This is a genomic window from Lyngbya confervoides BDU141951 (assembly GCF_000817775.3).
Lineage (GTDB): Bacteria > Cyanobacteriota > Cyanobacteriia > Thermosynechococcales > Thermosynechococcaceae > Lyngbya > Lyngbya confervoides.
The window spans coordinates 57672-158467 of the sequence record NZ_JTHE03000091.1; the positions used below are offsets into that span (position 1 = coordinate 57672).

Below are 100796 nucleotides of genomic sequence, written 5' to 3' on the forward strand. Positions count from 1 at the left end.
TCACCGCCCAGCTTCTTTAATATTGATCGCCCAACGCGCCTCTTCCCAGGTTCGCCCGGACCACCCACAAACTGTCTCTGGGGTCTAATCAACTCGGGACCATTGCTTTCGATTGGCCCAATCTTCGCAAGCAGGGGATCAAGCCGGGATCCGGCCAGGGATCAAAGGCTAGATCCAGCAGCGCCCATTCCAAACTCCCTTGCTTTTCGTTAAATTGGATACAAAATATCGTCAGAATTTGTTGATAGGGTCTTGCTATTAGGGTAGGGTTAGTAAAATCCGGCTTGGATACACTCAGTTCTGCCCTTGGGGTAATGTGATTTGAATTCAATGCTTGGGGCCAATTTATGCTGGAGATGAAGCCAAGTTTAGTACAACCGTCTATGGCAGTGTCTACCCGGTACCCCGTTATGGTCATTGGTGGTGCAGAGGACAAGGTAAATAAGCGTGATATCCTCTCCACGTTCTTTGCCGGTTCCCTGGCACAGAAAGCCGTAATTGGCGTCATTCCTTGCGCTTCTCGTGAGCCGCTCATTGTCGGCGATCGCTACTTCCAAATCTTTCAGGAGATGGGCGCAAGCCATGTGCAGATCTTAGATATTCGCCATCCCCAGGAGAGCAACGACGCTCGCTGGCTAGAGGTGTTAGATCACTGTACCGGGGTTTTTGTAACCGGCGGTGATCAGTTGCGCCTGTGCGACTTAATTGGCGGCAGCCTCCTGATTCAGCGACTGAAAGACCGGGTCAATCGAGGAGAGATGGTCCTGGCGGGAACCAGTGCCGGGGCCGCAATGATGGGAGAGAAGATGATTGCGGGCGGCAGCAGTGGTGAGCCCCCCAATCGCGCCTTGGTGGACTTGACCGATGGTCTCGGAATTCTCCCAGAGCTGCTTGTAGATCAGCATTTTCATAATCGAAACCGCATGGCCCGTCTCATGAGCGCGATCGCCGCTCATCCCGATAAGTTGGGGATTGGCATTGATGAAGACACCTGCGTGGCGACGCTGGGGGATGGAACCTTTCAGGTGCTGGGACAGGGCACTGTGACTGTGATTGATCCTGGTGAGCTAACCCATTCTAACCATGCTCAGATTAGCGACACGGCTCCCCTCTCGCTCCATAACTTAAGAGTGCACGTCCTGAGTCGGGGCGATCGCTACGACTATCAAGACCGTCAAATTCGCTCGACTTCTACGATTTCCGACTCCTAACCTATCCTGACTCGCATTCTTGACCGTCTGGATTCCTTTCCGGACATCAAGGTGCTCTTTGCTTATGAAAATCCTCAAAACTCAAACGCTCCGTGGTCCCAACTACTGGAGCATTCGCCGATCCAAGCTCATTGTGCTTCGCCTCGACCTAGAGGATCTAGCAGAGCGTCCCTCTGACACGATTCCTGGCTTTTATGAAGGACTGGTGCAGGCCCTGCCCAGTTTAGAGGAGCATTACTGTTCCCCAGGCTGTCGGGGAGGATTTCTGCAGCGGGTGCGAGAAGGCACCATGATGGGGCATATCCTGGAGCATGTTGCCCTGGAACTTCAAAGTTTAGCGGGAATGTCGACTGGGTTTGGGCGCACCCGCGAAACCGCCTCCGCAGGCATCTACCAGGTCATCTTTGAATATATCCATGAAGAAGCAGGCCGCTATGCTGCCCGAGCCGCACTGCGACTGTGCAACAGCATTGTAGAAACTGGCACCTACCCAGCGGATGAGCTGCAAAAGGATTTGGAGGATCTGCAAGAAATTGCGGCCGGAGCTTCCCAGGGGCCTAGCACCGAAGCCCTCATTCGAGAAGCAGAGGCCCGCGATATTCCCTGGGTGGTGCTAGAAACCCGCGACCTGCTGCAATTTGGCTATGGAAAATATCAGCAGCGCGCCCAAGCGGCCCTGACCTCCCACAGCAATGTCTTGGGGGTCGAACTGGCCTGCGATAAGGAAAGCACCAAGCAAATTTTAGAAAATGCGGGCGTGCCTGTTCCCCACGGAACGGTTATCTACTATCTCAATCAGCTGGAAGATGCCATCGACCGGCTGGGGGGCTACCCCATTGTGATCAAGCCCCTCAACGGCAATCACGGTCGCGGCATTACCCTGGATATTCAGTCTTGGTCCGAGGCCGAGACTGCCTACGATCGCGCCCGTGAGATTTCTAGTGGCGTGATTGTTGAACATTATTATCAGGGCAAGGACTATCGCATTCTGGTGGTCAACCACAAGGTGGTTGCCGTGGCTGAACGCATCCCGGCCCATGTGGTGGGTGATGGTAAGCATACGATTCGAGAACTGGTGGAGCAGGAAAACTGCGACGTGCGGCGGGGGGAGGGCCACGATAATTTGCTCACCCAAATTCAGATCGATGAGACCAGCGAGGCGATGCTGCGTCGGCAGTGCCGCAATCTAGACTCAATCTTGGATCCCAATGATGTTTGCTATTTGCGGGCTACGGCGAATTTAAGCACGGGAGGCATTGCCATCGACCGGACCGAAGAGATTCATCCCGAAACGGTCTGGATGGCCGAGCGCGTGGCCCGAATTATTGGGCTGGATATTGCCGGGATTGATGTGATTGCGACCGATATTTCCAAACCGTTGCCAGAGGTGGATGGCGCCATCGTAGAGGTGAATGCAGCACCAGGGCTGCGGATGCACCTAGCCCCCAGCGAGGGGGTCCCGCGCAATGTTGCCGCGCCAATTTTGAGCATGCTGTTTCCGCCCGGCACCCCAGTTCGTGTCCCGATTGTGGCGGTCACAGGCACCAATGGCAAAACCACGACCACCCGCCTGACGGCCCACATTCTGCGACAGGTTTACGAGTCGGTGGGCTACACCACCACCGACGGCATCTACATTGGCGATCACCTGGTGGAAAAAGGGGATACTACAGGCCCCCAGAGTGCCCAGATGATTCTGCAAGATCCCACGGTGGACATTGCGGTGCTAGAAACAGCCCGTGGCGGCATTCTCCGCTCTGGCCTAGCCTTCCAGCATTGTGACGTGGGGGTTGTCCTTAACGTGGCGGCAGACCACTTGGGCCTGGGCGATATTGACACCATTGATCAGATGGCCAAGCTTAAGGCCGTGGTGGCCGAGGCGGTACAGCCCAATGGCTATGCCATTCTCAATGCCGATGATCCACGAGTGGCGGCGATGGCAGACCATGTGTCTAGCAAGGTGGCCTATTTTTCTATGAATCCGGACAATCCCCTGGTGCGATCCCATTTGCAGCAAGGGGGAATTGCCGCTGTCTATGCCGAGGGATATCTATCCATCTTGCAGCAGGACTGGATTCACCGCATTGAGCAGGCCAAGCAAATCCCCTTAACGATGGGGGGGAAAGCTCCCTTCATGATTGCCAATGCCCTGGCGGCCAGCCTGGCGGCCTATGTTCAAGGCGTGTCCCTGGAGCAAATTCGCACGGCGCTGCAGAGTTTTCGAGCCTCAGCACAGCAGACGCCGGGGCGGATGAATTTATTTAATATGGGGCGTTACCACGCCCTCGTGGACTACGCCCACAATCCGGCGGGCTATGCGGCCGTTGGCGGGTTCGTGAAGAACTGGGCAGGACCAACCCTTGGGGTGGTGGGCGGACCCGGCGATCGCCGCGATCAAGACCTCCTTGAGCTGGGGAGCCTTGCCGCTTCGTTTTTTAATGAAATTATTGTCAAGGAAGACGACGATAAGCGGGGGCGTCCCTCCGGGGAGGCTGCTGATCGGGTGGTGGAGGGCATTCGTCAATGGGAAGCTAAACACCAAAGCCAGTGCTCCTATTCGGTTTGCCTGGATGAAACCCAGGCCATTGAATCCGCTTTGGATAATGCCCCGGAAAACGGCTTAATTGTGATTTTCCCCGAGAGCGTCAGTCGCGCCATTGCCCTGATTAGCGATCGCGGTCCTTTGCCCGATGCCTTTGACCCGCCCGTAGAAGCCACGGCGAAAGCCGCCGACCTCAGTACCCCAAGTTTGGCCGCTGAGATGGCCGCTAACGGGAAGCCCCTGAACCCCACCACCGTGGTAGAAACCTCTGGGCAACAGTCATAGGGGGATCAATCCTCCCCTTCCCCTCTCCCTTTCGCCAGCAACTGCGCCGGTGTGCTCATCCCATCTGGCAGTGGGTGGGGCCTCCATGCTCAATCCAGCCGTGGATTAATCCTGAGGTGGATTGAGCTGCACCGCACCGCCCGGCGCGATCAATAACAATGACCCCACCGTCCCCCTGCACCTTAGCCACTAGATAGTCAATACCGGCCTGGGCAGCCCTCGCCGCATCTAGCTGCTGAAATTGGACCAAATCCGAGACCGTTTTAGCAAACACCGTCCGTAGAAATTGCTCCCCGTAGCCGGTTGCCGAGACCGCACAGGTTTGGTTATCAGCAAACACCCCTGCGCCTACGATGGGCGTATCGCCCACCCGCCCCCAGCGCTTATTCACCAGACCCCCGGTGGAGGTCGCTGCGGCCAAATTGCCGGATAAGTCCTGAGCGACAGCCCCCACGGTTCCCAGCTTTTGGGAGGGTTTAATTCGCTCGTGGTCCAGGGTGACCCGTCCAGCCGCCTGGGCTTCCTGAAGCTGCTGGACCCGCAGAGCGGTCAGGAAATAGTCCTGGGGGTATTGCTCCATGCCGCAAAACTTGGCAAAGTCTAGGGCACCGTCTCCGACGAGCAGCACGTGATCCCCATGATCTAACACTCGCCGGGCTAGGGCAATGGGGTTTTTAATCTGGGAGATGCAGGCAACCCCCCCAGCGCGTAAATCATCGCCGCTCATCAGGGCGGCATCCATTTCCACCTGTCCCTGGGCATTGAGAACCGATCCCCGTCCCGCGTTATAGAGCGGGTCGTCTTCCAGGCACATGACGCAAAATTCCACCACATCCAGGGCCGCCTCTCCTTGATCTAGGCGCTGCCGTCCCTGCTCTAAAATTGCGGTGATGCTGGCCTCAAAATCCGAGAGACTGGCCTCCTTTTGCATATCTTCCAGGGCACCGGCCCCACCGTGGATCATCAAGGAGTAAGACTGAGACATCGCAGAATCAATGCAGCGTAAACAGCAACCTTAAGGAGACAGCCCCTCCAGACTTCAAAAATTGGATTCTGGGGCCAACTCTTCCAGAATTCTAAACCGAATGTGGTTAAGGGCTAAGTTTCCCAGCGAAAAATCCTCCGGCAAATTCTTAGCTGTGAGTTTTTCAAACTTGATCCCTTTTCCCAGCTCGGTGTGAAACCAAGCCAGCCCCATAAAAAAGCGGGTGGGGTAAGGTCCCCGCTCCGTTTCACCATCTACATTAGATTCCATGGGCAACCAACCGACCCCAGGCAGATAAAATTCTAGCCAGACGTGATTAAAATCGGGTTCAAGCGGGATAAACCGGCGATCCGGATGGGCCGGGCATTTGTAACGCCCAATGGTTCGACAAGCGATGCCGTTTAACCGGGCCAGGGCCAGCAGCACACCCACGTATTCACCGCATGACCCACTCCCGCGATCGAGAACAATATCGGGTGTATCAATGCGGGGCCGGATACTGTAGGTGAGGCGATCATAGACATAATTGCGAATTCTCAGCATTTTTCGCAACACGTGGGTTTCCGTACCCACGGCTTCCTTGGCTGCCTTTTGCACAATGGTTTTGTCCATGGCCAGGTCGTCGTCGTCCACCAGATATCGCTGTGCGAGTTCTGGCGGCAACGCCTCGGGATGAACATCCTCGGAGGTGAGGGTATATTTCAGACCATACATGTCCAGGACCACCTGCCAGCCCAATAGCCCACCTTGGCCGGGGTGCAGCTGATCAAACTTAAACACTGCCACCTGCTGCCCGGCTTCGGATTCCAGGGTGAAGGGATGACCCACGGGGCGAATGCTCCTAACTTGCTGCCGCACTGTTTCGGAGGGCAGAGCAATGCGCCATTCCACGGACTCCAGCAGCAGCGGATCTAGGGCCTGAATTTCTTCCACGTAGGTCAACTCAACCCGATAGCCATTGGAGAGGGTGTAGTGCTGTTCTGCGTTCAACTGCACATGGAGTGGATGGATAAAGGTGCGATCGCGATAGGTCAGTTGATGGGAGGGGTCGGAATTGGGATCGTCGCGAATGTAGGGCTCCTCCTGGGCATAGGCAATGTAGCAGGTGGCCGTTGCCTGGGGATCGGTCCGATAAAAGGCGATCGCTGTGGGGGAATGAAATGGCGTTAGAGCTGCCAGCTGAATCTCGCCCGTGTGGGGATCGAGCTGGTACACGCTCTGCTCGGTGCGATCGCAAACCCACAGAGATCCGTTGTCCACGGTCAAATTCTCAGATCCCACCCCTGGCTGGGGAAAGCGGTCTATTAGCTGGCCTGTCTCTTGGGAAAACCGATGAATGTAGCCTGATTTCCGACAGGTCACATACACTCCCAGGGCGCAGACCGCAATGCCCTGAACCTCGTAGGGCAGCCGGGTAAAGACCGTTAAGGGAGTAGGATCATCGGTCCCAAGGTTAGCGCGATCGCCCCACAGCACGCGATCGCCTAGGGCCAGCCAGAATTGATTCTCCCATAGGGCCAAACCCTGGGCCTCCGCCCAGTCTCGGGCATCGAAGGGATTCAGAATCTCAGTATTTTGCGTTTGGGGATCGATCCGCAGCAGGTATCCGCGGACCTGGTCAAAGGCAAAGAGTTCCTGACCGGCAACTGCCAGTCCAGATAGGGAATAAACACCCAGGGGATGAAGGGTGGCGGGCGCACCCAGGGGTGAACCCTTAAGGCGCTGCGAGGGGGGCTGCCAAGATTGATTATCCATATGCGGCCACTATAGCCACTCCTGCCGATCGATTACGGTGCATCATCTTACAGTTTTGCGAAATTTCCCACCCACGTAACAACACGAATTCAGCCCATCACGCGTTGGAAACCATAGACAAGGATGGCTTTGCGATAAGCTATGCATACATTGCCTAGTCAGAGATTGAATCGATGAAAGTACTCTACGATCCCGACCGCGATATTCTGCAAATTTCCTTTCGCAGTGCCTCCATTGAAGAAACCGCGCAGATTACCCCCGGCTTTATCTTGGACTATGACGAAGACGGTCGGATAATTGGACTAGAAATCACGAATGCGTCTCAAAAAGTGGATGCGCCCCACTCGATCCTGTATCAGTTGAATCGCGCCAATGATAATAAACCACTTCCCCACACTCGCAAGTGAGGGATAAACCTCAAGGATAATCTAGTCGTTGAGCCAAACTTCATGCCCCACTAAATCAATCACTGCATCTCTTAACAGGTAATCATGGTCGGCAAGTAGCCGCTCAACCTTCGGCCAGTCGCGAATGCTGAAATGTCGACTGAGCTCATAAATGCGCTGTTGACGTCCTACCCGTCCTCGCATAACCAGGGCCCGGACCTCATCCTGAATTTCATCGATTGTTCGTTGACGAACCTTTGGCATTGCAATGCCCCCCAAGCAAAATTTTGGAACTTAGTGAAACAAAGATAAGAATGCTAACGAAACCGACCCGGCACGGATTTAGACGCGCTTTTCCTCAGGCTTTGGAATCCAATATTTTTCAACCTCGAAAATACTCACTCAAGCCTGAATTGTTAGAGTTCCCTCGCAAAGCAAAAAAGACGTCTAATTCCTTTAACTTCCTAACCCACCCTACAAACGGTATTCTACAACACAAATTTAGTTCCCAACCGCCTAGGTCAGCTATCTCTGACATTATTTCGAGACGGGTAAAACCTTAACGCAATCTGTAGGGATGTATCAGGCTTGTAATGCTTCCCGGACGCCGAAGATCCAGGGTTGAGATGCTCTGTATCCGGCCCAAGCTAGCGGTCAGGGTCAAGGAGTCGACTGATTCCGATTTCCTGGGGAGATCTGGACCTTTCTGCGCCTGACGGATAAAAAACAGCTGCAAAAATTCTTACCCCAAAATCTAGATCCTGTTGAAAAAAGAGCATGGGAATAGGGTATATGTAGCCAATGAAATCCCATTTAAGGCTGGGGGCTATGGCGGATTCCGTGCGTATTTTAATGTGTCCACCGCATCACTATGATGTAGATTACGTCATCAATCCATGGATGGAAGGAAACATCCATCGATCCTCTCGAGACAAGGCGGAAGCGCAGTGGGATCGTCTCTATCAAACCCTGAAAACCCTGGCGGTGGTTGATCTGGTTCAGCCTCAACCGGGTTGGCCCGACATGGTCTTTACGGCCAATGCGGGGCTGGTGCTGAGTGATGCGGTGGTGCTCAGTCGCTTTTTTCACCCCGAGCGTCAAGGCGAAGAACCCTATTTTCAACAGTGGTTTGCCGATCAAGGATTTACGGTCCACACTCTCCCCAAGAGTTTGCCCTTTGAGGGGGCAGGCGATGCGCTGTTAGATCGAGGGGGCCAGTGGCTTTGGGCAGGGTATGGATTTCGCTCTGAGCTCGATTCCCACCCCTATCTGGCGCAATGGCTCGATGTGGAGGTGCTATCGCTGCGCCTGGTAGACCAGCGCTTCTACCACCTAGATACCTGCTTTTGTCCGCTGACGGATGGCTATCTGCTCTACTATCCTCCCGCCTTTGATACCTACTCCAATCGACTGATTGAGCTACGGGTTCCAGCGGAAAAGCGGATTCCCCTCAGTGAAGTGGATGCCATTAACTTTGCCTGCAATGCGGTCAATGTTGATCAGACGGTGGTCATGAACTGCGCCAGCGATGACCTCAAGCAAACTCTGGGCGATCGCGGCTTTACGGTAATTGAAACCCCGCTGACGGAATTTCTCAAGGCTGGGGGAGCCGCCAAATGTCTGACCCTCAAGGTTACAGAACCCCGAAGGGCAACGCCCCAGGCCTCCTCGATCCAGAGCCGAGTCATTCATCTCCAGGGCCACCTGCTAGATTCTGGGCTGGTGAATCAGGTCTTGGACACCATTGTGTCGGGGGGCGGAAGTTTTCAGGTGCTGAACTTCAACCTGGGATCTCAGCGCCAGGATATCTCCGCTGCCGATGTCAGGGTGTCTGCGCCCGACCCTAGCGTTATGGCCGATATCATGGGCCAGCTGGTTGACCTTGGCGCCATGAGCGTTCCAGAAGAGGCACGGGCTGCCACGCTGGAGACCGTTCAGCAGCCGGGGGTGGCACCGGAGGATTTTTACGTTACCACCATCTATCCCACAGAAGTTTTGGTCCAGGACCAGTGGGTGCGCGTTCAGGCCCAGCGCATGGATGGGGCCATTGCCCTGACCTATGGCGCCGATGGCCCGACGGCCCGCTGCAAGCTGCTGCGAGATCTGCAAGTGGGGGAAGATGTGGTGGTGGGCAGTGAGGGAATTCGCACCCTGCGCAGCCGCACGAACCTCAAGAAAAGTAGTCCTGAGGAGTTTAGCTTCATGGGAGCCGGGGTTTCGAGCGAACGGCGAGTGGAGCTGGTGGTGGACCAAATTGCCTGGGATCTACGCCGCATCCGCGATCGCGGCGGCAAAGTTGTGGTCACCGCAGGGCCTGTGGTTATTCACACCGGGGGCGGTGAGCATTTGGGCCGATTAATCCGGGAGGGCTATGTGCATGCGCTGTTAGGGGGGAATGCGATTGCTGTCCACGACATCGAGCAGTCCATGATGGGCACCTCCCTGGGGATGGATATGCAGCGCGGCGTCTCGGTGAATGGTGGGCATCGTCACCATCTCAAGGCCATCAATGCAATTCGGCGCTGCGGCAGTATTGCCCGAGCGGTTGAGCAGGGCGTCCTCACCAGCGGCGTGATGTATGAATGCGTCAAGCAGCAGGTGCCCTTTTCCTTGGCGGGGTCCATCCGCGACGATGGCCCCCTGCCGGATACCAAGATGGACCTCATTGCCGCTCAGCAGCACTACGCCAAGCTGATTGCAGGAGCGGATTTAATTTTGATGCTCTCCAGTATGCTGCACTCGATCGGGGTGGGCAATATGACTCCGGCGGGCGTGAAGATGGTCTGCGTGGATATTAATCCTGCTGTCGTCACCAAGCTCAGCGATCGCGGGTCCATCGAATCCATGGGTGTGGTGACGGATGTGGGCCTGTTCCTGAGTCTGCTGGTGCAGCAGCTTGCCAAACTAACGGGGCAGTACGCCCACCCCTAGCCTTGCCGGGGGACCGTTCACCCAGGGCCACGCTCACCGCAGTTCGTGCCTGATTTCTGGGTGAACGGCTCCCGCGCATCCTCAAATCCTTGGGTAGAGCCCACATCCCCAGCGATCGCGTCGGCCAACAGGGGCATCCCAAGCTCACGATGGAGCGGCAACGATGCCGTCAACAGCTGGCTTGGGCAACCCAACTGCCGCCATCTCTAGCAAGGCCCAAGGCGCTAACAAGAGGTGAGTTCGGCCGGGGCAAAAAGTTTTATGACAAAAAATTGACCCCTATTCGTAAAACTATGCGTCGTGTTTTAGACTGTTAGATGGCTTTTAAATGGCTTTAACGTTGCACTGCAAAGCCTTGGTTGGCAGCCACACCCCCCCCCGAAGATGACGGAGTTGGATTTGCACCTATAGCTTTATTAACGCAGCTTCTATGCAATCGACGTCAATTTTGTCTGGCACTTGCCATGGCGCGCTAGAGGCTGCGTTCCTGCTAGATGGGCAAGCCTGCATTCTTGGCCTGAGTTCAGCCATGGTGAGCCGGTGTGAAGAGGCAGCCCAGGAACGAATGGGTGCGCCGGTAGAGCAGATCCTTCCAGACGTCTCAAATTTCAGACAGCCCAGTGCTAAAGGGGCGAGCAGTCTTGCCTTGGGCACGATGATTCCTCTCCAGGTGGCAGGGGGAACCACCCTCCACACATTGCAAGGGACCGCTAGCTGGCCCCCTCAGGGGCGATATGGCGTTTTTGTGCTCTATTCCTATGATCGCTGCCCATCGGAGAAGTCAATGCTTGGGATCGATGCGGCGATCCGGTGCCAGAGGCAACAACCCGATCAATTTGCGGAATTTTCCTCTAAAATTCGTCAATCCCTTCAATCTAAGGGGATTTTCTTCACCAATGCCCGGATGCAGCCCTCCGTGGAACGGGCCTTAGATGTAGAACTAGTCACCGATGCCGGCGAAATTGACATTGGAGAGGTCCAAAAGCGCTTGGTGAGCATTTCTCATGTCAAGGCCCTCTCGCCGGCCTGTTGATGCTGCTGTCCGTCTTCCATTTTGATTGCCGTCAAGCCTAGAGCCTCATGATGACTGACACCGCCTCCAAAACTGTGCTGATTATTGATGACGAAACAACAATCCAAATGGTGGTTCAGTACGGCCTGCAGCTGGCGGTGGACTGGACGGTGTGGACCGCCAGTTCTGGGTTAGAGGGGGTACAGGTGGCTCAGGCCCAGCAGCCGGACGTTATTTTGCTAGACGTGATGATGCCCGAGATGGATGGAATTGCGACCTTCCAGGCGCTGCAGGCTAACCCTCGCACCTGCAGTATTCCCGTCATTTTTCTCACGGCGAATGCGCACACAGCCGATCACTGGCGATCTCAATCGGTCGGCGTTACCGGCGTGATTACTAAGCCTTTTAATTCCCTACACCTCGCGGATCGAATTTCGAGCATTCTCAAGTGGTAAGCAATGCGAATTTTATTGGTTGAAGACGATGCAATCCTGGTGGACTTTCTGCGCAAAAGCTTGACGGCCCAGCGCTACATTGTGGATACCGTCGCCGATGGCGAACGCGCCTGGGACTACCTGACTCAGATTGACTACGATCTGATTTTGCTCGATGTGCTGCTGCCAAAGCTGGATGGGGTGAGCCTCTGTCGACGGCTGCGAGCGCAGCAAAACGACACGCCCATTTTAATGCTGACCGCCCAGAACCACAGTCATGCCAAGGTTCGAGGCCTGGATGCTGGGGCTGATGATTACCTGGTTAAACCCTTTGAGATTGAGGAGTTAATGGCCAGGATTCGCGCTCTGCTGCGGCGTCAGGGAAGCGATGCATCCCCCATTTTGAGGTGTGGATCCTTGGTGATTGACCCCGCCGATTGTAGTGCCAGCTACGGGGGCTTACCGCTGGCCCTATCCTCGAAGGAATATGGACTGCTTCAGCTGTTTCTCCACCATCCCCAGCATGTCTTTAGTATTGAGGAAATCCTGGAGAGTCTATGGTCGGCAGAGGACTATCCGGCGGAGGCGACTGTGCGATCGCATATTCGGCGCTTGCGCCAGAAGCTGTGTGATGCCGGAGCGCCCTCGGATTTTGTGGCGAATCTCCACGGTCGCGGCTATTTTCTCAAGGCCGATCTCCCAACTCAGCAGGCCCTATCCCAGGGTTGTATGATTGACGAGCAGCAGCTCGGTCCTGGGAATGACGCCCAATCTCTCCAAAAGCAGTATCAGATCTTCCTGGAAGAAACCTGGCAGCAATTTCAGCCCCAGGCCCTAGACTATTGGAAAGCTCTAGACCAGGAGACCCAAGCCCTGCTTCATCCCACTGGCTCATCCCCAGACAGGGAATCCAAAGAGGGAGCCTCCATCAACCTGGAAACGGCCCAGCTGTTGGCGCATCGGCTAGCTGGCACCCTGGGGCTATTTCATCAAACAGCGGCCATGGAAGCTGCCCAATTCCTAGAATCTTGCTTTGGTCAATGGGACGCCCCGCAGGGCCAGGCCAGACCGTCGCCGCTCCAGCTTCAGCAGGCCCTAGGAACAATCCGCCAGGCCTTAGATTGTCTAGATCTCTCCTTGTCCTCCCATCCTGATTCCCAGCCGCTATTTTGGATTGTGGATCAATCCCCCCAGTTGACCCAGGCCCTGCAATCGGCAGCCCAAACCTTGCCGGTGCAACTGGCGATCGCCCCGCCCACCCTGGACCTTGGCCTTCCCCATCCCGTGGCGATTCTGCTGCCCCTGTCTTCCCCAATTGCCGCAGAAAGGACAATCGCCACTCTGCAGCAGCGATTTGATCAAGCCCTTGCTCCCCCCCTGCTCATTGGTCTAAGTGAATGCCTAACCTTTGAAGATCGTCTGCGCAGCGTGCGGTTAGGACTTCAATATGTCCTCGATCAACGACTGCCCCCTACAACCCTCTTGGACACCAGTCTTAAGCTCCTCCAGCCCCAAGCTCAGAAAATTCGAGCCCTCCTGGTGGATGATGATCCGCTCTGGTTACAGGCGATCACACGGCAGCTAGAAGCATTCAACTTTCAAGTGACTGCGCTGGATAATCCCCATCGACTCTGGCTGACTCTGGAGCAACATCAGCCCGACATCTTAATTCTGGATATTAAGATGCCGCAGGTGAATGGATTAGAGCTCTGTCAGACCCTGCGCAGTGACCCTCGCTGGCAGTCGTTGCCCATTATGTTTCTCTCAATTGTGGGCGACGAGAAAGTTCATCAGGATGCCTTTGCCGCTGGAGCTGATGATGTCCTATGTAAACCAATGCCGGGCAAAATGCTTGCCCAGCGCATCTTGCAGCGGCTCTCTCGCCATCAGTCCTATCTTCGTCAGTCGGCTTAGGATCGACTTAACGTTGCCCAGGAGCGCATCGCTCGTATCCTGTAACAGCAGCTTGCACAAGTTTTGCACAGATCCTCCGGCACAATAGCGATTAAACACCTTAGCGATCTAACACCTTCAAAACAGCCCCGATCCCTGCGGTTTGGGCCGGGGAGTACACCTTATAAACCATGGCTACCTCTTTCCAACCCTCCATTCAGAGTCGTCAACATCCCCTCATTCAACGGCTCGCAAGTTTAATTCAGGCGACCTGGAGCGAGATGCTGCAATTGAGCCCCTATCCAGCCCCTAGCGACTTGGGTTACATCGAAGGGCGGCTAGAGGATGAAGCCTTGTTTATTGAAAACTTTTGTTACCAGACCCCACAGTTTCGGAAGCTGCATCTGGAGCTGGCCAAAGTGGGCAATCACCTGGATATTCTTCACTGCGTTATGTTTCCCTATCCGCAATATGCGTTGCCGATGTTTGGCACAGACATTGTTTGCGGGCGCGGCACCATTAGCGCTGCGATTGTTGACCTTTCCCCAATGGACCCCGACCGCCGATTGCCGGTAGGCTATCGCCACCAACTGTCAACCTTGGCCAAACTCACATTTCAAGATGTGCGAGCCCTACCGAACTGGGGTGATATTTTTTCTGACTATTGCCTTTTTGTTAAGCCCGCCCATCCCGATGAGGAGACGGCTTTCCTGCAGCGGGTTGGGGACTATCTCCATATTCACTGCCAGCAGGCGACGGCGAGCTTGCCCGAAACCTCCGCTGCCGCTATTCAAGAGATTGAGGCGCAGCAGCGATATTACTGCGCGCAGCAGCAGAAAAACGATAAGACGCGTCGAGTGCTGGAGAAGGCCTTTGGTCCAGAATGGACGGAACGATATATGTCCACCATGCTCTTTGACTGCGTGGGGGGGATCGCCTAAAATCTCTGTCCGGCATCGGTCCCCGCATGGGTCACCCGTTAAAGTCCTGTTTGATGCACGGGATTGACCAGGTGGACTCATTCTGGGTTCATTCAGTCTGAATACCGGTTCTTAGATCTTGGACTCTGTGTCGCCTGCGGAAAGCCAGGTCGGGCTGTTTTGGGTGTGTCTCATGCAGCCAGAGGCCTTGCTCGGTCAGCCATGCCCTGGCATGGTCGCCCTAGGGCGTGGCTGGGGCTGAAAACATCACGTGACCGAGCTTGGAAGCATGCCCCTAAGCCAGGGCTGCTTTGCATTTATTTACAAAAGTAGGCAAAAGTAAGATTTCTCTTGCACAAGAATTGCACATTTTCCTTGCTTAAATGAAGTTGGTTCAAAAACCTGCTGAGCCCTGAGCTCAAAGAAGACAGGGTGCAGTCTTACTGCTCTGACAGACTGGGTTCAAGAATTTTACCATTCTTCCGGCGAGATTGGCGGTTTTAGCCTGCTCGTCTCCCTCGGAGGTAGGGGTCGACCGGTGCTGAACTGCATTTTATGTAGTTCAGCTCTCCTGAATAGCGGCTTATGGCATCGGTCGAGTCCAGAGCAGCATGAAAGTGGCACATGCTTCAGCAGGGGATTGAACAGCTCTTATTTAGCCTAGGAGAATTTCTGAATGCTAGACGCTTTTGCTAAGGTTGTTGCCCAGGCCGATGCCCGGGGTGAATATGTCAGCGGGTCACAAATTGACGCCCTCAGCGCCATGGTTGCCGATGGGAACAAGCGCTTGGATACCGTTAACCGCATCACTAGCAACTCTTCTACGATTGTTGCTGATGCAGCGCGTGCGCTGTTTGCCGAGCAGCCCCAGTTGATTGCCCCCGGTGGAAATGCCTACACAAACCGCCGCATGGCCGCCTGTCTGCGGGATATGGAAATTATCCTGCGCTATGTAACCTACGCAATTTTCACCGGAGATGCGAGCGTGTTGGACGACCGCTGCCTGAACGGTCTACGCGAGACTTACCTGGCTCTCGGGACGCCCGGTAGCTCTGTGGCAAACGGGGTGCAAAAGATGAAGGATGCTGCGATCGCGATCGCCAATGATCCTAACGGTGTGACCCGAGGAGACTGCAGCTCACTAATGGCTGAGGTTGCAGGCTACTTTGATCGCGCCGCTCAGGCGGTTGCCTAGATCCTAAACTCAGCAATCTTGCTGATCCTGCTGCCCCTTTGGCAGCATCAATCCTTTGAATGATTTTCACGAGAGTACATCTATGAAAACCCCTTTAACTGAAGCCGTAGCTGCGGCAGATTCCCAAGGCCGTTTCTTGAGCACCACTGAACAGCAGGTTGCCTTTGGTCGTTTTCGTCAGGCTGCTTCGGGTCTGGAAGCGGCAAAGGCCCTCTCTAGCAAGGCCAATTCCTTGGCAGAGGGTGCAGCCAACGCAGTTTACCAGAAGTTCCCCTTTACCACACAGATGTCCGGGTCAAACTATGCCTCTACCCCGGAAGGCAAAGCTAAGTGTGTGCGGGACATTGGTTACTACCTGCGGATGGTGACCTACTGTCTGATTGTGGGTGGCACTGGTCCCATGGACGACTATCTCATCTCAGGTCTAGCCGAGATCAATAGCACCTTTGAGCTCTCTCCTAGCTGGTACGTGGAAGCCCTGAAGCATATCAAGGCAAACCATGGCCTCTCCGGTGATGCAGCGGTGGAAGCCAATGCCTACATTGACTATGCCATTAATGCGCTGAGCTAACTGCTTCCTTGAGCCAGATATGTTTCTCGCTGCGACCAAAGCGTTGCGGAGGTGGGAAATATGTCTGGCTTTTTAGTTAGATCGATGTTTAGGAGAATCCTATGACCAGTCTTGCCTCAGCTATGCAGCTTGGTTTTGAAGCTGTTAATAATTGCGATCCCGTTGAGCTGCGATCCCACGGTAGTGAGGAGGATGTTCGGCGGGTGATTTGGGCCGCCTATCGTCAGGTGTTTGGAAATGACCACATTTTAGAAGCGGAGCGGCTTTCGAGTGCGGAGTCTCTTCTGAAGCAGGGCGTGATCAACGTCCGGGAGTTTGTCCGGGCCCTCGGTCAGTCCGAGCTGTATCGCCAGAAGTTTTTTTATCCCAATCCCCAGGTGCGATTTATTGAGTTAAATTTCAAGCACTTTTTAGGGCGGGCTCCCTACGATGAGGCTGAAATCACGGAGCATGTGAATCTCTACACCCAGCAGGGACTTGAAGCGGAAATCAATTCGTATTTGGACTCCTCAGAGTATCTGAGTCAGTTCGGCGATGCTATTGTGCCCTACTGCCGCGGATTTAGCACCCAGCGGTCCCAGAAAACCGTCGGGTTTAATCGGATGTTTCAGCTGTATCGGGGTGCTGCCAGCAGCGATCGCGCCCGTGGTGGCGCCCAGGGGGCTACCTTAACCCGTGAGCTCGCGCTGAACCTTGCTAATCCTATTCAAACGCCGGGATTTGGTCGGAAATTAGCTGGTACAGCCCAAGGCGATCGTAACCAGCGGTTTAAAATTCGCGTTATGCAAGCTGCCAGCAATCGCACTCCGCAAATTCGGCGCGGCATGAGCGAATATACCGTTGCCTACGAACAGCTTTCGGCAGCGCTTCAGCGCTTTAACCAGCAGGGTAAAAAAGTCATTGACATCGCCCCTGCATAACCCAATTCCCGACTGATATCGTTACTTTAAATCAGGAGATTCACTCAGTGGCAATTACTACAGCAGCAACTCGACTGGGGACTGAACCCTACAGCGAGAGCTCCCCGATAGAGCTTCGCTCGAACTGGAGTTCTGAGGACGCGCAACAGGTCATTCGGGCGGTTTATCGCCAGGTTCTGGGGAATGATTATCTCATGGCCTCAGAGCGTCTGGTGAGCCTGGAATCTCTGCTATGCCAAGGAAGCCTTTCGGTGCGCGAGTTCGTCCGGGCTGTTGCGAAATCTGATTTATACAAGAATAAATTTCTGTTTCCCCATTTTCAAACTCGTGTTATTGAACTCAACTTTAAGCATCTCCTCGGTCGTGCCCCCTACGATGAGGCAGAGGTGATTGAGCATCTAGATCGCTATCAAAATGAGGGCTATGAAGCCGACATTGATTCCTACATCGACTCAGAGGAATATAATCTAAACTTTGGGGATAATATTGTTCCCTATTATCGGGGGTTTAGTACGCAAACCAGTCAAAAAATCGCTGGTTTCCCCAATATGTTCCAGCTATATCGTGGATATGCCACGAGCGATCGCGCTCAGATTGGTCAGAAAAGCTCCCGCCTGGCGCGAGACTTGGCGGGCAATCGCGTTTCTGCAGTAATCGGCATGGCTGGGAATAATGACGGCTGGGCCTATCAAGAATCCCTGAAGGGGACCACGCCAGGGAAGGCCTTTGCTCGGTCCACCTCAGATGATCCAGGTCGCCTGTATCGCATTGAGGTGGCCTGTATGAATCTCCCGCGCTATCCCAAGGTGCGTCGGATTAATCGGGCCTTTATTGTTCCCTATTCTGAGTTAAGCAGCACCCTACAGCGGGTTCAGAAGATGGGGGGAAAAGTCGCTAGCATTACTCAGGCCTAGGTTTCTATTGTTCTGGTTCTAAACGTAAATCTCTAAGGAGGTGCCATGCTGTCTCCAGCAGCTTTTTATCGAGGATCGAGTACAACCGTCGGCAATCGCATGTACGTCTATGAAGTCAGTGGCTTAGGGAATTACGATCCTTCCCAGGTTCAGGGCTACTCCATTCGCGAGAGTGGGACGTGCTATGTTCAGGTTCCCTATTCTCAGATGAATCAGACCATGCGACGGCTACAGAAACTCGGGGGCAAAATTGTTTCTATTCAGCCCCTTGAGTCGTTTCAGCCCTCTCAGGCAGGTTCGGGCAAGACAGAGGAAGTCCAAGCCTAGAATCCCTGAGATAATGCGGCTCAAGGGTAAAATCCCCGTGGTTCTGCCGTGACCTAAATGGGTGTGGCAGCCCTCGACCTGTCCGAGGGTCGAACAGGAAAGTTTCAAGAGGCTGGATTGCCCTGGGTGGAATTCAGCCTCTTGTTTTTTTTTCTAACCCCTGGAGGCCGTGTTGTCTGTTTTTGATCAGCCCGACGTCATTATCCATAGCCAGCGCCTTCTGCGTAGCTTTGAGCATTGGACCGGGCAATCTCTCCTGGATGGCCCGGTCCTGAACCACGACCCCCGTGATCAGGCAGAGGCGCTGTTTAAGGCCCCCTTTGCAGTGGTCTCCCACGGTACTCAGGCCGACCCCGTTTTTAACTACGGCAATCAAATGGCTCTGGACCTATGGGAATTTGACTGGGAAACCTTTACCCAATTGCCCTCTCGACGATCGGCTGAGGCGGTGGCCCAAGCTGAGCGCGATCGCCTGCTGGCTGAGGCTAGGCAAAAGGGATATATCCGCAACTACCAGGGCGTGCGGATATCCAGAACTGGCCAGCGTTTCTGGATTGAGCAGGTCATTCTTTGGGAGATTCTCGACGAAGGGGGGCAATACCGGGGACAGGCCGCCACCTTCAAAACCTGGAGGCCCGTTTCTCCCTCCTCCCTCTGAGGGTTAACTGCCCCCCTGGCGGTTCCTGAGGCCTAGGGAAATCATGCCGCACAGGCACAGCAGCAGCACCAACAAGGTGGTGCCTGTGGCCGTGAGGGCGCGCTCCTGCCAGTAGGGTTGAGTGAGGCGCAGCAGTATAAGCCATAGCCCCATCATGCCACAGGGTAAGGAGATTATCTGTACCCATCGCCGCTGTCCCAGACGGCGAACCCAAGCAATCGCTGCCACAAGGGGCAACCGTGGCGTCAGGTCCTTGGCCTCAATGGAGCGGGTGGTCCTGGGCAGTGGAGAGGACCCAGATCCTGGAAAAGGTGCAGCCGCGGGCGGTGTTAGCCTGCCGGTCAGATCCTCCAGCCACTTCCTCAGCCCCCCAATGCCGGGAATAGCGCGGCTATGCATCTGCTGATGGATCTGCTGATGGATCTGCTGCTGAAGCCGATGTACTGGGGGTTCGGGTCCAGGAAAGATGTCTACACCCAGGGTCTGGGCGCGATCGCACCAGTGACAATGACCATGGTGACGGCTGTAGACATGGTGAGTGTTGCGGCGACAAGTTTTTAGATCGGCGATCGCCACCCGTAGGGCCTTCACCCACTCCTGTGGGGTGGGGCGAAGATCGGGCTGGGAATGACCTTCGGTAAAGCACCGGTGGAAGCAGTGCTGTAGCTGGGGATGGACTGAGTTGAGCGGTATGGTGAGAAGACTGGGGCGAATCAAGCCCTGCGGGGCATGGGGCCAAAAGCCTTGGCGCACCAGCTCATTAGGCGGCGGAGACTCCCCCGTTCCTGTCCATTGCCCTTTAAAGGGATGTTCTCCAAACAGCAACAGGTAGAGTAACACCCCCAAGCGAAAGCGATCGTGAACCGGGGTTTGGATCACCTGCGCGAGATCTTTCCCTAGTAACTCGGCCGGAGTAAAGCTTTCCGACCCGACCAGACATCGATACAGATCTCCCGTGTGAGGATCGCGCACCTGAAAGGAATCCGTATCGATAATGGAAGGCTGGGCCATCCGATTGACTAAAATGTTTTGGGGCTTCATATCCCCCAGCACGTAACCCGCTTCATGAATTGCCCAAACCAGGGAGGCCAGACTGCCAGCCGTCACATGAAGCTGCATCCAGGTCAATCTGGGTCCAATGCGCTGTCGTCTCAAGGGATGATAGAGCTCAATGAGATCCACGCTGTGGCTAATGCGCGGCATTAAAAATCCCCGAATCTGTCCCTGGGCATCCCGGAGCAACTCCGTGGGCCAAGCGTAGGAAATGTGGCCTATGGCTGCATTGGGATCCGGAGGGGGGTGGGCCACCATCACCGCTAGCTTGTGCGATCGCCTGGCATCGTAGGTGTGATAGACCTTGGCAACTCGATCTGGGCGATCGGTGTACCAAAGGGTCCCCTCACCACTGCGGGCCAGCTCTTGAGTGAATTGAATCGGCTGGTCCTTAACCGTATACCCTGGAAATTGCGTGAGCATGGAGGCGTCCTGTTTCGTAATTCATCCCTTGCCTTGCGGGGGCAGCGCAGCGTTGACCACGCCTGGGTCCCTACAGGACAACTTGGCCCCAACCGACCGGGGGCAGCGCCAAGGTTTCTCCCACTTGCCCACTGGAGACTCGCTTCATGGAATTACTGAGCCACACAAACAGCCCTTGAAAATCCAGTCCATTGAGCAAAATCGGCGGACGATTGGGAGGCGCAATTTGCTGAAGCTTCACAACATCGGCGCCCTGAACTGCCACGGCAAAAAAGCAATACTTGCCCTCGGCTTCTCCGGCATGGAGTCTTTCCGCCGCCCCATGCCAATCATCGGTGGGGGCACCATCGGTAATCATAAAAATCCAGGGCCGATAATATTGGATCCCGTAGGTTTTGTAGACTGCCTTGCGGTGATCTAAGAGATCCAAGGCATAGTCAATGGCCTCTCCCATGGGGGTCAATCCCTCGGCCCATAGGGGAGGCGGCGTAAACTGCTCAATGGTTACAAAGTCCTGGAGGAGTTCCACCGGACCAAAGGACACCACCGCAACCTCTACACTCAGCGCGGCTTTCGTATCTCGATGCACCTCTTCTTTAAAAATTCGCACGCCCTGCATAAGTTCCTGAACAGGGTCTCCCATCATTGAGGTGGAAGTATCGAGGAGGAGGATGACTGGACAGCGATTTTCTGGGTTCTCGACAAACTCGGGTAAACCAACAGGCATGGGTACCCCCTATGCAAAAACGACATAATTGTACAAGGATTTTTTGAAAGGGCAAGGGAAAATCGCCTAAAAGTTTTCAGGCCCCGATTCAGGAGGGCAAACAACCCCTGAAGGAAACGCTAAAGTAATCCCAGTGCCTTCCGACTGATGATTTGGTGAACCCGACTTCCCAGGATCTCCAGCTTTATTTTTTGGCCTTGCTTCCTCCCGGGGATTTGCAAGCGGAGATCACTGCCATTAAGCAGGAGTTTGCCCATTGCTACCACGCTCGCCATGCCCTGAAATCTCCGCCCCACCTGACGCTTTTTCCGCCGTTTCGATGGTCTTTGGCCCAGCAAACTCAGTTCAACTGCTTGGAACAATTTACACAGCAGCAGAGCTGTATTCCCATTGATCTGGACGGATTTGGAGCCTTTGCGCCTCGGGTCATCTATATCCGCCCCCAGCCAACGCCCGATCTTCTTGCCCTTCATGCTGCGCTCCAGCGCTTTCTTAAGGAACATCTCGGTTTAGTCGATTCCCTGAATCAGAAGCGTGGATTTCACCCCCACATTACCGTGGCCCATCGAGATTTATCCAGGCCGGCTTTCCACCAGGCTTGGCCGTCTTTTCAGGGGCGATCGCTGCATCGTCAATTTACGGCAACTGCCATCACGCTACTGCGACACCAGGGGCACCGTTGGGAAGAGGTGAACGAGTGGTCTTTTCAAAGCTCGTAAGGACACCAATCGAGTTCCGTTTGTCTGGGTGAGCGCTAGAATGCAGAAATATCACCTCTTGCCCTTGCCTGCCCATGAATCCCTCCGATCCCAATCGTGTTGTTCGCTTAATGCCGCTGGTTGTAGGAGGCTTGGGCGGGACCGTGTTGATGGTGAATCGTGTTTTGAGCGTTGAGGTAACCCCAACCCAGGCCCGCTCTGATGCGCTGGGAATCTTCATGGCCGCCATCTTAATTTTGGCTGGATTGCTCTGGCAGCAGATTCAGCCCCGTTCGCCAGAGGCCGTCGAGCTGGTGGGGAGTGTGGGCATGGAGATGGATCCCTCCCTCCCGAATCAGGCTCAACTGGAGTTGGCCTGGGCCTCCCACAGTGTGTTGACCAACAGTCCGGCGAAAACTTTGGTGGTCTACGATCAAGGCAAAACCCTGCTGCGCCGTGGGATTTTGGGCAAGGCCTCGACGGTCACGCCAGGGGCGATTGCAGAGCGAGTTCTGAAGCAGCATAGGCCAGTTTATCTTGTGGACCTGAAACTCTATCCCGGACGCGTGGAATTTGATTATCTACCCGAAAATACGCAAGGTGTTATTTGTCAGCCCCTGGGCACCACAGGCCTCTTAATCGTTGGCACCAATACGCCCCGCAGCTTTACGCAGCAAGATGAGGCCTGGATCGCTGCGATCGCCGATAAGTTAGACCAAACGCTGCATTCTGCTACCTCAAGCCCTGCTACGCCCTCAGGAGTTGCCTGAGCATGGCGATTTATTGGCTACTGGTTGCGGTGATGGGAATCGGCGTCGTCGGGGCCTTTGTCCCTGGACTCCCAGGAATGACGCTCATTTTAGCCTGTGTAATGATCTGGGGGCTGATCCATGGCTTTAGCACCATTGGCATCGCTCTGGCGGCCACCATTGGTCTATGGGTTCTGAGCTTTGGCGTGGATTTCCTGGCAACGCTTTGGGGAATGCAGAAGGCTGGGGCGAGTAAATGGGGACAGATTGGTGCAATTATCGGAATGGTTGCCGGATTTCTAGGCCTGCTGCCCACCCTACCCATTGGGGGTCCCCTCGGACCGCTCATCGGCATTTTTATTGGACCGCTTTTGGGCGCCTTAATTGGGGAGTATCTCTACTGCCGGAACCTCAAAACTGCATGCAAGGCGGCCCTGGGCGTACTGGTCAGTACCTTAGTGGGGAATATGATCCAAGGTTTTCTCGCGATCGCGGCGATGGCGGTATTTTTAGCAACCACCTTGCCCAGAATGACCGCACTCTAGACCTCCGGTCTCCTATCTTGTTCTTTGCTCCTGAATAATAGCCTGCATTCCTGAGGAAGGCCCATGAAACGCATTTGGATCTGGATTGGACTATTGGCCTACTGGGCCAGTGTCACCCTCTTGGGGGGAAACCCGGCAATGGCGGCCCCTGAGCCCACCCAACTCTTTGAAGTTCACTGTGCGGGGTGCCATCCCCATGGCGGCAACATTGTGCGTCGCGGAAAAACCTTGAAACTCAAAGCGCTGCAAAAAAATGGTGTGGATAGCCCGGATGCTGTGGCCGCCCTGATTGCCCAGGGGAAAAACAGCATGTCCGCCTTTGCGGACCGGTTGAGCGCGCCGGAAATAACCGCATTGGCAGATCATGTCTGGATTCAGGCCCAGCAAGGCTGGCGCTAGGCTGCTGTGGACTCTGTTCGGTGCTGCACCGGAAACGATTGCCAGTATTGGTAAGCACTGTAGGACATGGTCACTACCCCTGCGGTGATGGCCTGCTCATCAATATCAAAGTTGGGATGATGCAAGGGATAATTGGGGCGATCGTGAAACCCGACCCCAAGGCGGAACATGGCACCGGGAGCATGCTTTAGGAATAGGGCGAAGTCCTCGGCCCCCAGGGAGGGCTCCGGTAACAGCTGCACCTTCTCCTCTCCCAGCGCTGCCCTGGCTGAATGTTCCAGCAACTTGGAGAGGCGATCACAGTTTTGAACCGAGGGTACCCCGCGCTCATAGTTCACCTGGAAGGTGGCCCCGTAGGGCTGACACACTCCAGCCACAATGGCCTCAATCCAGTCAGGCAGTTGCGCATGGGTATCGGGATGGAGCGATCGCACAGTGCCCTTGAGGATGACATGGTCGGCAATGACGTTCGGGGCGCGGCCCCCGTTAACTTGTCCAATGGTGAGAACGACGGGACGGAGCGGATTGTGGGTGCGACTAATCGCCTGTTGGAGGGTGGTGATGACCTGAGCTGCGATCCAGATGGCGTCAACGGCCTCATGGGGACGCGCTCCGTGCCCCGATTCCCCGATAATCTTGATTTCTAAATTGTCAGCCGCCGCGGTCAAAGCCCCATAGCGAATGCCCACGCTCCCTCCGGGAATAGAGGGGAAGACGTGGCAGGACAAGATGGCCTCCACATTCTCCATGGCGCCACTTTGGATCATCCAGCTAGCTCCCTGGGCCGTCTCCTCCGCCGGTTGAAACAGCAGGCGCACGTTCCCGGAAATTTGTTCTCCTAGCTCTGACAAAATCATGGCCGTGCCTACCCCCACCGTGGTGTGCACATCATGGCCACAGGCATGCATAATCCCTGGCTTTCGGGAGGCAAACTCTAGCCGCGTTAACTCATTAATGGGCAAGGCGTCCATATCGGTCCGGATAGCCAAAAACTGACCTGATGAGGCCTGCCTCCCTAGCAACTCACCGACAATCCCCGTTTTGCCCACCCCCTCGTGCACCTTCAGGCCGTAGGACGAGAGGATTCCCGCCACGTAGGCTGCTGTCTCGTGCTCCTGACCACTGAGTTCAGGGAATGAATGCAGATGACGGCGGATTTCAATGAGCCTTGGCGTTAATTTTTGGGCAAGCTTTTGAATAGCCTCTAGCATGGAGTGCCAATTCCCAAATGAGGCTGACCGATGCCAACGGGCAAAATAAGTTTTGTATCTACCATGCACACAAGATTCGATTCAATGGGTAAGTTTTGGAGAGTTCACTTCCGTTCATTGTAGTGTTTGTGCTGATTTAGATCCGTGAGATGGGGGAATGGGAAGATAAAAAGCTTTGAAAATTACGGCCTTTTTCTAAATCACCCGTTATACTGAAATTTCTTTCTAGGACATTGGTTCCTCTGCCCCTCTCCTGTGTTGAGATTGACCTGGACACAACAGCGATCGCTCGGCATGACCAGAGGTGACATGACCAGAGGTGACATGACCAGAGGTGACATGACCAGATGTGACAATTTATCCCTGATTTTCTTTATTTCTTGTTTGTCCTGTTAGCTTAATTATATTGATATCTATGAGCCCTCAGTCCGCCACCGCCCCTAGCACAGAAACCTCGCTTCCTGTCTCCATGCCTTCTCCCGCAGTTGCCGCTACTGAACTTCGGCCTTGGGGATCTTTTACCGTCCTCGAGGAAGGCACCGGCTACAAAATTAAGCGCATCGAAGTGAAGTCGGGCCATCGTCTGAGCCTGCAAATGCATCATCATCGCAGTGAGCACTGGATTGTGATTTCTGGCATTGCAAAGGTTATTCGTGGCGAGGAAGAAATTATGCTCTGCGAAAACCAATCGACCTACGTTCCCCGTTTTACGAAGCATCGCCTGGAAAATCCAGGGAAAGTCCCCCTGGTCCTGATTGAAGTGCAGAATGGGGAATACCTGGGAGAAGATGACATCACTCGCTTTGATGACGATTACGCCCGGTAGGGTATTCACGGGGACAACCATCAGGCAGAGGCTGCAACATCCGCTACCTTGACCCAACGGATTCCCGATTTCTGCCAACGCTCAAGATTTTGCCCCATCCGCCGACCTCTGCCCCTAGGCAAGTCGGCGTTTTCGCAGAAAATTTTTTACCAGGAATCAGGGATAATGAAGGGCGACGTTCCCTAACCCAACTCACCTGAGAAAGCATCATGATTGAAATCAGCCATGCCGCTGCCAGTGAAGTGAAGCGTCTGCGGCTCAAGCAGGTTTCCTCTTCCAGGGGGCAACTGCGGCTCAGTGTGCAAGCGCGGGGGTGTGCGGGTCTTTCTTATCACATGGAGTTTGAGGTTGAACCTGAGGTGACGGATCGGGTCATTCACTGTGAGGACATCGACATTGTCGTTGATCCCCAGTCTTTGGACTATCTGAAGGGTTTGGTCATTGACTATACCGAAGACCTGATGGGTGGCGCCTTTCGATTTCATAATCCCAATGCCCTAGAGGTTTGTAACTGTGGTCATTCCTTTAAGGCTCACTGTGAGACAGCCCCCTCCGAGGCATAAACGACGTACCCTAGCCGATCACCTCAGGCACTGTCTAACAGGCATTGTCTAATCGGAAGTTTAAATCAAAAGTTTAATCGGAAAGAACCGGGGATGGGTCCTGACTCAAACAGGCGTTAACCCGCGACATAAAGGCAGGCAGAAAATCCCCAAAGCGATCGCTGCTGAGATACATTGCATCTACTGTGCAGGATCCACAGCCTGCCCCGCTGTTTGCGAGCATTCGCTCTAACTGTAAGGAGGACACCCCGAGCCAAGGGAGGTGTCCAAGGGGAGCTTCGGTGCTGTAGGTGAGATTAGAGTCAAATTTCCAAGGGGTGCGAAGGGGAGACAGGTCGGCGGCGGGGAGTTGTCGCCAGCCCACTTGGTTTCCAAAGCTCTCGACTTGACGCGGCGCGGGGACCGAATTCCAGATCTGTGATTGGACGGAGAACCCAAACTTGCCATCGCTGTGGCGCTGCCAGGCGGCATCTAGCTGCTGTACCTCTTGACAGGGTAAGGATTGGATGTCGGCGCCTTGGAGATGGGGATAAAAATAGCCCGATTCTGGCATCAGCTGCATCAAGATTGCCCGTGTCTCCAGGTTGGCCATCTGCCAGTTTCCGGTCTTTAAAGCGGCAATCAAGGGACGGTAGTTCACCGATCTGATGCGGCCCTCCGCTGTGATGTGGTCAAAGGTTAAGCTATCGAGAACCACCTGAAAAACGGATCGCAGGGGATCGGCGGCGTCGAGATAGCCCACCTGGAGCTTTACCACATCTCCGTTGGGATGGTTAAGGAGAACCACGTCATATTCGTAGAGGCCGGTGGCCCTGTAGGCGATCGCCGGTTGCCCCGCCACGATTTTGGGCATTGCGGGAGAGGTGGGTGACTCCATCCATTGCTGGAGGGGTTTGGCCTCAGGGTTCCTCAGGATTTCAAGGCTAATGTGCGGTGGGGGTTCGCTGCCGGCTGGTTCTGCTGGATAACGACCACCCCAGGGACGGTAGTCTGCCGCCTTCCAAATTTCCCAACTTTTCTGGAGGGCGGAGTTCGGGTCGGGGGAACGGTAGGCGGTGGCGCTATCCACGTAATAGCCCTCGGGATAAATAAACCGCAAACCCTCCGCATGGGTAAGGAAAATGTCGTAGCGATCCTGGGGCGGCTTGTCTGGGAGTCGAGGTTGCCTGGCTCTACCCAGGTCAGACAGGCTAGAGACCATTAATCCGGTCAATACGGCGGCCATGATCAACCGTTGCATGATGAGTTGCCTCCCGTTGCAGACTATCCAAGGGCCTCTTTATATAGAGCTTACAAAAAGAGATCCTGAAACCCAGGGTAAAGTTCCGTCTCCTCTGGAAAAAAAGGGATGAACTGCCCCAACGGGGGTGAGAGGGACAAACTGATACTAGGAAACTCAGAGGCCTGAGCAATCAAAAAATGAACTAAATATGAATTAAACAGAGTTTGGAGGGATAATGAATTAATTATGAGATAAAATTCTTGATTTTGCTTATTTTTGAGCCTGTGGTAGCCTATTTTAATCTCCAGCAGCAGTGCAGAGAACGATTGAGGATGTGGCAGCAGCCCGTAGGGGAATGATATGGAATCATTGGCAGGATTTACGGCGGGTCTATGCTTAATTACGCTGTCTGAATTAGGGGATAAGACGTTTTTTATGGGCGCGATTCTAGCCATGCGTCATCCTCGGCGCTGGGTTTTTGTGGGGGTCAGCGCGGCTCTCGCGGTCATGACGGTTTTATCCGTGGGGTTGGGGCAGTTTGCAGCGCTTCTGCCGCAGACTTGGGTCAAGAGTTTGGCGATCGCCCTTTTTTTGGGATTTGGGGCCAAGCTTCTCTATGATGCTGGGCGGATGTCTGATGCAAAGGGGCTGGCGGAGGAACAGGAAGAGGCCTTGGATGCGGTGAAGCAGCTAGATGCGCGGGTGGTGCATTGGTCAGTTCGGACCATTTTGCTGGAAGCCTTTGTCCTCACCTTTGTGGCAGAGTGGGGCGATCGCACGCAATTTGCGACGGTGACCTTAGCGGCTTCCCATTCTCCCTACGGCGTGGTGACGGGAGCAATTCTCGGCCACCTCCTCTGTGCGGCGATTGCGGTTCTCTGCGGGCGGATGATTGCCGGTCGGTTGTCGGAGCGCTGGCTCATGGTGATGGGTGGAGCTTTGTTCATTGTGTTTGGACTGGCGACGGCTGCGATGGGACCCTAGAGTAGTCTTTGTGTTCCCGCAGCGCAAAACTCCAGACATTGCGGCCCCCATCCAGAAGACTGTCGCACTCCGCCACCCCACCTACCAAGCTGATGCCTTCGGCAGGCTGACGCGGCTGAGATGAGAACATCGCCAACGATCTAGAACTTGGAAGAGCGCGATCGCCCCTGCTGTTCTGGATCCGGGCCTAGGACGCTTGCACGCTGGATATAGTTGGAGGCGGTATGGGGCTGGTCCAGGGTGGGGCAGCTTCCCGAAAGTGAGCCGTCAGCGATCTGTTGGCGAGGAGGGTCCCGTAGAAATCCTGGACGGTTTCATGGCCTCGCTATCCCTGGATTACCTCACGGTATGTGAGTGAGGACTTGACGGTTATCAGTGATGGACTATTTCCTCCGTCAATGGAGGGCCGGACGAATCTCCAATTGTCGCAAAAGGATGGCTTCTTGATCAATGAACTCCGCCAGGCGATCGCTCACCTGTTGGCGATCGTAATATTGGCAGGCAAAACGCACAAACATCAATGCATGGCGCGCCTCGGATTTATAAATTGCGCTGTAAAATCCCTTTAATGCCCCCTGGGGGAGAGCCTGGGCAATGGCCCTGAACCGCTCCTGCCCTCTGGCTTCAATCACCGCCGCGGTTAGCAGCCGATCTAGAAAATAATTTTCGCTTCCCTTGCGGATTAAATCGCGAATTTGATGGACATACACATCCTTTTGGTCTGGAATTGGGGCAATGTTCCGCTCTCGGATCAACTTGTAAACATCTCGATAGTGGCTGAGCTCCTCAATGGATAGATCAATCATGGCGGCCACTAAATCCGGTTTGTCGGGGTAGTGGGCCGCCAGGTTCAGTGCCACGCCCGCCGCCTTTTTCTCATTGGCTGCGTGATCGAGCAAAAACTGATCAAACTGCGTGAGAACGGCCTCAATCCAGGCGGGGGAACTGGCTTGCTTGAGCTGAATCTCCATGGTTCTCTCAGGATGCTGAGGGTATCAGACGCCAGCGATAAAGGCTGAGAGCCCCCAGCCCTGCCGCTGCGCCTAGGGCCGATCCGCCCAGCAGGGGCACCTCGCTATGGCGGACGGCGATGGCCATCAGTGCCCACAAAAACACCCCCGCAAAGGCCAGGTCTTGGTGCTGCCACACCACGCGCATCGCGATCATCATTGCCACCGCAATTAGGGCCACAGTCCAGGCCTGGGGTGAGATCCCCCCGCCTTGCCAATTCCAGGCAAAGAGCGTCAGGGCAACGTTGACCAGCGTGGCCACGCTAATCCAGCCCAGGTAGAGACTCCAGGGCACTTGAATACACCAGCGCTGCCCTCGGGTTACGGGCTGCGAAGTGCCATTGATTTGAAAATAGCCCCGCATCAGCGCCCCCCAAATCACCACCATGGCCACCAAAGACAGCCCGTAAAGATTAGACAAAAACACCACAATCCAGATCATCTGTGCTCCACAGGCCAGAATCATCATCGTGCGGAGGGGATTGAGATGGGGCGATCGCCGCTGCTGGGGAAGCAGTTGATAAATGGCAAACGCAAAGAGACTGACGTAAATAACGCCCCAAATGGCAAAGGCATAGCTAGCGGGCGTAATCAAAACCTCCTTAAAAACGGTGTTGGAGATTTGTCCAATGGTTTGACCATTGATGGGCATAAAATTTGAGCTGAGGTTGACTAAAAAAGCAGCCACAACAAAGCCAAGGGTCAACACAGCTTGTCTAGAAGGGGGCACCATAAATGCAAGGGAGGGCAACAAGACCAATCTCTTGCATTCTGGCACACAGCCTCCTGCCTTGATTGATTCCGGATTATTTTCTGCCACGGGCCGTCTAAGCGATACAAATCGACATGATGTATGGGAAATCCGCTGATACTATGGTGTCCAGTTCTGTAATTTTCCGGCTCTTTCTTACTTATGACCCTCGCCCTGTTTGGATGAGGCCTTCCATTGTGCAGCACCCATGATTCATTTTCCCTCCCCATCGCTGGACAGCCAATCCTCCAAATATGACGGTGCGCCTTGGAGTGTCAGCATCGTGCCTGTCCTGCCCAAATCCTATATTCCCCGGCTGGAGGATGAGCAGCAGCTGCGCAATTGCTTGCTGGATGACGATCATCCCGTCTGTTTGCTTAAATCCGCGGAAGGCGTTGGCGGTATCGGAAAGTCCTGGTTGACCCTGGCGGTGGCTCGCGACCCTGCGGTGCAGGCCCAGTTTCCGGATGGGATGCTTTGGATTTCCCTCGGTCCCGATCCGGACCTGTTGACCTTAATCGGTTCTGCGATCGCCCAGCTTGAAGCAGACTGCCCGCTGCCCACGACCCTTCCCCAAGCCTCGCGGCAGCTGCGATCGCTGCTGAAACATCGTCAGCTACTCATGGTGCTAGAAGATGTTTGGGTTGCGGAGGATGTCCAGCCTTTTTGGGTGGTTCAGGATAATCGCAGTCATTTGCTGGTGGTGAGTCGGGATATTCAGCTGCCGGAAGCCCAGGAATACATTTTGTCCGGCATGAGCGCTGACCAAGCGCTCCAGCTTGTGGAACAGCAGTTGGGCCAACCCCTCACCGGAGAGGCTCGCAAGGCTGCCAGCCGGTTTGCCAAGGCGGTGGGCTACCTCCCCCTCTCCCTGGTGCTGGCCGCCCAGCAGGTTTGGGACGGGACGGTCACCTGGCAAAGGCTGTTGACCGAGGGGACCGCCCCCGCAGCCCAAGACAGTGGGCAAGATGGTGAGCAAGCGGGGACGGATCCAGGTCGGGGGGCAGAGCAAAGGGGCTTGGGGTCTACCCTGATTCGCTGGGCTTTTGGTGGCGGCAAGGATCGGCAGCATCGCACGCGGCAGGTCTGCCTCAACCAAAGCATTCTCAGCCTTTCCCCCGAACTGAGGCTCCGGTTTGCCGCCCTGAGCATTTTTCCCCACGACATCACCCTCTCTCCCCCCATGGCGGCGACCCTCTGGAATGTGCCGGAAGCCGAAGCTCAGGATCTGCTGCAATCCCTGTGCGATCGCAATTTTCTAGTTCCCGGTTACCAGACACCGCGTTGGTCGACCTATCGGTTGCCCAGCGTTATGCAGGATATTGCCCAGTGGATTTTACAACTGCCTCGCACCCAGCCCTTTGCCGGGCTGGGGCTATCGATGTCCATGGCGCATCAAAACTTCTTAGAACGCTACCGGCCTATTTTGAACGATGGAAATTGGTGCCAGGTGCCGGACGACGGCTATATTCATCAATATCTAACCTGGCATCTCGAAAAGGCCGGGTGGATTGGCGAACTTCATCAGCTTCTCCAGGAAGAAACCCCCAGCGGTAAAAACGCCTGGTTTGCCGCCGTAGATCAGGTGGACTTCGCCAACTACAGCCTGGATGTTGGGCGCGCCTGGCGCTTGGCAGAGGATATGCAGACCAGTGATCCGTTGCGATCTATCGCCTTGCAACTGCGCTACGCCCTGATTTATAGCACCATTACAGCCCTGAAACGGGGGGGGGAGGGGGACCGAAATTTAGACCTGGATGGTCTGGAGAGTCCGCAGGTTTCCCCGCTGCCCGATCTGGATTTAGACGATCGCGTTTTACTGCAGCCGGAACAGATTCTCCTGGGAGAGGAGACGGTGGCCTTTTCAGCCGATGAGCTCAGGGCGCTGTCCGAGGCCCTCACTGCATTTCAAGCCGATTTGCCCGATCTGGGCGTTGCCCTGGTCACAACCCTGCAAGCGATTCCTGTGGAATCGGTGCAGACGCAAACGCTGCAGGCAGTCTTGCCCGCACTGGCCCAGAATGCTTTTGATACGGCCTTTAAAGCTATTCAAAAAATGCCCTCGGCCCAGGTTCGCATTGTTAGCCTGCTTTCCCTGCTGCCCCATGACCGCGAACTGGTGCGCAAGGTCTTCCTGCTGACTCAAGATGTGGCCGATGAGGCTTTTCAGCTCCAGATACTGGCCCAGATCATTCCCACCCTGCCGTCGGCGTTCTATGGGGAGGCCCACCACCTCGCCAGCGGGCTGCGTAACCCCCTTTACCGCCTGCAGGCCATGGGCTTACTCGCCACCTTGCCACCAGCCGAGGCCAATGATCCGGTCAGCGCCGCCCCCCTCGATGCTGGCAGTGCCCTACTGTCCCTCCCGACAGTGGATGCCCTGATTAAAGAAGCCCTGACCGCCCTGGCGGATCTGCCAACCTCAGCGGCCCAAAGCGAAGCCATTCAGAATATCGCCCCCTACGTGGGAGAGTCGTGGCTGCCGGAACTTTTGAAACGAACGGCGACCCTCCCCACAGAAGCAGATCGAACTGCGGCCTTGGCCGCAGTGGTGGCCCACGTACCCGCTCGACTTCTGCCGCAGGCTCTAGAAATTGCCCGCGACTTTGAAGATATTCGCAACTGCGTGCGGGTCCTGCTGCGACTGGTGACCCATATCCCGGATTTTACGCCCACCGTGCTAGAAGCCATCCGTAGCTTACAGGATGTCGCCTTTCGCGGGGAGGCGCTGACTGCGGTGATTCCCCAGGTTGAATCGGTATACCTCCCTGAAATTCAAGAAATATTGCGAGAAACCCGCACAGAAACGGTTCATATTCCTGCCCTCCAGGCCTTGCTTCAGCGACGCCCAACCTTTGGGAGAGATGCCCTTGCCATGATTCAGGAGATTCCGCCCGTGTTTGCGCGAGCGACGGCCCTGGGGGAACTGGTGGCCTACTTACCTGCGGCGGATCGACCGGTGGCCATCACCATTGCCCAGGATATTCAATTTCCCTATGCGCGGGCCAAGGCTCTGGCGGGATTACTGCCCTATTGTCCTGACCTAGCTCGGGAGGCGCTTGCGGCCGTTCACGCCTGTCATCAAGACTCTCCGAGCGATGTGCTGCTGGAGCTGATTCCCCATCTGCCCGCTGCGCAGGTGGCCGAAAGTCTGGCGTTAATTCGAGACATTGCCGATGGGGAGGCGCGGGTGGAGGGACTGGCCCTGTTCCTGCAGCGATCGCTCCCCGGCGATGAAGCCTACGCCGTGCTCTCAGACTTACTCCACGAACTTGCCCTATTGCCGCGCGTCCAGTTTTGGCGATCGCTGATCAAGCTTCGTCCCTTTTTATCCCGGGTCGGGGAAAGCTTGGGTCCGGTGGGAGACCGCTGCATTTTGTTAAGGCAGGTTCTGCAAGCCATACGGGATGTTTTAAGGCAGTGGCCCTGACCGTTCAGTGCAAAGAGAAGAAACCCATCATTTCCTGGATTGAGGAGTGGCCTTGGCAGCGCCCAAACCAAATGCAGCGTCTGGGCCGCCAGATCGTGCAGGCGAGCCGTCGCAATTCAGACTGGATGGTTGTGCAGCCCTTCCAGGACCTTGAAATTGGCGCCCTGGCGGCGGCCATTGCCCGTCAAGCGGCAATTCAAGATCAGTTTTCAGATGGGGTGCTTTGGATTCGGCTCGGTCCCCATCCGGATCTGCTGCGGATTCTCCACCAGCTGCTGTCCCAGGGGGGCGCGGAAATGACCTCAGCCATGACGATCCAGGGTGCCCGTCAGGCCCTGGGAACGATGCTGCGATCGCGGGCCATACTCTTAATTTTAGAAGCGGTGTGGAACGAGGCCCATCTTCAGGTTTTTCCCCTCACCTCGGGCTGTCGCAGTCGACTCCTGCTGGTGAACACTCCCCTGCAGCCCCGGTGTGGCCGAGTTTTAAAGCTGGATCTGCCCTCCCCGGATCAAGGCATCCAGCTTTGCCAAACCAGCGGCGCAGATCCGGTGGGGGTCGAGGAGAAAATCCTGGTTCAGCGGTTTGCATTCCTGGTAGATCACAGGCCGATCTTTTTGCGCATGGGCGCCACGCTGGTGGGCCAGACCCTACCCTGGTCCACCCTGGTGGCACGGGTTGAGACACCCAGGCTGCAGGTTTTGTCCCTCCCGGTGGACGTCTCCGGCAAGGATGGCACCTGTCTCAGCCCGATGGCAGCTTTGCAGGGACTTTCCCCGGCTCAGCTGGTCTGTTTGGAACTCGCTCTGGAGCATCTGACCTCGGAGCTGCGCCTGCGTTTTGCCAGCCTAGGCGTGTTTGCCCTGGACGCCACCCTGACGCCCTTTATGCTCTCTATTCTTTGGGAGGTGATTCCGGAGAAGGCCGCAGAAATCTTACAGGGACTCAGCGATCGCGGTTTGATCCAGGCGGTGCACCCAGGGACTGCCTACCGATTGGACGCAGCCATGGCGGCTCTGGCCATCTGGTTGATTCAGCGTTCCCCAGGTGCAGCACTGGGGGGATTGGGCCTCACCCTACTACAGATGCATCGGCAGCTGCTGGTGGCCTATCTGCGAGGCGCGCGTCAGCGTCAGTGGCACACCCTCCCCCAGGACGGCTACCTCCACGCCCATTTGTCCTGGCATCTACAGCAGGCAGGATGGCAACATTGGCTGCATCGCCTGTTGCAAGGCAGTGATGAATGGGGGCAATCCCCCTGGCACCAGGCCTGCCGCCAAGTGGGCACCCCCTACCACAGCGATATCGCAAGGGCCTGGCACCTAGCCCAGATGCAGTTTGCCAGCCAGCCAGCTCAATCCCTGGGGCATCAGGTGCGCTATGCCTTTCTCTGGTCCTGGCTGTACGGTGGCGATCGCCTTTGCCACCGGGAAAGGACTTCGGGGAGGTCTGGGGCGTCCCTAAGAGCCAAAATTCCCACTCTGGCCCAGGCCCTAACCCTCATCGCTGCAATTCCTGACCCGCGATCTGATTCGCCCTCAGGGACCGCAGGGGTGATTCCAAGCCCGCAGCCCCGCGAAACGTTCCCTGTCCACCGGGGCAATTCCCAGCATCTCGTGCTGGAGGAGGCCCTGGCCCTTATCTCCTTAGCCAGCCATGAGCAGCGCTGGGATGCCCTCATCCAGTTAGCCCCCTACCTCACCTCGGATCTTACGGATCCCCTGTGCCAGCTGCTCCAAAATATGCCTGTGTCTCCCCCGGAGATTTGCGAGTTGCTGGCGCGTTTGCCCCAGGTTAATTTAGCCATCGCCCGTCAAGCCCTAATCCTGGTGGCCCAAACCTTTCAGGAGGAAGATCGAGCCCTGGCCCTCATCGATTTATTGCCCTGCCTGCCTGCGGCCATTTATCCAGAGGTGCTTGCCCTGGGCCAGGCCATGGCGTCCCCCCTGGCTCGGTGCCAGGTCCGGGCAGCACTCCTGCCCACCTTTCCCCAGGGCTTGCCGGAGGTGCTGGATCTTGCCCAGCAGATTGGCGATCGATGGCAGCGCTTTCATATTCTGGCAAGGTTCCTGGGGCCGACCCCCCATTCGCCTCACCTGATAGCGCAGCTTCAGGCCGAACCCTTGAACTCCCCGAACGAGGCCTGGGCCACATGGTTGGCGGTGTTGCCCTATCTCCCAGAGGCGGCATCGCACTGTCGTGACTTGATGCACCATTCCTCCTTCTCTCCTTGGGATTGTCAGGGCCAGATTATTCAGGCGGCAAGGGTCTGTCTCCATGACCCGGTCTATGCCCATCGAGAGAGCTTCAACCTCATCCTGGTCCTGCTGGCAGAGACCTGCGCAGATCAAGACCTTGGGACAACACAGGGCGAGGTGACGCGATTAATCCCCGTCGCCCGCGCCTTGGTGCAGGCCATCGAGCAATTCCCCTGGTCATCGCGGCCCTTTCCTCCCTGTTCTGGCCGGGCCTATCTGCAGCTGCTCCGGCTATTTGATCTAGCCCATGATCACCCCCTGGATACGGTCAGGGGTGATCTGCTCCAGTCCATCTGGCAGCAAGCGCTCACGCCTTCCCAGGCACCCCTCGTCGATCTGCAGCACCTGCTTGACTATCTGGCCCAGGGGGCCCCAGAGGTGTTTTTAGACCGCCTGCCCATGGTGCTATCCCTGGTCCACCATCTGGGGGGCAGCTTGGCGCTGTGGGAGGCGATCGCGGCCCTGCGATCCGTGGCAGGCGCGCAGGCCCACGGAGAATCCTAGGGCCGTGGGCAACCCATGATCGTTGTCGTTCGGATGGCAGCCCCTCGCGGCAAGGGTATCCACCGATACGGTCTATGGACAGCGGCCGGTACGCCTGGATACAGACTCCCAGTGAATGTAACCAAAGTCTTGCGCAAATGTTACGGGGATCTCATCGAAGCAGGGGCTTCCTTGAATTTGCATTAAGACCTCACCGCCTCCGTAAAAAACTATTGCACAATCGAAATCTATCGTTATCAGCCGTCCCCGGAGGAGGGGCGATCGCCGCCTGTTTGTCCCCTAGATTAAGCCACCTAAGATATTGAGCCTATGAACCGTCACACCATGCCCCCCCAGCAAGGTCTATACGACTCTCAATTTGAGCATGATGCCTGTGGTGTCGGCTTTATCGTGCATCAAAAGGGGGACAAGTCCCACACCCTTATCCAAAATGCCCTGACGATCCTGTTGAATCTGGATCATCGGGGTGCCTGCGGCTGTGAGAAAAACACGGGGGATGGCGCGGGGATTTTGATCCAGGTGCCCCACAAGTTTCTGGCCAAGGTGACCCAGGCCGAGGGTATTGCCCTTCCCGATCCGGGGCACTATGCCGTGGGCATGGTCTACGGCAACCCCGATGCCGCCCAGCGCGCCCAGGGGCGCCGTGCCTTTGAACAGGTGGCGGCCCAGGCAGGACTGCCGGTGTTGGGATGGCGAGATATTCCCACCGATCACAGCAGTTTGGGGAAAACAGCCCTGGAGAGTGAGCCGTTTATGCAGCAGGTGTTTATTGCCCGCCGCCCTGATCTTCAGGATGACCTGGCCTTTGAGCGCAAGCTCTTTGTGCTCCGCAAACAGGCCCACAACGCCATTCAGGCTGGAGAGATTGATTCCCATTGGTATATTGCCAGCCTCTCGAGTCGGACCCTGGTCTACAAGGGGATGCTGATGCCGGTGCAGGTGGGTCAGTATTACCTAGACCTGCAAGATCCCGACATGGAGAGTGCCTTAGCCCTGGTGCACTCACGCTTTAGCACCAATACGTTTCCCAGCTGGGAGCGCGCCCACCCCTACCGCTACATTGCCCACAACGGTGAGATTAATACCCTGCGCGGCAACATTAACTGGATGCTGGCGCGGCAGTCCCTATTTGAGTCGGATCTGTTTGGGGAGGACATGGCCAAGGTCCAGCCCGTGATTAACGTCAACGGCAGCGACTCCACCATTTTTGATAATGCCCTAGAGATGCTCACCCTGGCTGGGCGATCGCTGCCCCACGCGGTCATGATGATGATTCCTGAACCCTGGCAGGGGCACGAATCCATGAGTCCTGACAAAAAAGCCTTTTACAAATACCATTCCTGCCTGATGGAGCCGTGGGATGGCCCTGCATCGGTGGCCTTCACCGACGGTACCGTGATGGGTGCAGTCCTCGATCGCAACGGCTTGCGTCCCTCTCGCTACTATGTCACCAAGGATGATCTGGTGATCATGGCCTCAGAAGCAGGAGTGCTTCCTATTGCGCCGGAGCGAGTGGCCTATAAAGGTCGCCTTCAGCCAGGGCGCATGTTTCTGGTGGATACCGCCGCTGGGCGCATTATTTCCGATGCAGAGATTAAGGCAGAGGTGGCCCAGGCTCAGCCCTACGGGGACTGGCTGGAGGAAAACCTGGTTTCCCTGGCCGATTTGCCCGCAGCCGATCCGGCGCGCGATCACGACCCTGAAACCCTGCTGAAGCTTCAACTGACCTTTGGCTATACCTTTGAGCAGCTGCGCCTGTTGATGGCTCCCATGGCCACCAATGGCGTAGAGGCGGTGGGAGCCATGGGAACCGATACTCCCCTGGCGGTGCTGTCGAATCAGTCCAAGCTTCTGTATGACTATTTTCAGCAGCTCTTTGCCCAGGTCACCAATCCGCCGATCGACTCGATTCGGGAGGAAATTATCACCTCGGCCATGACCACCTTGGGGGCAGAGCAAAATCTGCTCAATCCCACCCCGGAAAGCTGCCGGATGATTGAGCTGCCAACGCCCATTCTCTCCAATCGCGAATTAGCCCAGATTCAGCAGCTTCAGGGAGATCCATTCCAGGCCAGCACCCTGCCGATTTTGTTTGACCCCCAAGCCGGAGTTCAGGGCCTAGAGGCAGCGATGCAGTCCCTGTGCCAACAGGCGGATGCGGCCATTGCCCAGGGCAGCAGCATTTTAATTCTGAGCGATCGCGGGGTGGATGCTCACCACGCGCCCATTCCTGCCCTTTTAGCCGTGGCCGGTCTCCATCATCATCTGATTCGAGCCGGAACGCGCACGAAGGTGGGGCTGGTGCTGGAATCAGGGGAACCTCGGGAAGTGCATCATTTTGCCGTTCTGATTGGCTACGGCTGCTGCGCTATCAATCCCTACCTGGCCTTTGAGACCCTTGCGGACATGATTCGCCAAGGGCGCCTGGTGGATATCGATCTGCCCACCGCCTGCAAAAACTATATTAAGGCTGCTACCAAGGGCGTCATCAAAGTGGCGTCTAAAATTGGTATCTCCACCATTCAGAGCTATCGTGGGGCCCAAATTTTTGAAGCCATTGGCCTCAACAAAAGCGTGATTGATCGCTACTTCTGCTGGACTGCGTCGCGGATTGAGGGGGCCGATCTCAGCGTCATTGCCCAGGAATCGAGGCAGCGCCACGATCGGGCCTTCCCCGATCGCGTTAGCGATACGCCGACCCTTGATGCTGGCGGAGAATATCAGTGGCGCAAGGGCGGAGAAGCGCACTTGTTCAGCCCCCAGACCATTCATCTGCTGCAGCAGGCGGTGCGGGATAACGACTATGGGGCCTTCAAGCAATATTCCCAGTTAGTCAATGAACAAAATGAGCAGTTTTTTACCCTGCGTGGCCTGCTCCAGTTTAAGGCGCGATCGCCCATTCCTCTGGAGGAGGTTGAGCCGATAGAGGCCATTACGCGCCGATTTAAAACCGGGGCCATGAGCTACGGGTCAATCTCCAAGGAAGCCCATGAATCCCTAGCGATCGCCATGAACCGGATTGGCGGCAAATCCAATACCGGCGAAGGGGGCGAGGACCCGGAGCGCTTCACCTGGACCAATGAGCGAGGCGACTCTAAAAACAGCGCCATCAAGCAGGTGGCCTCAGGGCGCTTCGGGGTGACCAGTCTGTATCTGTCCCAGGCCAAGGAAATCCAGATCAAAATGGCCCAGGGGGCCAAGCCTGGGGAAGGGGGGCAACTCCCCGGTCGCAAGGTCTATCCCTGGATTGCCAAGGTGCGCCATTCTACCCCTGGCGTGGGTTTGATTTCACCGCCGCCCCATCACGACATCTATTCCATTGAGGACTTGGCAGAGCTGATCCACGATCTCAAAAACGCCAATCGGGATGCTCGCATTAATGTCAAGCTGGTGTCGGAGGTGGGCGTGGGCACCATTGCTGCCGGGGTGGCGAAGGCCCATGCCGATGTGGTGCTGATCTCCGGGTTTGATGGCGGTACCGGAGCCTCACCCCAAACCTCCATTAAACATGCCGGACTGCCTTGGGAACTGGGGGTTGCAGAAACCCATCAAACCCTGGTGCTGAACAATCTCCGCAGCCGCATTGTGGTGGAAACCGACGGTCAAATGAAAACTGGCCGGGACGTGGTCATTGCGGCTCTGCTGGGGGCAGAAGAATACGGCTTCTCCACCGCACCGCTGGTGTCCCTGGGCTGTATCATGATGCGCGTGTGCCACATGAACACTTGCCCGGTGGGGATTGCCACCCAGGACCCGGCCCTGCGGGATAAATTCACGGGCGATCCGGCCCATGTGGAAAACTTTATGCGGTTTATTGCCCAGGAGATTCGTGAACTCATGGCTCAGCTGGGCTTTCGCACCATAGATGAAATGATTGGCCGGGTTGACCTGCTCGATGCAAAACCTGCCATTACCCACTGGAAAGCTCAGGGCATTGACCTCTCTAAGATTCTGCACCAGCCCCAGGTGGACGAAAGCGTCGGTCGCTATTGTCAGATCCCCCAGGACCACGGCCTGGAAAAATCCCTGGATCTCACGGTGTTGCTCGATCTGTGTCAGCCAGCCCTGGATCACAAGCAGCCGGTTAAAGCCACACTGGCCATCCAAAATACCAATCGCACCGTCGGCACTATCCTGGGGAACGAAATCACCAAGCGCTATTGGGACGGTCTCCCGGAGGATACGATTCATCTGCATTTCCAGGGCAGCGCTGGCCAAAGCTTTGGCGCCTTTGTTCCCGCGGGCGTCACCCTGGAATTGGAGGGCGATGCCAATGACTACTTTGGCAAGGGGTTGAGCGGAGGGAAGGTGATTCTCTACGCCCCGCCTGAATCCACCTTTATTCCCGAGGAAAACATCATTGTTGGCAATGTGGCCTTCTACGGGGCCACCGGCGGCGAGGCCTATATTTCCGGCGTCGCCGGGGAGCGCTTCTGCGTGCGCAACTCTGGGGTGGAGGCCGTGGTGGAGGCCGTGGGCGATCACGCCTGTGAATATATGACCGGAGGCAAGGTGGTGATTCTAGGTCCTACGGGTCGCAACTTTGCAGCGGGCATGAGCGGGGGAGTGGCCTATGTCCTCGATGAGGCGGGTAACTTTGCTAGCCACTGCAATCAGCAAATGGTGGGGCTAGAGAAGGTGGAAGACCCCGACGATCTGCAGGATCTCCAGGCCCTGATTCAGCGTCATCACCACTACACCGGTAGCGCGAAGGCCGCGCGGATTCTGGACCAGTGGCCCGCGATCGCCACCCAGTTTATCAAGGTCATGCCCCGGGACTACAAACGGGTTCTTCAGGCTATTCAGCAGGCCATTGAAGACGGCCTCACGGGGGATGAGGCCCTCAGCGCCGCCTTTGAAGCTAACGCCAGGGATGTGGCCCGAATTAGCGGCAGCTAACCCGGTTTCCTCAGGGAGACACCCTCCGAGGTAATCTCCTCCCCGGACGGAGGAAAACAACCCCTTTAACTCTTAACATTCACAGCTATGGGTAAGCCAACAGGATTTATTGAATATAAGCGCGAGGTTCCCGCTGATCTCGCCCCCCTGGATCGGATTCGGCATTGGGATGAATTCCACACCCATTTGCCCGATCATCAGCTGCGGAACCAGGGCGCTCGCTGTATGGACTGCGGCACGCCGTTCTGCCATACGGGGATGGCCCTGAATGGGATGGCCAGCGGTTGTCCCATTAACAATCTGATTCCAGAGTGGAACGATTTAATCTATCGGGGACTCTGGCGCGAAGCCCTGGATCGGCTCCATAAAACCAATAATTTTCCAGAGTTTACCGGACGGGTTTGTCCGGCCCCCTGCGAAGGCGCCTGCGTCCTGGGTATTAATAATCCGCCGGTGACCATCAAGACCATTGAGCAGTCCATTGCCGATAAGGGCTGGGATGAGGGCTGGATTGTGGCCGAAACCCCCGCCCAGCGCACGGGCAAAAATGTTGCCGTGGTGGGATCAGGTCCAGCGGGTCTGTGTGCAGCGGCCCAGCTTAACAAGGCGGGGCATTGGGTCACCGTTTTCGAGCGTGAGGATCGCCCTGGAGGGCTGCTCATGTACGGCATTCCCAATATGAAGCTGGAGAAAAAGCGAGTGGTGGAGCGTCGGTTGCGGCTTCTGGAGGCTGAGGGCATCACCTTCACCTGCAACACCGAAATCGGCAAGGATATCTCTGCCCAGCAGCTCCTTCAAGATTTTGATGCGGTGGTTCTCTGTACCGGCGCCACTCGCCCCCGCGATCTTCCCATTGAAGGGCGGGAGGCTAGAGGGATTCACTTTGCCATGGAATTTCTAACCGCCAACACCAAGGCCATTTTAAACGGATCCCCTGATGAGAGCTTCATTTCCGCTGAGGGCAAGGATGTGGTGATTATTGGCGGGGGTGATACCGGTACCGATTGCGTGGGCACCTCCCTGCGTCACGGCTGCCGGAGTCTGTTGCAGCTTGAAATTATGCCCAAGCCTCCCCTGACCCGCGGACCAGATAACCCCTGGCCGGAATGGCCCAAAGTTTACCGACTGGACTATGGCCAGGAAGAGGCGGCGGCCCGATTTGGGGAGGACCCGCGGGGCTATTTAAAAACGGCCACGAAGTTTGATCTCGATGATCAGGGCTGGGTCCAGGCAGTTCATACCGTTGATGTTGGCTGGGAAATGGGCGAGAATGGACGAAGGGTGCCCACCCCCATACCGGGCTCAGAACAGGTGCATCCCACCCAGCTGGTGCTTCTGGCCATGGGCTTTCTGGGACCAGAGCAGCCCCTTTTGGATGCATTGGATCTAGAGCGAGATGCGCGCAGCAATGTTAAGGCCGACTATGGCAGCTACGAAACTTCTATTCCTGGGGTTTTTGCCGCTGGGGACTGCCGTCGCGGACAGAGCCTGGTTGTTTGGGCCTTTAATGAAGGACGCGGCGCGGCCCAAGCCTGCGATCGCTATTTAATGGGGCACACCCACCTCCCGGCCTGATTGCGGCCATCGCTGCGGCCCATCGTTCCAGAAATAACCATGACTCACCCAAAACCTGAAACCGTTTACGAAAAGCTGCAGTATTTAGACCACGGCGACATTGCCATTAGCGCCATGTATCGTCAGTGGGCGCAGGAGGTCCTGACCGATCCGGAGGTGGCGATGCCCTGGAAGGAGGCGATCGCCGAACGGCTGAACCATGCGAATCAACTGCTGGGCAGTCAAACCGCCGGAGAGAATGACAGCTACTAAGCAACGGTTCCTCAACCAGAGATCCTAGACAGCTGTTTCCAAGCGATCGCAACTCATCGCAGTCCCACGGCTGAAGCGCTACGCGTCGGGAGCCCCTGGCAGCGGAATCCAAACCTGGGTGGTGCTGTTTTTGACCCACTCGGTTGCGACGGCGGCCCCCACGGGTTTAGAAAGCAGAAAGCCCTGTCCCAGTTCACAGTCCATCTGCGACAGGGCCTGGAGCTGATCTGGCGTTTCAATCCCTTCAGCCACCGCGGTGACTCCCAAGCTCCGGGCTAAGGTCACAATGCTCTGCACCAGAGCCAGACCGTTGCCCTGGCGGTGGATCTGGCGTACAAAGGCGCGGTCGATTTTTAAGGTACTCACGGGCATTTCGTGGAGACGACTGAAGGAGGAATATCCCGTGCCAAAATCATCAATACACAGGTGTAGGCCCAAGGTTTTCAGCTGTTTAAGCAGGCTAATGTGGTCCACACCGGAGCGAATTAAGCAACTCTCCGTAATTTCAAGCTTGAGCTGATCCGGGGGAAGGCGGTGATGCGTCAGCAGATCTTGAATGCGCGACACCAGGTTGGGCTGCTGAAGTTGAATGGGCGAGACATTAATATTCAGGCTTAGGGATTGGGCCGCTGCATGGTCTTGCCTCCATTGCTGTAACTGCTGGCAAGCCACCTCAAACACCCACCAGCCCAGGACCGCAATCAGGCCCGTTTCCTCGGCCACCGGAATAAACTTTAAAGGAGAAATTTCTCCCCGTTGGGGATGATTCCAGCGCAGGAGAGCTTCAAAGCCCGTGAGCTGACCACCTTTGAGGGAAACAATGGGCTGATAGTGAAGCGTAAACTCACAGGACTCGGGCTGATGCATGGTTTCGAGCGCCCGTCGCAGGTCGTTGGCAAGCTGCAGGCGCACTGCCGTACTTGACTCCATGCCCACATCAAACAGGGCATAGGATCCACGGGCCTTGGCCTTGCAGCGATAGAGCGCAATATCGGCATCCCGGAGCACCGTGTTGGGATTAGTGTAGTCTGGGGTGCCTAGGGCAATCCCGATGCTGGTGCCGGTAAAAATTTCGTAGGGGTCTAGACAAAAGGGATGCTTGAACTGCTGTTGAATCTGCTCCGCTAGGGCTTCAACTTCCTCCAAGGACGTATAGTGTTCCACCAGAATCGCAAACTCGTCCCCCCCCAGTCTGGCTAAAAAGCTGTGTGGATTCAAGCAGTCTTGAATCCGCTGGGCCACGGCTTTGAGCAGCTGATCTCCAAGGAGGTGCCCCAGGCTGTCGTTGACCATCTTAAATAAATCGAGATCGAGGAAAAGAACGGCGTACCCTGGAGTTGAGGATGAATGCTCCCGCTGCATCACCTGGGAAAGCCGCTCTAGAAACCAGGCACGATTGTAGAGTCCGGTGAGGGAATCATGGTAGGCGTCATGGACGAGCCGTTCATGCGCTTCGAGCAGCTTTGCCTGGGAGGCTTCCAGCTCTTTCGTGTAGGACTGGCGCTCTTGGTAAAGGCGGGCATTTTCCAGGGAGATGGCCGCCTGCGAACAGATGATATCTAGAATCTCTAGGTGATTGGCCCGAAATGCCCTTGCAGACAGCGAGTTTTCCAAATAAAGCAGCCCGATGAGATGACCCTGCTGCTGAATTGGCAGGCAGAGAATCGACTTAGGACAGTGGGCTTGAATATAGGGATCTTCTCTAAATTTAAGATCAATGGCGGCATTCTCAAGAATCAGGGGCACTTGGCTCTGCTCAACCGCCTGGAGGACAGAGCGGGGACAGGCTTGCGCCACCTGATTGGGAGGGTCGGTGAGGCTCACCGCCTGCCCGTCGCGCGACACCGAAGCGGGATACCAATCTTCCTGTGCTTGCAGCAGGAGAACCCCGGTTTGGGCACCCGAATTTTGAATGACAATTTCCAGCAGCTGATGAACCAGTCGATCCAGGTTAATTTCCGTGGAGAGCACCTGGCAAGCTCGCACAATGGAGCTGTAGTCCAGGACATCGGAGAGGTTGGCGGGTAGATCAGGCCCCAGGGATGACCAGGAAGCACCCCCATTGCCCTCAGCGGCAGGTTGAATGAATTGAGGATAGGTTTGGACCAGGTGATTCACCTTGGCGGTGGCTCCCCAGCGCAGGTAGCCATAGTAAGCCTCCATCAGGTAGGGCCTGGCCAGCTTTGGCTTGTCCCAGTCCAGGAAAAAGCGTCCAGCCAATTCGTTAGCCATCGCCGCCAATTGCCCAAAGCCCTGGGCTAACGCCCCGGCGATGGCTTGATCGTAATGCTCAATGGCCTGGACAATATCCTTCCCATACCGGCAGCGCTCGGCCTCCACCAGATGCCACGCATGTCGATAGTTCATGGGGGCAGATTGGGCGATGGTGCTCAGCACCTGCTGGTTCCTTTCAACGCGCTCGAGTAGCGCCAGATCCACCTCCGGGGCACTGTTTAGTAGGGCCAAACACCCCAGGGAATCGTAGAAATGAAATAGGGGAAACTCCGCCATGCCCATGACGCTTTTGAGATGGGGAATGGCTTGGGTACCGGAGTGCAGCGCTTGGTCAAACTCTCCCATGAGATAGGCCAGGATCAGCTTTTTAAAGTGGAGGTAGAAGATGGCCATGGAATCTCGGGCAGCCTGATGCTCTGGCAACATCCGACCTTCGTCGTAGGCCTCCCCCACAAGCTGTGTCGCGCTATGAGAGCGTCCCAGCAAATTCAGCACAAATTGACGCAGTAAATTGTTGTAGTGCAGCACCGTCTTTTGCTGGAGATCGGCGATCGCTGCACTGTAGTCTCGCACGGACTGCTCTAGGGAGTCGAGAGGCTCTCCCGCCAGGAGGGATAATTCGCCAAAATGATGCCCCGCATAGGCTGCATATTCAAAATCTCCCTGGGCTAAGGCTAGCTGATAGGTTTCCTGCAATGGCAGCAGCGACTCGCGGAAATGAGCCTGGAAATGATGAATAAATAGATGAAAGACTAGATGAACTTTCCCCTGAATGGGGGCTGAATCCTTTCGGGCCAATAGCCTCAGGGCAATTTGACCAAAGGTGTAGCCCTGCTTAATGTTGCCCAGCATGCCGCACAACACCATGCCGTAGGCCACGTAGGCAAACGCAGCGAGGGAAGAGTTCCCTTGCTGAAGACAGCTTTCAGCCATTTTCATCGCCAAAATAGGGGTAATGGGGGAGGCCGAAATAAAGGCAATGGGAAAGATCCGAGCCATGATTTGCAGCTTGGCCAGATCCTGGGGATGGGTCATCTCAGGCAGCTGCTCCACCTGATCCTTTGTGTGCGCGGCTAGCTGATCTACGGATTGTAAACAATGCTGGAGGACCGCTGGATTGGGGGAAGAGTCAAGGGGCAGTCCCAGGCGGGCAAGCAGGGATACCCCACGCTCAATGGCGTTGCTCAGGTGATTTTGAGCAGAATAGCCTTGGATCTGGCAATCATACCCAGGAACACACTCCAGAATTCCCTGCGCATGGGTCAATATGGTTTGGACCCACTGCTCCATCTGTTCAAACTCTCGACTCAGATAGGCGATTTCGGCCGCGCTGTTGTAGAGATCCATCGTTTGTGAGCGGTGGGTCTCCCAGGCTTCGGAGGGCAGCAGGTCAATGGCTTTGAGAATGTAGTTGAGGGCAATGGAATAGGCCGTTGCTTTGCGCGCTTTTATGGCCGCCTGCATGTTGATCTGGATCGTTTGCTGGCGAAGATCGGGTGTCTTGATGCTGGCAGATCCTAAATTAAGCTGATTGGCAATGCTAAAGACATTCGATCCCGGCTGGTCCTGGGGGGGCTGGGCCAGGAGGATCTGGGCAATGTGAAGGTGGGTTTGGGGCTGCTCTGCCGTTGACAGGAGCCCATAGGCGGCTTGCTGGATGCGGTCATGCAAAAAGATGCCGGTGAGGGATTCAATGTGGTTTTCCAGGATGGTTTCCTGGAGGGGGGAAAGCGCAGAACTGTCTGGTGTCATAAACACCGTGGGCAGTGCCTGAGGATGCTCAAGGATTAACAATCCTTCCCGTAGCGCGGGGGTGAGACGTGCCAAGAGTTGCCGCAATGAGACCCCCGCCACCCGCGCCAAGAGCGTGAGCGAAAACGGTTGTTCCAGGCAGGCTGCCATTCCCAAAATCTGCCGCGTCTTCTGGGGAAGCTGCTGCAGCTGGTTGCTCACCAAGCAAGTGACGTCGGCTTGAGGGGGAAGGGCCAGATCCTGCCGTCGGTATCCCCATCGTCCGGCCTCTCGGTCTAGAAAAATGTGGCCACTCCGGTGGAGCGATCGCAGACGATGGAGGCAGTAAAACGGATTGCCCTGGGTGTTGCGATAGAGGCTCTGAGCCAGGGGCAGTGACTCCTGGACCGTGCAATGCAAGGTCTCCGAGACGAGTTGATTGAGATCGGCTGGAGAGAGGGGCTGCACGGTCAGTTGCGTCACTTGAATGCCCTGCTCCCGCAGCGTGGTCAACAGTGGTTGAACCTTTGGGACCTCTCCCGGCTGTTCAACGCTACGACTTGCCCCGATCAGCAGCAAGGACTGATGCGCTTGGGATGGCCCCATCAACATCTGAATCACATGGAGGGAAGACCTATCGGCCCACTGCAGATCGTCCAGGAAAAGCACCAAGGGACGGTGGGAATGGCTGAATACCTGAATAAACTGCCGGAAAAGCAGGTTAAAGCGATTTTGATTCTCCCGGCCCCTCAGGTCTGGCACCATGGGCTGGGGACCCAGGATTTTAGCCAGTTCAGGAAACACCTCCACCATCACCTGAGCTTGGCCCCCCAGGGCCTTTAAAATGCGTCGCCGCCATTTCTGCAGCTCCTCGACCCCTTCTTCCAGGATCTGTTCAATCAGTTCTTCTAAGGCGGTCTTAATGGCGGAAAACGGCGTATTTTGATGCAGCTGGTCAAATTTACCCTGACAAAACCACCCCTGCGCCTTGGCAATTGAGGGACGAATAGATTGCACAATGGCCGTTTTTCCAATCCCAGCCGATCCAGAGATCATCACCATCTCACAATTGCCCTGGCTGACGCGTTCAAAGGCCGCCAGCAGCATTGCCACCTCACTCTTGCGGCCGTAGAGTTTGCTGGGGAGAAGGAAGCGATCGCTGAGATCGTGCTGGCCTAGCGCAAAGATCGGAACTGACCCCTGGCGCTGCCAGCCCTGCTGGCACTGTTCGAGATCATGCCGCAAGCCCCAGGGACTCTGGTAGCGTTCCTCAGCATTTTTAGCCAACAGACGCAGCACAACCAGAGAAAGGGCTTCGGGTACCTCCGGATTAATCCGATGGGGAGCAAGGGGAAGGCGGGCCAGGTGGGCATGAATGAGTTCCAGCGGAGAGGTTCCCTGAAAGGGGATCACGCCGGTGATCAGTTCATAAAATATGACGCCCAAGGCGTAAAAATCCGCCCGATAGTCCACCCGGCAATTCATCCGCCCGGTTTGCTCTGGAGATAGATAGCGCAAATCGCTCCGAATGGGAATTGGCGTTGACGGTGCTCCATAGTGTTCCGTCACGGCGAGAGAGGCTTGACTAAAATCCGCCACCTTTAGCGTGAAAGTCTGGGGATGAATGAGCACATTGTGGGGATTGAGCTGATGGTGGATCACCTGGGCCTCGTAGAGTCCTTCCAAGGCCTGGACCAGCTGAAACGCCAGATCAAAGAATAGGGACAGGCGCGAGGTTCTCTGCAGGGCCGCGGAGCTTAAAAAGTCAGCCAGGGAAATCCCGCCAATATCCTCCAGGACAATTCCCAGCCGTTGGGACTGATGCAGAACATCATAGGCCCTGAGCAACTTTGGATGATTTAACTTCTGGGCAATCAGAAACTGCTGATGAAACTCAAATAGCGCCTGAGCGCTCGCCGCAGGATGATTGAGATACTTGACTACGATAGATTTCTTTGTTTTTAGGTTTATTGCTCTCCAAACCTGCGTTTTATGGCTTTGGTAGAGCTTTTCCCAAACCGGATATCCCGCCACCTTCAGGGGCGGCTCTTGTACTGAACTAAAAACTCTACTGGTCACAGCTGATATTTTTTACAACCAGAGTTAACTTTACAGAAATAGGATTCCCCAACTGGACTAGTTATTAATTAAACCCATAAAATATTTCCCTTATCTCTTGTCAGGCAAGAATCCTAAGATTTTGAAATTGTAATTTATATCCCGAGACTGATCTTTTTAATAGCAGTTGTGATACGGTCTTGTTCGAAATTCATTTCAGCCCCCGCATCCAAACTTTGGCTTGTTCAAGGCCACGGATTTCTGAGATCGCGCTGATATTTAAAGCTAGAAGATTCGCGCCTAACGCCTGGGGAAACCCTGTCCTTTTTTCTCCGGTGGCGTTACGGATCAGCCAACCTAGAAACCCAATGCATGCGCTGGTTTTGGATTTTTGGCTTGAAAAGCAATGTCATTCCCCATTCCATTGAGACCTTATTATTTCCCATGAATAAACTGTTCTGCCGCGATCTTCCTCTCATGTCCGGCTACTCAACTTCCACTGCGGATCACTGGCGTCACTACTTTTTGCTGGACGCTGAAGCTAAGGTGAAGGAACCTGCTTTGCTGGCTCAGGAGATTCGCCTCAACCGGTCTACCGACCCAGACCCAGGGCCATTGCCCGTTGCAGCACAATGGCCGCTGGTTCCTGACTCGGAATTAGAATCAATTATCCAGCATCAGCTGCAATTAGCTCAAGGCGCAACGCAATCTTTTCGGGCCGTCCCCTTGGCGGTGCGAGTGGAGCTGTTGCGCAGCTATGGCCGCCGCCTGCGGGAGAACCTGGAATATTGGCGACAGCTCACCATCCAGGAATCCTATGCTTACAATGCGTTTCTGGGGAGTCTAGAGGCTATTCTGGAAATTTTTCAGCCCAGCTATCTGGACATGATTCAAGAGTGGCTGAGTCCTACCCCGCGATTTGGCACGGCTGCACGCATTGAGCATGTGCCCCAGGGTGTTTTTGGGGTGATCAGTCCCCAAAACTCCTCCTTCCCGATGCTCACTCAAATTCTGCACGGGGCGGTGCTATCGGCCAATGCAGTGATTGTCAAACCCCCTCACCGGCTTGCCATTGTCGCCCTGGCATTGGTTCAGGATATGAATGAGTTTTTACAAGAGTGCGGCATGCCAGAGGGCCTTATTAGCAGCCTGGTCTATCCCAACGCCACCACCGTGATGGAGCACTGGTTAGGACTTCATGGGGGACCGGCCAAGATCGACAACCTGATTTTCATCGGCAACTCTGCCCGACGCGAGCAAATCCTTTCGCTGTGTCATCAGGGCGGCATTTTTAATCCCATTATTGAGCTTGAGGGGGTGGATGCGGCCTATGTCCACCATGATCTCAATGCGATGGATCTGCAGCGGGCTGCCCAATTGATTGCCCATGCTAAAAACCTGGCTGCCGGGCAAATGTGCATCAGCCTGAAGCGCCTGTATGTCCATGCCGATATCGTTGACCTCTTTCTCCATGAGTTGGCGCAGGCGTTTCAACGGTATCATCCGGGGTCATTGCTGGCAGACGACCCGTATATCCTAGGTCCCTCTGCCTGGGCTGCTAAACTGCCGCAGATCCTTGAGAACTTTGAATCTGAGGGGGCTCGCGTGCGGTGGGGCGGCCGTCGTCTCAACTACTGGGGGCAGCCCGATTCTCAGGGGGGATACATTGAACCCACCCTGATTGATCATGTTGCTCCGGATAGCCCCCTGCTCAAGCAGGAAATTTTTGCCAATATTTTGCCCATCGTTCGGGTAACGGGGAATATTGATCAAGTGGTGAACTACATCAATGACTGTCCCTTTGGCATCCGGACTTCTATCTTTGCGCAGGATCCTCAGGCCATTCAAACCCTGACCGATACCTTGCGGGTGGGCACCCTAGTGATTAACGGAAATCCCCTCGATTGCAGCATTCAAATTGCTGGAGGCCGGGGGCAAACCACGTTGGATCAAAATGCCAGAATTTGGCCGCTGGATATGTCGTTACGGCGAGTCGTTACTGGCGGACAGAATGTTCATACGCTCCAGGAGATTCTCCACAGGAGTCCGCCTCCTCGGGCTCTGATCTCTGATCCCGGCGGCCAGCCTGGGTCCAAGCCCCACGCTTCTCGACAAGAGCAGGTTGTTTAATGGGTGAACGGGACCCGTGAGTGTGCACCCACTTAGAGCGCTTAGAGATCGAGTGATCGTTGACAGGGAGAAAAGCTCAAGCGGTGTTGGGGGGTGAGGCCCAGGGACCTGAGGGCGTCTCGATGCTGAACGCTGCCATATCCCTTATTAGAGGCTAAGCAATAGCCGGGATAGCGGCGATCGAGACGCTCTAGCAGGCGATCGCGCCAAACCTTTGCCACAATGCTAGCAGCTGCGATCGCTATCTCGGTTTGATCGCCTTTTACCACCGTTTTCTGGGGAATCTGCAGGTTTGGAATTGGGCGATTTCCATCCACCAGGCACAACAGGGGCGGTGTCTGCAGGCGATCAAGGGCCCGTTTCATTGCCAGGAGACTGGCCTGGAGGATATTCAGTCGATCAATTTCACGCACGGAGCTGAGGCCGATGCGGGCCTCCGTCTGGGACACGATGTGCGCATACAGCCGCGATCGCTGCCCCGGGGTCAAGCGTTTACTGTCGGTGACGCCTATCTCGGCGAGCTGATTTTCTCCACCAGCAGGAATGATAACCGCTGCCGCCACCACCGGGCCAAATAGGCATCCGCGTCCCACTTCATCTACCCCCGCAATTCGATGGGAGGGAATGGACCTGACCACCCTTACCCCACCTATACCGGCATCTTCACCGCCGAGGCCTGACCCAGACCAAAGGTGGCGTGAATTGCCTTGAGGGCCGCAATGCCGTCCGATTCTGCGACCACGCAGCTCACCCGGATCTCTGAGGTGGCAATCATCTGAATATTGATCTGTTCATGGGCCAGGGATTGGAACAGTGTCGCCGCCACCCCAGGGCGGCCCAGCATGCCAATGCCCACGATACTAACCTTGGCAATATTGGGATCGGTGGAGACGGTCCCGCAGCCCAGCTCAGCGGCGACCTTTTTTACCACGTGCTGCGCCGTGGGCAGGTCCATCTGCGGAACGGTAAAGGCAATGTCTCGTGTGTTGTAGCCCTGAACCGGACACGATCGCTGGGACTGAATAATCATGTCTAGACAGATATTTAAATCTGCCAGGGATTGGACAATTTTAGACGCCATTCCAGGCTGATCCGGGACATGGTGAATTGCAATTCTGGCCTGTTTGAGATCCAGGGCGACCCCCCGCACAGGCGGGGTTTGCTCATCTAATCGTGGGGTTTCAGGCCGAGCGGAGGAGCAGGTGACCTCAAAGGTGCGGCATAAAATTTCAATGGCGCGATCGCAGTCGGCAGCATGAATGGTGCAGCTCACGTGGGCCTCCGAGGTGGAGATCATCTGGAGATTAATCCCGGCCTCCGCCAGAGCCGCGAACATCTTAGCCGGAATTCCTGGACGTCCAATCATGCCTGCGCCCACAATTCCCACCTTGGCCACATCGTGTTCCACAATGACCTCGGTCGGATTACCGGGAGCGCGGGTTCGCTGGACCATCTCACTAAAGGCTGAGGCTACCGCCTCAGCCGGGTTCGCCGAGGCGCGGGTGACGGTAAACGCAATGTCATTGGTATGGCCGTCGTGAATAGATTGGATAATCAGATCCACATCCACCCGCTGCTTGGCCAGCTCTCCAAAAAGATGGGCGGCAATTCCAGGTCGGTCCTCCACCCGCAGTAGCGCCACCTTCGCCTGGTCCAGATCAAAACGAACTCCATCTACCGGTCGCCCCAGCTCCAGGTTTTGGAGCGGTCGCGGCTGGCTGAGGGGTGAAATGACGCGAGTGCCCGGTTCATCGGTCCAACTGGAGCGCACGACCATCTCCACCCCATAGTTGCGAGCAATTTCTACGGCTCTGGGATGGAGCACTTTGGCTCCTAAACTGGCCAGCTCCAGCATTTCATCTGAAGTGATTTCAGTCATCAGGCGTGCATTCTCCACCAGTCTGGGATCGGTGGTGAGGACGCCAGGTACATCGGTATAAATTTCACAGCAGTCCGCCCGCAGGGCCGCCGCCAGGGCCACCGCAGAGGTGTCAGACCCCCCCCGTCCCAGGGTGGTAACCTCAAGTTCCGAGGTGTTAGAAATCCCTTGGAACCCTGCAACCACCACTACCTTGCCTTCGGCCAGATGACGCTCCAGGCGATCTGTGGAAATATTCAAAATGCGTGCGCGAGTGTGGGAAGCCTCCGTTACAATGCCCACCTGCGCCCCGGTGAGGGAGATGGCGGGCTGCCCGAGTTCTTGCAGCGCCATGCTCATCAGGGCAATGGTGACCTGCTCCCCGGTGGAGAGCAGCATGTCCATTTCGCGCTGACAGGGATTGGTGGAAATTTCCTGGGCTAGCTTCACCAATCCATCGGTGGTTTTTCCCATGGCAGACACCACCACCACCACCTGGTTTCCGCCTTGAACCGTTTTTTTGACGCGCTGGGCAACGGCCTGGATTCGCTCCGCCGATCCGACCGAGGTTCCCCCATACTTCTGAACAATAAGCCCCATGGTTGATTCCCTGACTGACCTCCCCCCCATTATCGGGCCAACTGGACCCAGCTTCAGACAATGTCAGGGGGAATTGTGTCATTAATGTAAAGTTTTGGTTACAATAGTTAATATTACTTTATCAACAGAGCAGCCATGTATTCTTCATCCACCTTCAATCTCTCCTTGGACTCCAGCGTTCAAACCCCGGTCGAGGCTGCCCTGAGTGCCTTTCAAGCCCTCTCAACCAACGGAAAGCTGGGACTGTTGTGGGATCTGTACTGCAATTTAGGGGGGGCCATCACCCCGGCGGCCACTGGAGCTGCGCGAGTACAGTTTATCCAGGGGCTGTTGGATCAAGTTAAGCGCTTGAGTTTTGAAGATCAGCTCCGGTTTATGCGAGATTTGGCAGATCGCGCCAATACGCCCCTCACCCGCGCCTATGGCGTTTTTACTAACAACAACAAGCTAGCGTTTTGGTATCAGCTAGCTGAGCTGATGGAGGCCGGGGAAGTCATTCCTGTTCCCGAGAGCTATCGTCTCAGTCGCGATGCCAGCATTGTATTTAGCCAAATTTCTGCCCTGGACTTTAATCAGCAAATTACCGTGCTGCGCCAGGCTGTGGTTCAGATGGGATATGACCCCTTTGCCTAGGGCCGCAGTTTTTCTGTTTCTCTGATCTTGATCTAGCACAGGAGAAGCGGGGATTAACCTCGCTTTTCCTGTTTTGACCCTGACTCTGACCCCAGCACAAGGAGCGTGACTTGTGATGACGACAGCCGCCATCCATCCAGATCTAGCCATCGCAACGGTCCACCAGTATTTTTCCACCCTCAACCAGGGGGCGTTTGCCCAAACGGCTGCGCTTTTTGCCCAGGATGGGGTGCTCTATCCTCCCTTTGAAGAAGGCGTGCAAGGCCCTGAGGCGATCGCGGCCTATTTATCCCAGGAAGCCCAGGGAATTCAAATTGAACCGCTGGAGATTGACCCGATCCCTGACTGTCCCTACGCGTTTCAGGTGAAGGGCCGCGTTAAGCTGTCCTGGTGTCAGGTGAAAGCTGCTTGGAAATTTGTACTCAGCCCCGACTCAGCCATTGCTTCGGTGCAAATCAAACTCTTGGCGTCCCTGCAGGATCTGCTGCAATTCAGGCAATAGCGCTCTACACTGAGGGATGGAAAGAGCAGGTGTAGGTGGTTGCAGGCTTGCCCCGCTGCAGGCTTGAGGAAAGTCCGGGCTCCCTAAAGACCAGGCTTGCTGGGTAACGCCCAGTGCGGGTGACCGTGAGGAGAGTGCCACAGAAACATACCGCCAACGGAAAGGCTGCGCCATGAAGGTGAGGGACGAAGTCCGCTTCGAAGCCCCCGCACGTTCAGCGCTGGACCTTTTACGGGTAAGGGTGCAAGGGTGCGGTAAGAGCGCACCAGCAATGTCGAGAGGCATTGGCTCGGTAAACCCCGGCCAGGAGCAAGGCAGAGGAAGCAATGGTTGGTCTTTTCCCTGCTTCCAGAGTTGAGGCCGCAGGAGGTGTCTGGTAACAGACATCCTAGATAGATAACCGCCCTTCAGGGCTCTGGCTCAAAGCGATTTTGAGGCCCAAAGTGCTGAAGAACAGAACCCGGCTTATGTCCTGCTCTTTCCACTGTTTATTTTGAATGTCATGGCAGATGTCTTTCCGCCCCGTACGAGTCAGTTGCAACGGTTGGTTGCTCGCCTGGGGATTTCCGAGCAGGGGCCGGTGCGCTGGGATCTCCTGGATCTGGCCTTGACCCATCCCTCCGCCCATCCCACGGATAACTATGAACAGCTGGAGTTTATCGGGGATGCGGTGGTTCGGCTGGTGGCGTCCCGACTACTCTGGGCAGAAAATCACCAGGGTCAGGTGGGGGAATGGTCGGCCATTCGTGCCGTGCTGGTGAGTGATCGCACCCTAGCTGAACTGGCCCAGTCCATTGGCCTGGAGAAATTTCTGCGGGTGGGATCTAGTGCAGTGGGCGATCGCAAGGGAGAAACCTCTCGTCTAGCCGATGCCTTTGAGGCAGTTTTGGCCGCGCTGTTTTTGAGCAGTCAAACCCTGGAGTTGATTTTGCCCTGGCTGGAGCCCCTCTTTGTGCGATCGATTGCCAAGATTCGATCAGATCCTGCCTACCAAAACTATAAAGCGGCCCTTCAGCAATGGACTCAGCTTCACTATCAGCAGCTTCCTGAATATCGGGTACAGTCGCTCTCCAGCCCCGGCCAATCCTCTGCAGATCTCACGTTTCAAGCAGAGGTCTGGTTTCAAGATCGCTGTTTGGGGCAGGGACAGGGACACTCTCGCAAGGCGGCGGAGAAAGCGGCGGCCAAGGTGGCCTATGAAGCGATTCTGCATGAACAGTCAGAAAGGTAGTTCTGGCCGGGAATCCGATTCGGGTTCGGCCAGGGATTCCCCCCTGGGTCGGTGTAGATTGCTATAGGATAGGAGTATTTGCGATGCGCCCAAGGGTGGCGCTGCAGAGGCAACTGCTGTATTCAGATGCTGACTTTAAAACTACGGAGAGGGCTGCACATATGGATTTGGTGGCGTTTCAAAGTACGCTAGACAACCTGTCCTTTGGAATTTTGTTTCTAACGATGCTGGTTTACTGGTTGGGGGCTGCCTTTCCCCAACTCACGGGCCTGGCAACCCTGGGCACCACGGGAATGGCGATCGCTAACCTCAGCATTGCGGGGTTATTAGGCGCACGCTGGATGGAGGCCGGCTATTTTCCGATTAGCAATTTGTACGAATCCCTTTTTTTTCTGGCCTGGGGGGTAACGGCAATGCACCTGGTGGCAGAGTGGATTGGCCGTAATCGCCTAGTCGGCGCATTTACGGCCCCAATTGCCATGGGAATCACGGCGTTTGCAGCCCTGACGCTGCCCAGCGAAATGCAGCATTCTGCGCCGCTGGTTCCGGCCCTGAAGTCCAATTGGCTCATGATGCATGTCAGCGTCATGATGCTGAGCTATGCCACCCTCATGGTCGGCTCAGCGCTGGCCATTGCCTTTTTGTTTGTGACCTGGGGAAAGGAGGTACACCTCAAGGGCAGCTCCATTGGCACCGGGGGGTTCCGCGATCGAACCAGCCTCAAACGGCCTGCTCCTGAAATGGGCAATGAAATGGCGAATCCCCAGATCGGCACCTCGATTCTGGCCGCAGGGGCAACCACAGCCGTTCTAGAAAAGCCCGTAACTGCCAAAAAAACGACGGATCTTTCGCTGCAACGGCTGAATCTAGCGGAAACCTTAGATAACCTCAGCTACCGAATCATTGGTCTGGGCTTCCCCCTGTTGACCATTGGCATTATTGCCGGAGCGGTGTGGGCTAATTCGGCCTGGGGAGCACCCTGGAGCTGGGATCCGAAGGAAACCTGGTCCTTGATCACCTGGCTGGTCTATGCGGCCTATCTTCATGCCCGCATTACTCGGGGCTGGCAGGGGCGTCGCCCGGCCATCCTTGCCGCCTCTGGGTTGGTGGTGGTGTGGGTTTGCTACTTGGGGGTGAACCTGCTTGGAAAGGGACTCCATAGCTATGGCTGGTTCTTTTAAATGACCGCGACTTCCAAAACTCTCAACTATTCGTCGTTCTCCTCGCTCCCTCGCCACCGAGAATCGTCCGTTCCTGATTGGCCGTCACCCGCAGCCACTCATCTGTGGAACTGGCGAGGTTTTGATGTTCGCTATCGTGTCGAGGGTGAAGGGTCACCCTTAATTTTGCTCCATGGCTTCGGGGCTTCCCTGGATCACTGGCGCAACAATATCCCCGCTTTAGCTCAGCACCATCGGGTCTATGCCATTGACCTCTTGGGCTTCGGGCGGTCCGAAAAACCCCCTCTCAACTATTCTCTAGAGTTGTGGGAGGGGCTCCTGTGCGACTTTTGGAGGGCGCAGGTGCAGCAGCCTGCTGTTTGGATCGGCAACTCAATTGGGGCGCTGTTGGGCCTAATGGTCACCGCTCGCCATGGGCCCCTAACGCGGGGAGCGGTTTTGCTGAACGTAGCCGGAGGACTCAATCATCGCCCGGAGGAGCTAAACGCACCCCTACGATGGCTGATGGCCACCTTCGCCCAGGCCATGACGATGCCGGGGGTGGGACAGGTTTTATTTAATCGCATCCGGCAGCGATCGCAGATTCGACGCACCCTGGCTCAGGTTTATGGAAACCGCGCCGCCATTACCGATGAGCTGGTGGAATTGCTCTATCAGCCCAGCTGCGATCGCGGCGCTCAACAGGTCATGGCCTCTATTTTGCAGGCTCCGGCTGGCCCTCGAGTCTGCGAACTGCTGCCCCTGGTGCGACGACCTCTATGCGTACTGTGGGGAGAGGCGGATCCCTGGACTCCCATTACGGCTGGCCAAATTTTCCAGGATGCCCAGACCAACCCTTGCCATCCGGAGGCCCCCGTGAGCTTTACGGCTATTCCAGAAACTGGGCACTGTCCCCACGATGAGCGCCCCGAGATAGTCAATGCGGCCATTCTGAAGTGGCTGGCGCAGCTCCCCGATCCCCCAGTAGCCTCATAAAGGCTTCCACCAGGGTGTGATTCCCGGTTTTATCCAAGGGGCCTGGGGCCTGGGGCGGATGCAGCGGGCGGTTCAGGAAGTCCCAGGTGGAGGTTTCAAACTCACCGGGCTCCAGGCAAAGATGATGACCGTGATTTTGCAGCCCCTTAACCAGATACCGGGCTTCTGCAAAGCCAGTTCGGGGTACGGTCACAATTGGTAGATCCTGCATCAACGCTTCGGCAAAGGTGCCGTAGCCGGGCTTGCTAATAATGCGATCGCACAGGGGCATCAAATCCACTGGACGCACCTGGTGACCGCTCACCTTTATCAGGTTAGGGAGATCCGTTGGTGCCTGGGAGTCAAAGGTGATGAACTGCCAGTCGGGAAACTTGAGGACATTGGCATAGGGCACTTGAGAGAGGCCATAGCCGCCAAAGGTGAGCATGACCGTGGGGGTGCCTTCAATCCATCGGGGAACCTTAGCTTGCAGTTCTGATCGGCTATATCGCGGCAGGGCGCCCGTTAAGCCAATATCTTCAATGTTGGGAAAGGCCGACATGGGTTCATGGAAGGGCATCCGAAACAGGCGATCGCATAGACTAAAGCCCTCCCTGACCCAGTTCACCATTTCCACAAAGGGTTTGCCCCAGTCCTGATAAATTAAATCCCAGCCAAAATTACTGCTCATCCAGCAGGGAACGCCTGCCGCTGCAGCAATCCTGGCAGCCAGCGGCGGGATATCTCCATAGACCAGGATGGCGCCCTGTTCCTGAATACAGGCCACCTCAGTGGCAATGAGGTCAGCCTGTTGCGATCGCAGCGCCTGGAGTGCCTCTAGGGTGGCAGCGCGATCGATGGTGAGGCTATCCTGTTGCACTGCGCCAATATCCAGGCGCTGGGGACGGTAGAGATAGTCATTTACTAGATAGGAATCTAACAGCCATTTGGGGGCGGTCGTGACCAGAATCAGCCGCAAATCTGGACAAGCTCGCTGCAAATCGGCAAGCACTGCGGCGCTGCGGGTGGCATGGCCAAAGCCGTGATTGGTAATGGCTGCGTAGAGAACTGGGCGGGTCATGGGGTGCTGGATTTGACTTTGGTGAGCACGAACACACTACCGCGATTGCCACGGCCAATTCGCAACTCTTGATCGAGATAGGTAATGTCCAGCCAGCCCGGAGGACGTTCTGGGTTCAGGTCGATTTTCGCGGCAAAGGGGGACTTGCCCGCCTGGAGTGCTTCAATCCATAGGGCTGGGCCACTGTAGCCCATGGATCGCTGTAGACCAATCAGGGTGCGCTCAAAGAAGACATTGACGCGCTTTTCGGTCATGGCTGTAAACCGGGCTTCAACGCTAATGAGTCCTTCCAGGAGGGGGAGGCCAAGAATCTCAGCCAGGTTATAGACCTTGGCTTCCGGGGCGCGAATGCATTGATACACTTGCCCAAGCCGCAACAGCGGAATTCGTTCAAATCCCAAAAGCCCTTGACTGCTGGTATAAAGCAGTCGCCAGTCGCCATCTAGAAGATCCAGGGCCTCCACGGGACGAGGGGTGGGGTTGCGATCTTCGAGCTGAGCGATCGCGCTGAGAATAGCGACTCGGTCCTCAGCGGTCGCCAAAACGCCGCGATTTTTGCCTGCGATCGCTTCTAAAAGTTCACTTTTGCCCAGCATTGGCTTTACGGGAGGTCTAAAACTTGCTCCCATTGTAGCCCCCCTGAACAGTGAAGATGGGCGATCGCCTTTTTCAGAACCCCCCGGAATCGGGGGGCAGGGGGGCGCTAGAACACTATGAACCTTCTTGGTTTTAGATTCTGCTTTAGAACCTCTTGGAATAATAAGTTAGGCACTTTTTATGAAATTCGGAAATCAGTACTTTTTCCTACTGCCCAATTTTTCGAGATAATACAAGAAAAATTGGTCCAATTATGACTGTTGTCATTAAACCTAAAGCTGCTCCATATAAAGCTTGTCTTTCCGATTCCAACTCGAGATATCTACCATCACTTAGATGTATGATAATTACAAACAATAGAACTGAAGAAAAACACAGAGATGTTATTCCCAGTGCACGAGTCAAAAGAAACATGAATAGTACAAACAATCGTGGCCTAGGGTAAACAGTTTTATATAAACGACCATTCTCTAACTGTGAAAGGCAGAATCTATTACTAGAATCAACACCACAAATGAATTTATACTGACCTGATGTAAATCTCCCCGTTATTGGATTGCTTAGATGGTGGAAAATAGTTCTAAGCTGCAAACGAAACTCACCAGGCAATACTGGGAGAGAGTATTCTTGTCCATTTATGACTTCAAGAATATGGTTTCCATTTAAATAAATTGAAACCTTAGTTGCACTTCCTCTAAATTGTTTAGGTCTACTGATAGTCATAAATAATTGTTTTGATTTTCTTTCGCGTTCGTTAAATTCCCTCCATCCACTTGTGAACTCTCGATCCTTTTCCGAGTTTGATTGCCTGGATCGAAAATTTTCCTCAGCATAGATATCTTGCGGTGAGACTATTAAACTTGTTGAACTTTCAGTATTTTTCCCCTTGGCTTCCTTTGCCTTCTCTGCTTCACTTCCTGACTGTTTATAGTTGACTGCCGTTATCATCTGAACCGACCTTTCCACCTGCTCCACGTCCTCCGGCTTCAGCCCCCAATTCGCTCGCATCCGCCCCAACTGATCCAGCAAATAGCTCGACAGCGGCCAATGGGCCGCCGCCATCTTGCGATATTCCTGCTCATAGTCCGCCAAATGCTGGCGATAGGCCGCCAAACTTGCCTGGGCATTCAGCGCCGCTAACACGGCATCGGCAGTTTGAAACCGCTCCTCAGAACGCATTTTCAGCAGTCCATCCATCACGCCCTGCAGTTCTGCACTCACGGGCCGTTGCACACGCTGCCGCCAATTCTCCACCCAGCGATAGCCCTCCTGCAGCATCAGTGGATAGGGCACAATCCCGCTCATCAGCTCAAAGCAGGTCACACCCAAACTGTAAAGATCGCTCGCTGGCCCAGGGGCAACCGCTTCCTCCGTCATTTGCTCGAAGGGAGCATACCCTGGGGTGCCCACAATCGTGATTCCACCCACCGTCGTTAATCCCTGCGAGAGCTGCCGCGACACCCCAAAATCATCAGCATCAGTTTGCCATCTGTTTTGCGCCGCATGATGTTGGCCGACTTCAAGTCCCGATGAATCACCCCGCGCTGATGAATAAAGCTCAAAATGGGCAGAACATCCCCCAGTAAGCCACGAATCTTGGCCTCATCAAAGAGCCCCCGCTCCTTTTCCTGCGCCAGATCCTCGCCCTCAATCAGTTCCTGAACCAGATAGAAATAGCCCGCATTCTCAAAATAGGCGATCAAATCTGGAATCTGCGCTTGCCCGCCCATCTGGTAAAGCTGCTGCGCCTCCCGCAAAAACAACTCAGTTATCTTCTTGTTGGCCTGGGTGCCCTGGGAGTCATACTTCAGCTGCTTGACCACGCAAGGCTCATCCATCTTGTCGCAGTCCTGGGCTAGATAGGTTTTACCGAGGCCCCCCTCCCCCAAGGGTTTCAAAATCCGAAAGCGATTGTGCAACAGCAGTTGGGTGCCGCAACTGAGACAAACCTCAGCTCCATCGCCATTTTCGGGTTTTTCGCAGTTCAGATTCAGGCAATACAGCATGGATCTCCAAAATCAACCCATTTCTCATCCTAAGTTCCTGCGATCATACCAATCCAGCCCAAACCTTGTCTTGCGAGGCGGCAACCCAGATTATGGCAGAATGCCAGCTTCTTACCCCCTCTCGGGCCAAAGGAAACCCAAGGGGGCACCAGTGGTGCGGGGCGGTCTGCGGGGTTAGCGAATCTGCCCCTTCATGGGGACAAATTGAACCGGGAGCAGGGACGTGTGATGAATCCCCTCGGGGCTCCGCCAGTAAACCCGCAGGTCCTGACGCTCTAGGCCAATGGGAATCACCATCCGCCCATTTGGCTTTAATTGTTCCAGAAGCGCGATGGGAAGCTCTGGCGGCGCTGAGGTGACTAAAATAGCATCAAAGGGGGCTGCTTCTGGCCAGCCCTGATGACCATCGCCCACCCGCAACTGCACGTTGCGATAGCCCAAGGCTTCCAGGGTTCGCTGAGCCCGTTGGGCCAGGTCGGGAATAATTTCAATCGAATAAACCTCCTGAACCAAGTTGCTCAGGACTGCGGTTTGATATCCTGAACCTGTGCCAATTTCCAGGACCTTATCCTGAGGGGTCAGGTGGGCCGCTTCAGTCATGCGAGCAACAATGTAGGGCTGAGAAATCGTCTGTTGCGCTCCAATGGGTAAAGGAGTATCCTCGTAGGCCTCCGCCTGTAGGGCCTCGGGTACAAAACAGTGGCGGGGAACATCGCCCATGGCTCGCAACACCCTTGCGTTCCGAATTCCTCGGGGACGCAGTTGCTGCTCCACCATCCGTAATCGCTGAGTCTGTTGCTTGGTTGTTGTCATGGTTGCATCCGCCAGTGTGATACATTCACCTGCTGCCCTGTGCACCGGGTTTGACTCTGGGTCTGGCCCATGCCCCATGGCCTCAAAATAACGCAAATGCGTGAGAATCTTGTGAAGCAGTGGATTGTATTCCCAGGAAGCCCCGGCTGATTGTGCGCGGGTGGGGGCAAGACCTGAAACAATAGTAAGGATAAATACCAGGGAGACTCGTTAACTCCCTGGCCAACTTGATTAGGATAATCCGTGGACCTGACGTTTGCAGACCTTGCCCATCTCTATGAATCTGCTTTGCTGGAAGATGTCCTGCCCTTTTGGGAGGAGCATTCAGTGGATTGGGAGCAGGGGGGCTACTTTACCTGCTTAGATCGCAGCGGCAATGTGTACGACACCGACAAGTTTGTCTGGCTGCAAAACCGCCAGGTCTGGACCTTCTCCATGCTCTACAACCAGCTAGAGCCTCGGCCCCACTGGCTTAAAATTGCTGCCCACGGGGCCCAGTTTCTGGCCCAGAACGGTCGGGATTCCGAGGGGCAATGGTACTTTTCCCTGACGCGAGGGGGACGGCCTCTGGTTCAGCCCTACAATATTTTTTCCGATTGCTTTGCGGCCATGGCCTTCAGTCAATACGCTAAGGCCAGTGGTCACAATTGGGCTAGGGAGATTGCCCTGCAAGCGTACCAGAATGTTTTGCGGCGCAAGGCCAATCCGAAGGGGGCTTACAACAAAGCGGTTCCAGGCACTCGGCCCCTCAAAACGCTGGCGGTTCCCATGATTTTGGCAAATCTGGCCTTGGAAATGGCCTGGCTGCTGCCCGAGGGCGAACTCAATCAGGTTTTAGATCAAACGGTTCAAGAGGTCATGCGAGACTTTCTGGATCTCGATCGGGGATTGCTCTACGAAAATGTTACCCCCCAAGGCGATCGCCTGGACTGCTTTGAGGGACGATTAATCAATCCTGGTCATGGGATTGAGGCGATGTGGTTCCTGATGGATATTGGCCAGCGCCGTCAGCAGCCGCGATTAATTCAACAGGCGGTGGAAGTGGCCCTGAAACTGATTGAGTTTGGGTGGGACCAGACCTATGGAGGTATCTTTTATTTCTTAGATGCCCAAGGACATCCTCCCCAACAGCTTGAATGGAGCCAAAAACTCTGGTGGGTGCATTTAGAAACGCTGGTCGCCTTGGCCATGGGCTATCGCCTCACCCAGTCCCCAGAATGCTGGGATTGGTATCAGCGGGTGCACGACTATAGCTGGACGCGATTCCCGGACCCTGAACAGGGAGAATGGTATGGGTATCTCGATCGCCAGGGGGAGGTGCTTTTACCCCTTAAAGGGGGAAAATGGAAGGGCTGTTTCCACGTTCCGCGATCGCTCTACTTGCTCTGGCAGCAGTTTTCCGCCCTTGCGGATCGGACTTGATAAGGCTTGATAGGACTCGATGGAGGGCATGGTGCAGTCCTAGGCCACGGGAGCCGATTGCACTTTGGAGGCCGTTTCGACGACCTTGCGTCCCTTATAGAGGTACGTATCCATCGTGCCCACATTTTTAATCACTAAACCTGTGCGCTTTTCAAACTCGTAGAGATGTTTCAATCGCTCGTAGGTCACGGGGGTTACCTGAATATGGTTGCTCAGGCCGTGAGACTCCATGCGGCTGGCAATGTTAACGGCATCTCCCCAAAGATCATAGCTGAATTTTTTTCGACCAATCACCCCGGCAATGACGGGGCCAGTGTTAATCCCAATTCGTAGCTGATAGGGCTTGCCGTCGGGCTGGTGAAAGTCTTGCATCACCGCCAGCATTTCAATGGCCATCTCTAGCACGGCAATGGCGTGGTCCGGTCGCGGCGTGGGGATGCCTCCCACAATCATGTAGGCATCGCCAATGGTTTTAATTTTTTCCAGTCCGTAGTGCTCTGCTAGCTTATCAAAGGCGGAAAAAATTCCGTTCAGCTGCGTCAGCAACTCCAGTGGCTTCATCTGGGAAGCCAGTTCTGTAAAGCCCACAATATCGGCAAACAAGATGGTGACTTCGTCAAAGCGGGACGCCAGCGCCGCTGGATCTTCCTTAAGACGACGAGCAATGGCCCCAGGGAGAATATTCAGTAAGAGCCGTTCCGACTTTTCTTGCTCACCAATGAGGGCCGCCTCAGCTCGACGGCGATCGCGAATTTCCTGACGCACCTGATGATACATCTGGCAAAAGGCCACCGCCACATCTCCAAGCTCATCCTGACGGGTTTGGTAAAAGGTATAAAATAGCGGCGTATCCTCTTGTCCAGCCGCTTGACCAGCAGCGGTTAAATCGTCTCTAAATTGCAAAATGGGCGTAATGAGGATTTTTTGCAGCCGCGTCAGGAGCACCAGGGAGACAAAGGCCGAAACTGCCAGCACCATGGCAAGACGCTGCAGGGTGTAGTTCACCATGGCCCGGCGAATCTCCAGGGTTCTCAACCGAAAAGCCACAATATACTGGTTATTGAACCGTTCTGCTGGCCACACAATGTCGTAGCGTTCCTGAACTCGATATTTAGCGGTGAACAGTCGATTGCGACGAAGAATCTCCTGGTCCACCTCTGGAATATCTTCGCGGGCCCCAAAGTCTCCCAGGAATTGCCCATTGGCTCGGTATAGCGCCGCACCCGCAATCACCTCCTTGGTCTCGACCTGTTGTTTTAAGGCGGCAAGCAGGCGTCGATCTTGAGTAGAAGCATTGCTCGGGGGATTGAGGGTGGAGGACTCAGGGTTGGCGTTATCCTCCTCCGGGGGGGGCGTGGCAAGGGTGCCCCGCAGGGTCAGCAACGTTGTCAAGGAGTCCGTTTCGAGACTTCTAAAGAGTTCTCGCTCTCGGAAAATATAGGACGGAATGAAAAGAAACAGCTCAAGCAGAACGATGCTTAAAAAAGCAGATCGCACAATGCGTTTCGACAAACGCGAACTAAAGCATCGCCACCAGGACTGTCTCATGAACGTTGATGTCGATTGGAAGGGGCTACGGGGTAGGCTTATTATCCCCGATCATAACCGCCCTACCGTGATAGAAGTCACGGGAGTTTAATCGGTTCCAGGCGCAAGGCAGCTTGTCTGGTCTAAGCTACAAAGGCCGCCATCATGGATAAATAGAGTCCAGAACTTCCACAAGCACAATCTTGTCAAGACGAGGATCCACGTCCCGAACTTTAACCTGCAGGGCCTCTCCGAGATGGGGAATCCGATTAAAGCGCATGGGCAACTCCAACCCCAAATCTTCCAGCAAAACCAGGGCAAGGTTTTCATGCTCCCGTAGCCAGCGCAAAACCAGTGCCCGCCAAATTTCATCCTTCTGCTGGCGCAGAAATTCTAAACTCCAGTAGCGGTTAGTTTGACGCTCCACCAACGCGGACTCGTAGGCAACGGGGGCTACCGTACTCAGGAGCTGCGTTAAATCCAGCTCGCTGTAGGGGAGATCGTCCCCCCGCAGATGGGCCTTAATCTGAAGATGCGCCACCAAATCCGCATAGCGACGAATTGGGGAAGTGACCTGGCAGTAATGCTCCAGACCCAAACTAGAGTGACGTTGAGGGGTGGTGCTCACCTCGCTGCGCGGCATGCAGCGACGAATGGCGCAGGCTCGAACTGGACCGGGGGACAATTGCAGCAGTTCTTCCTCCGTGGGGAGATCGGGTTGAGCTTGATGCCGGAATGGCAGGGGAACCCCGTGGGCAAATCCATAGGTGGCAGCCACCTCCCCCGCCAGAATCATCATCTCTGCCACCAGTTCCCGCGACATGGAATTGGGCAACAGGTCAATGGTGACCGTTTCGCCCTGCACCTTGATAGAGGGTTCGGGAAGCTGAATCTGAATTGCGCCCTGGCGAGTACGCCACTGCTGACGAATTTTTGCCCATTTGGCTAAGCTCATCAGCTCGGATTCTGCCTGCACTCCTAGCTCTAGCATTTCGTCAACATCTTCGTAGGTGAGCCGGTAGGTGGGAGTCACCTGACTGGTGCAGATTTCATAGGAGTCTAGGGATCCCTCCTGAGTCAAAAGAATGCCAAAGCTCAGGGCGCAGCAACAGTTCCCCTGGGTAAGACTCATCGGCCCGGTGGACAGCTCCAGGGGAAACATCGGAATCATGCCCGTCGGTAAATATACTGTGGTGGTGCGCCGCTGGGCCTCCCGGTCCAGATCATCGCCGGGCACAACCCAACGACTGGGATCAGCAATGTGAACCCAGATGCGCTCGCGACCGTCGTCTAAAAATTCCAGGCTTAACCCATCATCAATTTCTGCTGTACTTTCGTCGTCAATGGTGTAGACCTTGAGGTGGGTCAGATCGCGGCGATCGCGATCTTGATCGGGGGGTGGCATGTCTAAATATTGCTCTGCTGCAAGCGACACCTGAGGCGGGAACTGATCGGCCATATTGCGCCGCCGTAGGAACAAGTTTTCATGTTTCTCCCATAACCCTAGCGCGACAAGCAGGTCAAACGCACCCACTGGTGTTTTTTCAAAATCCGTATGGCTGAGAATCTCGCGTGCCTGGAGACGACTCTTGGACTCTTCTCCAAACAGCGCGAAGTTTTCCACAGCACTGAGATAGACCCGATCGCTCGGCGTCCAGTCCACCGAGTCACCGGCAATGGCAGCTTGCAAGCCGTTGTAAAACCGCTGCTGCTGCTGCTCTCGCTCCGCCTCCCGCTTGATCTGATGCTGAATATCTGCCACTTGGCTGACGGAACGCGGCTCAAAGCGATCGCCCTTCCGCTTGAAAAAAACCTTGTCATCGGTGAGCAGACAAAAGGAGGCATAGCAGAGCACCGGGGACTGCTCTGAAAACAATAGCAGCGATAAATCCTCAGCAGTGGTCGAGGTCTGCTCCTCCGTCAGCAGTTCCCAAGCCACCTCAAGACTAGTGGGATCAAGGTGCTGCTCCACGGCAGCTCGAAACTGAGCAACCTCCTCTGGAGCGTAGGTTTGCCCAGAAACCGAGTAACTGACCTGGCGGGGATGCACCACATGGGACTGCCCAGATGCATCAATGACAACCCAATGCTTTTTCCCTTCGGGACGATCGATTACCCCAATTCGCCGCCCTTCCATTCCCTGTGTGGCACTCTCTCCCTGTAGCCGAAACTCAACTATTGTGCCTTTTTCAAACAAGAAGACTTGATTCCTACTGCGGTGGACAACAACAAGGGTCGATTGAAGAAGAGACCTTAGCCTTCGCGGTTGATGAAGGGCAGCAGCGCCAAAATGCGGGCGCGCTTGATGGCCACGGTCAGGTCCCGCTGCTGTTTAGAGGTCAGTCCTGTGATCCGGCGCGGCAAAATTTTTCCCCGCTCTGTAATAAAGCGGCGCAGTAGATCTACATCTTTATAGTCAATGGGGTCTCCCGGCTTGATGGGGGACACTCGACGTCGAAAATAGGCCATGATTACTTTGAGTGAACAACAAAAACGGTGAACGGCAGCTCAGCGCCAAAGGACAATTCAGGTTGACCCGATTGCCTGGATTACTTAATCTCTTTGTGGACCGTGTGGGTATTGCAGTGGGTGCAGAACTTCTTGAGCTCAAGGCGAGCTGTGGTGTTCCGGCGGTTTTTGGTGGTGGTATATCGAGAGACACCATTGGATCGCTTATTGGAATTGGTGCGACATTCGGTGCACTCTAAGGTAATAACAACGCGGACGCCCTTAGCCATGGGATTGCTTGCTCTCGTCTAATCAAACACAAACACACATTATCGCATAAAGCGTGTGGGTTTGCCAGAGGCAATGGCATTCTTTGGGCGCGGGGCGCGACTCAAGATCTCGATCGGGCCTGGAACTCTTTCAGCCACTGCTTGATCTTGAGATCCAGGGAGTAGCCTCGGGTCGTGTTGATGATGACGGTTTTGCCCCAGCGGTCATGCATCGTTTGTCCCCATTCACGATCCGTGGAGGCGATCCAGAGATCAAAGCCAATTGGAATGGTCAGCAAGAACAGCAATACACCGTAGCTGGCGCTGTTATTCAGCGCAATGATCAATAAAGAGCAGGCAAATCCCAGGGAGGCTTCGCGGCGCACCAGCCCTTCCCAACTGGGAAGGCGACCAGATTTCTCCTGTACAACCTTCATATCTAAAGCCCAATGTCCAGGACTTTGGCCCTGATTATTGGTTACCCACAGAACCCGCAGGAGGTACCAGGCCAGCAGAAAAATAATCCAGGCCCAAAAGATCGCCCCTCCGAATAGCCCGCTTCCAAGGCTGCTGATCAGCCAGGCTAGGCCGAAATCAATCGCGGTGGCAGCAGCGCGGCGTTTGAGATCGGCTAGGGGAAATTGATGGATTCGGGGCTGCTGGACATAGTCTCGATGCATAGTTTCAATGCATAGTCTCAATGCATGGTCTAATCGCACTCCTATTGTGCCACCTAGTCCTTCTCAGTGGCCTCCTCCCCAGGGGATCGCCATCCCTGGAGACTCCCTGGGAGAGGCTTCTCACCGTCCCCCCCTCCCTTACTAGGACAAAAAAAGGGGCAATGTCTACACATCACCCCAGGGAGAACAACCATTTATAGCAATCCTAAACGATTTACGGGATCAATACGAAGGGTGTTCTCCTAATTGACGGTTTAAACGCCTAGGCAATGGTGGCCATCGTGACTTCATTTTCATTGAGAATCTGCTGTAACTCAGCGGAGTCAACGGTTTCCTTCTCAATTAGCTGCTGAGATACCAGGTCCAAAATGTGACGATTCTTAACAAGAACCTCCTTGGCGCGACGATAGGCCTGCTCGACTAGGTTCCGCACTTCGTCATCAATGGTGGCGGCAGTCTCTTCCGAAAAATCGCGCTCGGACATAATGTCGCGCCCGAGGAAGGGATTGCCCTGCTGACGACCTAAGGCCACTGGCCCGAGGCGATCGCTCATGCCAAACCGGGTCACCATTTGGCGCGCCACCCGCGCCACCTGTTGCAGGTCATTGGAGGCTCCGGTCGTCACCTCCTCTTCTCCAAACATGATCTCCTCGGCAATTCGACCCCCGAGGGCAACGGCCATCTGATTTTGCAAATAGGCCCGGCTGTATAGCCCGGAGTCCATCTGATCTTCGTTGGGGGTAAACCAGGTTAAACCACCGGCCTGTCCCCGGGGAATGATGCTAATTTTTTGTACCGGGTCGTAGTCCGGCATCAGGGCGCCCACAATGGCGTGACCGGCTTCATGATAAGCAACCAGAGTTTTCCGCTTCTCGCTCATCACCCGATCTTTCTTTTCGGGACCGGCCAGGACGCGATCAATGGCATCATTGACTTCATCCATGGAAATCTCGGTGAGGTTTCGTCGAGCCGCCAGAATTGCCGCCTCATTGAGCAGATTAGACAAGTCTGCCCCGGTAAATCCAGGCGTGCGGCGGGCAATTTTCTCCAGGTCCACATCCTTGGACAAGGTTTTGCCGCGGGCGTGCACATTTAAGATTTCCAGGCGGCCCTTGTAGTCGGGACGATCCACCACCACTTGGCGGTCAAAACGACCCGGACGCATGAGGGCGGCATCGAGAACGTCGGGCCGGTTGGTGGCTGCAATAATAATGATCCCGGTGTTGCCCTCAAATCCGTCCATCTCCGTCAGCAGCTGGTTGAGGGTTTGCTCTCGCTCATCGTTCCCGCCGCCTAGGCCCGCGCCTCGCTGACGGCCCACGGCATCAATCTCATCGATGAAGACAATACAGGGTGCGTTAGACTTAGCCTGCTCGAAGAGATCGCGAACCCGAGAGGCACCCACCCCCACGAACATCTCCACAAACTCAGAACCAGAGATGGAGAAAAACGGCACCCCGGCTTCACCAGCAACCGCCTTGGCCAGCAGGGTTTTACCGGTTCCAGGAGGACCCACCAGCAAAACGCCCTTGGGAATCTTGGCCCCCACCGCTGTGAACCGATCGGCGTTTTTCAGGAAGTCAACGACTTCTGTGAGCTCAAGCTTGGCTTGTTCAATGCCTGCCACATCGTTAAAGGTAACCTGGGTTTGCGGCTCCATCTGAACGCGAGCCTTAGACTTTCCAAAATTGAGCGCCTGATTCCCTGGCCCGCTCTGGGCCCGACGGAACAGTAAAAAGAGTCCCACCAAAAGGGCTACGGGAACCAAAAAGGTGCTGAGCGCGCGCACCCAGAAGCCATCGTCGCTCTGGCGAACCACTGAAACCTCAACGTTGTTGTCTAGCAGCCGATTCACCAGATTGGGGTCGTCAGGGGACAAATTGACCTGGATCTTTTCGCCGGCCTCCGTGGTCACTTCCGCCACGGTTTGGTCAACGCTCATGCGAACCTTGGCGACGTTGTTGCTTTCGACCTCATTGATGAATTGACTGTAGCGCCAGTTTTCTGAGGCCGTGGTTGGGGGCTTGACGAAGGTGCTGGCGATCGCCAAAACCACAATGCCTAAAAGGACATAAAGGCCAATACTTCTCCACCGTTTGTTACTCTTCACTGAATGGAATCCTCCGGGACTCTGCTGAAAGGGATCTTGTTATCAGAATTTATTAATTTATGTTAACTCATTCTGAGAAGCCGCTGCATGGCTAGCGGATCGCCTTGCGACTCCTGCCTCAGACCCGCTGGGCTAACGTGCTTTAGTCCGACTCAATGGGGCTGGCTTCTGGATCAATGAGTCGCAGCAGCTTCTGACGAATTTGTGTGTCGAACACACTCCACTTTAATTTGGCATACTCGGTATTCTCATTGAGTCCTGATAAGAACCCCATGGGAATCTCAAATCCTCCCGCCGTGGATCGCCCTCCTCCGAAAAAGCGGCCCTGGGCGTCTTTCCCAAAGGCTTCCTTAATGAACTCATCGGGATCTAGGGTTAGCTTGGTGGTGCGGAGGGACCCGACCACCACCTCGGAGTCGGTTCCCTCCGCCCGGACAATCCCGTACACCACGGCGCTGTGGACGTTTTCCTCCGTTACCAGAAAGTCGGCAGCTTGCGGGATGGCATCTCGGTCGTCGTAGCGCAAATACCCCACGCCGGCCAGAGTAAAGTTGTTGTAAACCGTCCGATTGCGTAAGGCCCGGTCAATGACATCCATCACCTGCTTAGATCGGTTGGATTGGAGGATGGTATTGAGGAGCTGGCTATCGTAAAAGCGACTGATAAAAGCCGCAGCCTGAAAATCCTCCTCCTGGGCCTGGAGCAAATGATTAGTATCGGAACGTAGCCCGTGCATCAGTGCTGTGGCACAGTTGACGTGCTCTTGGACGCTGGTGTCTAGCTTGAACAGGCCCGCTTGTAAGTACTGCACCATAATGGTTGCGGTGGCGCGGGTGTTGGTGCGAATGTCGATAAATTCAGCCTTGACATTGTCCTGCAAGCTGTGGTGGTCAATGACGGCCACCAGTGGAATATCTGCCTCCTGGAGGAGGGGGACGATTTGACTGGTGGTTCCCTGGTTATCAATCAGCACCGCGCCTTGATAGTCCGATAGTTCGCGCTTCTTCCCGCCTTTGGACTGGCTCTGCCACCGGCTAACCGGCAGGTTCGTTAATCGAACCAAGGCGATATTTTCTTGATGGCTAAGGGTTCCAGCGTAGAGAATATCTGTCTGAATATCGTATTGCTCCGCAACCAGCTTGTAGACCCAAGCGGAGGAGAGGGCGTCGGGATCAGGAAAATCCTGCAGCACAATCATGTGGTGCTCGTCACGATGCGACTCTAGCACCTGCTTGAGGTTCTCGATTCTAGGATCCGGGGGTGGGGCAAGGCTGCGGGAAGAATTTGGGGATTCTCCAGCATGGGTTGGGGCAGTCGCTTCGCGGTTGGCGGTGCCATTGCGCTTAACCCGGGTTTCGATAACGTTGGTGGTACTAGAGGTCATAGTGAGGAGACGCACAAAGATTGGGAACAGCAAACACAAAAGGAGGAACTTGAACGATCCCTAATCGGTCCTAAAACAATTAACTCGCTCCTCCAGCTAAGTCGATTTTAACGATTATATAGTGGCTTCAGCCCGACTCCACTGGACGAAGGTGCTATGGATTGGCAAGCGGGAAACTGCGCGATTTTTACCAGGATCTGGTCCAGAGTTTGGCGCAGGGTTAATCCAGGGAGATCGGAGGCGTTAGCCATGATGCTGACAATGAGGCGGGGGCCGGTGGGCTTTTGTAGGTATCCAGCCAGGGTGACAGTTCCTTTTAAGGTGCCCGTTTTGGCCCAAAGATGTCCCACCAGCGGTGTTCCTTGGAAGCGTTGTCTGAGGGTGCCCTGCTCACCGGCGATGGCCAAGGAATTTCTAAACGGTTCAAAATGGGGCGATCGCTCCATCGCTAAGAGCGTGTCCGTGAGGGTGTTGGGACTCACCAGATTCTGGCGCGAAAGGCCTGACCCATCGGCGAGACGATACCCGCTAGGATCAATGCCTGCCTTCGTTAGGACCATTTCTAGGGTGGCTAGGCCCTGGTCTAAACTCGAAGGACCCAGATCGAACCCGTTGACCGGCGCCTTGTGAATGGCAGATCCATTGACCAGCGATAACCGCCGCAGCAAGCTCTCCGCGTAAAAATTGTTGCTGTTGCGGTTGATTTCCGTCAGTAGGGCGGTTAGGGGGGGCGAGGAAAGTTGACCTAGGGGTTGTTCAGCCTTGAGGTCCAACTCCCCCTCGGGGGGCGGGGTGCGGTCGTCCCAGACGATGCTGCGATCCACCTGGATCTTGTGTTCCCTTAAAAGGGTTTGCAAGCGATGTAAGAACAGTTGGGCGGGATCGGCGATCGCATACCAAAGGCGTTCAGCGGCAGATCCCTCCCGCAACTGTCCCTGAATGACCATCGTCGTTCCACCAAGATTACGCTGCACCTCAATGAATTCAGGTTCGCTGCGACTCACCGTCCGAGTTTGGTTGACCAGAATCGGCGGGTTTAGAGGAGTCCCTTCCGGCCAGGTAATCAGGAGAGCCTGACCGCGAGATTGGGGCTTGAGATCTAGCGGCAGCGAGTTTTGGTAGAAGCTCAGGCTGTTCACAGGGACGCCGTCACTTGTTTGCAAGTCTTCCCAGGCCCAACTGGGCACCAGGGGACTGCCTGTGAACTGGCGGTCATCTGCGATGAGGGTCCCAATGCTGCGGACCCCAAGCCGTTGAAGGTGACGCGCCAGCTGCGTGAGCTCAGTGGCGGTGATGCTGGGATCGCCCTGGCCCACAATGCGAAGATGCTTGAGGGCTGGCACAGATCCAGATCCCCAGACCGGAGTTTCAATGCGAGTGTTGGGAGCCACGGCTTGCAGAGTTGCAGCGGTGGTCAAAAGCTTGGCGGTGGAAGCCGGGAGAAAGAGCTGATCGGCCTGATGCTGATACAGCGACTGGCCGCTCCAAGCCTGACCCAACTTCACTGAAATTCCCCAGCGCGTCCGACGCATCTGAGGTTGATGAATGTGGGTCTCAACCGCAGTTTTAATCTCCCGACGGCAGGCCTGAATTTGGAGATTGGTGCGGGCATCTGGCTCAGCTGCCCCTGCGGATTGTGCCCCTGGGGGCATCTGCAGCAGGAAAACTGCCCCCAGGGATGCGAGCGTCAAACCCCGCCTCATTCTGTGCTTTAATACCTGGTTCATTACGTGTTTTAATTTGATTTCGCTGGCCTGATATCCCGATGAGATCGATTATTCTTGCTGGATAAATATTTCTTTTTATACAGAGAAAACCGCTGGGATTTGGATTAATTTTTGAGGTTGAGATGATATAAAAATATCTAAAATGAGTATAATAGCCATGGTTTCAATCTGGTTTATTCAAAGGCTCTTAATTTGCGTTTTCTAGCGATTGATGGCTAGGCGCAAATTTCCGAATCTATCCTGGGTTTCTCGTTTGATGAAACCAGGGGCCTTAATTTTGTGGTTGACTGAGTTCCATAGTTTCTACACCGATGAGCAAGAAGAGAACAAGTGCATCTAAGCCTTTAGAGGGGCAAGCCCTGCTGGAGTATGTTAAAGAAATTGAACATTTACCCCGGGAAGAGAAGGCGCGTCTGTGCGGATATGTCAGCAAGACTCGACATGGATCCGAGCGAATTAACATGATGAAATTCATGAATGCGCTGTTGGAAGCTGAGGGAATTGAGCTAGATGGAAAGGTGGGCAATGGCGTCGGGCGCGGTGCAGGAGGGCGTCATGCTAGCTATCGAATTTCTGTCCAGTCCAACGGAAATCTTTTGATTGGCGCGGCCTACACGCGAAAAATGGATTTGCAGCCCGGCGACGAGTTTGAGATTAACCTGGGCAGAAAGCATATCCACCTCAGGCAGGTGACCTCGGGGGGAACCGTGATCGAAGAGGAGGATTAATCTATTTAGATTAACCTGTTCAGGTTGGATCCTTTGGATTGCAGCCTTGGGGTTGCAGGGAGGATTCCCGCGAGGAAGCGGGCGAGGGGAACAGCATGGAAGGCCCTGGCCAGGGATCTAAGGGCTACGCTTGGGATGATCTTTGCTTCTGGGGAAGCTTTCTCTGTGGATCTAGAGATTATGATGGAAGTCTCTTGTTTTAAAGTCGGTCGATGATTCAGATTCCCCTACCCCCGGCCCAATCTAAGGCCATTCGAGCCCTGTTTTCCTATGGCGTGATGAGTCTGATTGCAATCCTCATGCTCGTCCCGCTTTTATGGCTGTTGAGTACGGCCTTTAAGTCTCCCACGGAAAATATCTTCCAGTTTCCGCCCCAGTTCATTCCGGAGCAACCAACGTTCCAAAATTTTGTCGAGGTTTGGCAAACGGCGCCCTTCGGTCGCTACTTTATGAACAGCCTCGTGGTTGCGGGGTTAACCGTTTCGCTGAATCTGCTGTCCAGCTCACTGGCGGCCTATCCCTTGGCCAGGCTTGAGTTTAAGGGGAAAGGGATTATTTTTGCTGCCATTATTTCTACTATTATGATCCCGTTTCAGATCGTGATGATTCCCCTGTATATATTGACAGTTCAATTGGGACTGAAAAATACCTATTTAGGGGTCATCTTCCCCGCGATCGCCTCGGCCTTTGGTATTTTTCTGCTGCGTCAGGCCTTTCTAGGGGTGCCTAAAGAATTAGAGGAGGCAGCGCGAATGGATGGCTGTTCGGAATTGGGCATCTGGTGGAACGTGATGCTGCCCTCTGTACGCCCAGCCCTGGTAACCCTGGCTATTTTTGTGTTTATTGGCTCTTGGAGTGATTTTCTCTGGCCCTTAATTGTCCTGGATGATCCCCAATACTATACGCTGCCGTTGGGGGTGGCGAACCTAGCGGGAACCTTCACCCAGGTTTGGCGCCTGATTGCCGCGGGTTCTGTGATCTCCATTGCGCCAATTTTGGTCTTTTTTCTGTTGATGCAGCGCTACATTGTGCCTTCAGAGGCTGCCAGTGGGGTGAAAGGGTAAGATCAACGGATCCTGTGAATTGGGAATAATGAAGGGTGCCTTCTCTCCACCCGATGATTTAGGACGATTTTGCCATGTCAAACCCGCCCTTGCCGACCCCTATTTTTGAATCCCTGGCGGCTCCAGCCCAAGCCACCCAGACGATTATTGTCGCTCAGACCTTTAACGATAATCTTGGGCAGGATGTTAGTGGGGCGTTTAACAACTTTATTGAGTCGGGGCAGGTGTGGGCACTCGGAATTGGCTTCGTCCTTGGGTATATTGTGAGAAGTTTTACGGCCTATTAAATTTTAAGGCCCATTAAAAAGGACTCAAAATCTTGCCCCACTCCCCTCAGCCTCCCGCTAGCCAACCCTGGAGCCAACGGTTCGAAACGGCTCTGCATCCAGCCATTGAAGTGTTTAACGCAAGCATTGGGTTTGATATAGCCTTAATTGAGTACGATCTCACGGGCTCTCAAGCGCACGCGAGAATGCTCGCTCATCAGGCCATTATTTCCGTGGAAGAGGCGGAGCAAATTGTGCAGGGACTCGAGCGCATTCGCCAAGAATACCGATCGGGGGAATTCCAGCCAGGAATTGAGGCAGAAGATGTGCACTTTGCGGTGGAGCGACGGCTGACCGAACTCATTGGGGCGGCTGGCAAAAAGCTGCACACGGCGCGATCGCGCAACGACCAAGTGGGCACGGATATTCGGCTCTACCTTCGGGATCAAATTCAGCAAATTCAGGTAAAACTTCGCCAGTTTCAGCAGGTATTGGTGACTCTGGCCGATCAGCATGTGGAAACGATGATTCCGGGCTATACCCATCTCCAGCGGGCGCAGCCCCTCAGCCTTGCCCACCATTTGCTGGCCTACTTTGAAATGACCCAGCGAGATTGGCAGCGCCTAGAGGATGTTCAGAAACGCGTCAATATTTCTCCCCTGGGATCTGGGGCCTTAGCTGGAACTCCCTTTCCCATTGATCGCCAGTTCAGCGCAAACTTACTGGGATTCACAGGGGTCTATGCCAATAGCTTAGACGGTGTGAGCGATCGCGACTTTGCCATAGAGTTTCTCTGTGCCGCTAGCTTGATCATGGTCCATTTAAGCCGAATGGCCGAGGAAATTATCTTCTGGGCTTCGGAGGAATTTAAGTTTGTGATCCTGACCGATGCCTGCGCCACCGGGTCCAGCATTATGCCTCAAAAGAAAAATCCAGACGTGCCGGAGCTGGTGCGTGGAAAAACTGGGCGTGTCTTTGGCCACCTCCAGGCGATGCTGGTGATTATGAAGGGTCTTCCCCTGGCCTATAACAAGGATTTGCAGGAAGACAAGGAAGCCCTCTTTGATGGGGTCAACACCGTGAAGTCCTGTCTGGAAGCGATGACGATTTTGCTCCAGGAAGGCTTGGTGTTTCAGACTGACCGCCTCAATGGCGCCGTGGCGGAGGATTTCTCCAATGCCACCGATGTGGCGGACTACCTGGCCGCCAAGGGGGTGCCCTTCCGCGAAGCCTACAATATTGTTGGTTTGGTTGTGAAAACCTGCTTGAGTCAAAATAAGCTCCTGAAGGATTTGAGTTTGGTAGAATGGCAAGCTCTACATCCCCAGTTTGAGGCCGATATTTACGATGCGATCGCGCCTCAGCAGGTGGTAGCAGCTCGCAACAGTTTTGGGGGGACCGGGTTTGCTCAAGTCAAGTCAGCGATCGCAACCGCGCAAGCCCTGCTCGCGGCGTCCTTCTAGAGGCAAGCAGGTTGGCATGGGATTACTCACTGGCCTTGGAATTCTATACGTCTCTGCCTGTGGACTGGTCTATTCACAGCAGCGGCAACTCATCTTTAAGCCCTCGCGGGGGGTTGATGTAACCCCTGCCCAGATCCAGTTGGACTATGAGGAGGTTTGGATTGCCGTGCCCACGGACGGCAACGAGGCTCAACGCATCCACGGCTGGTGGATTCCGGCCCAAGATCCCAAGGGAACCTTGCTCTATCTGCACGGCAATGGCTTTAATATTGCGGCTAATCTGGGCCTCGCCCAGCGGTTCCATCGGCAGGGTTTATCAGTTTTGCTGATTGACTATCGGGGCTACGGGAACAGCGATGGCGATTTTCCAAGTGAGGAATGGGTGTACGATGATGCGGAAGCTGCCTGGTCCTACCTGCGCAATGATCGCCACATTCCCGCCGAAAAGATTGTGGTGTTTGGTCATTCTTTGGGGGGGGCGATCGCCATTGACCTGGTGCGCAAGCATCCGAACGCTGCCGGGATCATTGTTCAAAGTTCCTTTTCCTCTATGCAGGATCTGGCCCAGCTTCAGGGCTGGCCACGGGTGTTCCCCCTTGATCTGCTGCTCACCCAGCGCTTTGACTCCATGGCCAAAGTGGCAAAGCTGGTGCCGCCCAAGCTCCTGATTCATGGGTCCGCTGACGCATTGATTCCGGTGGCCATGTCGCAGCAGCTCTATGACGCCAGTGCTGAACCTAAGACCATTCAGGTAATTGCCGGAGCCGGACATAATAACGTGGCGGAGGTGGGGGGCGATCGCTATGATCAGCTGGTTGCAAAATTTGTGACCCAAACCCTACTGGAGGATCGTGCGCCAGCGCTGCGCTGAGACTCGATTCCCTGGGTGCTCAAAGCGGGACCTGGTTTCCCCCGTCGATCAAGATCTCCGTCCCAGTCCTCAGTACGAAGGATAGTTTGCTAACGAAGATCGGGTGTGGCTAGATCCGCTTCCACGACCACCACGGGTATGGTGCTGCTTCCTAGAACGGCTTGAGAAACTGACCCGACCAACACCTCATCAAGAGGACGGTGCCCCCGCTTGCCGATTACAATTTCTGCCACGCCATAATCTTGAGCGGTACGCACAACTTCCTCGGGCACCGAGCCATGGGCGGTGACAAATTGATACCGAATATCTGCCAGGAGGTGTTTGGTCTGCAGGCGGAGCGAATCAATCCCTGGTGGGTCATCGATGCGAAGGACGTGGAGCACGACCACCTCAGCATCGCTGCGACGCGCCAACTCGGCCACTTTGGTCAACACCTGGGTCGCGAGGGGAGAGGTGTCGACGGCCGCTAGCAAGACAATGCGCCGGGACACCGAAATCTTTGTTGGGTCCACTTCACCTCGTTCCAACAGCCTTGGCGCAAAGGTGGGAATTGCCCAGGCGCCCAGGGGTGCCGTCACCAGAATTGAAAGGGCCGATAAGGCAAGAATTGTTTCCCCCCCTTCTATGCCCTGAGCCAGGGGAATTGCGCCGATTGCTGCCTGCACGGTTGCCTTGGCAGAATTACCCGGAAGCAGAAATAGTCGCTCTTTCCAGGTCCAGTTACTCCCTAGGGTTGCAAGAGCCCAGCCCAGGGATCGCCCCAGCAAAGTCCCAATGGCTAATACCCCTAAGCCAATCAGCCAGGTTTTCCCCAGCACATTTAGCTGAATACTGGCACCCAGCAGCACAAAGAGCAGGATTTCAGCAATGACCCACAGGCTATCAAAGCCACCGCGTAGCCGCCGTGCGAGTGGGGCATCCATCTGAATCAGGAAAAAGCCCGTTGTCATGACGGCCAGATAGCCGGAGAACCAAGGAAACTCCTCCGCCAAGACCACGAGCAAAAGGGCAAAGCCTGCTGCGATCAATGCATCCTGCACTGCATTTTGCGTCCAGCTCTGTTTGGCCAGTAGGGAGATCAACAGGCAAGCCGTCAACCTTCCCAGCACGATTCCTAAGCCAATTTGCAGAATGATTTGAAACGGCAGCAATTGCACTGGAGTGAGGGTGAGCCCTCCCGGCAAGGTGATTTCTGCTGCGGCACTCGGCGTCAGAAATGTCAGTAGTAAACTAAAAACCAGCAGCAGCAAAACATCTGACAGCGCACTGCCAGTTAGTATGGCATCTGGAATTCCTTTTTTGACCCCCCAGCCTAGACTTTTGAGGCGCAGCATTCCCGGTACAATGACGGCCGGTGATTCTGCGCCCAGGATGCAGCCCAGAAGCAGGCCGGTGGCAAAGTCAAACTGGAGTAGCACCATGGAGGCCAAGGCGATGGCGATCGCCTCACAAGCCGCAGGCAAAAAGCCTAATCGCAGGGCTACGCTGCTTTGCTGATCTAACTTTTCTGGATCTAGCCCCAATCCCGCCTTCATCAGGATCACCATGACGGCGATCGCGCGGAGTGAGTCTGCTGTTTCCAAAACCTCTGGTGCAATCACATGGCCCAGGTGGGGACCCAGCACTATGCCCACCAACACCATGCCCACCAGCGCCGGAATCCGCATTCGTCGAGCAATTTGCCCCACGAAAAAGCCCATCAACAAAATCCAGATAATGCTCTCTAACATAGCGCCACGTTGCAGTTGCGTCGGTGAATCAACGTGACCTGTAGCGACAGATGTGCCTCAGCCCATACAAGACCCTGCCCTACCTTTCCGCTACAAGCCGGAACAGTAGGAGCCATCAGCCAATTGCGTTGTGATCAGGCTTAAAACGCTGGGCGGTTTCGGCGAGCTCCATCGCCATCGTTCCCCTTATACCATACCGATGCACTCACCCGCCTTCCCTAGACTGGATAAACTGGATAGGAACTCGCCCGCCTTGACCGGGAAAATCCTCCCCTGGAAACTCATCGGCAAATGTAACGAAACCTGAAGCAATCGCCTACGGTGCAATTATGAGATAAAAATGAAATATGAAACGATTATGAGATTGCTTGCATCATCATGGCGACATCATTTTCTCTCCAAGGGATGATACTTGCGTCTGGTTTGGCATTAGGAGTGTGTTTGACCGGTTGTGGGAGTGCGGATGTGGCGACGCCAGAGACCCCCGCAGAGGAGGCGACCGAAGTTGCTGCAGAGGCCCAGGCTGAAAACCAGGGTAAAAAGAAGGTTTTGACCACGTTCACCGTACTGGCTGATATGGCACAGAATGTGGCCGGAGATAGGCTAGAGGTGGTCTCCGTTACTCGCATTGGCGCAGAGATTCATGGCTATGAGCCGACTCCTAGCGACCTTGTGAAAGCCCAGGATGCGGATTTACTGCTCTACAACGGCATGAACTTGGAGCGCTGGTTCGATCAGTTCCTGGGCAACCTTCGGGATGTGCCGTCGGTAATTCTGACGGAGGGCATTGAACCGATTCCTATCGCGTCAGGACCTTACACCGATAAACCTAACCCCCACGCCTGGATGTCGCCCCGCAATGCGCTGGTGTACGTCGAAAATATCCGCAAAGCCTTTGTGGAGCTCGACCCTGACAATGCCGATGATTACAACGCCAATGCAGCCGCCTACAGCAAACAATTGAGGGCCATCGATGCTCAACTGGCCGCTGATTTAGATCAAGTCCCTGCTACTCAGCGGTTTTTGGTGAGTTGTGAAGGGGCGTTTTCTTACCTGGCGCGGGATTATGGTCTCAAGGAGATTTACATGTGGCCGATTAACGCTGAGCAGCAGTTCACCCCCAAACAGGTGCAAACCGTGATTGAGAAAGTCAAAATCAACGACGTTCCCACGATCTTTTGTGAAAGTACCGTGAGCGACGAAGGCCAAAAGCAGGTGGCTCAGTCCACTGGCGCTCGCTTTGGCGGCAATCTCTACGTGGACTCTCTCTCGACGCAGGAAGGGCCGGTCCCCACCTTTTTAGATCTCCTGGAATATGATGCCCGTGTAATTGCCAACGGTTTATTAGCAGGTAGTCGTTCCCAGTGAGTTCACCGGGGTTGGGCGCGAGGCGCAGGCCGGCCCCTTGTTCAGTTTTGTCTTTTGAACGCGATATCCAGACCCCCCCATCTCGTCCCTCCAGAACATCAAGCAAGCGATTCCTCACTATGCGAACCTCCTTCCCCCGTCTCGATATATCCGTGGATAACGTCAGCGTTACTTACAACAATGCCCGATTAGCCCTTTACAACGCCACCTGCACCGTCGAACCCGGCACCATTACTGCCTTGGTGGGGCCAAACGGTTGCGGCAAGTCCACCCTGTTCAAGTCCATCATGGGCTTTTTGCAACCCAGCCAGGGACGGGTGCTTGTTGGGGGCTTTCCGGTGGAAAAGGCACAAAAGCAGCAGTGGATGGCCTACGTGCCCCAATCCGATGAGGTGGACTGGAACTTTCCGGTCAGTGTGTTTGACGTGGTCATGATGGGTCGCTACGGCTATATGAATGTCTTACGCATTCCCAGCCAGAAAGATCGTCGCCTGGTGATGGAAAGCCTGGAGCGGGTTGGGATGGTCAAGTATCGCGATCGCCAGATTGGTGAACTCTCCGGCGGTCAGAAAAAGCGGGCATTTTTGGCCCGTGCCCTGGCCCAAGGTGGAACAGTCCTCTTGCTAGATGAACCGTTTACCGGAGTGGACGTGAAGACCGAGAAGGGCATCATTGACCTGCTGATTCAGCTGCGGGAGGAGGGGCACACCGTTTTGATTTCCACCCATGATCTGGCCTCAATTTCAACCTTTTGCGATCGCACCATTCTGCTCAACCGTACCATTCTGGCCGAAGGTAAAACCGAGGAAACCTTTACCCAAGAGAATCTGGAGTTAACCTTTGGTGGCCTTCCCATCCTGAACTTGAATCCCCGGTTTATCGGTTGAGGGGGACGCATGAATTCAGCGGTGTTTGCTTTTGCTCTGTGGGATTGGCTGGTTGAGCCCTTACAATATGCTTTTTTGCTGCGGGCGATTTGGGTGAGCGCCTTTGTTGGCCTGGTTTGCGCTGTGCTCTCCTGCTATATCACCCTAAAGGGATGGTCGCTCATGGGCGATGCAATTTCCCATGCGGTCGTTCCCGGCGTAGTGCTGGCCTATGCGCTGAACCTTCCCTTTGCGATCGGCGCCTTTGCCTTCGGTTTTGGGGCAACGGTGGCCATCGGCTACGTCAAATCCAAAACCCGGCTGAAGGAGGATGCCGTCATCGGCATTGTGTTTACTGGCTTCTTCGCCTTGGGTCTGGTGCTGGTGACCAAAATTCCGAGCAATGTTGATCTGTTTCACATTCTGTTTGGCAATGTGCTAGGCATTTCTCAGCAAGACATTCTCCAGACCTTGATTGCCGGATCGATCACCCTGGCAGTGATTTTATTGCGGCGTAAGGATCTGCTGCTGTTTTGTTTTGATCCCAACCATGCCCAAGCCATCGGGCTGCGTACCCAGGCTATGTACTATACTCTGCTGTCAGTGCTGGCGCTCACCATTGTGGCCGCCCTGCAAACGGCGGGCATCATTCTCGTGATTTCGATGCTGGTCACCCCCGGATCCATTGGGTATCTGCTCAGCGATCGCTTTGACCATATGCTGCTGTATGCCGTTGCCAGTAGCGTCCTGTCCTGTGTGCTCGGCACCTACTTGAGTTATCACTTTGATATCTCGACGGGTGGCAGCATCGTTGTCCTGCTAACAATCCTTTTTTTGCTGGTGATGGTCTTTGCCCCCAAGTACGGCATTTTGGCTCAAGAATTCAGAAAACGGTCCGCTCAGTCCCTGGAAGAGGATCAGCTTCATTCTCCGTCAAAGCGCTAGCCCACTATCTAGGGGCAGTAGCCAGCCGGGAGAAGCCCGAGATCTCCTGAAATAGCTTGGTCTGTCAGTGAAGGGCTTGATAAGGAGGCGGCCATTGGCGATTGCATCACCGTCCTGGACTCTCGCAGATGCATATTGGCCATCTACCAATGGGTGTAGGGCAAGCTTGCCGCGATCGCTTGAGTATTCTGCGCCTGGCTCACCAACTGCCCACAGGCATCCCAGGTCCCTGAGAGAAACATTTGGCGGGGGCCTTCGGCAATCTCTAGGGGGGCGCTCAGGGTGCCCCAGGTGACTTGCAGGGCCTCCAGGTCCACCCTGATTTTCAGGGTTGGATCGCGCTGAAGTGATGACTGCAGAGCTTGGGCTGTTTCAGACTCCACCGTCACGCAGGGAATCCCCAGGGCAATACAGTTGCCAAAGAAAATTTCTGCGAAGCTTTCGCCAATGATCGTTTGAATACCCCAGCGGGCGATCGCCTGGGGCGCATGTTCACGGGAAGACCCACAGCCAAAATTACGGTTGACCACCAGCACCGACGCTCCCTGGTACGGAGATCGATCAAAGGGGTGCTGCCCCTGCGCCTGGGCGCGATCGTCAGCGAACACCTGCTCTCCCAGCCCATCAAAGGTGATGCATTTGAGGAACCGTGCCGGAATAATGCGATCGGTGTCGATATCATTGCCACTGAGGGGAATACCGCGACCGGAGATACTGTGGATCTGACTCATAAAGGCAGGTCAAAATTGGTGAGACAGGGCTAAAGCCATCCTAAATCATTCCGGTCTAAGTTACAGTGAAAGACGCTGTTTGAAAAGCATCCCAGATGACTCAATCCATTTCTGACATCTCCGTTCAATCCATCACCGGTCAAGAGATCACCCTGGGAGATTATGCAGGCAAGGTCCTCCTCCTTGTGAACGTTGCCTCCTACTGCGGTTACACCAGCCAGTATGCTGGACTCCAGCAGCTCTACGATCGGTTCAAAGATCAGGGCTTTGAAATTCTGGCGTTTCCCTGCAATGACTACGGACAACAGGAGCCAGACTCGCTGGAAAAAATTCAGCAGTTTTGCTCAACTCGCTACAGCGTCACTTTCCCCCTATTTGAGAAGGTTCACGCTAAGGGCGCTGATCAGCACCCGTTGTACCAAACCCTGACCCAAACTCCACCCGCCGGAGAGGTCGCCTGGAACTTTGAGAAGTTTTTAGTCAATAAAAATGGGGAAGTGGTGGCGCGCTTCAAAAGTGCAGTGAGTCCCGACGCTCCAGAATTAGTTGCGGCCATTGAGAATGCACTGTCTTGAGGCTTGTTGGGGCTTGAAGCTTGTTGGGGTAACCTGTGGCGCAAAGGCGGGTTGAAGAGGGTTCTCCCTGCCTGTGCGCCCTAGGGATTTATCGGTAGGGGGCGAATCCCGTGATCGCGATAACGGCGATAGTCAGCCAGAATCTGATCGTGATCAAAACAGAGGTTTGCCGGCAGATCCCACAGATCAAACACCTGTAGATTTTGCGCATCGTCTGCAGCTAGGGGCTGCCCCTGGGCCTCGGCAATATAGACTAGGCTCAGGGTGTGCTTGCGATCATCGCGGCCGGGATCTGAGTAAACATTTAGCAGAGAAATGAGCTGTACCGAGAGGCTGGTTTCTTCCCGAGCTTCGCGGAGGGCAGCGGCTTCCACCCGTTCTCCGTAGTCCACAAACCCACCGGGGATCGCCCAGCCCAGTGGTTCAAACCTGCGCTCGATCAGCACAATTGGGCGATGGGGACGATCCCTCAACTCAATAATAATATCGACGGTCGGGGCTGGATTGCGATAGATCATAGGACAATGACAACGCGACGCCGGGGTTTAAGGGCGACGCGTTGACTGAGCTAAGTCCTTAAACCCGAGGCAGTGCGCGTTAATCCTGGTCTGCAAAAATATACTTGTAGAGATCCTCCGGCTTGGGATCGGGGCTTTGCTCTGCAAATTCAACGGCGTCATCAATGACGGCAGTAATTTTTTGCTGAATCCCCTTGAAATCCTCCTGAGTTGCCAGGTTTTGCTCGATCAGATAGGCTTCAAAGCGCTTAATGGGATCGCGAGCGAGCCAGATTTCCTTCTCCTCTGGGGACCGTAGCTCATCCGGGTCGGCCAGGGAGTGACCTCGGAATCGGTAGGTGAGCGCTTCAATCAGGGTGGGACCTTCCCCGGCCCGGGCTCGGGCGATGGCCTCCTGGGCCACGGCCCGCACCGCCAACACATCCATCCCGTCCACCTCGTACCCTGGCATCCCAAACACCTGGGCCTTACGGTAAATTTCCGTGTCAGAGCTGGCGCGATCGTGGGCCATCCCAATCGCCCATTTGTTATTTTCCACAATGTAGAGAATTGGCAGCTTCCAGAGCGAAGCCATGTTTAAGCACTCAAAAAACTGCCCGTTATTGCTGGCCCCGTCGCCAAAGAAGCAGGCCGAAACTTGGTCAGCGGAGGCATCTCCCATCACCTCGCGACGATACCGCGCCTGAAACGCGGCACCGAGGGCCACCGGAATCCCCTCGGCCACAAAGGCAAAGCCCCCTAATAAATTGTGCTCGGCTGAAAACATGTGCATCGACCCGCCCCGGCCCCGGCTACAGCCGGTTTCTTTCCCGAATAGCTCTGCTGCTACCTGTCTTGCCGGAACCCCTGCACTGAGGGCATGGACATGGTCGCGGTAGGTGCTCGTGACGTAATCGTCGGGACGCATGGCCTTGATCACCCCGGAGGAAACCGCCTCTTGGCCATTGTACAAATGGACAAATCCGAACATCTTGCCCCGATAGTACATCTCAGCGCACTTATCTTCGAAGTAACGACCGAGAATCATATCCTCATAAATGGTCAGCCCCTCATCACGGGCAATCTGCACCTTAGCGGTTTCAAACTTCGGTAAAACTCGTTCCTGAACCATTGAAATACGCTGTCCTTATTTCCAGAGGTCGACGCCGGTCTAATTTTTAGAGTATACGTTGATCAGGGGGCAGGTTATGATAGTCCCAACTATTTTCGCGCCCATGGATCTGGTTAGCTGCTCTTTCCATGTCAACATCGAACCCCTTGTTGCCAAGGACAACAACTGTGCCAATAACTGTGCGTATTCCTTTAGACTACTACCAAATCCTAGGGGTATCGTTTGATGCCACCCCTGACCAGCTCCAGCAGGCCTTTGAGGATCGCGTGCAGCAGCTTCCGCGGCAGCAATATTCTAACGCAGCGATCGCCTCGCGCAAAAAAATCCTCCAGTCCGCTTTTGCCATCCTCTCTAATCCCCAGCGTCGCCAGGATTACGACCAGTCTCTGCCCGCTGAGGCACCGGATTCCTTCGCAGCTCTGTTTGCCACGCCAGAAGCAGAGGAAGCGCTAGAGTCCTCGGTCCATGAACCGGGGATTGAACTTGACCCTAAGCATCTTGCTGGGGGGCTCATTTTTCTGCTGGAGTTTGGGGAGTTTGATGCAGTGCTGCGGCTGGGGCGCGAACATCTCAATCGCCCCATTGACCTGCGGCAGATGCCGGACCATACCATTCCTGCAGATGATGATGTGGTTCTGGCTGTGGCCCTGGCCTATCTGGAGTTAGGGCGGGAACAGTGGCAACGGGAAGAATGTGAAGCCGCCGGGCAATCTCTGCAGTCAGGCCTCAAGCTCCTCACCGATGAAAATAAGTTTTTTGACATTCAGTCTGAAATCGCCGGTGATCTCAGCAAGCTCCGGCCCTATCGGGTGCTGGAGCTGCTGGCGCTGCCCCTGGATGATCCCAAGCGTGTGGAGGGGCTGAGCCTGCTTCAAGACATGCTGGATGAGCGCGGTGGACTGGACGGCACCGGAGATGACCAATCGGGGCTAGGCGTGAACGACTTTTTAATGTTCATGCAGCAAATTCGAGACGCGCTGACGGTGGATGAACAGTTTAAGCTGTTTAACGCAGAATCTGACCGTCCCTCCTCGGTGGCCACCTACCTGAGTGCCTTTACCCACGTTGCTCGCGGGGTTTCCGAACAGCAGCCTCAGTTCATTAGTCAGGCTAAGGGACTGCTCCGCTCCCTGGTGGATCGGCAAGATTTGAATCTAGAGCTGGGCATGTGCTCGCTCCTGCTCGGGCAGCCCGATGCCGCCATCACCTTCGTTCAGAAAAGCAGCGATGAAGAAGCGCTTTCGTATATTTATCAAACCTCGGAAGGCGCCCCCGACCTGATTCCGGGTCTTTATCTCTATACGGAGCAGTGGCTACAGCAGGAGGTTTACCCTTACTATCGGGATCTGGCCACAGAAACGGTGTCGCTGAAGGATTACTTTAACGATGAGTCCATTCAGGAGGCCCTGGCGAAGCTAGAGCCTGAATTACCCAATCCGCAGTCTAGCTGGGCCAATGCAGAGGGAGAACAACAATGGGAAAGCTGGTTCAGCGACCAAGCCGTTAATCCGGTCAAAGCTGAGTCGGAACCCCTGCAGTCCGTAGATGTACCTCAGCAGGAAGGGGCGGCAGAGCCAGGGCCAGCCCCCGTCCATCCAGAATCCTCCTCTGATTTAGGTTTTGTGCCATCGGACTTTGACTGGACCTCCCCGTCCCCCACTGAGGCTGCGACCGTTCTCCCACCAGAGGTCAGGGTGGAGTCCCCTCCGCCTTCCCCGCGCCCACCAAGTCAGGCTAAAAAGCCGAAGCGTTCGAAGCGTGCGCCTTTAAAAAAATCAGACCGCAGACCGCCCCCCCGCCCAGCCTCTGGGCGGCAAAAGATCTGGCGCTGGGGCTTAGCGCTGTTCTTGGGGATCGGGGTGGTCTGGGGAGCCTTGGCCCTTGGGCGCATGGGGAATAGGGCCTCCTCCGATGGCAGCAACGATGGACCGCCCCCGACGGCTTCTCCTGTCCCTGATACCGCTGAACCCACGCCTGCAGCGACGCCAACCCCTACCCCAGGGGCATCGGTCTCTCCAGGCACTCCCTTGACGCAGGAAGCAGCCAAAAAAATTATTCAGGATTGGCAAGCCATTAAAGCGGATGCCCTCGGAAAATCCTATCAAACTGGACCGCTTAGCCAGATCTTGGTAGATCCCCTGCTGTCTGACTGGCGCAACAGTGCCAATGCCTCTAAGGCTGAGGGCACCTACACCACCTTCACCCTGCAGGGATTAAACATTGAGTCTGTGTCGACTCCCAGTCCGACTGAGGCCCTTGTGCGCGCCTCGGTTAAAGAGTTGCGCTCAAGTTACCTGCAGGGGAATTCCACCCCAACCGATACGAAAACCGATGCCTACAAAGTGGATTATCGGCTAGTGCTGAACCAGGGACAATGGCGGATTCGGCAAATGGATGTGGTGGAATAGAGACAATTGAGGTCTAAGATCTCTTGTCTAAGATCTCTTTTGATCGCCTAAGGGTGCGAGAACAGAAGGTCCGCGATCTATTCGCTTCGGATGCGCGTTGGGATAGATGGAGTCTGGCTGCTTGTTGATTCCCCTCGATGGGGATGACGCAAGCATTTACTAGAGTATTGAGTCCCAGTAAAAATGGTATGATGGATTCATGTTGACCATGAACTACCGCTACCGCATCTATCCTTCTGCCGTTCAGCAAGCAACCTTGTTTGAGTGGATGGAAACTTGTCGCAAGGCCTATAACTATGCGTTGCGAGAGATCAAGGACTGGTGCCACAGCCGGAAGTGTAGGATTGACCGATGCTCGATTGAGCAGGAATACATCTTGCCTGCTGACTGGAAATTTCCCAGTGAAGTGCAACAGTTGAATGCCCTGCCACAGGCTAAGCAGGCCTTTCCCAGATTGGGTGAGGCTCCGTCTCAGGTGTTGCAGCAAGCCATCAAACAACTGCACAAGGCTTGGGAAGGGTTTCAAGGTCGTGGATTTGGATTCCCCCGATTCAAAAAGTACGGGCAATTCAAATCGCTGTTGTTTCCACAGTTCAAGGACAATCCCATTACGGCAGCGTATTTGAAGCTGCCGAAAATGGAACTGATTCCAATTAATCTGCATCGCCCGATTCCTGATGACTGTGTAGTGAAACAGGTTCGCATTCTTAAGAAAGCCGATAGATGGTATGCATTGCTCAACATTCAATGGGATGTCAATGTTCCTGATCCCCTCCCCCATGGTCATCCCATTGGGGTGGATGTAGGACTGGCGAAGTTTCTCGCAACGAGTGACGGTGTGCTGGTCAAGCCGCCCAAGTTCTTTAAGCAGATGCCAAGCAAGCTGAAATTGCTGCAACGCAGGCTGAGTAGAAAACAAAAGCGGTCGAGGAATTACGAGAAGCAACGCCTCAAGGTGGCTCGGATGCATCACACCATTGAGAACACTCGAAAAGACTTTCACTTCAAGCAAGCTCACGCCCTTTGCGATGCTGGAGATATGGTCTTCATGGAAGACCTAGATTTTCGCGTCATGGCAAAGGGCTTTCTGGGCAAGCAGATGCTTGATGGTGGATTCGGGCAATTCCGAAGCATTCTCCAGTACGTGTGCTGGAAGCGCGACAAGTTTTTCAGGGTGGTTGATGCTCGGGGCACGTCCCGAATTTGCCCTGAGTGTGGCGCAATGGTCAAGAAAGAGTTGAGCAAGAGGATGTATCGTTGTCCTGAGTGTGGATACACAACAGATAGAGATGTCGCGATTGGTCAAGTCCTTCGCAATCGAGGGCTAGCCCTCATTAGTACCCCAGGGCTTGGGGGAATCGAAAGCGTCTGTGCAGTCGGTCTGCCGAGAATTGGGGCAACTCAATCGAGGTCAGAGGCGAAACCCCGCAAGGGAACAACCAGAAAATCTCAAGAGTGATCTTGGGAAGCCCGCGCTGTCCCTGTACTCAGGTCAGCGTCGGGAGGATGTCACTAACCCTTGACCGAAATCACCCGCTGAGCGTAGAGCGCCCAGCTCTTCTAGGAGGGGTGGTTCAGCATGCTGTGGATATTTTATGCTCAACCGATCAAAAGCGCAGGCGGGTCTTGTGGTGGCGGGGATTAGCTTTGGCTTGGGGCTGGGGCTCACGCGCAATCTTGAGCAAGCCGCCTACACCAGCGCGATCGCCGTCGCCTCTACGGCAACGGGTGTGGTCGTCAGCGATCGCCGCAGTTCTGGACGCGACGGTCTGCCCCCCAGTCCCCTGGATCCCCTGCCCTTGGACGAGGGGCAACCTGCTCCTCAGGAACCTGAACGGCAGCAAATCGCGATTTTCTGGGACTATGAAAATGTGCGCGTACCGACCCAGGGCACCAGTGCGCCCCTGGCGGAGCTGTTGGTGGACTATGCCAAGTCGCTGGGGCATCCCCGCCTGAAAATTGTCTACGCCAACTGGTCTGGACGGCAGTTGGGTCCAGGCTGGCGACGTAATGTCACGGCCTCCCCCGCCCTGAATAAGGAAGAAGTTGTGGTCAAGGCCCTCTATAGTTTGGGCTTTGAACCCATCTATGTGTCCATGGGCAAGGCCAATAGCTCAGATGTCAAGCTCGCGGTGGACTGCCTCAATGCTGTCTACCGCGACCCTAGCTTGCAGCACATTATCATTGTGACCGGGGATAAGGACTTTATTCCCCTGGTCAATGCCCTGAAAGATCTCGGGAAAACCGTCACGATCATTGGTCACGCAGACAAGGTCAGCGAACATTTGATGCTCAGTGCCGATGAATTTGTCTCGGTGAAGGAACTGTGGGTTACGGAACATGAGCTAGATACCCCAGCTTCGCCCTCGCAGATCCCAGAGCAGGACGCTGCGCCGATGCCCTACGAGGATGCCGTGGGCTGTTTGCTGGAGGCCATTGAGGCGGCCCTTGAGCAGGGAAAAAGTACGAGAATTGAAACCATTGGACGCTTAATGCGCACCATTAATTCCAGGTATCATGGGGCTACCTACGTCTACACGCCGAATCAGCAGGGGACCTTTACAAAGTTCAGTGCCTTTATTGCCAACGTGGCGAATGAGGGAAAAATTCGCCTAGAGACTACCGATAGTGGATTTAAGGAACTGTTCCTGCTGGAGGAAAATCCCCAGGATGAATCCGAGTTTCGATCCGAAGCAATCACAGCCATGGATCGGCAGCAGTGGCAAACCCTCATTGAGCAGGTGCAGAATATTCTGGAAGAGAAGGGATCGCTCTCCTTTGTGCCGCTTCTGTGTTTGCTGTCCAAGGCGAAGCAGGAGGGGGCCCTGGCGTTTTTGAGCCACAGTAGTCTGCGCAAGGCCCTCCAGCAGCTCATTGAAATTCAACTCCTAGTGAAGGAAGACGAAAAACTATTTCGGTTGCAAGCGGGGGCGATCGCCAATACCGACCAATACCTGGATCAACTGGTCCAGCTGAACGAGGATCAATGATCGACCCCTCAGGGGTCAGGGGCGATAACGCAGGCCGTGGCGGGTGCCGAATCCCGCAATCGGAGGGAACCGCCTGGAGAACCGCCCTTGGCCCCTAGTCCCCTCGGCGGTGAACATAACCCCAGGAATCGCGAAAGCGTGCCTTTCCCCCGATACGATGGGGGAGCAAGCCTTTGCTACTTTGAGATATGGACTCTTCTCGTCATCGCCCCCCGCACCCCGAGCTGGATCGGCCCCTGAGTGTTTGGACTAAATTGGCCTTTGGGGCCGGGGATTTGGGACCGGCGATTACCGCCAATATCATTATTTTCTTTCAGCTCATTTTTTTTACAAATGTGGCGGGTATTCCGGCGGGGCTGGCCGGAAGCATTCTATTAATTAGCAAAATATGGGATGCCGTCAACGATCCCATTGTGGGAGTGCTGACGGATAAAACTAGCTCGAAGCGCTGGGGGCGGCGTTTACCCTGGATGTTCTATGGCGCGCTACCCTTTGGTCTGTTTTTCTTTTTGCTGTGGATTGTGCCTGGATTCAAAGGGCTGGACGGGGCTGCCAAAGGCTGGTGGCTGTTTACCTACTACGTCATTATCGGTGCCATCTCCCAGGTGTTCTACACGGTGGTCAATTTGCCCTACACGGCCATGACCCCAGAACTGACCCAGGACTTTGATGAGCGGACGCAGCTGAACAGCTTTCGGTTTGCCTTTTCCATTGGGGGCAGTATCTTATCGTTGATTGTGGCCCAGATTGTGTTTCAGCTCATTCCAGAGTCCCAGCGCGATGTGCAGTACCTGATTCTTGCGGCCATCTGTGCGGTAGTCTCGGTTTTATCCATTTACTGGTGTGTGTTTGGCACTCGCAAGCGGGCGCTGGCCTTTGAGAAACGACGCATTGAAACCACCTCCGCTGCCCCTCTGCCCCTCCTGCGCCAGTTTAAGATTGCCTTTAGCAATGGCCCCTTCCTTTACGTGATTGGGATTTATTTGTGTTCCTGGTTGGGGGTCCAGGTGACCGCTAGCATTATTCCCTACTTCGTCATTGATTGCATGAAGCTCAAACAGACGGACGTGCCTCCGGTGCTAATTGGGGTTCAGGGCACTGCTTTACTGATGCTTTTTGTTTGGAGTCGGTTGAGTCAACGATACGGCAAGCGGGCCGTTTACTTCATGGGTATGGGGTCTTGGATTGTGGCGCAATTTGGACTGTTTTTTCTTCAACCCGGTCAGGTGGGCTTGATGTATGTCCTGGCTATCATGGCAGGAATTGGCGTCTCCACGGCCTATCTGGTGCCCTGGTCCATGATTCCGGATGTCATTGACTTAGATGAGCTTCGCACGGGTCAGCGGCGAGAGGGAATTTTCTACGGCTTTATGGTGCTGCTGCAAAAATTTGGCTTGGCCTTAGGATTATTTTTGGTGGGCATTGCCCTGGAGGCCTCGGGGTTCCTTGAGGCCGTGGCGGGGGCTCCCTTACCAACGCAGCCTGATTCAGCGCTGGCGGCCATTCGCTTTGCCATTGGTCCGATTCCCACCTTCTGCTTACTCGTGGGGCTCGTGCTGACCTACTTTTACCCAATTGGGCGGGAGCAACATGCTGAAATCATGCTGAAGTTGGGGGAAAGAAACAGGCCCTCGCCCTGAGTTGGGATTGCTGATCTCTGGGCGATCGCTGGCCTTCTCCCACGGGGGCGACCTCGGCTCAACAGCTGGTGTCTCAACCTGTATCTTTTGGGCGACGCTCCCTGTGCCATTTCCACCATCCCAGCCCGCTCGTGAGTCCCTGAACCGGTAAGAACCAGTTGTTCCAGCGGGTATAGAGAGTTTGCCCTTGACGTCGATAGAGGGTGGCCAGGTGGGTCTGATAGGTATTGCGCTGGGAGCGCCATAGGGTTTTTCCGTGGGGATTAATCACGCTGGAATAGCCCGTATTGGTGGCCCGCACCAGCCAGCGATCGCTCTCAATCGCCCGCATCACGTCCTGGGCATGGTGCTGAAGCATCATCCGATGACTGTAGGGATCATTGTTCGCCACGGATAGGATAAACTCGCCCCCTTTTGCCACCTGATCGCGAAACAGTTGCGGAAAGGCAGAATCATAGCAAATGGCAACGATTGCCTTGCCGAAGGGAGTATTCAATTGCTGATCATCGGCACCGGGAAGCATACGGTAGCTTAGGGGGGTCAATCGCCCGATCAGCTGTCCTAAGGTCTCTTCCCAGGGCAGGTACTCCCCCAGGGGCACGAGCTTAACCTTGGCATAGTGACTGAACTGGAAATTCTCAGGGGTCACGGTCACCAGACTTTGCGTAATGTAATCGCCCTGGGGCATAAAGGTGCCTACCCAGGCCGGAATCCCTTGCCGGTGAACAGTTGCCAGAAACGATTGAAAGCGTGGCGATCGCGGGTTCCAGGTGGTGGGAAAGGCCCCCTCCGGCAGCAGTACCGCCTCTGCACCCTGACTCACCAGCTGTTCGTAACCCTGCTGATAGTCTCGAAACGCCTGGCTTAAGCCCGCTGGAAACAGCTTGATTCTGGTGGGGATGTTGCCCTGCACAATTCCAATGTTGAGTGCGTTTTCGGCACTGGGGTTCAAGGGCTGCGCCAGCATCAGAGCCCCCAATCCGTGGCTGAGGATCAAAACCGCCATGGCTCCCCTTACCCAGGGCGTCTGTGTCAGCCCCATCCTGTCCAGGCCACGCCTGGACCGTGACCAGGCAATCCAAGCCTCCGCCCAGCAGCCATTCACCAACACCAGCACCGCACTCACGAGACCCGGTCCCGAAAATTGCCCCAAATGCAAAATTGCCAGATTATGCGGACTTTGCGTATAGGACAGTGAGGTCCACCAGAGCGGCGACTGAGTCCACAGCCACTCCAGCAGACACCAGAGGCTGGTGGCCATCCAAATTCGCAGCAGGGGGGGCACGCGATGGCGTGAGAGGGCGGCAAGGGTTACCAGCCATAGCGTTGGAATAAAGGCTCCCCAAACCGTTACGAACGCCCAAGCCGCTATCGCAATGGCCAGACTTGCAGCCCAGGGAATCCCCATCCAGGTCATGGGATGCAGCCCCCAGATCCAGGACAGCGCCGTACCGTGGTAGCCTACCCCCCAGCAGAATCCCAATAGAGCCGCCCGCCACAAGGGCGGCGACTGCAGTCCAAAAAACCACAGCGGCCCCAAGGCAAACCAAGCAATTCCCCACAGCACGGGATGGGCCGGTGTGACGCCCATCAATACCCCAAATCCCAGGGCCAGTGTAATCTGGGGACTGCGCTGGAGCAGGGGCTTCAGGAACAAAATTTTTAGCAATTTGCCAACCTATCAAAGGAACGGATCCGTGCAGGGTCTGGCTGGACAAGGCGGTAGTTTTTACTCCTCCCTAGATGGGGGAAGATCCTCAACCTGCCGACCCCACAATCTGCAGCAGCCTTGTGCACGGACCACCAGATTCACTATAAATTCTCCCCAATTAAAATTCTCTCTAAGCGAATAAAATAGCCTATTCGAGCCGTCGAGACGGATTGGAAGGTCCCAGAAGACAACCTATTCTTAACCTGGTTTTTACTTTGGTTCGGTATTTTTTGGGTAATGTGAATTCGGTGTGTGAAAAAAGATCATTTGGGAGTGTTAACTTCATGGCCGCTATCCAGTCCATTAAGCGTGTTGCGACACTGGCTTCCCTAACGGTGATGGTTGGGGGTCTAGCTGCCGCCTGTGGGGGCGGAACCGCCAGTAACTCTACAGATAGTGGTGCCGACTCGAGCCTGTCTGGGCAAGTTGCGGTGGATGGTTCGAGTACCGTTTTCCCCGTTACCGAAGCCATGGCAGAGGAGTATCAGAACGCCAACTCAGGGGTGAGGATTACTGTGGGGGTCTCGGGAACAGGAGGGGGATTTAAAAAGTTTTGCGCGGGCGAAACGGATATTTCCAATGCGTCTCGTCCGATTAAGGCAGAAGAAGCCAAGCTTTGTACGGATGCGGGCATTGAGTTTATTGAGCTGCCCATTGCCTATGATGCCGTTTCAGTGGTCGTCAACCCTGAAAATAATTGGGCTCAGTGCTTAACCACGGATGAGCTGAGCAAAATGTGGGCGCCCGCAGCTCAAGGAACCGTAACCTCCTGGAAGCAAATCCGCGATAGTTTCCCCGATGAACCCCTTCAGCTGTACGGGCCGGGTACAGACTCCGGCACCTTTGACTATTTCACCGATGCCGTTAATGGTGAGGAAGGGGCCAGTCGCGGAGATTACACCGCCAGCGAAGATGACAACGTTGTGGTTCAGGGGGTGTCAGGATCCAAAGGGGGGCTAGGCTATTTTGGCTACGCCTACTATGAAGAGAATAAAGATAAGGTTAACGTCGTCGCCATTGACAACAAAAAACCAGATGATGGGGAAGGCTGCATTGAACCTAGCGAAGCCACCGTGGTGAACACCACCTATCAACCCCTAGCCCGTCCCATCTTTATCTATGTCAGCAAGCCTGCCCTAGAAAAGCCAGAAGTGAAATCCTTTGTTGAATTTTACTTGAATAATGACAATCGACAGTATGTGGCGGAGACTGGTTATGTTCCGCTCACCGAGGAAATCTATGGCGTGGTGAGCAAGCACCTGGCTGATCAAAAGGTGGGCTCTGCCTTCCCCGGTGGGTCGGTGGTGGGTGTGGACCTCGCCAAGGTCTATGCCAGCGAACTCTAGAAGAGTTGCTGCACGGTAAACCTAGTCTCTGATGAAGGGGTCTGGCGGGTGGACCTTTCGGCTTCCGCCCGCGTAGCTCCTGCCCCTATTAGGTTTCTAAAGTCTTTGCGAGTTTTAGAAATCCTCCATGGGTTCCCTGCTCGGCCTGCCCTCTGCTTTTTTATCTCCCTGCTCCTTGAGACACAATTCCATGACTTCCGGATCCAATCCCCTGCCCACCTCCCAAACCTCCCAGCTCTGGAAGCCCAAGCGATCGCTGAGTGTGTGGTCCGAGAAGGTTGTTCGAGTTCTGTTTGGCCTCTTTGCTGCAGTTTCTGTGGCGACCACGGCGGGCATTGTTTTTACCCTGATTTTTGAAACCATTGAATTTTTCAAAGAGGTTCCCATTGTTCGCTTCTTAACGGAAACTGAATGGACCCCTCTATTTACAAACGCAAAATTTGGAATTTCGGTGCTGGTGGTCGCCACCTTGATCACCTCCCTGATTGCCATCGCCGTGGCCTTGCCCGTGGGATTATTTTCAGCCGTTTACCTCAGTGAGTACGCCTCTCCCCGGGTACGGCGTTGGCTAAAGCCTACCTTGGAAATTTTGGCTGGGATTCCCACCGTTGTTTATGGCTACTTTGCCCTACTCTTTGTTACCCCAATTTTGCAAAATATCATTCCAGGATTGCAAACCTTCAACGCTCTGAGCGCCGGTCTGGTGATGGGAGTGGCAATTATTCCCCTCGTGGCTTCCTTGAGTGAAGATGCGATTTATGCCGTTCCCCAAAGTCTGCGGAACGGATCCTTTGCGATGGGGGCAACCCAGCGAGAAACCATTGTTGGGGTTGTTTTGCCCGCGGCCCTGTCCGGAATCGTGGCCTCCTTTGTGTTGGCCATCTCTCGGGCCGTGGGGGAAACCATGATTGTGGCGATCGCGGCGGGCCAAAACCCCATCTTAACCTTTGACCCACGGGTGCCTGTCGCCACCATGACCGCCTTTATCGTCCAGGTGAGTTTAGGCGATACGCCCACCACCTCCTTAGCGTTTAAAACCATCTTTGCGGTGGGCATGACTCTGTTCCTGATGACCCTAACGCTGAATTTATTTAGCTTTTGGTTTGTCCGACGCTTCCAGCAAAAGTACGAGTAAAGCGGCCCTTCGGCTGTTAGTCTCCCCCAAATTCCCCAGTCAATATTCCCAAACCCATGACTTCCCAGAGTAGCTCCCAGAACATCACCTTCGCCGAGAATAAAAATTTTAATATTGCCCTTCAGCGTCGGTATGCCCTGGACCGAGTCTTTTTGACCCTCAGTGTGATGGCCACCTTGGTTGGGATTATTGCCCTCGTTTTATTGATGTATGACGTCTTTACCGATGGTTTGGGGGCCATTAATCTAGGCTTTCTGCAAAATTTTCCCTCCCGACGACCAGAGCGCGCCGGCATTCTTTCCGCCATTGTGGGCAGCATCTGGCTTCTGATCACCACCGCCTTGATTTCCTTTCCCATCGGGGTCGGGGCCGGAATTTATCTGGAAGAGTTTGCCACGGATAATTGGTTTACCCGCTTCGTTGAAATTAATATCAGCAATCTGGCAGCCGTCCCCTCAATTATTTACGGACTGCTGGGGCTAGAATTATTTGTGCGCATTGCTGCTCCCATCACGGCCGGTCGCAGCATTCTTGCCGGAGCGATGACCCTTGCTCTGCTGATTTTGCCCATTATCATCGTGGCCACCCGCGAGTCCCTGCGGGCAGTGTCCGACAGTTTGCGCCAAGGGGGATTTGCCCTGGGCACCACGCGCTGGCAAGTGGTGCGAGAACTGGTGCTCCCCCAGGCCTTCCCCGGTATTTTGACTGGCAGCATTTTGGCGCTCTCCCGAGCCATTGGTGAAACTGCCCCGCTGATCACCATCGGCGCCTTGACCTTTATTGCCTTCCTCCCTCCCCTTTCCCTGGAAGGATTTCAAACCCCCTTCACGGCCTTACCCATTCAAATCTATAACTGGGTATCCCGCCCCCAGGCTGAATTTCATACCCTGGCAGCTGGCGGCATCATTGTTCTGATGTTCATCCTACTCATGATGAACGCCCTAGCTGTATTTCTCCGGAATAAATTCCAGAAAGACCGAGTATAAGTTGATATCCCCTGGCGTAGTCCTTCGATTGGCCCAAAAACTTTTGGTAATGTCCCATGCAGACTAACAAAACCTATTCTCCAGATCAGATGTCCCAAGCCAACGCCTCCTCTGCAACCCCGTCTAAAGCTGTGCTCAAGGCGGAGAATGTCTCGGTTTCCTACAACTCCAAGGTTGCGGTCAAGGGTGTTTATCTGGACATTCCCATCAACCAAATCACGGCCTTCATTGGTCCCTCGGGTTGTGGAAAAAGCACGATTCTACGATGCTTTAACCGTATGAATGACCTAGTGAGCGGTGCAAAGGTGGAAGGGCTGATTACCTTCCATGGGGTAAACCTCTACGATCGCCGTATCGACCCGGTTGAGGTGCGTCGACGCATTGGGATGGTGTTTCAAAAGCCCAACCCGTTTCCAAAGACCATCTACGAGAACATTGCCTTTGGGGCCAGAATTAATGGCTACGTCGGAGACATGGATGAGCTGGTGGAAAAGTCGTTGCGTAAGGCGGCAATTTGGGATGAAGTCAAGGACAAAATGAAGGATAGTGGTTTATCTCTCTCGGGAGGACAGCAGCAGCGTCTGTGTATCGCCCGCGCCATTGCCATTGAGCCCGAGGTGATTCTCATGGACGAACCTTGCTCGGCCCTGGACCCCATCTCAACCCTGAAGATTGAGGAGCTGATGCAGGAGCTGAAGGAGCAGTACACCATTATCATCGTGACCCATAATATGCAGCAGGCCTCGCGGGTTTCGGATCGTACGGCCTTCTTTAACGCCGAAGCCACCCCAGAAGGTGGCAAGATTGGCTATCTGGTTGAATTTGATGACACGGTCAACATCTTTACCAACCCCAAAGAGGACTATACTCGAGACTATGTGTCGGGACGCTTTGGATAAGGACCTTTGACGATTGGGTGATTCAAACGAACGGTTGCAGCAAATCCTTCGAGCCGTTGCTGCTAGGCAGATCACGCCAGAACAAGCCGGAGAGCAACTGAAATTTTTTGACTACGAACCAGTCGGGGAATTTGCGCGTGTCGATCATCACCGCTCGTTGCGCACTGGATTCCCGGAGGTGATTTGGGGGCCTGGAAAAACCGTTGATCAGATTGTAGAAATTTTTAAGGCCTTGCGATCGCGTCACTGCTGCGCCCTGGCGACGCGAATTACTCCGCAGGTCTACGCACAGATCAAGTTACAGCTACCGGAGAGTACCTACTTTTCAGCAGCACAACTGTGTGCCCTGGGTGAGCCGCCAACGGTGGTGCTGCCAGGGCACATTGGGATTGTCTGTGCTGGGACCTCCGATATTCCCGTCGCCGAGGAAGCGGCCCTCGTGGCCACCTATGCTGGCTGCGAAGTGACGCGATATTGGGACATTGGTGTGGCGGGGCTGCATCGACTGCTCAGTAACCTGGAGGCCATTGCTCAGGCCGACGTCCTAATCGTAGTGGCGGGCATGGAGGGCGCCTTAGCCAGCGTCGTCGCGGGGCTGGTGGATTGTCCTGTGATTGCAGTTCCCACCAGTGTGGGCTACGGCACAAATCTGAGTGGGATCGCTCCCCTCCTCACCATGCTTAATTCCTGCGCCACTGGGGTGGGTGTGGTCAACATTGATAACGGGTTTGGGGCCGCGATGCTGGCCGGAAAAATCCTGCGCTCTCAAGATCGTCTTGCCGCCCGACTGCAATCGTAACGGATTAAGCTTCCCTCACCCTCTTGGTTGTTCCAGTCCTCAACCATGAGGGTGCCATTGCTTTGATCGGGGCGAACGATGAAAAACCGTACATGAAATTGATTGGCGCTCTCATTAAGCTTGAAGAACTTGCCTGGCAAAGGCTTCAGGCTTTTTGTCTGATCCCTTCGCCCGCTTATCTCAACGTTTTATTAATAAAAAAACGAGAAAAAACTTTACAAAAGTAAATATTGATGCTAATGTTACAAATGGATACCTCATTATCCATTGATAAATTCTTTACGGAATCATTAGCAAACATGACTACAGTTCTCCAACAGCGTGAGAGCAGCAGTGCATGGGAGCGCTTCTGTAGCTGGATCACCAGCACAGAGAATCGTCTTTACATCGGCTGGTTCGGTGTTCTGATGATCCCTACCCTCCTAGCTGCTACCACTTGCTTCATCATCGC

The 100796-nt window shown here is 55.0% G+C and carries 84 protein-coding genes, 1 other RNA gene, 1 pseudogene and 1 riboswitch (1 of these 87 only partly in view); of the genes and pseudogenes, 55 read left to right on the top strand and 31 right to left on the bottom strand.

What is annotated here, in order from left to right; all coding sequences use genetic code 11:
• From QQ91_RS15840 to cphA, 3 genes are all read left to right on the top strand, one after another.
• Window positions 1-88 carry the 3' end of a class I SAM-dependent methyltransferase gene (locus QQ91_RS15840; protein ID WP_166276280.1) on the top strand. Its footprint begins 632 nt before the window's first position, so only the last 88 of its 720 coding nucleotides appear in the window; its start codon lies off the left edge, out of view; the stop codon is at window positions 86-88.
• 295 nt (window positions 89-383) lie between these two features.
• A complete protein-coding gene (locus QQ91_RS15845; protein ID WP_236095917.1) occupies window positions 384-1211 on the top strand; it encodes a cyanophycinase in 828 nt (275 codons plus the stop codon).
• 64 nt (window positions 1212-1275) lie between these two features.
• Complete coding sequence (gene cphA, locus QQ91_RS15850; protein WP_166276047.1) at window positions 1276-4038, top strand: cyanophycin synthetase; 2763 nt, start codon at window positions 1276-1278, stop codon at window positions 4036-4038.
• Between the two features lie 55 nt (window positions 4039-4093).
• Here cphA and QQ91_RS15855 read toward each other — a convergent pair whose 3' ends face one another.
• Window positions 4094-5023 (bottom strand): isoaspartyl peptidase/L-asparaginase family protein, encoded by a 930-nt coding sequence (locus QQ91_RS15855; RefSeq protein WP_166276060.1) that lies wholly within the window; start codon window positions 5021-5023, stop codon window positions 4094-4096.
• Between the two features lie 54 nt (window positions 5024-5077).
• Window positions 5078-6778 (bottom strand): transglutaminase domain-containing protein, encoded by a 1701-nt coding sequence (locus QQ91_RS15860; RefSeq protein ID WP_166276062.1) that lies wholly within the window; start codon window positions 6776-6778, stop codon window positions 5078-5080.
• A gap of 173 nt (window positions 6779-6951) precedes the next feature.
• Between QQ91_RS15860 and QQ91_RS15865 the strand changes: the two genes are divergently transcribed.
• Window positions 6952-7185, top strand: a complete 234-nt coding sequence (locus QQ91_RS15865; RefSeq protein ID WP_166276064.1) for a DUF2283 domain-containing protein — start codon at window positions 6952-6954, stop codon at window positions 7183-7185.
• A gap of 21 nt (window positions 7186-7206) precedes the next feature.
• Here QQ91_RS15865 and QQ91_RS15870 read toward each other — a convergent pair whose 3' ends face one another.
• Window positions 7207-7428, bottom strand: a complete 222-nt coding sequence (locus tag QQ91_RS15870) for a DUF4327 family protein (RefSeq protein WP_166276066.1) — start codon at window positions 7426-7428, stop codon at window positions 7207-7209.
• 564 nt (window positions 7429-7992) lie between these two features.
• On the opposite strand from QQ91_RS15870, the gene argZ reads away from it, so the two are divergent.
• Complete coding sequence (gene argZ, locus QQ91_RS15875) at window positions 7993-10095, top strand: bifunctional arginine dihydrolase/ornithine cyclodeaminase (RefSeq protein WP_166276068.1); 2103 nt, start codon at window positions 7993-7995, stop codon at window positions 10093-10095.
• Window positions 10096-10112: 17 nt separating this feature from the next.
• Here argZ and QQ91_RS15880 read toward each other — a convergent pair whose 3' ends face one another.
• A complete protein-coding gene (locus tag QQ91_RS15880; RefSeq protein WP_166276070.1) occupies window positions 10113-10289 on the bottom strand; it encodes a hypothetical protein in 177 nt (58 codons plus the stop codon).
• Between the two features lie 236 nt (window positions 10290-10525).
• Between QQ91_RS15880 and QQ91_RS15885 the strand changes: the two genes are divergently transcribed.
• From QQ91_RS15885 to QQ91_RS15930, 10 genes are all read left to right on the top strand, one after another.
• Window positions 10526-11128: a hypothetical protein gene (locus QQ91_RS15885; protein ID WP_166276072.1), complete on the top strand. Its 603-nt coding sequence runs from the start codon at window positions 10526-10528 to the stop codon at window positions 11126-11128.
• A 47-nt stretch (window positions 11129-11175) separates the two neighbouring features.
• On the top strand, window positions 11176-11562 hold the full coding sequence (locus tag QQ91_RS15890; RefSeq protein ID WP_236095918.1) for a response regulator: 387 nt from the start codon (window positions 11176-11178) through the stop codon (window positions 11560-11562).
• Window positions 11563-11565: 3 nt separating this feature from the next.
• On the top strand, window positions 11566-13455 hold the full coding sequence (locus QQ91_RS15895) for a response regulator (RefSeq protein ID WP_166276074.1): 1890 nt from the start codon (window positions 11566-11568) through the stop codon (window positions 13453-13455).
• Window positions 13456-13625: 170 nt separating this feature from the next.
• A complete protein-coding gene (locus tag QQ91_RS15900) occupies window positions 13626-14375 on the top strand; it encodes a phycocyanobilin:ferredoxin oxidoreductase (protein ID WP_166276076.1) in 750 nt (249 codons plus the stop codon).
• Window positions 14376-15030: 655 nt separating this feature from the next.
• Entirely contained in the window at window positions 15031-15549 is a 519-nt protein-coding gene (gene cpcB / locus QQ91_RS15905; protein ID WP_166276078.1) for a C-phycocyanin subunit beta, read from the top strand.
• A gap of 82 nt (window positions 15550-15631) precedes the next feature.
• Window positions 15632-16120 (top strand): C-phycocyanin subunit alpha, encoded by a 489-nt coding sequence (cpcA, locus tag QQ91_RS15910; protein WP_166276080.1) that lies wholly within the window; start codon window positions 15632-15634, stop codon window positions 16118-16120.
• Window positions 16121-16221: 101 nt separating this feature from the next.
• Window positions 16222-17040, top strand: coding sequence for a phycobilisome linker polypeptide (locus QQ91_RS15915; protein ID WP_166276082.1), 819 nt, complete (start codon window positions 16222-16224; stop codon window positions 17038-17040).
• 47 nt (window positions 17041-17087) lie between these two features.
• Window positions 17088-17954 carry a phycobilisome linker polypeptide gene (locus QQ91_RS15920; protein WP_166276084.1) on the top strand — a complete coding sequence of 289 codons (867 nt, stop codon included), beginning with the start codon at window positions 17088-17090 and terminating at the stop codon, window positions 17952-17954.
• Window positions 17955-17999: 45 nt separating this feature from the next.
• Window positions 18000-18281 carry a rod-capping linker protein CpcD gene (gene cpcD / locus QQ91_RS15925; protein WP_166276087.1) on the top strand — a complete coding sequence of 94 codons (282 nt, stop codon included), beginning with the start codon at window positions 18000-18002 and terminating at the stop codon, window positions 18279-18281.
• A gap of 169 nt (window positions 18282-18450) precedes the next feature.
• Window positions 18451-18939, top strand: coding sequence for an MEKHLA domain-containing protein (locus QQ91_RS15930; RefSeq protein ID WP_250833379.1), 489 nt, complete (start codon window positions 18451-18453; stop codon window positions 18937-18939).
• Window positions 18940-18942: 3 nt separating this feature from the next.
• Here QQ91_RS15930 and QQ91_RS15935 read toward each other — a convergent pair whose 3' ends face one another.
• Both QQ91_RS15935 and QQ91_RS15940 read right to left on the bottom strand, forming a co-directional pair.
• Complete coding sequence (locus QQ91_RS15935) at window positions 18943-20415, bottom strand: helix-hairpin-helix domain-containing protein (RefSeq protein ID WP_166276090.1); 1473 nt, start codon at window positions 20413-20415, stop codon at window positions 18943-18945.
• 70 nt (window positions 20416-20485) lie between these two features.
• Complete coding sequence (locus QQ91_RS15940; protein ID WP_166276093.1) at window positions 20486-21142, bottom strand: vWA domain-containing protein; 657 nt, start codon at window positions 21140-21142, stop codon at window positions 20486-20488.
• A 155-nt stretch (window positions 21143-21297) separates the two neighbouring features.
• Here QQ91_RS15940 and QQ91_RS15945 point away from each other — a divergent pair, with 155 nt between their 5' ends.
• From QQ91_RS15945 to QQ91_RS15960, 4 genes are all read left to right on the top strand, one after another.
• The gene (locus tag QQ91_RS15945; protein WP_166276096.1) at window positions 21298-21861 is read left to right on the top strand and encodes a 2'-5' RNA ligase family protein; all 564 of its coding nucleotides are present in this window, start codon (window positions 21298-21300) and stop codon (window positions 21859-21861) included.
• Window positions 21862-21935: 74 nt separating this feature from the next.
• Window positions 21936-22610 carry a cofactor assembly of complex C subunit B gene (locus tag QQ91_RS15950; protein WP_166276099.1) on the top strand — a complete coding sequence of 225 codons (675 nt, stop codon included), beginning with the start codon at window positions 21936-21938 and terminating at the stop codon, window positions 22608-22610.
• 2 nt (window positions 22611-22612) lie between these two features.
• Window positions 22613-23134 (top strand): DUF456 domain-containing protein, encoded by a 522-nt coding sequence (locus QQ91_RS15955; RefSeq protein ID WP_166276102.1) that lies wholly within the window; start codon window positions 22613-22615, stop codon window positions 23132-23134.
• Between the two features lie 63 nt (window positions 23135-23197).
• On the top strand, window positions 23198-23533 hold the full coding sequence (locus tag QQ91_RS15960) for a c-type cytochrome (RefSeq protein WP_166276105.1): 336 nt from the start codon (window positions 23198-23200) through the stop codon (window positions 23531-23533).
• Here the strand turns inward: QQ91_RS15960 and QQ91_RS15965 are convergent.
• On the bottom strand, window positions 23530-24744 hold the full coding sequence (locus tag QQ91_RS15965; protein ID WP_166276108.1) for a M20 family metallopeptidase: 1215 nt from the start codon (window positions 24742-24744) through the stop codon (window positions 23530-23532). The genes QQ91_RS15960 and QQ91_RS15965 overlap by 4 nt on opposite strands.
• Window positions 24745-25159: 415 nt before the next feature.
• Between QQ91_RS15965 and QQ91_RS15970 the strand changes: the two genes are divergently transcribed.
• Both QQ91_RS15970 and QQ91_RS15975 read left to right on the top strand, forming a co-directional pair.
• Window positions 25160-25570, top strand: coding sequence for a phosphomannose isomerase type II C-terminal cupin domain (locus tag QQ91_RS15970; protein ID WP_166276111.1), 411 nt, complete (start codon window positions 25160-25162; stop codon window positions 25568-25570).
• Window positions 25571-25779: 209 nt separating this feature from the next.
• On the top strand, window positions 25780-26133 hold the full coding sequence (locus QQ91_RS15975) for a HesB/IscA family protein (RefSeq protein ID WP_166276114.1): 354 nt from the start codon (window positions 25780-25782) through the stop codon (window positions 26131-26133).
• Between the two features lie 73 nt (window positions 26134-26206).
• Here the strand turns inward: QQ91_RS15975 and QQ91_RS15980 are convergent, their stop codons facing one another.
• Entirely contained in the window at window positions 26207-27373 is a 1167-nt protein-coding gene (locus QQ91_RS15980) for a GUN4 domain-containing protein (RefSeq protein WP_166276117.1), read from the bottom strand.
• A gap of 342 nt (window positions 27374-27715) precedes the next feature.
• Between QQ91_RS15980 and QQ91_RS15985 the strand changes: the two genes are divergently transcribed.
• Window positions 27716-28339: a TMEM165/GDT1 family protein gene (locus QQ91_RS15985; protein WP_166276120.1), complete on the top strand. Its 624-nt coding sequence runs from the start codon at window positions 27716-27718 to the stop codon at window positions 28337-28339.
• A 395-nt stretch (window positions 28340-28734) separates the two neighbouring features.
• Here QQ91_RS15985 and QQ91_RS15990 read toward each other — a convergent pair whose 3' ends face one another.
• Together QQ91_RS15990 and QQ91_RS15995 are read right to left on the bottom strand one after the other, a co-directional pair.
• Window positions 28735-29310 (bottom strand): MiaE family protein, encoded by a 576-nt coding sequence (locus QQ91_RS15990; RefSeq protein WP_166276123.1) that lies wholly within the window; start codon window positions 29308-29310, stop codon window positions 28735-28737.
• 7 nt (window positions 29311-29317) lie between these two features.
• Window positions 29318-30082 (bottom strand): TspO-related membrane protein, encoded by a 765-nt coding sequence (locus tag QQ91_RS15995; RefSeq protein ID WP_166276126.1) that lies wholly within the window; start codon window positions 30080-30082, stop codon window positions 29318-29320.
• A 226-nt stretch (window positions 30083-30308) separates the two neighbouring features.
• Between QQ91_RS15995 and QQ91_RS16000 the strand changes: the two genes are divergently transcribed.
• The 5 genes from QQ91_RS16000 to QQ91_RS16020 all read left to right on the top strand — a co-directional run bounded on the left by QQ91_RS16000 (window position 30309) and on the right by QQ91_RS16020 (window position 43018).
• A complete protein-coding gene (locus tag QQ91_RS16000; protein WP_166276129.1) occupies window positions 30309-33530 on the top strand; it encodes an NB-ARC domain-containing protein in 3222 nt (1073 codons plus the stop codon).
• Window positions 33521-36292 carry a hypothetical protein gene (locus QQ91_RS16005; protein WP_166276132.1) on the top strand — a complete coding sequence of 924 codons (2772 nt, stop codon included), beginning with the start codon at window positions 33521-33523 and terminating at the stop codon, window positions 36290-36292. The genes QQ91_RS16000 and QQ91_RS16005 overlap by 10 nt, the downstream gene beginning before the upstream one ends.
• 309 nt (window positions 36293-36601) lie before the next feature.
• On the top strand, window positions 36602-41191 hold the full coding sequence (gene gltB / locus QQ91_RS16010) for a glutamate synthase large subunit (RefSeq protein WP_166276135.1): 4590 nt from the start codon (window positions 36602-36604) through the stop codon (window positions 41189-41191).
• Between the two features lie 87 nt (window positions 41192-41278).
• Complete coding sequence (gene gltD / locus QQ91_RS16015) at window positions 41279-42766, top strand: glutamate synthase small subunit (RefSeq protein WP_166276138.1); 1488 nt, start codon at window positions 41279-41281, stop codon at window positions 42764-42766.
• A 39-nt stretch (window positions 42767-42805) separates the two neighbouring features.
• Window positions 42806-43018, top strand: a complete 213-nt coding sequence (locus QQ91_RS16020) for a hypothetical protein (RefSeq protein WP_166276141.1) — start codon at window positions 42806-42808, stop codon at window positions 43016-43018.
• A 78-nt stretch (window positions 43019-43096) separates the two neighbouring features.
• Here the strand turns inward: QQ91_RS16020 and QQ91_RS16025 are convergent, their stop codons facing one another.
• Window positions 43097-49063, bottom strand: coding sequence for an EAL domain-containing protein (locus QQ91_RS16025; RefSeq protein WP_166276144.1), 5967 nt, complete (start codon window positions 49061-49063; stop codon window positions 43097-43099).
• Between the two features lie 351 nt (window positions 49064-49414).
• On the opposite strand from QQ91_RS16025, the gene QQ91_RS16030 reads away from it, so the two are divergent.
• Window positions 49415-51172, top strand: a complete 1758-nt coding sequence (locus tag QQ91_RS16030) for an aldehyde dehydrogenase family protein (protein WP_250833380.1) — start codon at window positions 49415-49417, stop codon at window positions 51170-51172.
• A gap of 41 nt (window positions 51173-51213) precedes the next feature.
• Here QQ91_RS16030 and QQ91_RS16035 read toward each other — a convergent pair whose 3' ends face one another.
• Window positions 51214-51810 carry a ribonuclease HII gene (locus QQ91_RS16035; RefSeq protein ID WP_166276150.1) on the bottom strand — a complete coding sequence of 199 codons (597 nt, stop codon included), beginning with the start codon at window positions 51808-51810 and terminating at the stop codon, window positions 51214-51216.
• Window positions 51811-51821: 11 nt separating this feature from the next.
• On the bottom strand, window positions 51822-53630 hold the full coding sequence (locus tag QQ91_RS16040) for an aspartate kinase (RefSeq protein ID WP_166276153.1): 1809 nt from the start codon (window positions 53628-53630) through the stop codon (window positions 51822-51824).
• A 135-nt stretch (window positions 53631-53765) separates the two neighbouring features.
• Here QQ91_RS16040 and QQ91_RS16045 point away from each other — a divergent pair, with 135 nt between their 5' ends.
• The 6 genes from QQ91_RS16045 (at window position 53766) to QQ91_RS16070 (ending at window position 58152) form a co-directional block, all read left to right on the top strand.
• Window positions 53766-54263 (top strand): orange carotenoid protein N-terminal domain-containing protein, encoded by a 498-nt coding sequence (locus QQ91_RS16045; RefSeq protein ID WP_166276156.1) that lies wholly within the window; start codon window positions 53766-53768, stop codon window positions 54261-54263.
• A gap of 115 nt (window positions 54264-54378) precedes the next feature.
• On the top strand, window positions 54379-54765 hold the full coding sequence (locus QQ91_RS16050) for a ketosteroid isomerase family protein (protein ID WP_201277145.1): 387 nt from the start codon (window positions 54379-54381) through the stop codon (window positions 54763-54765).
• Window positions 54766-54787: 22 nt separating this feature from the next.
• An RNA gene (gene rnpB / locus QQ91_RS16055) (RNase P RNA component class A) lies at window positions 54788-55248 on the top strand.
• Between the two features lie 19 nt (window positions 55249-55267).
• Window positions 55268-55996 carry a ribonuclease III gene (gene rnc, locus QQ91_RS16060; RefSeq protein WP_166276162.1) on the top strand — a complete coding sequence of 243 codons (729 nt, stop codon included), beginning with the start codon at window positions 55268-55270 and terminating at the stop codon, window positions 55994-55996.
• Window positions 55997-56157: 161 nt separating this feature from the next.
• Window positions 56158-57177 (top strand): c-type cytochrome biogenesis protein CcsB, encoded by a 1020-nt coding sequence (ccsB, locus tag QQ91_RS16065; RefSeq protein ID WP_166276289.1) that lies wholly within the window; start codon window positions 56158-56160, stop codon window positions 57175-57177.
• Window positions 57178-58152 (top strand): alpha/beta fold hydrolase, encoded by a 975-nt coding sequence (locus tag QQ91_RS16070; protein ID WP_166276165.1) that lies wholly within the window; start codon window positions 57178-57180, stop codon window positions 58150-58152.
• Here QQ91_RS16070 and QQ91_RS16075 read toward each other — a convergent pair.
• From QQ91_RS16075 to QQ91_RS16090, 5 genes are all read right to left on the bottom strand, one after another.
• Entirely contained in the window at window positions 58094-59212 is a 1119-nt protein-coding gene (locus QQ91_RS16075; RefSeq protein WP_166276168.1) for a glycosyltransferase family protein, read from the bottom strand. The genes QQ91_RS16070 and QQ91_RS16075 overlap by 59 nt on opposite strands.
• Window positions 59209-59808, bottom strand: coding sequence for a PAP/fibrillin family protein (locus QQ91_RS16080; RefSeq protein ID WP_166276171.1), 600 nt, complete (start codon window positions 59806-59808; stop codon window positions 59209-59211). Before QQ91_RS16080 ends, QQ91_RS16075 begins: the two co-directional genes overlap by 4 nt.
• Window positions 59809-60016: 208 nt before the next feature.
• Window positions 60017-61237 (bottom strand): serine/threonine-protein kinase, encoded by a 1221-nt coding sequence (locus QQ91_RS16085; RefSeq protein ID WP_349306872.1) that lies wholly within the window; start codon window positions 61235-61237, stop codon window positions 60017-60019.
• A 5-nt stretch (window positions 61238-61242) separates the two neighbouring features.
• Window positions 61243-61815 carry a protein kinase domain-containing protein gene (locus tag QQ91_RS21740; protein ID WP_166276177.1) on the bottom strand — a complete coding sequence of 191 codons (573 nt, stop codon included), beginning with the start codon at window positions 61813-61815 and terminating at the stop codon, window positions 61243-61245.
• 174 nt (window positions 61816-61989) lie between these two features.
• Window positions 61990-62628 (bottom strand): protein-L-isoaspartate(D-aspartate) O-methyltransferase, encoded by a 639-nt coding sequence (locus QQ91_RS16090; protein ID WP_166276179.1) that lies wholly within the window; start codon window positions 62626-62628, stop codon window positions 61990-61992.
• Between the two features lie 243 nt (window positions 62629-62871).
• Between QQ91_RS16090 and QQ91_RS16095 the strand changes: the two genes are divergently transcribed.
• Entirely contained in the window at window positions 62872-64050 is a 1179-nt protein-coding gene (locus QQ91_RS16095; RefSeq protein WP_166276182.1) for a n-acyl-d-glucosamine 2-epimerase, read from the top strand.
• Window positions 64051-64089: 39 nt separating this feature from the next.
• Here QQ91_RS16095 and QQ91_RS16100 read toward each other — a convergent pair whose 3' ends face one another.
• The 8 genes from QQ91_RS16100 to dacB form a co-directional block, all read right to left on the bottom strand.
• Window positions 64090-65598, bottom strand: a complete 1509-nt coding sequence (locus QQ91_RS16100) for an adenylate/guanylate cyclase domain-containing protein (RefSeq protein ID WP_166276185.1) — start codon at window positions 65596-65598, stop codon at window positions 64090-64092.
• Between the two features lie 142 nt (window positions 65599-65740).
• Window positions 65741-67774 (bottom strand): ribonuclease catalytic domain-containing protein, encoded by a 2034-nt coding sequence (locus QQ91_RS16105; protein ID WP_445974544.1) that lies wholly within the window; start codon window positions 67772-67774, stop codon window positions 65741-65743.
• A gap of 56 nt (window positions 67775-67830) precedes the next feature.
• Window positions 67831-68046, bottom strand: a complete 216-nt coding sequence (gene rpsR, locus QQ91_RS16110; RefSeq protein ID WP_166276188.1) for a 30S ribosomal protein S18 — start codon at window positions 68044-68046, stop codon at window positions 67831-67833.
• 80 nt (window positions 68047-68126) lie between these two features.
• On the bottom strand, window positions 68127-68315 hold the full coding sequence (rpmG, locus tag QQ91_RS16115; RefSeq protein WP_166276191.1) for a 50S ribosomal protein L33: 189 nt from the start codon (window positions 68313-68315) through the stop codon (window positions 68127-68129).
• 101 nt (window positions 68316-68416) lie between these two features.
• Window positions 68417-68974, bottom strand: coding sequence for an RDD family protein (locus QQ91_RS16120; RefSeq protein WP_166276194.1), 558 nt, complete (start codon window positions 68972-68974; stop codon window positions 68417-68419).
• A gap of 262 nt (window positions 68975-69236) precedes the next feature.
• Window positions 69237-71084, bottom strand: a complete 1848-nt coding sequence (gene ftsH3 / locus QQ91_RS16125) for an ATP-dependent zinc metalloprotease FtsH3 (RefSeq protein ID WP_166276196.1) — start codon at window positions 71082-71084, stop codon at window positions 69237-69239.
• A gap of 142 nt (window positions 71085-71226) precedes the next feature.
• Window positions 71227-72468, bottom strand: coding sequence for a DHH family phosphoesterase (locus QQ91_RS16130; protein ID WP_166276199.1), 1242 nt, complete (start codon window positions 72466-72468; stop codon window positions 71227-71229).
• A 107-nt stretch (window positions 72469-72575) separates the two neighbouring features.
• A complete protein-coding gene (dacB, locus tag QQ91_RS16135) occupies window positions 72576-74159 on the bottom strand; it encodes a D-alanyl-D-alanine carboxypeptidase/D-alanyl-D-alanine endopeptidase (protein WP_166276202.1) in 1584 nt (527 codons plus the stop codon).
• 347 nt (window positions 74160-74506) lie between these two features.
• Here dacB and QQ91_RS16140 point away from each other — a divergent pair, with 347 nt between their 5' ends.
• The 5 genes from QQ91_RS16140 to QQ91_RS16160 all read left to right on the top strand — a co-directional run bounded on the left by QQ91_RS16140 (window position 74507) and on the right by QQ91_RS16160 (window position 78587).
• Complete coding sequence (locus QQ91_RS16140) at window positions 74507-74923, top strand: AbrB/MazE/SpoVT family DNA-binding domain-containing protein (RefSeq protein WP_166276205.1); 417 nt, start codon at window positions 74507-74509, stop codon at window positions 74921-74923.
• A 278-nt stretch (window positions 74924-75201) separates the two neighbouring features.
• Window positions 75202-75987, top strand: a complete 786-nt coding sequence (locus QQ91_RS16145; protein ID WP_375340956.1) for a carbohydrate ABC transporter permease — start codon at window positions 75202-75204, stop codon at window positions 75985-75987.
• A 74-nt stretch (window positions 75988-76061) separates the two neighbouring features.
• Entirely contained in the window at window positions 76062-76274 is a 213-nt protein-coding gene (locus QQ91_RS16150) for a hypothetical protein (RefSeq protein ID WP_236095919.1), read from the top strand.
• Window positions 76275-76306: 32 nt separating this feature from the next.
• Complete coding sequence (gene argH, locus QQ91_RS16155) at window positions 76307-77716, top strand: argininosuccinate lyase (RefSeq protein ID WP_166276211.1); 1410 nt, start codon at window positions 76307-76309, stop codon at window positions 77714-77716.
• A gap of 16 nt (window positions 77717-77732) precedes the next feature.
• On the top strand, window positions 77733-78587 hold the full coding sequence (locus QQ91_RS16160; protein ID WP_166276298.1) for an alpha/beta hydrolase: 855 nt from the start codon (window positions 77733-77735) through the stop codon (window positions 78585-78587).
• Window positions 78588-78676: 89 nt separating this feature from the next.
• Here QQ91_RS16160 and QQ91_RS16165 read toward each other — a convergent pair whose 3' ends face one another.
• On the bottom strand, window positions 78677-80317 hold the full coding sequence (locus QQ91_RS16165) for a cation:proton antiporter (protein ID WP_166276214.1): 1641 nt from the start codon (window positions 80315-80317) through the stop codon (window positions 78677-78679).
• Window positions 80318-80416: 99 nt separating this feature from the next.
• Window positions 80417-80502, bottom strand: a riboswitch (Fluoride riboswitch).
• A 280-nt stretch (window positions 80503-80782) separates the two neighbouring features.
• Here QQ91_RS16165 and QQ91_RS16170 point away from each other — a divergent pair.
• The 3 genes from QQ91_RS16170 to QQ91_RS16180 all read left to right on the top strand — a co-directional run bounded on the left by QQ91_RS16170 (window position 80783) and on the right by QQ91_RS16180 (window position 83496).
• Window positions 80783-81685, top strand: a complete 903-nt coding sequence (locus QQ91_RS16170; RefSeq protein WP_284707181.1) for a metal ABC transporter substrate-binding protein — start codon at window positions 80783-80785, stop codon at window positions 81683-81685.
• A gap of 119 nt (window positions 81686-81804) precedes the next feature.
• Complete coding sequence (locus tag QQ91_RS16175) at window positions 81805-82572, top strand: metal ABC transporter ATP-binding protein (protein ID WP_166276220.1); 768 nt, start codon at window positions 81805-81807, stop codon at window positions 82570-82572.
• A gap of 9 nt (window positions 82573-82581) precedes the next feature.
• Complete coding sequence (locus QQ91_RS16180) at window positions 82582-83496, top strand: metal ABC transporter permease (protein WP_166276223.1); 915 nt, start codon at window positions 82582-82584, stop codon at window positions 83494-83496.
• 143 nt (window positions 83497-83639) lie between these two features.
• On the opposite strand, the gene leuD is transcribed toward QQ91_RS16180, so the two are convergent.
• Window positions 83640-84227 (bottom strand): 3-isopropylmalate dehydratase small subunit, encoded by a 588-nt coding sequence (leuD, locus tag QQ91_RS16185; RefSeq protein ID WP_166276226.1) that lies wholly within the window; start codon window positions 84225-84227, stop codon window positions 83640-83642.
• A gap of 95 nt (window positions 84228-84322) precedes the next feature.
• Here leuD and QQ91_RS16190 point away from each other — a divergent pair, with 95 nt between their 5' ends.
• Window positions 84323-84802 carry a glutathione peroxidase gene (locus tag QQ91_RS16190; protein WP_166276229.1) on the top strand — a complete coding sequence of 160 codons (480 nt, stop codon included), beginning with the start codon at window positions 84323-84325 and terminating at the stop codon, window positions 84800-84802.
• 80 nt (window positions 84803-84882) lie between these two features.
• On the opposite strand, the gene QQ91_RS16195 is transcribed toward QQ91_RS16190, so the two are convergent.
• Together QQ91_RS16195 and pdhA are read right to left on the bottom strand one after the other, a co-directional pair.
• Window positions 84883-85320, bottom strand: a complete 438-nt coding sequence (locus QQ91_RS16195) for an NUDIX domain-containing protein (RefSeq protein ID WP_166276232.1) — start codon at window positions 85318-85320, stop codon at window positions 84883-84885.
• Window positions 85321-85399: 79 nt separating this feature from the next.
• Window positions 85400-86431, bottom strand: a complete 1032-nt coding sequence (pdhA, locus tag QQ91_RS16200; RefSeq protein ID WP_166276235.1) for a pyruvate dehydrogenase (acetyl-transferring) E1 component subunit alpha — start codon at window positions 86429-86431, stop codon at window positions 85400-85402.
• 179 nt (window positions 86432-86610) lie between these two features.
• Between pdhA and QQ91_RS16205 the strand changes: the two genes are divergently transcribed.
• The 4 genes from QQ91_RS16205 to QQ91_RS16220 all read left to right on the top strand — a co-directional run bounded on the left by QQ91_RS16205 (window position 86611) and on the right by QQ91_RS16220 (window position 93469).
• Window positions 86611-88839, top strand: a complete 2229-nt coding sequence (locus QQ91_RS16205; protein ID WP_166276238.1) for an IMS domain-containing protein — start codon at window positions 86611-86613, stop codon at window positions 88837-88839.
• A 208-nt stretch (window positions 88840-89047) separates the two neighbouring features.
• Window positions 89048-90298: an RNA-guided endonuclease InsQ/TnpB family protein gene (locus QQ91_RS16210; protein WP_349306873.1), complete on the top strand. Its 1251-nt coding sequence runs from the start codon at window positions 89048-89050 to the stop codon at window positions 90296-90298.
• A gap of 136 nt (window positions 90299-90434) precedes the next feature.
• Window positions 90435-91829 (top strand): NYN domain-containing protein, encoded by a 1395-nt coding sequence (locus tag QQ91_RS16215; RefSeq protein WP_166276244.1) that lies wholly within the window; start codon window positions 90435-90437, stop codon window positions 91827-91829.
• A 188-nt stretch (window positions 91830-92017) separates the two neighbouring features.
• The gene (locus QQ91_RS16220; RefSeq protein ID WP_166276247.1) at window positions 92018-93469 is read left to right on the top strand and encodes an MFS transporter; all 1452 of its coding nucleotides are present in this window, start codon (window positions 92018-92020) and stop codon (window positions 93467-93469) included.
• Window positions 93470-93542: 73 nt separating this feature from the next.
• Here QQ91_RS16220 and lnt read toward each other — a convergent pair whose 3' ends face one another.
• Entirely contained in the window at window positions 93543-95138 is a 1596-nt protein-coding gene (gene lnt, locus QQ91_RS16225) for an apolipoprotein N-acyltransferase (protein ID WP_236095921.1), read from the bottom strand.
• 326 nt (window positions 95139-95464) lie between these two features.
• On the opposite strand from lnt, the gene QQ91_RS16230 reads away from it, so the two are divergent.
• From QQ91_RS16230 to QQ91_RS16260, 7 genes and pseudogenes are all read left to right on the top strand, one after another.
• Window positions 95465-96526, top strand: coding sequence for a PstS family phosphate ABC transporter substrate-binding protein (locus QQ91_RS16230; protein ID WP_166276250.1), 1062 nt, complete (start codon window positions 95465-95467; stop codon window positions 96524-96526).
• A 190-nt stretch (window positions 96527-96716) separates the two neighbouring features.
• A complete protein-coding gene (pstC, locus tag QQ91_RS16235) occupies window positions 96717-97661 on the top strand; it encodes a phosphate ABC transporter permease subunit PstC (protein WP_201277146.1) in 945 nt (314 codons plus the stop codon).
• Between the two features lie 56 nt (window positions 97662-97717).
• The gene (gene pstA / locus QQ91_RS16240; protein WP_166276253.1) at window positions 97718-98647 is read left to right on the top strand and encodes a phosphate ABC transporter permease PstA; all 930 of its coding nucleotides are present in this window, start codon (window positions 97718-97720) and stop codon (window positions 98645-98647) included.
• A gap of 89 nt (window positions 98648-98736) precedes the next feature.
• Window positions 98737-99546 (top strand): phosphate ABC transporter ATP-binding protein PstB, encoded by an 810-nt coding sequence (gene pstB, locus QQ91_RS16245; protein ID WP_166276307.1) that lies wholly within the window; start codon window positions 98737-98739, stop codon window positions 99544-99546.
• Between the two features lie 13 nt (window positions 99547-99559).
• Entirely contained in the window at window positions 99560-100345 is a 786-nt protein-coding gene (gene larB / locus QQ91_RS16250; protein WP_166276256.1) for a nickel pincer cofactor biosynthesis protein LarB, read from the top strand.
• A 23-nt stretch (window positions 100346-100368) separates the two neighbouring features.
• Window positions 100369-100572 carry a hypothetical protein gene (locus QQ91_RS16255; protein ID WP_166276259.1) on the top strand — a complete coding sequence of 68 codons (204 nt, stop codon included), beginning with the start codon at window positions 100369-100371 and terminating at the stop codon, window positions 100570-100572.
• Window positions 100573-100644: 72 nt separating this feature from the next.
• A pseudogene (locus tag QQ91_RS16260) lies at window positions 100645-100796 on the top strand (photosystem II q(b) protein); the annotation flags it as partial.

Bases quoted from the DNA above. Each gene is read 5' to 3' on its own strand.
- QQ91_RS15845 (WP_236095917.1), top strand. From the start codon at position 384: ATGGCAGTGTCTACCCGGTACCCCGTTATGGTCATTGGTGGTGCAGAG.
- cphA (WP_166276047.1), top strand. From the start codon at position 1,276: ATGAAAATCCTCAAAACTCAAACGCTCCGTGGTCCCAACTACTGGAGC.
- QQ91_RS15855 (WP_166276060.1), bottom strand. From the start codon at position 5,023: ATGTCTCAGTCTTACTCCTTGATGATCCACGGTGGGGCCGGTGCCCTG.
- QQ91_RS15860 (WP_166276062.1), bottom strand. From the start codon at position 6,778: ATGGATAATCAATCTTGGCAGCCCCCCTCGCAGCGCCTTAAGGGTTCA.
- QQ91_RS15865 (WP_166276064.1), top strand. From the start codon at position 6,952: ATGAAAGTACTCTACGATCCCGACCGCGATATTCTGCAAATTTCCTTT.
- QQ91_RS15870 (WP_166276066.1), bottom strand. From the start codon at position 7,428: ATGCCAAAGGTTCGTCAACGAACAATCGATGAAATTCAGGATGAGGTC.
- argZ (WP_166276068.1), top strand. From the start codon at position 7,993: ATGGCGGATTCCGTGCGTATTTTAATGTGTCCACCGCATCACTATGAT.
- QQ91_RS15885 (WP_166276072.1), top strand. From the start codon at position 10,526: ATGCAATCGACGTCAATTTTGTCTGGCACTTGCCATGGCGCGCTAGAG.
- QQ91_RS15890 (WP_236095918.1), top strand. From the start codon at position 11,176: ATGATGACTGACACCGCCTCCAAAACTGTGCTGATTATTGATGACGAA.
- QQ91_RS15895 (WP_166276074.1), top strand. From the start codon at position 11,566: ATGCGAATTTTATTGGTTGAAGACGATGCAATCCTGGTGGACTTTCTG.
- QQ91_RS15900 (WP_166276076.1), top strand. From the start codon at position 13,626: ATGGCTACCTCTTTCCAACCCTCCATTCAGAGTCGTCAACATCCCCTC.
- cpcB (WP_166276078.1), top strand. From the start codon at position 15,031: ATGCTAGACGCTTTTGCTAAGGTTGTTGCCCAGGCCGATGCCCGGGGT.
- cpcA (WP_166276080.1), top strand. From the start codon at position 15,632: ATGAAAACCCCTTTAACTGAAGCCGTAGCTGCGGCAGATTCCCAAGGC.
- QQ91_RS15915 (WP_166276082.1), top strand. From the start codon at position 16,222: ATGACCAGTCTTGCCTCAGCTATGCAGCTTGGTTTTGAAGCTGTTAAT.
- cpcD (WP_166276087.1), top strand. From the start codon at position 18,000: ATGCTGTCTCCAGCAGCTTTTTATCGAGGATCGAGTACAACCGTCGGC.
- QQ91_RS15935 (WP_166276090.1), bottom strand. From the start codon at position 20,415: ATGCTCACGCAATTTCCAGGGTATACGGTTAAGGACCAGCCGATTCAA.
- QQ91_RS15940 (WP_166276093.1), bottom strand. From the start codon at position 21,142: ATGCCTGTTGGTTTACCCGAGTTTGTCGAGAACCCAGAAAATCGCTGT.
- QQ91_RS15950 (WP_166276099.1), top strand. From the start codon at position 21,936: ATGAATCCCTCCGATCCCAATCGTGTTGTTCGCTTAATGCCGCTGGTT.
- QQ91_RS15955 (WP_166276102.1), top strand. From the start codon at position 22,613: ATGGCGATTTATTGGCTACTGGTTGCGGTGATGGGAATCGGCGTCGTC.
- QQ91_RS15960 (WP_166276105.1), top strand. From the start codon at position 23,198: ATGAAACGCATTTGGATCTGGATTGGACTATTGGCCTACTGGGCCAGT.
- QQ91_RS15965 (WP_166276108.1), bottom strand. From the start codon at position 24,744: ATGCTAGAGGCTATTCAAAAGCTTGCCCAAAAATTAACGCCAAGGCTC.
- QQ91_RS15970 (WP_166276111.1), top strand. From the start codon at position 25,160: ATGAGCCCTCAGTCCGCCACCGCCCCTAGCACAGAAACCTCGCTTCCT.
- QQ91_RS15975 (WP_166276114.1), top strand. From the start codon at position 25,780: ATGATTGAAATCAGCCATGCCGCTGCCAGTGAAGTGAAGCGTCTGCGG.
- QQ91_RS15980 (WP_166276117.1), bottom strand. From the start codon at position 27,373: ATGCAACGGTTGATCATGGCCGCCGTATTGACCGGATTAATGGTCTCT.
- QQ91_RS15985 (WP_166276120.1), top strand. From the start codon at position 27,716: ATGGAATCATTGGCAGGATTTACGGCGGGTCTATGCTTAATTACGCTG.
- QQ91_RS15990 (WP_166276123.1), bottom strand. From the start codon at position 29,310: ATGGAGATTCAGCTCAAGCAAGCCAGTTCCCCCGCCTGGATTGAGGCC.
- QQ91_RS15995 (WP_166276126.1), bottom strand. From the start codon at position 30,082: ATGGTGCCCCCTTCTAGACAAGCTGTGTTGACCCTTGGCTTTGTTGTG.
- QQ91_RS16000 (WP_166276129.1), top strand. From the start codon at position 30,309: ATGATTCATTTTCCCTCCCCATCGCTGGACAGCCAATCCTCCAAATAT.
- gltB (WP_166276135.1), top strand. From the start codon at position 36,602: ATGAACCGTCACACCATGCCCCCCCAGCAAGGTCTATACGACTCTCAA.
- gltD (WP_166276138.1), top strand. From the start codon at position 41,279: ATGGGTAAGCCAACAGGATTTATTGAATATAAGCGCGAGGTTCCCGCT.
- QQ91_RS16020 (WP_166276141.1), top strand. From the start codon at position 42,806: ATGACTCACCCAAAACCTGAAACCGTTTACGAAAAGCTGCAGTATTTA.
- QQ91_RS16030 (WP_250833380.1), top strand. From the start codon at position 49,415: ATGCGCTGGTTTTGGATTTTTGGCTTGAAAAGCAATGTCATTCCCCAT.
- QQ91_RS16040 (WP_166276153.1), bottom strand. From the start codon at position 53,630: ATGGGGCTTATTGTTCAGAAGTATGGGGGAACCTCGGTCGGATCGGCG.
- QQ91_RS16045 (WP_166276156.1), top strand. From the start codon at position 53,766: ATGTATTCTTCATCCACCTTCAATCTCTCCTTGGACTCCAGCGTTCAA.
- QQ91_RS16050 (WP_201277145.1), top strand. From the start codon at position 54,379: ATGACGACAGCCGCCATCCATCCAGATCTAGCCATCGCAACGGTCCAC.
- rnc (WP_166276162.1), top strand. From the start codon at position 55,268: ATGGCAGATGTCTTTCCGCCCCGTACGAGTCAGTTGCAACGGTTGGTT.
- ccsB (WP_166276289.1), top strand. From the start codon at position 56,158: ATGGATTTGGTGGCGTTTCAAAGTACGCTAGACAACCTGTCCTTTGGA.
- QQ91_RS16070 (WP_166276165.1), top strand. From the start codon at position 57,178: ATGACCGCGACTTCCAAAACTCTCAACTATTCGTCGTTCTCCTCGCTC.
- QQ91_RS16075 (WP_166276168.1), bottom strand. From the start codon at position 59,212: ATGACCCGCCCAGTTCTCTACGCAGCCATTACCAATCACGGCTTTGGC.
- QQ91_RS16080 (WP_166276171.1), bottom strand. From the start codon at position 59,808: ATGCTGGGCAAAAGTGAACTTTTAGAAGCGATCGCAGGCAAAAATCGC.
- QQ91_RS21740 (WP_166276177.1), bottom strand. From the start codon at position 61,815: ATGCTGTATTGCCTGAATCTGAACTGCGAAAAACCCGAAAATGGCGAT.
- QQ91_RS16090 (WP_166276179.1), bottom strand. From the start codon at position 62,628: ATGACAACAACCAAGCAACAGACTCAGCGATTACGGATGGTGGAGCAG.
- QQ91_RS16100 (WP_166276185.1), bottom strand. From the start codon at position 65,598: ATGAGACAGTCCTGGTGGCGATGCTTTAGTTCGCGTTTGTCGAAACGC.
- rpsR (WP_166276188.1), bottom strand. From the start codon at position 68,046: ATGGCCTATTTTCGACGTCGAGTGTCCCCCATCAAGCCGGGAGACCCC.
- rpmG (WP_166276191.1), bottom strand. From the start codon at position 68,315: ATGGCTAAGGGCGTCCGCGTTGTTATTACCTTAGAGTGCACCGAATGT.
- QQ91_RS16120 (WP_166276194.1), bottom strand. From the start codon at position 68,974: ATGCATCGAGACTATGTCCAGCAGCCCCGAATCCATCAATTTCCCCTA.
- QQ91_RS16130 (WP_166276199.1), bottom strand. From the start codon at position 72,468: ATGACCTCTAGTACCACCAACGTTATCGAAACCCGGGTTAAGCGCAAT.
- QQ91_RS16140 (WP_166276205.1), top strand. From the start codon at position 74,507: ATGAGCAAGAAGAGAACAAGTGCATCTAAGCCTTTAGAGGGGCAAGCC.
- QQ91_RS16145 (WP_375340956.1), top strand. From the start codon at position 75,202: ATGAGTCTGATTGCAATCCTCATGCTCGTCCCGCTTTTATGGCTGTTG.
- QQ91_RS16150 (WP_236095919.1), top strand. From the start codon at position 76,062: ATGTCAAACCCGCCCTTGCCGACCCCTATTTTTGAATCCCTGGCGGCT.
- QQ91_RS16160 (WP_166276298.1), top strand. From the start codon at position 77,733: ATGGGATTACTCACTGGCCTTGGAATTCTATACGTCTCTGCCTGTGGA.
- QQ91_RS16165 (WP_166276214.1), bottom strand. From the start codon at position 80,317: ATGTTAGAGAGCATTATCTGGATTTTGTTGATGGGCTTTTTCGTGGGG.
- QQ91_RS16175 (WP_166276220.1), top strand. From the start codon at position 81,805: ATGCGAACCTCCTTCCCCCGTCTCGATATATCCGTGGATAACGTCAGC.
- QQ91_RS16180 (WP_166276223.1), top strand. From the start codon at position 82,582: ATGAATTCAGCGGTGTTTGCTTTTGCTCTGTGGGATTGGCTGGTTGAG.
- leuD (WP_166276226.1), bottom strand. From the start codon at position 84,227: ATGAGTCAGATCCACAGTATCTCCGGTCGCGGTATTCCCCTCAGTGGC.
- QQ91_RS16190 (WP_166276229.1), top strand. From the start codon at position 84,323: ATGACTCAATCCATTTCTGACATCTCCGTTCAATCCATCACCGGTCAA.
- QQ91_RS16195 (WP_166276232.1), bottom strand. From the start codon at position 85,320: ATGATCTATCGCAATCCAGCCCCGACCGTCGATATTATTATTGAGTTG.
- pdhA (WP_166276235.1), bottom strand. From the start codon at position 86,431: ATGGTTCAGGAACGAGTTTTACCGAAGTTTGAAACCGCTAAGGTGCAG.
- QQ91_RS16210 (WP_349306873.1), top strand. From the start codon at position 89,048: ATGAACTACCGCTACCGCATCTATCCTTCTGCCGTTCAGCAAGCAACC.
- QQ91_RS16215 (WP_166276244.1), top strand. From the start codon at position 90,435: ATGCTCAACCGATCAAAAGCGCAGGCGGGTCTTGTGGTGGCGGGGATT.
- QQ91_RS16220 (WP_166276247.1), top strand. From the start codon at position 92,018: ATGGACTCTTCTCGTCATCGCCCCCCGCACCCCGAGCTGGATCGGCCC.
- QQ91_RS16230 (WP_166276250.1), top strand. From the start codon at position 95,465: ATGGCCGCTATCCAGTCCATTAAGCGTGTTGCGACACTGGCTTCCCTA.
- pstC (WP_201277146.1), top strand. From the start codon at position 96,717: ATGACTTCCGGATCCAATCCCCTGCCCACCTCCCAAACCTCCCAGCTC.
- pstA (WP_166276253.1), top strand. From the start codon at position 97,718: ATGACTTCCCAGAGTAGCTCCCAGAACATCACCTTCGCCGAGAATAAA.
- pstB (WP_166276307.1), top strand. From the start codon at position 98,737: ATGTCCCAAGCCAACGCCTCCTCTGCAACCCCGTCTAAAGCTGTGCTC.